This is a genomic window from Polycladospora coralii, from assembly GCF_014773435.2.
Lineage (GTDB): Bacteria > Bacillota > Bacilli > Thermoactinomycetales > Thermoactinomycetaceae > Polycladospora > Polycladospora coralii.
This window is the reverse complement of sequence record NZ_JACXAG020000003.1, coordinates 173,014-288,356: the sequence shown is the minus strand read 5'-3', so window position 1 is coordinate 288,356 and position 115,343 is coordinate 173,014. Positions and strand designations below refer to the sequence as shown.

The following is a 115,343-nucleotide window of genomic DNA, read 5'->3' as shown; positions in this document are numbered from 1 at the left end:
AATGAAGATTCCTGAAAAGAGCGGAAGCTCCACAAGAATAAGATACCATATAGTATAATTAATAAGAGGTGGATTACTGCCTCCATGATTCGAATCCTCCAAATCAATTCAAGAATCATTCCTACAACACATGATTTACCCCTATCATATCGAACCAAGTACTTACAAAGAAGCTATAAATGTTACATCATTCATACACTTTCTCTTTCTATTGAAAAAGTACCTATCGGCAAGAGAAAGAGCTTATTCTTTGCATATATGTAATGATTTCAGTGAGGATGATTATCGAAAATGAGGAAATGTATTTCGAACTTTCAGTTAGCGAAACAAAAACCACTTAAATCATCCCACTTGTAATGATTTCTTATTCACAAAAAAAGACTGTACGCTTCATCTAGGCATATACAGTCTTCCACCAAGTAATCCTTTATTCTTCTTTACTTATGATGTCACATAAAGCATCCATCGCTTTTTCTTCATCCGTACCATCTACTGATAAGGTAACTTCAGTGCCTTTGGAAACAGCTAAGCTCATCACCCCCATAATGCTTTTAGCATTTACACGATGACTTCCCTTCATAATAAAAATATCCGAGGAAAACTTGTTTGCTTCTTGTACAAACAAGGCCGCTGGACGAGCGTGTAAGCCCGTCTGCAAACGTACCACTACTCGCTTTTCAACCATGAACCTAACCTCCCTTTTGTCTATCACGGATTCCACTCGCGATCTGTTCTATTTTACGAAAACGATGATTGACGGCCGATTTACTAATTCCGCCAGTAGCTAAAAGCTGTCCTAACTCAGCTAAATTGACATCCGGATGTTGCAATCGCACAACTGCCACTTCGCGTAGTTTTTCTGGTAGTGTTTCTAGCCCCATTGTTTCTTCAATTAGCCTGATATTTTCGATCTGTCTCATCGCTGCCGAAATCGTTTTGTTTAAATTGGCCGTTTCACAATTTACAAGCCGATTAACTGAATTACGCATATCTTTCATTATACGTACATTTTCAAATTTTAACAACGAAGGATGCGCACCAATAATATTCAAAAACTCACCTATTTTATCTCCTTCTTTTATATAAACGACATACCCTTTTTTACGCTCTATTACTTTCGCATGTAAGTACATATCGTTCATTAATTTACATAGCGCTATACTATGATCATCATAAGTGGAAACAATCTCCAGATGATAGGAAGCACTATCTGGATTATTTACAGATCCTCCGGCCAGGAATGCTCCACGCAAATAAGCCCGTGAGCAAAATTCATCTCGAAATAAATGCGTTGAGATTCCTTCAATTCGTTCCCATGAATCCTTCTTAAGAATACACAGATCGGACAAGATATCATTGGCCGTTTCTGATATACGAATAACAAAAACATGGTTTTTTTTCAATCTAATCTTTCGTCTTACCAACACCTCTGGTTGTACAGCGTAAAGGGATTTTATAAGCGTAAACATATGTCTTGCCGTAGATGGGTTCTCTGTGGTGATATCAAGTAATACTTTACGGTTTTGTAATTGAATCGTGCCATTCATCCGAACTAAGGCAGACAGCTCTGCTCTTTTACAACACACATCTGTTTCAAGCTGAGTCAGTTCTTTTTTGATTACTGAAGTATAAGACATCGTTGTTCCCTTTCGTTAGTGGATAAGAAAGTATTGATGTAGCCCTTACCCTCGATGCGATCTCGTTTCATTCCAATCGGGTCGCCACCACTAGTAGAACGTACATTCAAAACATCAGCTTAGTAAGCACGCTTTAACCACTTTGCCTTTGATCCATGCGTTGATGCAAAAGCTCCATGATATGACGACTAATTCGATCGGCATTATGTCTCAGAACAGAATGATACAACAATAAATTATCTGCGATGACATGGCAACCGTACTGCTGAATGCGTTCAATATCAGGTATAACCAATTGTTGTTTTCTAATCGCATACTGTTGCTGAATCGATAAAGGAGGAACTTCATTGTTAATCACGGCATATTCAAACAATCTTTCCCCAATATGTTCGTATATCACACGTAGATGGTCACTTGCTGTATAAAAGTCAGTTTCACCTGGTTGCGTCATAATATTACATATAAATATTTTGCAAGCAGGTGCAGAGCGTATCGCCTCAGTCATATCACTTACCAACAAATTAGGTAAAATACTTGTATATAAACTACCTGGTCCAATGATAATGCCATCTGCACATGCAATGGCTTTAATTGCCTCATCTAAAGGAGGGGGCTTTAATGGGTCAAGAAAAACCCGTTGAATCTTTTTTCCTGATTTAGGAATTTGTGATTCTCCTCGCACGATGGTCCCATCCGTCATTTCTGCCAATAACACGACATCTTGTTCGCTAGCAGGTAGGACTTCGCCTCGTACAGCTATTACTTTGCTTAATTCTTTTACGGCTTGTGTAAAATCCCCTGTAATTTCTTTTAAGGCAGCAATCATTAAGTTGCCTAGATTGTGACCAGCTAATCCCTCTCCGTTTTCAAATCGATATTGAAAGACTTCTTCCAGCAAAGGTTCTGTATCTGACAAGGCTACCATAACATTACGAATATCTCCTGGAGGCGGCATACGGAGGTCAGTCCTCAGCCTCCCTGAGCTACCGCCATCATCCGCTACAGTCACCACCGCCGTAATATCAAGAGGCATTTTTTTTAGTCCGCGAAGCATTACGGATAAGCCAGTTCCTCCACCGATACAAACAATACGTGGTCGTCTTTCCTTATATTTTGTTTGATACTCGTGATTAGACACTGCTTATCCGCCTTTCTGTATATCACGATGAAATACGCGACTACGCTCCTCATCAAAATATTCATTTAAATATTCAGCAATTGCTACTGAGCGATGCTTTCCACCCGTACAGCCAATAGCCACCACCAATTGTGTCTTTCCTTCCTTGTGGTATTGAGGAAGGAGAAATGCTAACATATCAACTAGCTTTACTAAAAATTGTTTCGTTTCTGCCCACTTCATAACATAATGAGACACTTCGTTTGACTGACCCGTTTTGGGACGTAGTGTATCTACATAATGCGGATTTGGCAGAAAACGAACATCAAATACCAAATCCGCATCAATCGGAACACCATGTTTAAACCCAAACGACATAAAAGTAATCGCTAGCTCGGCTGCATCAAAAAAAGTAAAGAGTGAACTAATTTTATCTTTTAACTCAGAAGGTTTCAGTACACTCGTATTCAAGATGTGATGGGCACGTCCTTTTATCTCTTCTAAAAGTTTACGCTCCTGTACAATACCATCAAGCGGGGTACCATCTGGAGATAACGGATGTCTTCTTCTGGTCTCCTTGTACCGACGCACTAATGTTTGATCACTTGCATCTAAATAAAGGATTTGGTAATCAATACCGTGATGCGCTTCCAATTGATCTAGAGCACCAAATAAGGATGAAAAAAATTCCCTGCCTCTTAAATCGATTACCACAGCCACTTTACGCAAGCTCCCGCTCGACTGTTCAATTAAATCTAAGAACTTGGAGAGCAAAATAGGTGGCAAGTTATCTATACAAAAGTATCCTAAGTCTTCTAACCTTTGTACAGCAACTGTTTTTCCAGCCCCTGACATCCCTGTAATCACCGCTAATTGAACCCCATTTTCTTTGGTATCCAATTTGAGAACCTCCACTCTTGCTTTTTCCACTATTATACCCGACTATCACCATTTTGCTAAAAGACGAGTCCTGTTATGAAACGTCGCAAGCAAAAGTGGGATCTTGACCTAACATTTCTAGATGTCATTTTATCATAAGGAAATCTTAAAGGCTTTATGAAATCTCCTTCTGTATGCTAAGCATATAACATCTCTAGTTCCTTTACTTGCTTTGAAGTGACATTCTGCTATCCCTGCCACATTTTACACCATTTATAGTTAAGGATATTTTATAATCATTTAAATGGATAGGATAATGAATGATATTTCACTTTAAATCTAGAATCACTTTACTATTTCATAAAAGTGGCATCTAATTGATCTTTATAAAAATGAAGTGCCCTACTATATTGTTGTATTTCACTGTCAGATGTTGTTTCTAGTAATTGACTGAGTAAAATTTCCATTGCTTTATCATGTTGGTGTAGGTTATACAAAGTTAAACTTAAGAAGATATGTAAAGGTCGATCTTCTGGAAATTGCTGAATTCCCCGCTCTAAAGTCTCTCTAGATTTTTCATATTCACCTAAACAACGATACGTACTTCCGAGTCCTAACAGCGCTTCAGACAATTGATCGGTAGGTATGCCTAATGAGAGTGCTTTTTCATAGTAGGTAACAGCCTCCTTTTCAAATCCCAATGAATCATGAAAATACGCACATTCAAGCTGAGCTTGAACGTCATCTGGGTAATCACTAACAAGCTTAAGCATTTCTGTTTGAGCCGACTCTATGTTTCCCTTTGCTTTTTCACTTATAATCCAATCTAATCGTTCTTTCATACTTTCATCTCCTTTTAAATTCAAACATGGCCAAGCAATTCTCTCCATCATTCGTCGTCCATATCACTGAAAGTAGGGTGGTTGGCTACCCTATATTTTAAGCTGACTGGTTCATGTGATATGATTTATACGCGGGGTGCGAGTTCAAACCCTATATCCGGTACGGTTCACAGACATTTCAACCCATTTAGCTCTTCCTTATTACGATCAATTAAAATCCTTGATCATTTATAAAAAAGTGTAGCACAAAAACACGTGAACATGTGGCAACTTCTTCAGACTGAACGGATTACAACGAAAAATGAATACACTAGCAGTAGGTGAATATTATGAAAATATTGTTTGCTACACAGAACAGAGGTAAGCTAGAAGAAGCAAATAACATATTAAACCCTTTGGGTTATGAAGTAAGGGAAGTTCCCTTCTCTTTTTCAGAGCCTGCTACAGGGAGTGTTAAAAAGATTGCACACATTAAGTTACAACAGATCATAAATGAAGGCTTCGACTGTGTTATGGTCGATGACGCCGGAATTTTCTTTGAAGCATACCCTACGTTCCCTGGTGTTCTTTCAAAACGCCTGTTTCAACAATTAGGTTATAAGGGCATGGCAAAACTATTAGACGGGGAGTCAAGAAGTGCTTGGTTTGAAGGATGTATTGCATTATCATGGCAGGGAAAAATTCAGACATTTAGTGGAAAAACACACGGTTCGATTATTCACTTTGAGCAGTCGCCAACTGAAAATCCTCATTTTCCATATGATCCGATATTTATTCCAAATGGAGAGAATCGCACCTTAAGTGAAATGTCAACAGATGAACGTTTGAGCTATTCATATAGAAGAGAAGCGCTTTTACAATTAGCGAATTGGTTAGAGGAGAGGGCACATGCTTGCGATAATAGACCTAGGAGTCGAAAGTGAAAAGCAAATCGGTTACGCACTCAGACAAATGAAGATTGCACACGTATATGCAAATACGCCTGAAAAACTGGCAGATGCAAGCCATATTATTTTAACAGCAACTGGGAGCTTCAAAGATGCCATGCAAACACTGGTGGCTCAAAAACTGGATCAAGCTCTATTTCAACACCATTTTAAACAAAAGCCACTACTTGGCATCGGACTTGGGATGCACCTATTATTTACGAGCAGTGACGAGGATGGATATTTCCAAGGATTAAATTTCATTCACGGTCATATTATTCCGATCGATCATCAACGCCCCTGTTGTCCGCATCAAGGTTGGGAATGGCTTTCTTTTAAATATCCCCATCCACTATTGAAAGGCCTATCTGAGGAAAACGTATATTATGATCACCTATACCATGCACGGGTGAGTAACAATGATGATGTGATTGCACACAGTGAATCGGGTCAAAGTATACAAGCAATTGTAGCCCGCAATCATAATTTTGGTATACAATTTCAACCCGAAAAAAGTGGAGATTTAGGGTTACAATTGCTCTATCGATTTTCACAAATAAACCATTAGCGTCAGTATGTATTTTGTTACCATTTATGATATACTTGCACAAGTATTAAACCGCCAGCAAAACCGTTTAAATCCTTGCTGGTTGGAGGCGACATATGAAGAAATCAAAAACTGAAACAAAACCTACACAAAAGAAAATTGTTCCGCTACAGATGGATGCTGGCTTTTACTTTGAACGTGCCGTACGTTCTATTGATCGGCATCAGTATGAAAAAGCGATTCGTTACTTTAAATTGGCGATGGAAAAAGAACCTCATAATGCGATCAACCATTGTAACTTAGCAGGTTTATTATCTGAGTTAGGGCGTTTTGAAGAATCAAATGAAGTTTTAGAGACTGTGTTAGCTGAAGTCAATCCTGACTTACATGAATGTCTCTTTTTTTTAGCAAACAATTCCGCTAACATGGGGGCATTTGAGTTAGCAGAAGACTACTTATTAGAATATTTGAGTGCCGAGCCAGCTGGTGAATACATGGAAGAAGCAGAAGATATGCTTTATATGATATCTATAGAACTTGGGCGTCCGCCCAAGGAACCTCCCTCAGCAGCCATGCCTGAGTATATGCAATCCCATGAGATTGCCCGTGATCACTTAGAAGCGGGTCATTTTTTGCAAGCGATTGAGAGATTAGAAAAAATAATCGAGACAAACCCGGAGTTTTTAGCTGCACAAAACAATCTGGCTCTGGCTTATTTTTATACGGATAGAATCGAAGACGCGTATAAATGCATACAGCATGTGCTTGAAATGGACGAGATGAATTTACATGCACTGTGTAATTTAGCCATTCTTTCTTTTCATAACAAGCAAGGTCATTACAGCAAACAACTCATTCAAACCTTAAAAAAATTAGTCCCTCTCCATACAGAACATGCCTATAAGTTAGCAACGACGATGGGCATACTACGAGAACATGAAGTTGCTTACCATTTATTTACACGCCTTCTGAAAACGGATGTGCATGCTGAGGTCGGCTTATACCATCATTGTGCAGTAGCAGCATGGAATACGGGACGCTTAAATAAGGCGATTCGTTATTGGAAGATAGCTGCTGAGCTTGATTTTATTTCAGATGTACCTCGCTTTTACTTGGCTCAAGTAGAAAAATGGTCTCAACAAGACACAGAACTTCCACTTATACAGTATGCCTATCAACTTCCATTTGAAGAAGAATGGATACGAATTGAAAATAAACAACGCGATCCACAAAACCTGTCCCACTTAAAGGATAATCCACTCTTACGCTCTTCATTTTTCTGGTCACTGAATCATGGAGATTACAATACCAAGCTTCAAGCATTACAAGTGCTGTGGAAGATACAAGATAAGGAAGTCGAACAATTACTACGTTCCTATATCCTCAAACCAAATGAAGATGAAGAACTTAAAAAGATTGCATTGCTGATCTTAAAACACATGCATGTCGCTGCACCTATTCAGATGTGGATTGAAGGTAGGATTACTGAAGTGGGATATGATTCCACTGACTCTCTTGAAAATAAACAGTTTGAACAACGTGTTATCCACGCGCTACTGCACAATATGCAAGACTATACGCTACAACAACAAAATGAAGCACAGCAACTCCTTTTTACCTTCCAGCATCAGCCTGATTTTAGGGACCACCAGGTGAAAAAAATTGAAGCGCTAGCGGGTGCATTGGAATACGCAATCGCTAAGAAGTATCAACTAAAATTGACACAAAAGGAAATTGCACAAAAATATGGTGTATCTACATCATCCATCACACGCTATGTGAAAAAATTACAAACCCTTTGGGATAAACACCTTACATAATAGGAGGAATTTCTCAATGAACAAATTAAGCCAAGAAAACTTCCACAATTTTATTGCTAGCGGTAGCAAAGTGGTCGAGTTTAATGCAGATTGGTGTATCGACTGCAAGCGAATTGCACCAGATCTACCCGCTATCGAAGAAAAGTTTAACAACGACTTCCAATTTGCCGAAATCGATGTAGATGATGCGCGCGATATCGCAGAACAATATCATGTAAAAGGGATTCCTACTTTCATCATTTTTCAAGAAGGTGTGGAACAAGATCGACTTCATAGTCGTAATGCAAAAACAAAACAACAAATCGAATCATTTTTAAGCCAAGTAAAAAAATAAGATAGCCAAACACCGGATTGAAAATGACCTTGCCACTTCTGGTATGGTCATTTTCATATGATTTGGGAAAGGATGTATTCCTGTGATCTATACCACACTTCGCAAAGCACTATTTTCTATGAATCCTGAAACCATCCATCATCTTACAATAAATAGTTTAAAAACCCTGCAAAAAACGAAGTACATTGAGCGTTTATACCGTCAGAAATGGACCGTTCATCATGAAAAATTATCACAACATACTTTAGGACTCTCTTTTTTAAATCCAGTAGGATTAGCAGCCGGTTTCGATAAACACGCCGAAGTATACCCTGCACTCGCTTCTTTCGGTTTTGGATTTATAGAAGTGGGTACCCTAACACCTCGTCCACAAGCCGGAAATCCTACACCTCGCTTATTTCGTTTACCAGCGGATCAAGCCTTGATAAATCGTATGGGATTTAACAATCATGGTGTAGAATCTGCACTTCGCTCCTTTGCTTCCCTGCCCCGTCCCACAGCTCCAATCGGAATTAATCTGGGTAAAAATAAAGATACGCCAAATGATCTTGCAAGTGATGATTATACGTATAGCTTAAAAAAGCTTTATGCCTATGGTGATTACTTTGTAATCAATATCAGTTCTCCCAATACAAAAGGGTTACGTGATTTACAACATATTGACGCCTTAAAAAAATTACTCGATACCATTATACATACGAGAGCTATTTTACAAGATAAACACCGAGTGAAAAAGCCAATCTTACTTAAAATAGCTCCTGATTTAAGTGATGAACAACTGCAAGACGTGATCCACACCTCTTTACAAATCGGTATAGATGGCATCATTGCTACTAATACCACACTTGCACGCAATCAATTGCGCTCTTCTAACCAAACCCAAAGTGGCGGTTTAAGTGGAAAACCTTTAGCTGACCCTTCAACCGACATCATTCGTAAAGTTTATCAAATCATACAAGGCCGTATTCCCATCATCGGCGTAGGTGGAATATTTACAGGTGCAGATGCCTACGAAAAGTTTAAAGCAGGGGCAAATCTCATCCAAGTCTATACCGGCATGATCTATCATGGACCTGCCATCGCAAAAAAAATCAATATGGAATTATTAACTTTACTGGAGCAAGACAGCATTAACCATATAGGAGATATTATTGGCAGTGAAGCTGGTAAAACCAAATGATTTCCCATTTCAAAGACTACCTGCCATTATTTGAAAAAGCTTGGTCATCTCAATCAAGTAGCTTGTACACACTTGCTAATCCCGCCCGAGGACAGTGTAGCGTAACAGCTATTATCCTACAGGAATATTGTGGCGGGAGCATTAAGAAAACACGCATTAATGATGCGTGGCACTATTATAATTGGATCAATGGTAAACGAGTTGATTTGACATGCTCTCAATTCCAGCTTTTGCCCCAATATACGGATACCCCATCTTCACTTGAAGAAGCTTGGTCAGATACCAATCAAGAACAAGTGGAATATTTAAGGCAAGCGATTCAAAAAGCAAAAAAAGAACCTACTCGCTAACGAGCAGGTTCTTTTTTTGTCCCCAAAACGATAGGCAATAAGTCGTTCATTGTTTCCAAGTAATCATCAGGCTGGTACATTTCTAACTCTTTCCAATGCAAGCTCCATTTTACAGCAATACGATCAACCCCAGCACGCTGGGCTGCTAATAGATCAAATCGGCTATCTCCCACCATCACTGCTTCTGTCTTCAATATATTTAGTTGCTGTAGTGCCAGCAATATCATATCAGGGGCTGGTTTCGGTTGCGACGTATCATCCACACAGACGATCTGATCGATCCATTTATTTAGACCAAAAAGCTGTAGACCTCGTTCTGCCATTTCTCTTCCTTTATTTGTAACCACAGCTAGCTTGACGGATCTCTTTTTTAACTCATGTAGCACTTCAACTACACCTGGAAAAGCTGTAACATAATGATCATGCCAAGCCCGATTAAAAACGCGATAAGTATGTACCATCTGCTCTACTTGATTCGGATCAAAGCGCTTCATTTGATCTTGTAAAGGCTCTCCTAAATGGGGGATCACATCAGCTTCACAAAATTTTCCTGGACAATGCTCCTGCAGCGTATGCATAAAGGAAGCTAAAATCAGTTCATTTGTATCGATTAAGGTTCCGTCTAAGTCAAATAATACGGCAGTATATTTCATTACTTCACCTCTAAGCGTTTACTTCATCATTCCGATAGGAGTCAACAGCAACGCCACTTAATTTACGATAGAGAATCATACCGATTCCGAATAACACAAGTAAAAGACTGATAAACTGAGCAACTCGGATATTCCCTGATGCCATCATACCCGGTTCAAAAAGAAGCTGCATGGGTGACCATAAAAGATTCATAAACTCAGCCAGCCAATTGGGACCTTCAAAAGTTAAGCTATCGGTGCGTAAACCCTCTACAAAGAAACGTCCTAGAGAATACCAGATCAAATAACTGAAGAAAATGACACCTCTCTTAGGATTTACATATCGAAGTGAGATTAACAAAGCGAATCCGATTAAGCTCCACAGCGATTCATATAAAAAAGTAGGATGATAATAGACACCTTGAATATTCATTTGCTCAATAATCCAATTGGGTAAGTGTAAACCTTCCAAAAAAGACCGACTAACTACACCACCATGAGCTTCCTGATTCATAAAGTTGCCCCAACGACCTATTGCTTGGCCAATGATGATACTTGGTGCTACAATATCTGCTAATACAAGATAGGGAACTTTATACTTACGAACAAAAAATGCTCCCGCAATAAACGCACCAATTAGACCGCCATGGATGGCTAAGCCACCTTTCCATATGGCGATAATATCGGCGGGATGCTCCGCATAGTAGCTCCACTCAAACGCTACATAATACAACCTTGCACCTAAAATAGCGGCAGGAATCACCCAAATCATCATATCCAAGAATAGATCTTTTTCTAATCCCCTTCGCTCTCCTTCACGCATAGCTAGCCACAACCCTAACATTGCTGCCGTTCCCATAATAATCCCGTACCAGTGAATGCTGATTGGACCGAGTGATAGTGCAACTGGATCCAATACTAAATAAAGGTTCATTGGTTATACTCCTCTCTATGGACGTCTTTTCTATCTTACAGTATATCATTCCATGAATGAAAGAATATTGGACAAGTATATCATTTGTCGATTAAAATGAGGTGATATCGTCAAGGAGGAGAAATTTATGAACAATGAAGCTAGCAAATATACACCAATCCATTGAAGCCTATGATTGTTTTGAATGTAATCATTCAAAAAGTGTCAGAATCTCTAATGACTGTGGTTACTGCCAAACGCCCAACTGCATAAATGGGGAGCCAATTATATATATCTATTCCCCAAAATGGAGCGATGTCAAAGTTCAGCGTGCACTAAACCATCTTCATATACAACAAGATTGCTAAGGATCATTAATCCAAATCATCCGCAATATCAATTTTCTCACTTAATTGATTAACGAATTGTTGTGCAGCGTCATATCCAATTTTCTTTAGACGAAAATTCATAGCTGCGACTTCAATAATAACGGCCAAATTACGTCCTGGTCTTACTGGAATCGTAAGCTTTGTCAGTTCGGTATCGATGATCTGAACTTTTTCCTCATCTAAGCCCAAACGATCATATTGTTGCTCTTTTTTCCAAGTTTCTAATTGGATGACGAGTGAGATTTTCTTCTTATCACGTACTGCTCCAGCACCAAATAAAGTCATGACATTAATGATTCCTAATCCCCTGATCTCTAATAAATAGCGGATTAATTCAGGAGCATGTCCAACCAATTGACCTTCTTCTGTTTGTTGAATTTCCACTGCATCATCTGCAACCAGTCGATGTCCACGTTTTACAAGTTCAAGTGCTGTCTCACTCTTACCAATTCCGCTGTTTCCCATTAAAATTAAGCCAATTCCATATACATCAACCAGAACACCATGCACGGTAGTCGTAGGCGCTAACATTCGTTCTAAATAGTTAGTTAGTTTACTGCCAAATTTTGTTGTAGATAATTTGGTTCTCAGGATTGGAACTCCCTGATCCGTTGCAATCTTCATCAACTCAGCTGGAACCTCTAGTTGACGTGTAATAATGATACATGGTGTATCTGGATGACATAACTGCAATAAGCGCTCCCACTTTTCGTCTGCATCTAGGCCTTGCAAAAAAGATAGTTCTGTTTTCCCAAGCAATTGTAAACGATCTACCGGATGATAAGTAAAATAACCCGCCAATTCTAATCCAGGACGATGAAAATCGGCAACACGCACCTCTCTGTTAAGTTGCTCTCTTGTCGTCATTACTTCTAAACCAAGTACTTGTGCTAAATCTCTTACCACTACTTTTTGTTGCATACGATTCTCCCCTAGTTTCGATTAATAGCTAGAGCTGGGCTATGCCATTTGAGTGTATTATAGAACAAGTAAGATGCTGCATCTACTCTAATATGACCAATCTCATTGCAGTATTGACTGGAGCTTATTGATTTTCCCACATGAAAACGTCGTGTGTTTTGGATCATCAATGCCACTGCCATTTCTCATATTAATGTAATATCTCAAATCGTACCGCTAATCCTAATCATTATCAAGTGTATCGATTTTCATGATCACAGTCGTGTTTTAAGGCGCATTAAAAGAGAGCCGAATACTTTTTATCCCGCTCGTAAGTCCAATCATTTTTTGCTAGAATATAGCTAGTTACTGGTAAGTATGCAAGTCATCTTAGTTATAGAACGGAGATGGAACAATATAAAAAAAGCAATTGCGTGGGTGATTATTTTAGTCGGGTTGGGTGTCCTATTATATAATTTATATTTTTGGTACGATCAACTTCAAAACAAAAACCACGATCCAGAACGGGCAAATGCACTGGCTACAGGATGGCAAGATAAATCAGAAGCTCCCTCATTACAAGAAGGAACTTCATTTCCTGAAGTTAAAAGTGCCAAAGCCGGTGATCAGGTTGGAGAGCTGATCATTCCATCATTAGATGGGCTGATTGTTCCCATTGTAAAAGATACGGACGAAAATTCTTTATCAAAAGGAATTGGACTCTATCAAGGATATGGTACGGTAAGTCCAGGGGAGACAGGACATACGGTATTATCAGGTCATCGCGATACTGTTTTACAGCAAGCCGGTGATTTAAAAATCGGCGATAAAATTTATGTGAAAATGCGGGGTAAAATGGTGGTATACCAGATCCGAAAAACTTGGATTACTGACAAAGATGATCGGACTGTAATTGTACCCGATGAAAAGCCCATTTTATCTCTTACCACATGTTATCCATTTGACTATGTCGGTAATGCACCTGACCGTTATATTATTCGTGCTGAGTTAATCGATATTAAGGATACATCTACCACTTCATAAAAAAACAGGACCGTTAAGAGGGGTCCTGTTTTTTAGTCTGTTACAAAGCTAGCAATCCATGTAATAATCGTTACGACAAAAGCACCTAAAAATGCGGGCACAAATCCATCTACTTCAAACCCACTAACTAATGAACCTGTTAACCAAAACATTAATGCATTAATGACTAATGTAAACAAGCCGAATGTAACCAAGTTAATCGGTAACGTAAGTAAGACAAGTAACGGACGAATAATTAAATTAACAATTCCTAACACAAACGCTGCAAGAATAGCCGTGCCCCATGTATTCACCTCAATACCAGGAATAAACTGTGAGGCCAATAGCACAGCTAAGGTAGACACAACTAGCTTTATAATATATCCCATATCAAAATTCCCCTCCTTCAGTATCATTATAAAAAGAATACCCCAACAATACAAAATAAAACCTACACACATAGGATTGAAGTGGCATCGCTGTGGTCACAAGACCATTATTATACTATGATGTCAAGTCGTGTCTTTGGGATGACCCATATCACTGCTACAATATATTCAAAATACACTTATCCGTGATGCATCCGCACTCCTGAATATGATCCGTTCAGATAACTGGTTATCACTTCTTGAATTGTAGTGGGCAAGTCTACAATATTCATATATCTGATATTTATTTCATTCTTTATTCTACCCATTGTTTGATAAGATACAAATAATGCGATAAGCGTATACATATTCTTCTCTTCATTTGATTTTATCATCGCATGGACATATTGTGCCTCTTCTACTATTAATCCAGTCTGTTCATATACACACTGAGAGAGAAACTGAACAAGGGAAGGGTTTTCATTTAATATCCCACTAGGTAAGTCCCAATTTCCATCCTGATTACGAACGACGAGCACTTGTCCCAACTCATTGAAGATCAATACACATGGTTTGATAACAAAATGAGTAGCCACATCCTGATCGACAATTTCATTCATACATTTCATTCATATCTCTCCTTCATCATTTTTAGTCGCTGTCTATAAACCCTTAATTAAGGTAAGGTATATTCAAGAAAGAACGAAAAGTCATCCTCCACGATGGAATCTTAATGGAACAACAAAGATCTGAATCAAAATAGGTATGCAGAATAGACCGTGTTGCATTATTTACTTATTTTTTTATATTATATAATAATTCAAATAATATTAGCAAATCATTGAATATTCACTTGTGTATTAATGAATATTTGTATATTATACAATTAATAACTGCTTTTACTTGAATATTCATTTTACATTTTCGATTAATTCATAAACTTTGTTTCTTTTAGACGGTTTGCGGGCTAAAATTTTTTGAGAGGTGTTGTTGATGCATATTGAAAACCTGCACTATGTGGGAAAACTTTGTAAGGAACGACGTAAAGCATTAAAGAAAAGGCAAGTTGATCTTGTTGATGAATGTTTATCCCAATCTGATATTAGCAAGATTGAAAATGGCGTACCTCTCAGTGTAGAAAAATATGATACCTATATGAAAAAGCTTCAAGTAGAAATAAAGCAAACCCCGACTGAGATAAAGGAAGCCACTGATGAACAAATCGATTTATATGAACGACCTGCTTTTTTAGATCTTGTCGTAGCTGAGCATTATATCGATTTTGTAAGTCCTTCACAAGGGTTAAAGCAGTTACGCGGTGTTACCCTTTCAAATCATGATAGATTAAAGCCCTATCACCTCTATTTACATGGAAAATACTATTTAAGTAAAAAGAACTATACAAAAGCAGCCAAACAATTTTGGTTAACCATTAATTGTGTAAAAAAAGATGAGAAGAATTTCATGCAAACTAATTTTATTGCCTGTGCTTATCACCAATTAAGTCGCATTGAATACTACTTAAACCGCTTTAAATCAGCAATAGAGTTTTCACGCCAAGCTGAAGCGCTCTTTGCTCTTGATGGTGAGCGTAGCTATTACCTCGATTTCATCCTGATTAGTCGAGTCACTTATTTAAAAAAATTGAACCGTCGAGCCGATATGCAACAACTTCTCAATGAGCTAAAATCAAAACCCTCTCACCCAGATCAAATCGTAAATAGTAATAGTAAAGAAGCGATATTAAATCATTATGAGATACAAGCATATATGTTTATGGAGAGTGAGAAATATAAAGATGCACTCTCTCTTGCATTTGCAGGCATTGACCTCGCTCGAATCGATAGAATGTATAATCGATCTTTTGAGTTATGGACAACACTAGGAAACATTTACACCAAAAAAGAATTGCTACAATTAGCTGAAACTTGTTTTTTAGCTGCTCTATCACTTCATAGATATATTGTTGACGATTATTTATTTGCATATGTTTACACACAATTAGGAATCCTATATAATAAACAGAAAAAGGGGGAGAAAGCAAAAGAGGTTTTACTAGAAGCTGTACAGTTTAGTAGAAGAAGTAAAGATTCTTATTTAGAAGCTGAAGCTTTACTTATTCTAGGTAAAACTTATCATATAGAAGGTTTACATAAAAAAGCAATCCCGCTATTAAAGCAAGGATTAGAAATTACAGAAATTCACTATTATTCTGACCTCCAACGAAAAATACTAATTGAATTGGGGACAATAGATGACCCCGATTCTCAGAAATATGTAAATAAATTTTTTGAGTCCTATGTGGAATCTCATATGAACTAGTAAAGGAGGTGAAGAAGATGATCGCTTTGTCTAAAACATACAAAGGCCAACCCCCAGGTTAAAAAATCGAACTGAACAAGAGTTTTCCCAAAGAGAAGGAGACTCTTGTTCAGATTAATTTCCTTAGCTATTTTTACTTGTGAATTCATAAAGATTCTGCATAATCTCTTCTATATCAGGCTCACGCATCTGAATATCTATAATTTCTCCCCACTCACTACATAGAGCCAACAATTCAGGTACTTTTATCACACTACGATCGTATGCTAATGTGAGCTCATTATCAGTTTGCTCGATAATCTGGTAGATACTCCCTGCTTGCGGATAAGGTTTGCTTTGATAGGTTAAATGGATTTTACTAGGTAACCTAATTTTTTTCTGCAAGTCATTTAGAGTCGTATCCATCATCATTTGTCCATGATTGATTAGGATGACACGATTACAAAGAAATGAAATATCATCCATGTCATGTGTTGTTAACACGATAGTCTTTTTCTTATCTTCTCGCAGATGTAGTAGAAATTCACGCATTCTTTTTTTACCCACTACATCCAAACCAATTGTGGGCTCATCTAGAAATAAAATAGCAGGATCGTGGATTAATGCAGCCGCCAAATCTGCACGCATACGTTGCCCTAATGATAACTTTCTCACTGGTGTATCTATAAATGAACCAATTTCAAGTAATCGGTCATATTCCATTAAGAATGTTTCATATTTCTGCTTATCCACCTTATACATCTCCCGTAGGATTTCATAGGAATCTCGCAAAGGAAGATCCCACCACAACTGAGAACGTTGTCCAAATACAACACCGTAACAGCTTGCCAACTGCTTCCGATGAATTTGAGGATTTTTTCCCATCACGGTAATGGTTCCCCCAGACGGATACAAGATCCCAGATAATATCTTGATCGTGGTTGATTTTCCCGCTCCATTAGGGCCTAAGTACCCTACGCATTCTCCTTGGTTAATCGTAAATGAGATATTTTTAACAGCTTCTTTTAGAGTATATTTTTTCGAAAAAACAGATCGTAATGTTCCAAATGCACCTTTCTTTGTCTCATAAATCTTAAATGACTTTGAAAGATCTCTCACTTCAATCAAACTTCAACCCTCCTCAACTTCCTGTACTATGATAAAAGCGAATACCGAATGACCAAAAATGATAAGCTAACCCGAAAAAAAGGAAAGATACACAAGGCGTTACGAATATATAATAGAATTGGCCTCCTTTATTTAATAAATAAGTCATGGGTAAGTAATTCATAAACGCAATGGGTAACACTGTAAAAAAGATAAATTTTAACCATGTAGGGTAAATGGTTAAAGGGAAATTGGCTGCGTTAAATGGTGCATACAGTGTAAATGCTTGCAAGTCCTTAATTTTCTGGGTCCAAAAACCGATTGTGGCTGTTACGACACCAAGTGCTAAAGCAATGATAAAGCTACTCATTACTGCTACAGGCAGATACAGACAGAGCGCCACAAAAAGTGGAAGAGAGATATCCAGCTGTACCGCTGAAACAGTGAGGATGAGTAACCCTTGTATCACACCGCCCAAATGACTCAGGTTTACATTACGCGTGAGCAGAAATAGGAATGGAGAAATCGGTCTTATTAACAAACTATCAAACTCTCCATGAACCATATATTTTTCAAAGTTATGAATTTCAGGAGCAAATGTACGATACAATGAAACCGCTATGGATGAGATACCATATAAAAACCCGATCTCTTCAATCTCCCAGCCCTTTACATTGTCAAATCGTAATAAAATAGCGGCTAACATCACATAATCTAAAACATGTAATAGGGCATTTGCAGTCATGGACAGCAGGAAGTTCAGCTTATATTGCATTCGGGAGCGAATACTAGCCGATAACAACTTCCAAAATAACTTCATATTATCTACCCCCCCTGAATTTCAAGATATTTACGCGTTTGATGCGTTAACCAGATACTTACCAATGTCAATATCACGGCCCATGACCCTTGAATCAGTAGTGGAGTGAAGGGAAGTTTTTCGAGGTAAAACATGACAGGATAATAAATCATACATGCAAACGGCAAGTACGAAATCAAATTACTCAATCCCTCTGGTAAATACACCAACGGTACAAATTGCCCTCCCAGACCGAATACGCAACTAATATAGACGAGATGCGCCCATTCAATTTCAATTGTCCAAATCGAAGAAATACCAATGATATAAGAAAGATTTAATCCGATCCATATTGCAAAAAATAGGGAGAGTAGTGCCCATATTGCCGTAACCCATCCCGTAGGAACATAAAAATGAGCAACAAGCCAAAATAAAATGGCCAAAAAAAATGAACGATAAATAGCATTATATAAAATTCTTCCTATTTCTTGACTAATCACAAGTAGATATAAATTTACTGGACGAATCATATCTAGACTAATTGCACCTGTTCGGATGCGATCTTGCAGGCCAAGCCCTGGAGTAAGAAAGACAGAGAGCCATAGCAAACATTGTGTAAATGCCACATAGTACGTCATATCTTGGACGTTTAACAGATTTGCTTCATCTTTTCCAGTTAAAATACCTGTCCATATCGCAATAAAGACGAAGCCAAAGATAATACTAGCAAAATTGTTTATGATATGTGCCATACGGTACTGAAGCTGTAAACTATAATTTTTGGCAATTATCCTTAAATAGACCACTTAGCTCCTCCTTTCGATATGAATTTATATTCTATAATATTAATCTATTCTTGTATATAGAAAAGAAAGAATTATTTCTATTTATATGAAATCATTGCTCATAAAAAAGATGAAGGGATATTCCCCTCATCTCTTCTCTTGCCGATTTACTAATTCAGATTCAGCAAGGTTTACAAGACGTTTTGTCATTTCTCCACCTACAGATCCGTTCGCTCGCGCTGACGTATCTGCACCAAGGTTTACATGAAATTCATTGGCAATTTCATTTTTCATCTGGTCTAAAGCATTTCCCGCTTGAGGAACAACAAGTCGATTCCGCCTTGTCACTTCAGACAACCCCTTAACTGGTGTATATTGAACATTCGCCTTGCAAAGCTAGTATTTGCGAAACAAGAAAATTTATACGTAACGGGTATATCCCCAAGCAAAATGAGAAATAATCCATACACTAGCAAAGAAATCGAAGCAAAGGAGGAATAAGCATGTTCTGGGAAGGCCCTTTTAATGCATTTATTACTGTACTCTTCTTGGCATTTGATATCTTAATAGCTGGTGTGACCTACATTTTCCCTTAAACTGTTATCTTTTTGCCATTCCTTCTTCTATTTCTTTCATTTGCCTCTTTAATCTTTGATTGTCTCTCTCTAATATAGGGGCTAAAAATTGCCCTGTATAAGATTGGTCTACGGCTGCCACCTGTTCCGGTGTTCCCGTGGCTACGATGGTTCCGCCGCCACTTCCACCTTCAGGCCCTAAATCAATCAGATAGTCTGCTGTCTTAATCACATCTAAATTATGTTCAATTACGACCACTGATTCACCATTATCAGCAAGACGTTGTAAAACTTGGAGTAAACGTGCAATATCATCAATATGAAGACCCGTTGTGGGTTCGTCTAGAATGTATAGGGTTCTGCCCGTACTTCGCTTATATAGCTCAGAAGCTAACTTAACACGTTGTGCTTCACCACCTGATAAAGTAGTTGCTGATTGCCCTAGCCGCATATATCCTAAACCTACGTCATATAAAGTTTGTATTTTTCTCTGAATACGAGGTATGTTTGTAAAGAAATCAAGTGCTTGCTCCACAGTCATATCTAATACTTCAGATACATTTTTACCTTTATATTTAATCTCCAGTGTTTCTCTATTATAACGCTTTCCTTTGCATTGTTCGCAAGGCACATATACATCAGGGAGAAAATGCATTTCGATCTTAATAATGCCATCACCACGGCATGCCTCACACCGTCCACCCTTTACATTAAAACTAAACCTTCCCTTTTGATACCCACGCACTTTCGCTTCCTGTGTACTTGCAAAAACTTCTCTAATCGTATCAAAAACTCCGGTATAAGTGGCTGGATTACTTCTAGGAGTACGTCCAATTGGTGATTGATCGATACTAATGATTTTATCTAACTGCTCCATTCCTTCAATCTTCTTATGCTTGCCAGGCAGTACCTTGGAGCGATTTAGCTCTTTGGCAAGCGACTTTAATAAAATCTCATTTATAAGTGTACTTTTACCTGAACCTGAGACACCCGTTACACATGTAAATACACCAAGCGGAATCGAAACATCTACGTCCTGCAAATTATTTTCCGTAGCCCCTGTAACACGAAGCCATTTATCATTTAGCTGTCTTCGTTCGAATGGCAATGGAATAAATTTTCGGCCACTCAAATACTGACCGGTGAGCGATTGTTCTTGATTCATCACTTCTTCAGGGGTACCCGTTGCAATGACCTGTCCTCCATGTACGCCTGCGCCTGGGCCAATATCGATAATATAGTCAGAAGCGATCATCGTGTCTTCATCATGTTCTACCACAATTAGGGTGTTCCCTAAATCTCTCATCTGTTCTAACGTTGTAATCAAGCGATTGTTATCTCTTTGATGCAGACCAATACTAGGCTCATCCAAGATATATAAAACCCCTACCAAGCTGGAGCCAATTTGCGTAGCTAACCGAATTCGTTGTGCTTCTCCACCAGATAAAGTGCCTGCCGAACGATTTAAGGTAAGATACTCAAGCCCCACATTGACTAAGAACCCAAGTCGACTTCTAATTTCTTTTAAAACTTGATTAGCAATCTGCTCTTCTTTAGGTGTGAGCTCAAGTAGAGTGAAAAAATGCATGGCGTCACCAATTGATAGACGCGTAACATAATCGATATTTCTATCTCCTACAAAAACATGAAGCATCTCACGTTTCAGTCTAGCACCTTCACAAGTAGGACAAGCGCGTGTCGTCATATATTGATTTAAAGAATCACGTACACCTTCAGAGGCCGTTTCCCGATAGCGTCGCCCTAGGTTATGAATCACACCTTCAAATTTAGTTTGACTTTCTCGTGTGTAACCCATGTCATTTGTGTATTGGAAAGAAAATCGATCTTTTCCACCATAAAGAATGATGTTTTGTTTTGCCTTACTTAACCGCTTAAAAGGCATGCTTTTATCAATACCATAATGCTCACATACCGCAGTAACTAATTGTGGATAGTAAGTACTTGTAGATGTAGACCAGGGCTCGATGGCTCCTTCTTCTAATGACAAATTCGGATTGGGAATGACTAAATCTGAATCGAATTCCATTCGACTCCCTAGTCCATCACATGCAGAACAAGCCCCAAATGGACTATTAAATGAAAACATACGCGGAGATAACTCATCGATACTGAAACCACACTCTGGACAAGCCAAATTTTGACTGAACATCATTTGTTCGCCATCAATAATATCAATAATCACTTCCCCTTCAGCTAATGCCAGTGCGGTCTCAATGGAATCAGAGAGGCGTGTTTCTACCCCCGGTTTTACAATTAAACGATCAATTACCACTTCTATCGTATGCTTTTTATTTTTATCAAGTGAAATCTCTTCTGTAAGCTCCATCATTTCACCATCAATACGAATACGTACATAACCTTGCTTACGCATATCTTCAATTAATTTTACATGCTCCCCTTTACGTCCTTTCACAACAGGAGCCATAATTTGAATACGCGTTCGATCGTCTAGTGATAATACTCGATCTACCATCTGCTGAACAGTCTGTGATGCGATTTCAATCCCATGTTCTGGACAATACGCATGTCCTACTCGCGCAAACAGTAAACGTAAATAATCATAGATTTCGGTTACCGTACCAACGGTAGACCGTGGATTTCGACTCGTCGTTTTTTGATCAATGGAAATGGCTGGTGATAACCCCTCGATTACATCCACATCCGGCTTATCCATCTGTCCCAAAAATTGACGTGCATAAGCGGACAACGACTCAACATAACGGCGTTGTCCTTCGGCATAAATCGTATCAAATGCTAATGAAGATTTTCCTGATCCACTTAAACCCGTAATGACTACAAATTTGTCTCGTGGTATCGTGACATCAATTTCTTTTAAATTATGGACACGTGCCCCACGAATCACAATGTTTTCTTGTCCCATTCTGTTTTTTAACCCTCCGCTTTTAATTCAATAATGAGGTCTCTTAATTGTGCTGCTCGCTCAAAATCGAGCGCTTTTGCTGCTTCCTTCATTTCTTTTTCCATCTGTTCGATCGTATGCTTACGCTCTTTTTTGCTTAATTGCTTTGTTTGATATCGTGGTTCTTCCTCTGCCACTTTTGTCGCTTCAATCACATCGCGAACTTTTTTCTGTATCGTTTGTGGGGTAATACCATGCTTCTGGTTGTAAGCTTCCTGAATTTCACGACGCCGCTGGGTCTCCTCTATCGCTTTTTCCATTGAGCCCGTTATACGATCTGCGTACATGATGACTTCACCATTGGCGTTACGAGCAGCACGCCCGATGGTTTGAATAAGAGATCGTTCCGCTCTGAGAAAACCTTCTTTATCAGCATCTAGTATCGCGACTAATGAAACTTCAGGTAAATCTAATCCTTCTCGTAATAAGTTAATCCCAATTAATACATCAAATACCCCTAAGCGTAGATCACGTAATATTTGCATGCGTTCAATTGTTTTAATATCAGAGTGTAAGTAACGTACTTTTATGCCGACTTCTTTCAGATAATCGGTTAAATCTTCGGCCATTTTTTTGGTTAGCGTTGTAACTAATACCCGCTCATTCTTGGCAATCCGATTATTGATTTCACCAATCAGATGATCAATCTGTCCTTCAATGGGTAGCACTTGAATCTTAGGGTCAAGTAATCCTGTAGGTCGAATAATTTGTTCCACAACATCTGGTGCATGCTCCAATTCGTAATCTCCAGGTGTGGCCGATACAAATAACATTTGATTGATTTTATCTTCAAATTCGACAAATTGGAGGGGACGATTATCACGAGCTGAGGGTAAACGAAACCCGTGTTCAATTAAGACAGACTTGCGAGCTTGATCGCCATTATACATCGCCCTAATTTGTGGCAGGGTAACATGAGACTCGTCCACCACCACTAAGTAGTCATCTGGAAAGTAGTCCATCAGTGTATATGGCGCTTCACCAGGCTTCTTATTAACCAAGTGTCTGGAGTAATTTTCGATGCCAGAGCAAAAGCCGATTTCACGCATCATTTCCATATCATAGCGGGTTCTTTGTTCCAATCTCTGTGCTTCTAATAATTTTCCGGCCTCATTTAATTCGGCTAATCGTTCTGTTAGCTCATCTTCAATCTGAACAAGTGCTCGTTCCAACACTTCAGCAGTCGTTACATAATGTGATGCTGGAAATATTGCCACATGACCGCGATCGCCTAAGACTTCACCTGTTACGATATCAATTTCCCGAATTCGTTCAATCTCGTCACCAAAAAACTCAATACGAACGGCCTGCTCACTTCTTGAAACAGGAAAAATCTCCACAACATCTCCCCGTACTCGAAATGTACCCCGCACAAAGTTGATATCATTTCGTTCATATTGAATGTCTACCAGTTTGCGCAATATCTCATTTCGCTCTCTCTCCATTCCGACACGCAACGAAAGTACCAGTTCACCGTATTCATGAGGTGAACCTAACCCATATATACAAGACACACTGGCGACAATAATAACGTCGTCTCTTTCAAATAAACTACTCGTCGCAGAATGACGTAGTTTATCAATTTCATCATTGATCGAAGCATCTTTCTCAATGAAAGTATCTGATGATGGTATATAAGCTTCCGGTTGATAATAATCATAATAACTAACAAAATACTCTACTGCATTATTCGGAAAAAATTCTTTTAGTTCTCCACACAATTGTGCTGCCAATGTTTTGTTATGAGCAATGACTAATGTTGGTTTATTCACTTTGGCTATCGTTTCTGCAACGGTATACGTTTTCCCAGTACCCGTTGCACCAAGCAACGTTTGGAATTTTTTTCCTTCATTTATTGCAGCCGTTAATTTTTGAATCGCTTGTGGCTGATCTCCTTGTGGACTAAATTCAGATACCATTTGGAATTGTCCTATTGTAACCACCTCTTTCTTATAGCCCTCATTATAACATAAAATAAACTAGCATAAGAACACCAGTTCTTTAAGCGTAATTTTTCTTTTCTTCATTTTCAGGGCTAGGTATACCGATTATTCCCAAATCACTTGGTTCTCCATCAAACAATGTTTTCTGCAAGATCTGACGCTCACCATTCTCATCTAAAATATCTAATTTACAAGTCGATCTGCCTCGAATAAATCGAATGAGATCATTTGGATGATCAATTTGATTTCCGTTTACAAGTAGGATCACATCACCCGCTTTGAGTCCCATTTTTGCAGCCGTCGACTTTCTAGATACTTGAAGCACCTTTAACCCATTGCTATCTGGAGAAAACAAAGGGTTCTTTCTTTTTTCTATCCATTTTCCCCATTGATAAACCATTTCATGACATAAAACGGCATATAGAGCAAGTGTCCACAAGGGGAAAGATATCCACCATGTATATAAAGTTACACCTATTAACAATCCGATTGCATAGAAAAGGGTTAGTGTAGATGCGTAACGTCGATGTTGCTTCATTGACCGAGAAGCATTCATGCTAGCCGTTCCTAAAAAGAGGGGAATACAAATCATGGTTTCATCCACTTGTGTGATGAGCGGAATCGGCCATCCTCGTTCCATCATAAAGGCATTTATTTTTTGCTTTCGTCTATGATTGATTTTAATTGGTCTTAATCCACTATTGCCATGTATGCGAATCAATAACCATTCAGCAAGATGTAAGATTGCGACTAACCATAACCAGGTAAGCGTATCAAAGTTGGTAAATAGTTCGTTTATCCCATCTAACCATTGTATTTGTTGGAAAAATACGATCTTTTCAAAGGCTATGCTCAATAAAACACTCCCACCTACTGCATACGCAATACAACCAAAACGAACCCCTATAAGTGCAAAAAATAGGGTTAATGAACCTACTACAAAAAGATCTTTCATATTAAAATAAATATTAAAATAATAAATCATGGCGGAAATACCAATTGAAATCGTTCCACCCCATACCCAATTCGCTACCATCAATCTTATGCCGGAATCGACTACCTTCCCTAATTCTTTTTTCTGGGCGTAATACACCCAAATGATTTGTATAATCGAAAGAAACATCATCATTAATAGGATTAGAATGGCGACATTCCATTTCTGATACAATGCTACTAAATCAACTGACAAAACGAGATCCCCCTTTGATTCAAGCAAAATTGAGACACCGCTTAACCCCCTCAGGTGGAGTAGAGTCTCCATATGTCATGTCGTCTATTTTTGATAAAAAGATAACCCGGACAAAACAAATGTTTTGTCCGGGTTATCTTCTATATTTACTAGATTGAATCCTTTATTTAATTTGTTTCTTTAATAACTCAGCTGCAACTTGGAGTTGTACATCCTGCTTTGGATCTTGCAGAAATGCAGTAAACGATTCTCGCAATTGTTCTGCCGTTTTTGTATCAAATTGACCATTTGCTGTTATATCTTTTGTTTTTTGAAATGCCTTTACAGCTAAATCGGTCCGATCATCAAAATACCCATCTGTACGTCCCGGTTTATATCCCAATGCATCAAGTACCATCTGCATGTTTTTAACTTCAACCGAGTTATCATTCTTTTTGAGCGGTTTTTCTGGATAAGGAGGGAATGCTTGATAATAGTCAGGTGCTTTTACTTCCACATCAGGCTTAATCCCTTTACTTCCTCCATTTTGATCAATCCATTTTCCAGTCGGAGTTAACCACTTCGCAATGGTAATTTTCATATTGCTACCATCAGTAAATTCTTCGGCAGACTGAACAGTACCTTTACCGAAAGTGGTCTCACCTACTAATTGATAACCACCAGATTCTTTAAGCACTGCCGCTAAAATCTCAGAAGCACTTGCACTTCCTTTATTAATCAATACATTAATGGGATATGATTTTGTTGCACTCCCATTTGATTTGAATTCTTGACGTTTTCCTTGCTTATCTTCTGTAATTAAAACCATCTTATCTTTTGCTATCAAGGCATCAGACATTTGTAAGACAGTGGGTAATAGCCCACCTGGATTACCGCGAACATCAATGACAAGTCCTTTTATACCTTGTTTTTCTAGCTCTGCAATGCCGGACTCAAATTCATCTGCTGTTTTCTCTGAGAATTGAGTGATGGTAATGAGACCAATTTGATCTGCTAACATTTTTGTTTCTACTGTATGAATCGGGATTTCATCTCGAATTACAGTGATTTTCAGGATATCTTGTACCCCCGGACGAACAATTTCCAGCTCCGCTTTTGTCCCCTTAGGGCCTCGAATGTGACTAACCGCCGCATTTATATCTAGCCCTTCCAAACTTTTATCGTTCACCTTAATCACTTGATCTTCTGGACGAACCCCCGCTTTTGCAGCTGGTGAATCTTTAAAAGGAGAGACAATGGTAAGACGGCCATTACGCATGGTTACCTCTGCTCCAATACCAGTAAAAGAGGACTTCAAGTCGGACTTAAATTGATTAGCTTGTTTCGGATCCATATAAGCAGAATAAGGATCTTCTAACGCTTTCACCATGCCCTGAATTGCGCCATCCATTAATTTTTGATCTGTTACATCACGAACATAATTCGATTGAATCAATCGATATGCTTTCCGTAACTTCTCTTCATCAAATCCTTGTTTCTCTTCACTGATTGTGCCAGATAACAGCGAACTTTCCCCCATCAATTGATCCCATAAACCACCATTTCCTAATACCACAGCCGTTCCTAAACTACTAAATACAACAGATACAACGACGATTAATGCCACTAATCTACCACTGAATTTCACACACACACCACCTTTTCTTCAACGCCAGCACGACAACTTGTACCTAATTCACTCTATGTGACTTCTCAGCTAATTATTAGTATACCTCAGCTCAGGTGTATCGATTTACATCATTTTACCATTTAAATCATCTTACACGTTCATCTGAAAGCCCGCCCACCATAGCCTTATGGCAGGAGGGCTACTGACCTCAGTTATTAGAAATCTACATATTGAGCTGGGTTAACATAAGGTGGATTATCTCCCTCACCGACCCGCACTTCAAAATGCAGATGCGCACCCGTCACTTGACCATATGCTCCCACACGCGAAATCAAATCTCCTTGTTTCACTTGTTGGCCAACCCGGACTTGAACTTGGCCTGGATAGCTATGTGCAAAGCGTGTAAAAACTTTTTTGTTTCCAATATTACCATGATAAATGGTGACTAACCAACCATAGCCACCGGCACTTTGACTGGAAACCACAATACCTGCTTGCGGTGCATAGATAGGTGTCCCATAGCCACCAACCATATCTACTCCGGTATGCATTTTATATGAACGATAGATCGGGTGGAGTCTCATCCCATATGAGCTTCTCACTTTAGTTCTAGTAGGGTTTTTCATTTTCCCTCCCGGGTATGTGAAAGTAAGGTTACCACTGGACCAGTCTTTTAGGTTAATCTTAATAATTTCATCTGCATGCTCTTCAAAGAACTGATCGATCTTCTCACTCTCTTCCCGGTTTTTATTAATCTCAGCAACTGCTTTTTTATACTCTTCTTGAGCTTGTTTTGCTAACTTATCTTGCTCTGTAATCAGGTCATCATAAACCTGCTTTTGTTCTTCAGCACGCTTTGTCGTCTCCATGTATTCTCTAACCAATTGATAGTCACTTTTTGTAATCATACGAATATATTGGAAACGTTGGATAAAATCGCTGAATGACTCTGAGGATAACAATTGCATTGTATAATTATTGCTGCGATTTAAATACATACTTTTAAGTCGTTTTCCTAATTTTTCTTTTGCACGATCAGATTTTGCTTTCTCAGTCATATATTTTTCTTCAGCCGGTTCACGTTGACGTTCAATTTCTTTTATTTTTGAATCGAATTCTTCTTTTTTTTGTAATTGATCCTTAGCAATACCTTCTTTTTCGGCAATATCAATTAACAGGTTTTGCTGTTCTTTTCGTTTACCTTTGATTTCATCACGTATATCTGCAAACGCATACGATACTGTAACGCTAGATACACCGAGTGTAACAGAAAGTGCGAGTGGAATCAGTTTTTTCAACATGTGATACGTGCCTCCTTACCTTACTAAACACCGTTTAACAAGCGTCTTGCTTGGTATGATTTTTTCCATATGACTGTCAGACACCACTAACCATTTGATCTATCTGTAAAGGACAACTGATTTCACCTTGATCTGTGCACAGATCAAGGTGAAATCAGTCTCAGAAACGCATTTTCATCTTACATAACTCATCGGATTTTTGGGGACCCCATTTTCCAGTACTTCAAAATGTAGATGTGGACCACTCGATTGACCATTATTTCCTACTGAGGCAATTCGCTGACCCTTACTTACCCGATCACCTACACTTACCTTGACCTGATAAGACCACATATGAGCATATAACGTTTTACGACCATTTCCATGGTCAATTACGACATAGTACCCATAGCCACCTGGATTTGATTTGGTCAGCACTACGGTGCCAGCATCTGCAGCATAAATAGGTGCACCCTGATAATTACCGATATCGATCCCTTCGTGAGGCCTCCCATTTCGCCAACCAAAAGGAGAGGTTAAGGTGCCTCCCGCTGTTGGCCACTTCAATACTCCAGTTCCATAGTTTGTACCACTGGAAGCACGAGCAACAGCCCGATTTTTCTCCGCAATTTTGGCTTTTGTTATTTTTTCATGTGTCTCTAATTTTGATAGTTCTTTTTTGTGTTTATCATATAGTGCTTTGTTCTTCTTTACTTCTTCGTTTTCTTTCTTCAGTAATGGTTCCAATTTCTTTTTTTCAGCTTCAACATTTTTAATATTCGATTCTAGCTTTCTAGCAGCATCTACGTACTCATCAATTACACGTCGTCTATTCTTCATCAGTGAGCGCACGTTTTGAAAACGTTTAAAGAAATCGTCAATCGAAGTGGACTGTAGCAATACATTTGTATACTGCATATTTCCACTCAAATACATCTTCTTTACGATTTCTTTAAACTTTTTCTGTTTTTTTTCAATTGTTTCTTTGTTTTTACTTAAGTCTCGATTCATTTGGCTTAAGCGTTTATCAATTTCATGAATCTCTTTTTGAACTTTTTCTAGTTCTTTGCGCTCTGATTCTAACTTAGCTGTAATCTCTTTTATATCTTGCTTTACTTCCTTTTTCTGTTCTTGCGTCTCTTTTAACTTTTCCTCATCATTGGTAGCCAAAACAAAATGATCTTGACTCACCAGAATCAAACTGATAACAAGCATCGTACCTAGTATCTTTTTTAACAATTTCAGAGTCCCCTCCCAAAAATGTCGGTACATTTTACTCGAAATAAGGCATTGGATCAACCTTTTTTCCATCTTTGTGTACTTCAAAATGAAGATGAGGCCCAGTCGAATACCCATTGCTTCCAACCGCTGCAATGACTTCGCCTTGCTTAACTTTTTGTCCAACTTTTACTTTCACAGTTTGGGCATACATATGGGCGTAAAAGGATGATAATCCATCCCCGTGATAGATGACAATGATATAGCCATAGCCATTAGATGGCCTAGCCTCAATCACTTCACCAGGGGCTACTGCTTTCATCGGGGTACCGCTAGCTGCTCCAATATCAATACCGGTATGCATCTTATATTTTTTTGCAATCGGATGATAACGATTACCAAAAGGAGAGGTTAAAGAAGCACCTGCTACAGGCCAAGTAAACTTACCCCCTTTATATACATCGACAGGGGCTTGTCCTTTTGTTTCTTGTTCGATTTCACGTTCTCTCGCTTCTTTGGTTGCTTTGGCAATGAGTGCCTCCACTTCTTCTTTTTGCTTTTCATTCACTTCTTCTAATTCTTGTTTATCCGTTACAAGTTGCGTTGATGTTTTTTCGATCTTTTTCAACTGAACCTGTAAATTTTTATATATTGTTTGCGCATGATCTTTCTTTTGTTCGAGTGTCGTTAAATCATCCCACAATTTTTTTTGCGCTTCATCTAACTCATTTTTCGTTTGTTTATAGTTTTCCATGACACGTTTATCATGCCGTATTAGTTTTTTGACGAGATTATATCGGTCCAGAAAATTACTAACGGATGAAGAATCAGCCAATAGCTCAAAATAATATAAATCACCTTTTAAATAAATCTCACGTATTCGATTTTCTAATTGCTTTTTTCGGCCTTTCATCTCTCGCTCTATTTCTTCTATCTGCTTTTCACCTGTTCCTACTTCTTTTTGAAGCTGATAAATCTGTACATCATAAGTGTTTAACTTCGAGTTTAATTCTCGAATATTTGCAAGCGTATCTTTTTCTTTCTCTTCTGTTTCTTTTTGCTTTTTCTCCAACTCTTGAATTTCATCGTTTCGTTCTTTTATCTCTTCTTGTTGTTTTTTAATTTCTGAGTCCGTCTCTGCCAAGCTTAGCCTATGAGGAAAGAGTGCGAACACTAAGCTAAGACTGATCATTCCTACTAATACCTTTTTTTTCACGCCCGTTTCCTCCTTAGACCCTTTTACCTTTAGATTTTCAAAAAGCGACGAACAGATATGATACTTCCCCAGATTCCAATTAACACACCCATGAGCAAGATCGTTCCACTCACATATAAGCTAAGTTCAGTCACCGGCATTAACTTCATAATCGTAATGGGTTCGTTTGCTGGATTTAACATATTATAACCAGACCAATACAAGACAATGGTAATTAAAATAGGTGAAATCGATCCTAACATCCCCATCGTCGCACCTTCAATAAAGAACGGCCATCGAATAAACCAGTTACTTGCACCCACTAAGCGCTGAATCTCAATCTCCCGCTTACGCGCAATAATCGTTAGTTTAATCGTATTTGAGATCAAAAAGGCGGCCATAATGGCGAGTACAAGACCAAATCCAAGCATAATATTTTGTACAAGACCAGAGTAGTCCAATACACTTTTAGCTAAATTCCCTCCATTATCAACGCCAAGCACTTGCTCTTCGGGATATTTCTTCAAATCTTCGGTAAGTGCTTCGAACTGGTCAATATCGTTCGGAATAACTTTAATCGTATCGGGTAATGGATTTTCATCTTCACTATCTAAACCAGCTAAGATATCATTCCCAGAGTCTCCTAGTAATTCCTTAAACTCTCGCAGTGCATCTTCTTTCGGAATTAATGTTGCATCCGCCGTCATTTTGTTTCCTTTAATTTGATTTAAAACTTCCTCTTTTTGATCAGCTGTTAAGTCTGAATTTAACTCAACCATGATTCCGACCGTTTTATCTACTTCTTTTGCCATATAAGAAATATTAAATGCCAAAACGAGAAATACACCGAAAATCAATAGAGTTACTGACACGGCGCTTACGGCAGCAAAACTCATCCATGTATTACGACGTAAGCCTCGATAAGCTTCGCGAAGATGACGAACAAGTGTATCAATCTTCATAACCGTATTCGCCTCCTTCCTCATCTCGAACAATTACACCTTGTTCAATCGCTATAACACGTTGACGTAAAGTATTTACAATTTCTTTATTATGCGTAGCCATGACAACCGTTGTTCCACGATTGTTAATCTCTTCGAGTAAATACATAATATCCCATGAGTTTTCTGGGTCTAAGTTACCTGTAGGCTCGTCTGCAATAATAAAAGTTGGATTATTAACAATTGCACGTGCAATTGCAACCCTTTGCTGTTCTCCACCAGATAATTGTGAAGGTAGCGCATGCATACGATCATTTAGACCAACTAACTCTAACACTTCTTCTACTCTCGGCTTAATTTTACGCTTTGGAACTTCAATCGCTTCCATTGCAAAGGCGACATTTTCATATGCGGACATGGAAGGTAAGAGCTTAAAATCTTGGAATACAACACCAATTTTTCTTCTCACATGTGGAATTTTCCAATCTCGTACCCGTTTTACATTCACATCATTTATCAGCACGATACCATGGGTTGGTTTCTCTTCTCTATACATCAGTTTAATAAATGAACTTTTCCCTGCACCACTAGGTCCTACAATATAAACAAACTCACCATGACCCACGCTCACATTTACACCACGTAATGCTTCTACACCGTTTGAATACACTTTCCAAACATCATGCATTTCAATCATGTCATCACCTTCTTCAGGCTTATTTGCCAAATATACTAGTTCATGAAATCCTATATACCATATAAAAAGTTTTGCTCCTAACACTCCTAGAAGTATGGTAGTAAGCAAATCGCTTTCTTCCAATATCAGCGTATCAAAATGATTCTCCGTAGAGAAAAACTCTTTCACTATTATAACATCAATCTACAGAATTCCTAGATTAATATTCTCTATTGCCAAATTTAATTCACAACTTATTTCAAGCACTTAAAATGAGCAAAACCGCTAGCCACAATGTCCAGGATGAACTAGCGGTTTTGCTCACATGTGGTATTAATAACTTATTAATACAGCTGTTAGTAACCCTATCGCAATACTAATGCGTGACGAAAAAATACCTACGCCCACATTACCCTTAGGAATTTCAGATAATACTTGAAAAGGGGTAAGTAAATTGAAGAGATAAAAACCAATCATCTGAATGACAATTCCTATCCCTCCCCAAACCAGTAAGTCCAAAATGCTGACAGAATGATAAATGGCCGAAGCTACCACGATGGCAAGACCGAGCAACTTGCCTCCAATATCATGAGCGGCTGCTTTCGCTGCATTTTGCTTTACTGGATCTTCTGAATAAGCGCCTTCTTTAAAAAGCGCAATCTCTTGATAAGGTGTTGTCACAATGAAAATAAATAAACCTAAAATCATTAATGGAATCGTAACCCCTAAATAAATAGCAAAGTTTAGTAGTGAATCCATTTGAGTCATCTGAAAAACTCCTCTCTTATTCCTTTAATTCAATCGGTAAAAAATGAGATAAGTTACTTGTAATTCCTTGATCTACTCTGGCGATGATTGCCGATGGCTCCCCATCAATTAAAAAAGACCCCCATAATAGTTGACCTTCATATGTACCTTTTAAAGTCTCAGTTTGAATCGGTTGTAAAGGCATATATTTTTGATAAATCATCGCCTGATCCCAATAATTCTCCTCTTTGTCCTTATCGATTAGATCTCCTTTGTCATCAAATAGCGTAACCGCACCACCCTCTCGACCCAAAATCGGCTTGCGCACATATGCTTCTTTTTTTAAAAAAGGATTATCTAGATACGTGGGTAACATATAAGTTTGGATGATTTCTTTTTCTTCAGCCGTGAAAAATAGATTCGATTCGTGTAACATCCAAATCAGAGCCTGTAATGCTTTAGTTTGTCCAATAAAGCCCGAAGGCGGATTAATAATCCCCAGTTTTTGGTCCGCTATTAAACGAAGCAAATGTTTGCCCGTTGCATAACCATCGACATCTTGATCTTCCGCTAAAATTTCTAGTGCATGTAATCTGTACCACACATTAACTTCAATTTCCTGTAATTTTTGTTCATCCCATGCATAAACACCATCCTCTTTTACTCCAATTTGATGCAAAGGTGTATACACCGCAGACAACCCTGACTCTCTCAACAGATATAAGGTTGTGCCTTTATCTTCTTCATGCCAGTTAAGTGAACTAAAGTGAATCTGTTTTGTGTTGTATCCTAATTTTTGATAAAGACTCAAAATTCGCTGAAAACCCGCTTTTATTTTCAAATTCTCTTTTTCATTGGGATCTTGTTTACCTAATGCCTCACATACTTTTCCATTTGTATAAAAAGCTTCCACAATTCCGGTAGGTGTATCGCTATTAAACTCCAACATTTTTAGCCCTTGCTCTGTATAAGCAAAGTCAAATCTTCCAATCAATGTAGGTGCATCATAAGGAAAGTTTAAACGTATAGTGGGCCAAGTAGACCGTGGCAAGCCTAATTCTTTCAGCAGCTGGTCTGAGCCCAATCTCACATGTTGAAGTGTCTTATGAAAGATGCGCCCCAACTGCTTTGTGGCGTATGCCATTTCTGAACGAAAAGCATTAGAAATGGCATATGTTGAAGCTAAAGCATATTCTTCACCATACATCGTATCCCATGTAAATATACCCTCTTGCCGAATTGAATCATAGATATGTTTTCTATTGTTGGTATATGATTTCCTACTCACGCTCGTTTAACCTCCAGACGTTACCGCGGACTTACTCCCTATTCCTTTCTTTAGTTTACTAACCCCACTACTTCCGGAAGAAACCAAGCTTTGATCTTTGATATAGGCTACTTTTTTTCCGTCTAATACAAGATAATTATTGGGATTGTAACTTGTTCCATCATCATCACAAAGTTCATCTCTATCATTGTCATAACACAACTCAATATCATCGTCAAAATCAGGTGTTGCGTTTGCATCTTCACATCCCACAGTCATCGGAACAAGTAATACAGATGAAGCAAAGAGACCTACTAATTTTTTTGTCTTATGTTTTTGACTCAATTCTAAAATCCCCCTTACAAAATAGGCTCAGCATAATAAACATACACTTTTCGATTTTCGTCTACTTCTGTAGCCGTTTTGCACCAATCGTTTCCTTCAATATCAACAGTATCACTATTAAGAAATAAGAGGACATCTGTATAGGTATGAAAATGATAAATGTGTATAACCGGATATTGACTTGTATTTTCTTGAAAATGCCGCACTTCTACGCGCGTACCTTGCCATGTAGGTGTGGGAATCAATCCCTGTTCGAGCACTTTTTCATCCTTATCTTGTTCCACATAGATCACATATACCAAGCCTTCAATCCTACAAGTTTCTTTCCTATAAACCTTGTGATTTTTAATGAAGTAATCGCAATTGAAGCGTAAGATGACTTCTTCTTTTGAAATGTTCTCATAAAAAGTTACAACTGAAAACCCCTTTTTTTCATCTAGCAACCGATATTCTAAGCTAATCATATCCATTCTCCCAAGTGTGTAAATTTTCATAATATTTCTATCTGATCTTCGTGTATGGGATTTCAATCAGGTGGGGTGAAATCTCCACCTGATTTCCCGAAATTTCATAGCAAAACTTTATAAGTGATTGCACTTCTAGTTGGTATGTGCCGGTTGTTGATTATTTTTTTTCATATTTGACCACTTGCCAGCCAATAATACTGCGACGACTACAATAATATAAAAAGCATATTCCAGCCACGGATTTTGATTAAAGAAAGGATGAATTAACTTCTCATCTACAATCATTTTAGCTGCTGTATACGCAAGTACACCTGAACCGATATAGATAATAACCGGAAACCGATCCATTAATTTTAAGAAAAGACGGCTCCCCCAAACGATAATCGGAATACTTATTAAAAGTCCTAAGATAACAAGTAAATAATTGTTATGGGCAGCACCAGCGACGGCTAATACGTTATCTAAGCTCATAATGGTATCCGCTACTATGATCGTTTGGATAGCAGCGCGTAAGCTAGTAGCTGCTTTTACATCGTGTTCTTTTTCGTCTGCTAGTAGTTTATAAGCGATCCACAGTAAAAGCACGCCTCCAATGAGCAACAAGTAAGGTATTTTCAATAACCAAACGACAACTAATGTTAGTATCGTTCTCATAACGACTGCTCCCACAGTTCCCCATATGATGACTGTTTTCTGCTTCGTCTTGGGTAAATTTTTAGCAGCCATACCGATTACAATCGCGTTATCCCCTGCCAGCACGAGATCAATTACAATAATGGTTAATAATGCAGTTAAAAACTCTGTAGATAAAAGTTCCACTTATAACACTCCTTAACGATAAATAATAGAATAAACATATGGAAGAATCCGGTTCATGCTACACGAGGAAAAACCTCCTTTATATTATCCCAGAAACGGTATCAAGTAACAAAAAAAATAGCAAGACCTTTACTTTTTTGAAAAAGTAAAGGTCTTGCTAACAACAGATCTTGTTGCCAACAAAGCCGGGATATTAAATATCCGGAATGACGACTTTGTTTCTCAGCTACTCCCCTTTAAGGACATCCGTAACGTATTCTGTTGATTTCATTATATAGGGTACCTATCAATATCGTCAAGCGTGAACTACTCCCCACTAAAAGTGGTTGGGCTTCTCGTTCGCAAATCCTAAAACCATTTACGCGGTGTTTTCTGCTTATTCGATCTGCTTAGAGATGGATTCGTATCTTCAGAATCTTCGTCCTCTATAGATACATTAGCTGTTTCTTCATCCATTGAAGTATCGCTATCTTGGTCTGTTTTAATTTGGGTCAATAAGCTTTCTTTCCGAATCATCGTCTCTTCTTTACGGTCTGGCTTTAATAAGCTCTTTTTATAAAGACGACGATGTTTACTCGCCTCTGTGTCAACGTCATCAGTCTGCTCAAGTGTATCGGACGATTCAGATTCTTGCTTATCCATTGTTTTGTTTTTATCACTGCTCCGAGCAAACAAACCGCTCTTTTCTGAAGTTACTTCTGTCAAAGGATCTGGTTCCGTATCTACAGTTGTTTCATTAGATATCCGTTTCTCATGAAAAGATGCAGAAGAAATAAATTCTTTATCTTCATCTGGTAATAACGTTCCTTCTTTAGGGCGCTCTCTGTGTATTTTTTGCTTTTCTTTATTTCGTTTTTCTCTCTCTTTGGTTGTTCGGCGCACCCTATCTACTGCGATCTTCATATCTTCACTAGATAAACTACCTTCAGGAAACATTTGATCCAACATCTCAACTTCTTTTTTACGCTTTTTCGCAACCAGAATGCTAATGAGAACGATTAGAGCAATTGCTCCTATACCTATCAAAATGCCCGAAATTACTGGATCCAATGATATCCCCCCTTTTATATCTGTTTCTATTTTGGTAATCGAAAAAATAGGGAAGAGCCGGCTGCAGCCGACCCTTATTTTCCGGTGAAACGTGCCGCTCTTTTTTCTACGAAAGCATCCATGCCTTCTTTACGATCTTCTGAATCAAACGTAAGTCCAAAAAATGCAGCTTCCATTTCTAAACCTGTTTTCAGGTCAACTTCGACTCCTGTATGAATCGATTTTTTAATATAGCGAAGTGCAAGTGGTGCCTTCTGGGCTAGTGTTTTAGCCAGTTTTTTGGCTTCATCGATCAATTCTGCAGCAGGAATTACCTTCTGTACTAAACCTAGACGGTATGCTTCTTCAGCATCAATCATTTCACCCGTCATACACATATATTTCGCTCTATTTTTACCGATTAAACGTGCAAGTCTTTGTGTTCCTCCATAGCCTGGAATAACGCCTAGATGAACTTCTGGTTGCCCGAATTTGGCTCGATCAGCAGCAAGAATAATATCTCCGCTCATTGCCAATTCACAGCCTCCTCCTAAAGCGAAGCCATTCACTGCCATAATAACGGGTTTAGCTAAATTTTCAATTCGATTAAATACGGCTTGACCTTTTAATGCCAGCTCTTCCGCTTCATATCCGGACGGTACGCTGCGTAATTCGCCTATATCTGCACCAGCTACAAATGCTTTTTCACCAGCCCCCGTGATAATCAGAGCACGTGTTTCATTTGAGTTTTCTACCCATGTGATCGCCTCGTCTAGTTCTTCCAACAACGCTCTACTTAAAGCATTTAGCACTTTAGGTCTAGATAGTGTAATAACTGCAATATGATCCACTTGTTCAAACTGAATATATTTATGCCCGTTCATATTAACCCCTCTTTTCAATATGAATGTATCAACTCATATTCAAGCGTAGATAAGATTCAATAAATGTATTCAAATCTCCATCCATAACAGCTTGCACATTTCCCATTTCGACATTCGTTCGATGATCTTTCACCATACTATAAGGATGAAAGACATAGGAACGAATTTGATTTCCCCAACCGATTTCCGATTGCTCTCCTTGCAAATCATTCATTTCCTTTTTTTGTTCCGCCAGCATCCGCTCGTACAGTCTAGCTTTAAGAATTTTCATCGCCCGTTCGCGGTTTTTAATCTGGGAACGCTCAGATTGACAGGTAACTACTGTATTTGTAGGGGTATGTGTAATGCGCACAGCGGAATCGGTTGTGTTTACATGTTGTCCACCTGCACCACTGGAGCGATATGTGTCTATTTTAAGATCTTCGGTACGAATCTCTACTTCAACATCATTATCCACTTCTGGCATCACATTTGCAGAAACAAATGAGGTATGTCGTCTTCCAGAAGAATCAAATGGTGAGATGCGGACCAGGCGATGAACCCCTTTTTCTGCTTTTAAATAACCGTATGCATTTATTCCTTTTATGAGCAAGGTAACACTTTTGATACCGGCTTCGTCGCCAGGTAAGTAATCTAAAGTTTCAACCTTATAGCCACTTCTCTCCGCCCAACGTGTATACATACGTAGTAGCATTTCAGCCCAATCTTGAGATTCTGTGCCACCCGCTCCCGGATGAAGCTCTAAAATTGCTGAGTTTCGATCATAGGGCTCATTCAACATCATATTTAATTCAAATACATCTAATTCTTTCATGAGTGTATGAATCCCTTGCTCTAAATCTTTCTGAACGGATTCATCTTGTTCTTCAACCATAAGTTCCAGTAGTAATTCGCTTTCTTCAAGTGCTTGCTCTAACCGATCGATTTCTTCAATTTGTTCTTTTAAATGCTTCATCTCTTCAATCACTTTTTGTGCCACACCTTGGTCATCCCAAAAATCAGGTGCTACCATTTTTTCTTCTAATTCAGCTAAACGTTCTTTTTTCTGATCTAAGTCAAAGAGACCCCCTAATATCCGCTAAACGTTTAGCTGTATTTTTGATGGATTGCCTCAGTTCACTGATTTCCAAATCAATACACCTCATCTTTACAATATGCGTGTTTTTGCTCTAATCGCTATAAGTAGCAACCAAAATCATTCATTGCTCTGACAACAATTTTTATACTTCTTACCACTTCCACACGGGCAGGGGTCATTCCGTTTGATTTTATCTGATTTTCTAACCGGCTTTTTGGTTTTTTCTTTGGTTTGCTCTTGTCCCCCAGAAACGGCTTTCGCATTAACCGCTACTTCTTCACGCTCGATCTCTTCGTCTTCCGTCACAACAGACTTCATTACATAACGAACGACTTCTTCCTTGATTTCTTCCGTCAACTGCTCAAACATCGCATAACCTTCAAATTGGTATGCACGCACAGGATTATCTTGACCATAAGCACGCAAGTGAATTCCTTGACGTAGTTGATCCATCGCATCAATGTGATCCATCCACTTACGATCTACTGCACGTAACACGACGACTTTGGTAAACTCTTGCAGACGTTCATTGCCAATCTCGTCCTGTCTCTCTTCATAGTGTTCTTTAACCTCATCCATGATCAGATCGATGATCTCCTGTGAATCTAAATCCTCAAAATCATCATCATCTAAGCGATCTTCCGGTAAGAGATTCCCCTCAACAAAATCTTCAATCGCGTCAAGATCCCATTCTTCTTGTAAATCTTCATGCGTGTGGGCAGAAACAACACGTTCAACAGTATCTTTTGCCATACCAAGTATAACATCTTTTAAATCTTGGCTTAATAATACTTCGCGTCTCTGCTTATATATAATTTCACGCTGTTGACTGAGTACATCATCATACTGCAACACCCAACGACGTGCATCAAAGTTATTTCCTTCCACTTTTTTCTGTGCATTTGCTACCGCCTTAGTAAAAATTCTCCCCTCAATCGGTTGATCTTCAGGTAAGCGAAAGCGTTCCATCATGCCTTCTAAATTTTCACCACCAAATCGGCGCATTAATTCATCTGAAAAAGATAGATAGAACTGGGATGAACCCGGATCTCCTTGTCGACCAGATCGACCTCGTAGCTGATTATCGATTCGACGACTTTCGTGCCGCTCTGTTCCAATTACATGCAGACCGCCTAATTGATCTACGCCAGCTTCAAGTTCGATATCGGTTCCACGTCCTGCCATATTGGTAGCAATTGTAACGGCTCCACGACGACCCGCTTGCGAAATAATTTCAGCTTCACGTTCATGATTTTTTGCATTTAATACTTCATGCGGGATCCCTTTCATTTTTAACATACGTGAAAGTTTCTCAGAATTTTCAATTGAGACCGTACCTACTAGTACAGGTTGTCCTTCTTGATGACGCTTCACGATTTCTTCAATTACAGCTTTATACTTACCATCTTCTGACTTATACAAGACATCAGATAAATCTTCTCTGACCATTGGCCGATTGGTAGGAACTTGAATAACATCCATTCCATATATCTTACGAAACTCTTCTTCCTCTGTCTTGGCTGTGCCTGTCATACCAGATAGTTTATCGTATAAGCGAAAGTAATTTTGTAGTGTAATTGTAGCAAGTGTCATGCTCTCTCTTTGAACTTGCAACCCTTCCTTTGCTTCAATCGCTTGATGTAACCCATCACTATATCTTCTTCCTTGCATCAGTCTTCCTGTAAACTCATCAACAATTAAAATCTCATCTTCACTGACCACATAATCCTGATCTTTTTTCATAAGGACATGCGCTTTCAACGCTTGTTGTATGTGATGATTCAATGTAATATGTTTGAGGTCATACAAGTTATCAATCCCAAGAAACTTTTCCACTTTTTTCGTTCCATCATCTGTTAGTGCAACTTGCTTCGTTTTAATATCTACAGTGAAATCATCTTCGAGCTTTAGCCGTCGTACAACTTTATCAGCTGAGTAATATAAGTCGGTTGCCTTATTTGCTTGTCCACTAATAATTAACGGTGTACGTGCTTCATCAATGAGAATACTATCCACCTCGTCAATCACCGCAAAGTGAAGTTCACGTTGTGTAAGTTGCTCTGGATACAGCACCATATTATCGCGCAAATAATCAAAACCAAACTCATTATTGGTTCCAAACGTAATATCCGCTTGATAAGCAGCACGCTTTTCCTCAGCTGACATCATCGGTAAATTAAGTCCTACTGATAGTCCTAGGAATTGAAAAAGCTGTCCCATCCATTCACAGTCACGCTTAGCCAAGTAATCGTTCACTGTGATAATATGTACACCTTTTCCGGTCAACGCATTTAGATAAGCAGGTAATGTAGATACTAGTGTTTTCCCTTCACCCGTTCTCATTTCAGCAATATCACCGTAATGAAGTACCATACCACCAATGAGCTGCACTTTAAAATGGCGCATGTTAAGGACACGCTTTCCTGCCTCACGAACCACAGCAAAAGCTTCGGGCAATAACTGATCTAAATCTTCACCCGCTTGCAATCGTCCCTTAAATTCATCTGTTTTGGCTTGTAATGCCTGATCTGATAATCCTGACATTGTGGATTCCAAGGACTCGATCTGTTCTGCCGTTGCGATGTATTTCTTGAGTTGACGTTCATTCGAATCAAATAACTTTCGAAGGGATTTTAGCACCTTCACCATCTCCTACCTTGGTCAAATTTCACACGAAAACCAGTTATCATTAACAAATTTCTTATTACCACGAGTTTATCAGAATTACCATGATATTTCACTGAACAAGAAGTGGACACTTCTCTATGGAGTACCAGTGTTACCACCTCTATGCCATTGTCCATCAAGCTTTATTCTTTTGTAGCTTTTGCATAATCTCAAAGAATCGATGGGCTAATTTCTTACGATCTCCTTCTCGGTCAATATATGACCTGCCATTCACTTTAATTTGCTCTAATTGTTCGGGTCTGTAAGTCATGACTTTCTCCATCGAGCTCGCTATACCTTCTGGGTTTTCAGCACCCGCAAAAATGCCCACTTCATTTTTTTCAATAATCTCTCTCACTTCACCATCTACTGTCGAAATGATTGGAAGACCAATGAAGGTATAATCAAATAACTTATTAGGTCTAGCACCACGAAAAACCTCATTGTCAGCCAGTGAAATAATTCCACAATCCGCTGCTTGCGTATAATCAAATATGTCTGATTTAGGTACAGGTGGTAATAGTAAAATTTGTTCCAAGCCCTGCTCTTCTTTTAGCTTAATCAATCTTTCTTTTTCCGGACCATCCCCAATAAGAACAATCTTCATTTTCTCATTAAGAAACTCACCTGCTCGCACTACATACTCTAGCGCGTTAGCCGGTCCATGTGCCCCTGTATAGATCGCCACGAAATCGTCTTCTGCAACTCCCCACTCTTGACGGATTTCTTGACGACGATTCTTTTTCTTGGTCCAAGAGCTGACGACAATCCCATTGGGAATCAGGTCAATTTTATCTTTATTTATACCTTTATCCGCTATAAATTGGCGCTGGTGTTCTGTCAAAACAATAATTTGATCTGCATGATGATATAAAAATGATTCCATCCAGGTAAGTAGCCGGGCAATCCGCTTGTTGTTTAGCCCCCCCATTTTTATTAAGGAGTCGGGCCATAAGTCTCTTACTTCCAAGATGAAAGGACATCTCTTTAATTTAGCCAACATCCATCCTGAAAATGCGGTAAAGAGGTGAGGTGACGAAGCGATCAATACATCCGGCTTACGTTTAAAAATTCCTGTTAGCAGTAACATGAGGGCAAAACTACCCATGTTGATGATTCTTTTAAAGTCATTTGAACGATGTGGAAAAGACCACAGCCACTTCAGTTTTAAGCCCTTAATCCCTTTCACTACATCTTTTTCTTCTTGTGTAACGAATGTCCGTCTCGGATGAACAAACTTTGACAGAAAGAGGGTCACTTCAGCCTCTTCTACTTCTGCCCATTCTTTAGCTAATTCATAATGCCTTGTAATACCAGCGATATTTGGTGGTACGGCATAATGATTAGCAAGCCATATACGCAAGTCAGCCACTTCCTTAATCATGATTTAGCGAAGCCATTCGGTTTCGAATGCTTTTTCCATATGAATCGTCGTGTATTTTGTTCGCCATGCACTTTTGTTTAAAAAATAGCCAAAGCGTTCTAGGGGTTACACAGATTGTCCGCTACGCTAAGCGGCTGCTTTTCGATCATCAACAATTCAGCCTACTATTTTCCTTCTACGAGATCTGCATGAATCTGCTGCACAATTTGATCTGCTGCATCTCCCGTTCCAAAAATAGGATCCACACGCGTAAAATCAACTTCAAACTGAGCTAGGGCATGTAAGATCTTTTCACTGTTGGCACCAACGAGTACGTTCGTCTTTCGTTCAACTGTTTCTGTCCATTCTGTTTCATCGCGCATTGTAATACACGGAACTTGTGCAAAAAAAGCTTCCTTTTGTACACCGCCGGAGTCTGTTAAAATCTTACTCGCATTCGTTTCTAATTGTAGCATATCTAAATACCCTACCGGATCAATACAATTCACGAATGGATTTGTGATGCGTAGATCAAATTGGACTAACTTCCCTTTCGTACGTGGATGCATAGGTAAGATAGTGGGTTGATCTATCTGATTAATGGCTTTTATAATTTCACTTAACCGTGATGGGTCATCTGTATTTTCGGCACGGTGTAGCGTAATTAATAGATAAGCACCTGCTTTAAGATCTAATCGTTCTAATATCGTTGATTTTTCCTTTGCTAATGCACCATTATAAATCACAGCGTCCAACATCACATCGCCGCAAAGGTGGACACCTTTTTGAATGCCTTCACTTGCCAAATGATTTACCGCTGTTTGGGTGGGACAAAATAGCCATTTCGACACATGGTCAGTAAGTACACGATTTACTTCTTCCGGCATACGTCGATTAAAACTGCGTAACCCCGCTTCAACATGTGCGACTGGAATATGTATTTTAGAAGCAGCAACCGCACCCGCAAGAGTAGAGTTGGTATCTCCATAAACAAGTACACAGTCTGGTTTTTCTTTTAGCATGACTTCTTCAATTTTGGTTAACATCTCACCGGTTTGAGCTCCATGTGATTTGGAACCTACATGCAAATGGTATTCAGGGATCGGAATATTTAATTCTTCAAAAAAAACATCTGACATCGCTTTGTCATAGTGTTGTCCTGTATGTACCAGCACTTCTTCATAAGATTTTCTAATCGCTCTAGATACCGGAGCAGCTTTAATAAACTGTGGTCTCGCTCCTACAACTGTAAGTATTTTCATAACAAACCCCCATTTTCATATATCCTAGTATACAAGGTTATTTCTTAGAAATGAATGCATAAAACACTTTCATTTGTAATTTCACCAACCATGTACCTATTTCTATGATTTAACTTTCTTATCCACCCATTTCAAACTATAATCAGGACCAAATGGATGACGATAGAAGTTTACAACATCAGGATTCTGAAGATACGATTCGTTAATATAATAAAGCGGAACGATCGCCTGACCTTCTGGAGACGAAATAAGTAATTTTTCTGCCGCTATCAAGTGTTTAATTCTTTCCTTTTTACTGGTAGCCTGTTTAGCTTTTTGCAGCAAGCTATCGTATTCTGTATTGGCGAAGCTGATATGATTTAAGCGATTACTCTTGGTCCAAGCCTGTAAATAGTTCATGGCATCATCATAATCTCCTCGCCACCGAGTAACGGTCATATCAAATTCATGACGATCTGTCAGCTTATGTTTTTCTCCACTTATGGGAGAGTTGAGTAACACAGTAAACCCTAACACATCACGCAGCTGCTTTTTGATCTCGATAGAGACGTATCGACGTGAATCATCATACCCTAGCAACTGAATATCCTCTGGTGCTTCAGTCAACTGTAGTTCTTCTAATCCCAATTTAAATTCTTTTTGGGCTTCTTTAATATTGAATGTTATCAGTTCTTTTCCTCCTGCCATCTCTCGATAAGTCTGATTATCTACGCCTGAAATAGACGGAGGAACAATCGATCCAGCAGGTTCAGATCCATCTTTCAAGATCTCATTTACAATTTGATCACGATTAAGTGCCAATGTAACCGCCCGCTTAATATGTTTATTTGCTAAAAACTCATTTTTTTGATTGAGTAACACATACTGAACGCGTGCCATATCTACGCGTAAATAACCTGGAGAACCTTTAAAAGCATCAATAAATTCTTGATCTAACTTTGTCGCATCCACTTCTCCACTTTGATAAGCTTGAATCCCTTTTTCGGTATTTTTTATGGTTAAGATTTCTACCTGATCGATGTTAACCGTGTCAAAATCCCAGTAATACTCATTTTTCTTTAAAATCATTTTTTGTGCATCCATCGACATGATCATAAAAGGACCACTGTATACTTCGATAGAATTGGAGCCATACTCATCTCCGTATTTTTCTACAATTTCTTTACGTTGAGGTTGAAAGATCGGAAGTGTGAGCATACTTTGAAAGTGAGGAGCAGGTTGTTCAAGTGTAACCTTTAAGACTTGATCGTTCTCTACTTTTATGCCTACTTCCTCTACTTTTACTTCTCCTTTATGATACGCTTGTGCATTTTTTATATCAAAAAATATTCGTGCATTTTTAGCATTCGTTTGTGGATTTATTGCTTTTTCCCAAGCATATTCAAAGTCTGATGCATGGACGCTCTCACCATCACTCCATTTGGCATTTTCACGTAAATAGAATGTGTATTCCAATCCATCATCGCTTACCTTTACTTTCTCTGCTAATCCGTATGTAGGTTGATGATCTGCACCCAATCTCATTAATCCTTCTCCAACATTGTTTAAAACATTAATAGAAGATGTATCTGTTGCTAACACACTATCTAGTGTTACCACATTTGTAGACTCTACAAGTCGAAGCCTCTTTTCTTCTGTATCTCCGCTCATCACATTGCAACCTGCTAAGAAAAATATTAAAAAAATGAATGAAATGCTTTTTTTCCAATGCATCTATTCCTTCCTCCTCTGAACCTGTTGCCGATATAATTTAGTCTGCCCTTAATACTATAAGGGATTACCGCTATAAAAAAAATATATTTCAATCTCAAAATGATATTTAATTATTTAAAAATACAGGGAGGTTGCCATTTTTGGCAACCTCCCTGTATTTTTAAGATTCATTTTTATTCTGGTTCAATCAAACCGTAACGACCATCTTTACGTTTATATATGATACTAACCTCATCATTGTTTGCATTCGAAAATACAAAGAAGTTATGACCCAATAGATCCATTTGTAGAATGGCTTCCTCGGGGACCATAGGTTTTAAATTAAAGCGCTTTGTTTTCACAATTTCAAACTCATCATCTTCTTCGTCTATCACAGCCGTAGAAGTAATTTGTGTTGATGCTTGTTCAATCCAATCCTTTCGATTACTGGCATCTTGACGCGCCTTGCGATTCACTTTCGTTTTATATTTACGAATTTGTCTCTCAAGCTTCTCAACAACATTGTCAATACTTGCATACATATCACGACTAGATTCTTCAGCTCTGACTAGAAAACCTGGGAATGGGATTGTAACCTCAACACGATGTTCTTCTTTATTGATTACACTTAGTAAGATTTGGGCTTCAGCTGCCGGAGGTGAATCAAAATACTTCTCCAAACGTCCTATCTTTTTTTCAACATAGTCGTGGAGCGGCTCAGTTACTTCGATGTTATTTCCACGGATGACATATTTCATATTGAAATCCTCCTCCCGCTTTCTACAGTATTTATTCCCTCTTTTGAAGAAAATACCTGCAAAATTGTTACAGAAAACAAAAGGAAAATCAAGGAAAAAAACATAAAAAAAACTCCCCATGTACATGAACTGGGGAGAAGTGTTTCGTTATATAAAGGCCACTTAGCTTTTAGTAACGTTAGCAGCTTGCGGTCCACGAGAACCTTCAACGATTTCAAACTCTACTGATTGACCTTCTTCTAGTGATTTGAAACCATCCATTTCGATTGCGGAATAATGTACGAATACATCTTCTCCACCTTCGCGCTCAATGAAACCGTAACCTTTTTCTGCATTAAACCATTTAACTTTGCCTTGCATGAAACACAACATTCCCTTCATGATATGGTGCAAAAATTTAAAGAGTTTATACTCTTAACGAAATAATATTACCAAAAAATAGACGCAAATGCAAGTGAATCAAACTTAATCTCATATTTATTTCACGATTGGCATGATTTCACGGCATAAACTGTCGTGTAATTTAGTTAATCGCCACTACTGATGGTTACTATAGTACTTTACTCAAAAACTCTTTCGTACGTTCTTGTTTTGCATTTGTAAAAACTTCCTCTGGAATATCATCTTCCACAATAAGACCTTCATCCATAAATATAACACGATCTCCCATCTCGCGAGCAAAGCCCATTTCATGTGTGACAACGACCATTGTCATCCCTTCTTGGGCGAGTTGTTTCATAACAGCTAACACTTCACCCACCATCTCTGGATCGAGTGCTGAAGTTGGTTCGTCAAATAACATCATTTTAGGTTGCATTGCGAGTGCACGTGCGATCGCAACACGTTGTTTTTGTCCTCCCGATAAGGATTCTGGATAAGCATTTGCCTTATCTTCTAATCCTACTTTAACCAATAACTGAAGTGCTAATTCTTCAGCCTCTGTTTTTTTCATCTTTTTCACCTGGATCGGGGCAAGTGTAATATTATCAATTACTTTCTTATGCGGAAACAACTCAAATTGTTGAAAAACCATACCTACTTCTGTTCTCACTTGATTGATATCAACATCAGCATCCGTTAAATCAACATCTCCAATTTTTACATTCCCACTCGTTACTGGCTCCAGTAAATTTAGACAACGTAAAAATGTACTTTTTCCTGAACCGGATGGACCAATGACACACACGACCTCCTTCTCTTTTATTTCTGTTGTTATTCCTTTTAATACCTCATTTTTGCCGAACTTCTTATGCAAATTATTTACCTGAATCATTATTTTCACTCCTCTTAGCAACTCGTGCACAAGCCTGTCGATTGCATGGCTTTACCCTATGGAACGTCATTACTGACTCGTGCTATACCTCCGCTCTAAATAAGCAACAATTCTGGATAGGATATAAGTTAAGAAGAGATACATCACACCCGCTACAATATAAGGTGTCCACACTTCAAAAGTATTTTTAGAAGCTGTCGAAGCCGCATAAGTAATTTCATGTACAGCAATCACCATAACAAGTGAAGAGTCTTTCATCAATGCAATAAACTCATTTCCTAACGGTGGAAGCATTCTTTTAAATGCTTGCGGTAAAATCACAAATCGCATCGCTTGCGCATAACTCATCCCTAGAGAGCGGGCTGCCTCCATTTGTCCTTTATCAATAGACTGAATACCACCGCGAAAAATTTCAGCAATATATGCGCCAGCATTTAAGGATAATGCAACAAACGCTGAAGTAACACTACTAGGTGCGTCTAAGCCAACTAAGTCAGCTAGCGTAGGCAATACAGCTTTATGAATCGCTAATATTTGTAATAATAGCGGCGTTCCACGAAAAATATCCACATAAATCTGTGCAGGCCTGATCAGCCAACGATTGCCAGAAACTCTCATCAATCCTAATATAAGTCCAATGATTAGGCCAAAAATAATACCAACGGTTGTTAATTGAATCGTTAAAAAAAAGCCTTCTATAAAATATCCTTTATAATCTACTACTACTGACCAGTCCATATTAAAGTTTTCTATGAACCAGTTGTTTATATCTCCTAAATTCACTTTTTTCACATCCCTGGTAACGAGTCGCATGTTTTATATTGCTATCTAAACTTATACACATGTTATCCACAAGTAAAAAGATACTCCCTATATCTAGTCGATATAAGGAGACGAATGATCTTTCTTTTAAATTGATCTCACTTACTCTGCTCCAAAATATTTTGCATAAATTTTGTCATATGTTCCATCTTCTTTAATTTTTTTCAACCCTTCGTTTAACTTATCTAGCAACTGGGTGTTTCCTTTTTTCGTAATGATGCCATAATATTCCGGTTCAAAAGAAGCGTCCTCAATCACTTTAAATTTATCGCTCCCTAGTTTTTTAGCATACTCTAACAACACACCATTATCTGCTACAACTGCATCAAGTCGCCCCAGCTTTAAATCTTCTATTGCACTTGGGGTATCATCATATCCTTTTAGGTTTTCGTATGTTTTACCAAATGCTTGTTGTACGACGACTTCTCCTGTAGTAGCAGATTGCACACCAATATTCTTACCTTCTAATCCTTTTAACGATGTAACAGTAGAGTCCTTAGGTAATAAAATAACTTGTTTAGCTTCAAAGTATGGTTCTGTAAAATCATATTTCTCCTTTCGCTCATCTGTTATCGTAATGGCAGAGATCCCTGCATCAATTTTACCGTTGTCTATCCCATAAAAAAGAGGATCCCATCCCGTATTCTCAATCGTATATTCCAATCCACTCGCTTTAGCTATCGCATCCAAAACTTCAATATCAAAACCTGTTATATCACCGTTTCCTTCTTGTTTTTCAAATGGTGGATACGCAGCATCTGTACCTATTTTTATCGTATCCATTTTTTCACCTTTTGATTTGTCTGTATCTGTCGCTTCATTATTTCCACAACCAAGTGCTGTGAAAGAAAGTGCTCCTATTAATAGCATTGTTAATCCTAGTTTACGCACAATAAATCCCCTCTTTTCCCTATTTTTAATTTTTCGTCAAACATGTCGATTTGTACGATTTATCCATACAATTCGATAGCACTGATTTGGGTGATTTGTAACTACTGCCTTTTCATACACATTCTCGCATTAAGACTTTCTTTGGCCAAGTGTGTTGATTTTCATTATTTCCCCATTTACTTGACGCGTAGCTGAACAGACTGCTCTGCCCAAACTCCCTATCGTTTAAACCGGTTGTCCGCTTCTTCCTTCTGGTTTGCATAGACATTTCCGCTCAAAATACACTTCCTAAGTTTGGAACATCAGCACTACTGTTCATAGGCAATCTAATGAATCTCTAAAGTTTAAATTAATTATACACATAAAAGCATATTTATTCAAAGTTAATTCTTTACATACAATACACTTCCTGAATTGTACACCGCTACTTACGCTTCACTTTCATCTTGCAAACGTTATGGCATATACATGTTCAGCACCTTGATCTTTCAGCACCTGTGTACAAGCTCGGATAGTAGCACCTGTCGTATACACATCATCAATCAGTAACACCGTTTGTTTTGAAAAAGCAAACTCCATATCTTCACGCCCAATAAATACGCCCTTCCCTATTTTCAGTCTCTCTACTCTATTTTTTTTGCTTTGGGCCTCACTTGGTGTTGTACGAGCAAGCAATGCGTACATCGGAACGCTAATTCGTTTACTAATTTCAAGGGCCAACAAGTGAGCTTGATTGTATCCCCTTTGTTTTTGTTTGTTCTCATCCATAGGAACATATGTCACACAGCCAAACTGAACTTGCTTGTAATGATTGTAAATCGTCTCTGCCATCATTAAAGCCATTGGACGCGCTAATACTTCCATCCCGTTATACTTAAACATATGTAATTGCTGTCTCGTAAATGTGGTATATCTCACAGAAGATCGATTTTTAACCCGTTCAAAATACGCAACTTGCATACAATCCTGACAAATCCCCTTGCTACTCCTGCTTATGCCTCCGCAATAGATGCACTCCACTTCGTGAATGAGCTGAAAATTGCGGAAACAACGATTACACACCATCCTTTCTATGGGTTTTTTTGCATACAAAGCGGTTACATTCTGACAAAAGAAGCATTTGCGATGACTTGCAAAAAATGTAGACCACCAGCCCCTCATTTTCTCTTCACCTTTTTATATTCAAATCCTCTTTTTTCAGCAAAATAATTTTGTATTTTTATTTGTTGTATTAGTTTCATTAGTTTAATTGTTTTCTCATTGGAAACCAAATATAATCTACCCCTTCTGACACAGCTGGCCAAATGAAACAAACGAGCATCTGAATACTGAGTAGATTCTGCTTCTATCACTACAATATGCGTATACCTCTTAACCGCATGCTTCATTACAGGAGCTATCAGAATCGAAATCAAATTGCTTTTCTGCTTGTCTAATTGTTGGAACCACGAAGACAGCATATGACCCGCTCTTTCATTCCTGACGATAAATAAGAGACTGTCCGTTCTTTGCATACTTGAAATGATTTGCCGGAACTGAAAGATTTCTTGTTTTCGATATAGCTTGTCCTTTAAGTTGTTTACATAAACCAAACGAGGAACCGTTACAGGTTCTCCATGGTAACGCGCTGCAATATGTATCCAATCTTGTTTAACATCACGGTGGATTTTATGAAATTGATACGGTTTCGTATTCGTTAGAAAGATGGTTTTGGCTCTCTCTGTACAAGTTCGTTTGATCACCTGCTGTAAAGCAAAATCATCAGACATTCTTTGTGCATACACAGAATCTACGATGATTACATCAAAAAAATGATGGAACCGATATAGTTGATACTTCGTAACAAGATAGATTTGTGCCCTATCCCAGTATCTGTATTCGTTATCTCCCCCGATCGCGCAAATTGATGTTTGCGTTAACATTTCGCTTAGTTGTTCGTATTTCTCTTTTAAATGGTCAACATGAGCAATCACCCAACCAATCACTTTGTTCTTTTTTAACATTTCAAGCAAGGCATAGATCAATATGGTTGTTCTTCCGGAATCGACAACACTCCATAAATGTAGTTTTTCTAACTCACTATTCAAAAATAATTGTATTCTCGCTACTGCGTGTTCTTGCAATGGCGTGATTTGATATGAAATAGATAATTGTGTCTTCTTATTCTCTGCTTGTTTTATGTCATTCTGAAAAATGTAGACAGGCTGACACGATTTACTTTCACCTATCTTGAGACAGCGCATACACCTCACGCAAGTATTCTCACATAACTTACACGTTGCATTGACGATATCCTTATATCCACTCTTACAGCGGCTGCAAAACCACCTCATACGCGCCCCTTCCGTTACGACTCCTGAGACCAACTTCACTTTTCCTTCTAATTGTGCGAGCTGTAGGATGTCGTTTAATAGCGCAGGAGGGATCTTTCCATTCTGTATGACAAAGTGTTGAATTTCAGCATACTTTAACATCCTGCCTTGTAGATAATGCAATAGATCGTCAAGACCGCTTTTCACAAGATCCATTTGTATTTGTTGTAACATTATTTTTTTAGTATGTAGAGCAGGCAGCTCCTTTTCATTTTGAATCACGCTTACGTCAGCAAAAAATTCAGTTGTGCCCAGATAGATAACCGCTTTATTTTGACGTTGCCAATATAGGATATCCGTTGCGAGCGAAATACTGAATTGTATTTCATTTTCCCCTGCAAGTCGATAAAAATGATAATCCATCGTATATCCCTCGTTTTCGTCTGAAAGTCAAGCTAACAACCTAGCTTGACTTTCAGCGGTTATGCGGAATCTTTCTCTTTCCTTTTTTTGGACTCTCCTTTTCGCAAATCCAAGACGATCCACTTCTCCTTCAATTCTTGTGCTGTTAGCCAGCCTTGTATCGCGTCATCTGCATTTACATGATTATGAAACTGAATGATTTCCAAATTATCATATCTTTGCTGTAGTCTTTTTAATATATCTAAAGTGTCATCTACAGATCCGGTATCAATACAAGTTATGGTTCCTTTTCTACCCCGTGCGTGGTTCCAAAAATGATAAGAACGAATGGTCCATTCTATGGCATGCCCGCTATTTTCGACAAGCACGACCAAATGTACCGCTTTATTGTGATAGTATTTGCCAAAATACCGCGAAAGTGTTTTAAATAAGAAGAACATGACGAGATAAAGAGCTATCCCCCACAATACCCAGTACTCCATCATTTCGCTCCTCCTTATTTAAATCATATGGTAATTAAACCAATCGTGTGACTCGAATCAACACTTAATAATACTATTTTATCACAATATTGCATAAATAATTTAACCATGTCATTTTTTTTGAAATAAATTTGAGGATACATTTAAGCCCCTCCTTCTATTGATCAAAAGGAGGGGCTGTCTTTTAAATTCCTGCTTCTGCTTTTAGTTGCTCAGCCTTATCTGTTTCTTCCCATGGCAATTGAATATCCGTACGGCCAAAATGACCATAGGCAGCTGTTTGACGATAAATCGGACGACGTAGGTCTAGTTCACGAATAATACCCGCAGGACGTAAATCAAAATTACGTTCTACCAGTTCTACTAATTTACTTTCTTCTACTTTTCCTGTACCAAATGTTTCTACACGTATCGAGACAGGTCGCGCAACTCCGATCGCGTAAGCTAACTGTACTTCACATTTATCAGCTAATCCAGCCGCTACAATATTTTTGGCGACATAGCGTGCCGCATAAGCGCCAGAACGGTCCACTTTTGTCGGATCTTTTCCAGAAAAAGCTCCGCCACCATGACGTGCATAGCCACCATAAGTATCTACAATAATCTTACGGCCCGTTAACCCCGCATCGCCTAGTGGACCCCCAATGACAAAACGTCCGGTCGGATTAATAAAATAATTGGTTTTGTCGTCGATCATTTCTATTGGTGCTACAGGTTCAATCACATGCTTTTTAATATCAGCTTGTATTTGTTCTAATGTAACCTCTTCTGCATGTTGCGTAGAGCAAACAATGGTTTCAATGCGAAGTGGTTTATCATTCTCATATTCAATTGTGACCTGGATTTTGCCATCCGGTCGTAAGTAGGATAGCGTGCCATTTTCACGGACTTCATGTAGTTTTCTAGCTAATTTATGTGAAAGTGCAATGGGTAAAGGCATAAGCTCTTCTGTTTCATTGCATGCAAAGCCAAACATAAGCCCCTGGTCACCAGCACCGATCGCTTCGATCTCTGCATCAGACATCGACCCTTCACGTTTTTCAAGTGCTTGATCAACACCTTGTGCGATGTCTGAGGATTGCTCATCAATTGAAGTTAAAACGGCACATGTTACAGCATCAAAGCCATATTTAGCCCGGTTATACCCAATATCATTAATCGTCTTACGAACAATTTTAGGAATATCTACGTAGCAATTGGTGGATATTTCTCCAGCAACTAAGACTAAACCGGTAGTTACCGTTGTTTCACAAGCTACCCGTGCATTAGGGTCTTTCGCTAAAATGGAATCTAAAATCGCATCTGATATTTGGTCACTGATTTTATCGGGATGACCTACGGTTACGGACTCTGAGGTAAATAAAGAACGTTCAATATCAGCCATATTGTTGCCTCCTTGTATCGCTAATCTGTGCAAATAAAAAATCTTTCCATTCATGGAAAGAGTCTTTTCTATTGTATGCACTTGAGTTAAGTGTCATATACAGTCTAATATACCGCATTAAAAATATAAGACTCCACATCATCAATAGAATAACTCATCGAAATCGTAAATACAACAAAATAATGTATGTTTAATCGGGATTATATATTTCCCATAAGGCCACATTGGTTATAATAGAAACTGATACAACTGATGTGGCATGATTCATATGGGAAATCACGCAAATCAATACACCTGGTTCAAATTATGATAAGTCTGATTTGCTTTCTAATGTATAACGGTTCATCACATTCTTCACCATTTGAGATAGCTTATCATCTACCACTAAACTACCACCAAAGGTAACTGAACCTACCGAAAACACACCGCCACCCCCAGGGTGATCATAATAGACCATTTCGGCTCCCCCATCTTCCGGATTGGTCCCTTTAGCTAGCAAAATCAGGTTTTTAGGTGAAAATTCGTTTCGTTTATCTGTTTCATGCCCAGAAGCTCCTCCACGATTTAAACCTTCTTTACCGATTTCATCTCCGTTCTTAAGATTCGTTCCATCGAATATCCAATGATCTGCCTGCTTCACTTTATAGGGATGAAAAGTGTTAAATCCTGTGGGTGTATATCTCACACCTAATAAACCGGCTTCGGATCTGCCAATACGGTTCCATAAGCCCCCTCTTTCATCATTTAACACATGATAGCCAAAAGCCTTACGCACTTCCAATTGATTATCCTTAACAACACTCTTCCAATATACGCCGTTTCCTGAAAGGTATAGTAAATTGCCACCTTGATTCATAAAGTCTTCCAAAGCATTATACATTTCTTCAGTCCAGTACTCACCGTGGGTGTTAATAATTAATGTACCAAAATGACTTAATAGGTCTTTATCCGTATGCAAGTCAGAATCTGCAATCACATGAAAATCATATTCATTTTCCTCTAACCAACTCAAAATTAACTTCTCAGCATTAGCCAAGTGTATAGGATCACCTACAGGAGATGCTTCTATATTGGGACGTTGTGAGTTCACAATTTGTGCATATAAAGGGCTTACATGATCATTGACAAAGTATTTATATAAAGAAGCACCACCCCAGGTGTTATATGCTGTCCAAGTATTCGTTGAAGATAAAACCGCAATTCTTTTTTTCTTTTCACCTGTATAACGAGATGATTTAATATTAAATGAAATATAAAATTCTTTTCCTGACTGATCAAACAATCGTGCACCGTACAGTCCTGTTCGCCATGAATCTGGTACTCGATATGAATAAGACGTCTTCCAGTTAGCTCCATTACGATAAACATATCTTGTATAATTTTGTTTTATCCCTTTAATGTTTTCAACGCGATCAACTACTTTTTCTTCTTTTCCATATCTTACAAACTCAATCCCAAATCGTCCTGTTGGGGCATGTACTTTAAGCTCTATCTCTTCTCCAGCACGATAACTCAATTGGGGTACATACCCTTCTATATCATGCTCATTTTCTACGACCGGATCAGTTCCTTCTTTCACATCAATCCAAATGTCTTCTAAAGCGTATTTTGGATTGGACTCCTTTTGTTTCACATCCACATATACACGATCTCCAATAATCATTTCTGGAGATATATTCATTTGGATGATATATTCATCGTTCTCGCGTTCAATCACTTGGATTTCAAGTTCCCCCTGTTCTGGATTTAACGGTTTCCCTTCGACAAGAACATCACCTTTTTTCGTGATTACATTTAAGGTAAACTCTTTAGGCGCACCACCAACAAATTTTAAGTTTATAAAAGATAAGCTAGCCTTTGCAGGGTCAGTAACTGTGTAACGCACAGACTCCCCTTCAGGAAATATTTGGTATGATAGATTTTTGATTTTCTTTGTGACATATCGAGCAGGTGCTGTTTGAGAAGCTAGTACAAAGGTCACAGCTGTTAAAGTAAAGGCAGCAGCGCCTTTTAAGAAATTTCGTCTATCCAATTGGTTTCCTCTCCTTTAAGTATCTACCCTGTAATTCAATACATTTTTTTGGCATTTTATTTAAATGTTTTAGCATGGATTAGGTTTTATTCGTATATTTTATCACGACCATCAGGTTGACTAGAACACTTCACTCTATCATATCAAAGTAACTTATGATTTCAATTATAAATATTTACTTATTTTATCACAATACATTATAAATATTTACTGGCATTGTTTTTATCTATATAAGAAATTTTCATAGTATCGAACAACCAAAATGAACGTGTCATTTATCGGACAGAAGTGCTTTTGAGTCTTGATTGAACCAAACTCAAATAAAATAATTTAAGTATTGAACCTCAAAAACCCCTCTATATTTCGAATAATAAAATAGATACATTGATGTCTGTCATGACAATGAGATAGAAACAAACACAACTTAGTTATTTTTAATATAAAATAGAAATCACTAAGGAAATGGATTTACAGCTAGTCCAGTACAGCTATATCTTGCTCTCCATTAAATTGTAGTGTTATGATGGAGAGGTAATTATTATTCGTTACTTTCATAAATACTTTATGTGAAATCTAATTTTTGTTTAGAGTTCACATCTTACATGCCGAACGGTCCAACATTTTGATATAAAAACAGAATAAAGGAGTAAAGGTATGAAAAAAGTAGATAATCGGCGTGTCGATCGCGTAAAAAGAAACCGGCGTAAAAAATGGGTAGCGCGCATTGGTGTAAGTTTTTTAGCATTGACGTTACTTGTTGGCGGATACTTTGGTTATCAAGTGTGGGGCGCATTTGCAAATAGTCAAGATAATACGTTTGATAAATCAAAGTTACGAAAAGAAGAAGTAAAAGTAAAAGAAGATCCTTTTACTACGTTACTTATCGGTACAGACCAACGTGATCCCCAAAGCAATAACTGGCGTGCGGATGTCATGATGCTCGTTACGGTAAATCCCGATAAGCAATCCATAAAAATCATAAGTATTCCGCGTGATTTATATGTACCGATTGCGAGTACACCAGGTGAAGACAGAATCAATTCTGCAGCTTATTATGGACGTAAGCATGGAGTAGATCCCGTCCAAAACATTCGTGAAACGGTTGAAAACTATTTTGATGTCCCCATTGATTATTATGCACGGATTAACTTCAAAGGATTTGAAGATGTGGTCGATGCATTAGGTGGAGTTGAAGTAACTACGCCTCTATCTTTCCGGCAACAAGCAATAGGTGGCAAGACCATTTACTTTAAAAAAGGGGAAACCTATCAGTTAAATGGTAGCAAGGCACTTGCTTATGTTCGTATGAGAAAACAAGACCCGCGCGGAGATCTCGGTCGTAATGAACGACAGCAAGAAGTGATTTCACAACTTGTAGACAAGCTGATTGGTACAAAGGGCTTAACGAACTTTAACGATTTAACCACAGCGGTTGGGAATAACCTGAAGTACAGTTTTTCTATTGGCGAATTCACATCGCTAGCGAAGGTATATCAGGAGACAAAAGCCAACACCGAGACCGTTCAATTGAAAGTGTATCCTGATACAACCAGAAGTGGCGCTCAAATATTAAGACTATCTGACACTGAGAAAGAAAAAGTAATCCAAGAGCTTAAGTTACACCTTGAACTCATCGATGAAAAAGAGGTGGAGCCTTCTTCTCCAGACGAGGAGAGCAACACATCAAATTCAGATTCATAAGCGGCTAATTCAAAGGCCGCTTTTTTCTTTGAATGAAAGGGTTGAAAATAGATGGATCCTACGTCTTATTTTACAATTGGAAGCAGCTGTGAAACTGAAATCGTGATTCAGAAGTCTAGATTTATTTGTCATGCCAAGCCGACGCAAACGGAGTCCGAGGCTCAAGCTTTTATCAAGGAAATCTCTAAAAAATATTGGGATGCGGCACATAATTGTTATGCATACCGGATCACAGATTTAATACAAAAAGCTTCAGACGATGGTGAGCCCTCTGGAACTGCAGGTCGTCCGATGCTAGATGTATGTGCACATAAACAATTACAATTCACAACAGTTGTCATTACGCGCTATTTTGGTGGAATCAAGTTAGGTACAGGTGGACTGGTTCGAGCCTATAGTCATGGAGCTAGTGCGGTCTTAGAAAAAGCAGGAATCGTACAATCCATCCCGCTACAGGCCTTTACACTTCAGTTTAGTTACACCTTTATGGGGAAAATGGAGTATGAACTTCATCAAACGAACTGGTATCTTGAATCTCCTCAATTTACGGACCACATTCAATGGGTTATTTGGGTTCCACTGGAAGACATTCAGACATTTGAAAGTAAGGTTTTGATATGGACCCATGGGCAAGCTCATTTCAAGAAAGGAAGAATAGCATACAAAAATATTCCGCTACGTTCTTAGTGTTACCATGAGATTACATTTGATTTACATTATGCGATTATGCCACTAATTCATGCTTCATATGCGTATACTGAGGGTAAGAAAAAAAGAAACAAGTGGAGGTGTCCATGATGGAGCACACGGTCGTAAATAAATCTTTCTGGATCGGAATGATCAATGCTGTAGGAATGAGCATACCACTGTGGCTACTCATCTTTTTTTGCTTACGCATCGTAAGTTGAAGAATGGATCTACCTCTTTATATAAAATAAACGGGTGGCTAAACAGCTACCCGTTTCATCACTATCTCGCACCACTACCTGATACCACTACCCAAACCGTACGAATAAGTATCTTGAAGTCGAGCTTTATGGATTGGTTCTCAATATAATACATATCGAGCTCAAATTTTTCAGCAGGAGTAGATTCATAACCACCATTTACTTGTGCCCATCCCGTAAGCCCTGGTCGGACCATCAAGCGATTTTTAAATCCAGGAATTTCATCATTAAACTGCTCGGTAAACATGGGGCGCTCTGGTCTCGGACCAATTAAACTCATATCCCCTCTAAGTACATTAATGATCTGAGGAATTTCATCCAAACGGGTTTTACGAATAAATTGACCTACTCGTGTCACACGAGGATCATTTTTAGCCGCCCATTGCGGTCCATTTTTTTCTGCATCAGATCGCATCGAACGTAACTTATAGATTTGAAAAGTGCGTCCATTTAAACCGACGCGTTCTTGTTTGTAAAAGATGGGTCCCGGTGATTCCAGTTTTATCATAATCGCTGTGAGCACCATCACTGGTAACGTAAAGATTACCAGTGCAAGCGAAAATAAGATCTCAAATATTCGTTTTGCACTTGTATACAACCCATTCATCTCTCCAGAAAATGTACGGGAATTGCCCTCAAACGCTACTTTAGAACGCATCTTGTAAATCACCCCTGCTGAATTTATCTACGTATATCTATTAGATTACATATATGTCAGTAATATTACAGTAATATTTCAAAGTCCAACTGTTTCTTAGTATACTTCAGTAAGCACAAATTGACAACCGCTTTATGCGAATTTGTGATTTATTTAAGGTGAGGTGCAGACTGTCGATACAATTCCTCATAATACTTAAAGGTATTAATTAATCCTGCTTCTAACGTAACCTGAGGTTTCCAATCTAAATGTTGTTCAATTTTTTCGATGTCAAAGTAACTATGTTTAATATCTCCTGGGCGGTCTTGACCATGTAAAGCAGAAACGGGATTAGAACTCACTTGCTTAAATACACTGATAAGCTCATTTAGCGAAGTTTGAATCCCGGTACCCACGTTGAATATCTCTCCGTCACCTTTATGGATCGCAGCGATATTTGCGCGCGCTACATCTTCTACATAGATAAAATCTCTTGTCTGCATACCATCTCCATCAATCGTGAGCGGCTGTTCTTGCAAGATCTTATCTAAAAAGATGGAGATTACCCCACCCTCTCCTCGTGGGTCTTGACGGATACCATATACATTTCCATAACGAAGAATGGTGAAAGATAAATCATATAGATCTTGGTAAACAGACAGATACATTTCAGGGGTGAATTTAGAGATCCCATACCCTGATAAAGGTTGTATGGGATGGTCTTCTGTAATTGGAAGATGGATAGGTGTCCCATAAATAGCAGCTGAAGAAGCGTATATAAACTTTTTGACACTTGTCTTACGACAAGCTTCTAATAAATTAATCGTTCCCATAATATTGATGTTAGCATCAAATATAGGGTTTACTACAGAAGTTTGCACATGAATTTGAGCAGCCTGATGAATAACAACTTCTGGTTTTTCTTTTTCAAAAACAGTTAAAATATCTGGGCTTGTAATGTCTAGGTTGTAAAAACTTGCTTGGGTATGAAGTTGATTTTCTTTACCCGTTGAAAGGTTGTCCATGATGATCACTTCATCGCCCTGAGCAATGAGCTGATCTACAATATGTGACCCTATAAATCCCGCTCCACCTATTACTAACACTTTCATCTTGTAGTTCCCCTTTCATTTCATAGCGTATCCGACTCTGTTTCATTTAATCCTTGGGTAATAAATCTCGATAGAGATGAATTAACTTTTGCTCCTGCGTTTTCCAGTTATATATCTCCTCAAACGCTTTACGTCCGCTTTGTCCCATCGCCATTTGCTTTTCATGATCTTCTAAAATGCCGGTTACTTTCTTCGCAATATCTTGTGGATCGTAAGCATCACACGTTTCGCCGCATTTAGAAGTGTGTACGATTTCTTTCCATAGTGGAAAATCCGTTGCAACGAAAGGTAATCCAGCTGCCATGTACTCAAACATCTTGATTGGAAGTGATTCTCGATAATTTTCTATGGGGTGTAAACACACAAGCCCAACCTTGCCCTTGCTTAGCCACTGCTTCACTTCATCAAACGGCACACGTCCGTGCCACGTAATATTTTTTTCCGCTAACTGATCGCGATCTAACTCCTGCTCATCAATATGTTGCGCAGGTCCAATGAGGTGTAATTCCGCCTTTAAGTGAGATGGAATATAATCCATCATTTCCACCATTTCACGAAATCCGCGCAAATAAGAAATACCACCGACATACAAAATGATGTTTTTTTCACTACTGTCTGCTTGGATATGATTCATCTTCAATGGATAATTTTTGATCACTTCTACACGACTTACCTGCTTAAATTGTTGTTGGATAGACTCAGTCGCTGTTATAACGGCTGTCAACCGTTTAGCTAGTCCTTTTTCAATCCGCTCCACCATTTTTGAAATCGGTTTTCGTAAAGGAGCAGGTATCCATTGTTTCGTAAAGATTTGTTTAGGTAAGTCTTCATGACTATCATAAATGACGGGGCTACCCGTCCTCATTTTAATGAGGTAGCCCCATGGCAGCAATTCGGGATCATGAAAGTGATAAATATCTGCTCCACTCTTTAAGGCTCGTTTATATAGTTGCCAACCTAATAAAAGTCTTTTCCATCTTTTATTTTGGCGTTTCACTCCTACAATGCGAACTCCCGCTTCTTCTTTCCTTGTAAAATCGGCAAGTGCATGCATTTCTACCACGTAACCCGCATCAGCAAGAGATTTGGCTTCCTTATGAAATACACGTGAATCATCATATTGATGAACGGAACTAAAAATCATGACTTTGTGTGCCATAAGATGACCTTCTTTCTCCCATTTCGATCCACTTACGCATTCTTTACTGCTGATAGGTTCTCTTTTTGTTTCAATTGCTTTTCTCCTAGCACAATAACCGCTAGGCCAATCCCATATATACACCACATTGGGGTATAATGTATGGCCGTACTAGGTGCCATCCCGCCAATAAAGAAACCGATGAGCGAGATAAGCGTGGCCACTGCACCATAACGCAAAGACTGGCTTACAACATGGCTATTTTTATGGCTGGCAATTTTCCACAATCGCCACAACATCCATAGGTATAAGGCCATATATAGTACAAACACGAAAACACCATAGTTAACAAGAACTTCCATCCACCAGTTATGGATATTGACCGTTTCAAAATCTTTCGTCCCCATCCATGCCTCAGTGTTACCAGCACCAACACCCATATAATGACTTTTTTGCAGAAATTCTAATCCTGAAAAAATCAATTCTGTTCGTTCAGCAGCGCTTTCGCCTGATTTATTTTCATAATTTTCATCTTGATTGGTGGCTGCATTTTTAACATCGTCGAGAAAATCACCCGTACTTCCTAATTTTACATTAATCGCATCTCTTGCTTTTTCCGATAAGGCTACCATGCTAATTCCACTTACCAATACGATTGCTAGCCCCGTTAAAACAATACTGATCCCGACATGTTTTAAGGTGATTTTTCTCCTGTTAACCGTGAAAGGAACACTAGCTATAAGCGTCAATAATATGAGCGGTAATACAAATGAGGTATTACTACGTGATGCAGTTGCAAACAGTGTAAATAAAGAGAGCACTAACACACTGTAAATCATCACCTTATGCTTTACTTTTATATTTAGCATATATAACGCTGTAATCAAGTAGGGAATTAAAATCGTCATAGCCGTGGCTAAATCATTTTGATTGTTAAAAACGGATGTAATCGTTGGATTATCGATATATCCGTAGTAACGAGATGAAGGTAAATGGATGTACGTAATCGATTCAAATAGTGGAAAAGTGGCGATTACCGCAAACACACCAAAAAGGATCTTTAACATTCGCCAATATACTTTTTCCGTCTTGATAAAGTACGGGAAAGAAAGGGCAAGCGGAAGCATCATACCTAAGAAAACGGTATATCGTATGCCCATCTTCATATCAGCTACCCAAGTTAAAGATATAAGGCTGTATACGAACCAAAAACCAAAAAAAGCAAAATACCAACGTACGGGATGCAAATCGGATGTTTCAATTTTCTTATGTGTAACCAATCTAATAATTAAAACACCAGCCAATAACAGGAACGCTACCCGAAAAAAAGTTAATTTAAAATCCGGGGTAATTGCGATTCCCACCGAGGGTCCTAATAGTGCAAAAGCAACCATCAGATAAAATAATACTTCGATCCTTCTTTGCATCGGTAACACCAACTCATTCAACTTTTTTATCATCCTTTCCCACCCAATTTGGGTAATATTTTACGGATATTCCCCAATGATTGAACAGGAATTAATTTGGTTATAAATATAGTCAGTATCGTGATGACAATTGCTGTCATATAATATACCCATTTATATTCATACTGATGAGTTTGTATCCACGAAATTCCGACCATGCTAACCAAATATACCGTAAGATAAATCATCATGGCTTTAAAATGAAACTGAACTGGATAGACTTTTTGATTTTGTCTATACACCAGTATAATGACGACCAAGTATGCAACAGTGGTCATGCTTACAGCGCCCCAAATCCCATATGACGGTACGGTCAAAAAAACACCAATAAAATAAATAATAGAAGCAATCATAAAGGATCGAGATATTTTCTTGGTTTGTTTTTTGATGAGTAACCCTACTCCAAAAACCGTATGCAACACATTGAACAAAGTACCAAGCGCTAGCGGCCATACATATAGATACCCTGTCGCTTTGTCTGCCTCTGAAATGTATAGTTTGTACAAAGGCTCAATCACAAAGGTAAGTAGCATGATTGAAAGGGTACCCACGACGAGTAACAACCTCGCAACCACTCCAAATACTTCTGGTGCATCTTCTCTCTCTTTAATAGACATAGAAAAAGGTCGCCACGCCAATTGAAACGGTGCTGTGATCAAGACGATGAAAGCTGCAACGCGAATGGAAGCCTCCATGATATTTGCATTTTCCATTGATGATAGATGTAACACAATGGGTCTACTAACAGATGTAAGCACCCAAAATGAAATCAGCGTTGGCAAAAGGGGTAATCCATACCTAATTAAATCTGAAATATGCGCTTTGGATAATTTAAACACGAACTCTTTACGAAACAAGAATAACAGAATGATCGCTACAAGCGACTGTCCGATGAGTTGACCATAGAATAAGCCCATCACACCAAAACCGTTAATAACAAATATAACCGAAATTAAATTTGATCCAATCACATAGGCCATACTAAAGGTATTAAATAACCAAACACGCCCGCTATACCGGGCATAGCCTAGTACATGCTGTATAATAATCGCTCCGATGGTAGCCAGAGTCGCTATAAACAAAAGCTGATTATATTCATTTGAAGCATAGAGTAGAATGCCTAGCGGTTCTCCTGCAAAAAACGTAAACACGCCAAATCCGACACATATACTTACACTAAAGAAAATGGCGTTAAAGAAATAAGTACGCCGCTCTTCTTCATTTTTTGAATCATAAAAATAAAAAGCCATCGCGGCATCGGTACCCAATACACATAAATAAGTTAAAATCAGCGTATAGGCGTTTGTTGTTCCCCAAATCGCTTCGTTATCTAAGTACTTGAACCATATGGGAACAAGTATTAATGCAACTAACTTGTTCCCAAACATGGCTACTGCAAATGCGGCAGAATCAGAAAATAACTTTTTTAATAATGTTTTCATCTACTATTACACCTTCTATCTTAGGTGTTATTCTTGATTCTCTAGTTTCTCTCGCTCAGGTACATCACGTAATGTGCGTGCAGGGACACCTACATATAGCTTAGCTGGTTCTGTATCTTTATTTACTAAGCATCCTGCTGCTACAAACGTCTCTTCGGCAACGGTGATACCAGGCAAAAGAATCGATCCACCGCCAATACGTGCGCCTTTTTTCACAAGGGGTCCTTTTACAAATTTGAAGCGCTCTTTTGTGCGTCCCATGAAATTATCATTTGTAGTGGTTACCGTTGGCGCAATAAATACACGCTCTTCTAATGTGGTATAAGAGGTAATGTAAGCATTGGTTTGAATTTTAGTGTACGAACCAATTTTAACTTCATTTTCCACAGCTACACCACGACCAATCACAACTTGATCTCCAATGTGACACTTTTCACGAACAGAAGCCTGATCCCCAATCATAACCTCTTGTCCAAATCTACTCCCGCGGTATAGTACAACACCTGCACCAATTGTCGTTCCTGCGCCGATAACTAACGGTTCCAGGTTTGCGTCTACTTTCACCGTGGAAGCTTTTGCTGGCCGCGGCCATCTCCCAATGACTGAGTTATCACAAATATATACACCATCACCAATGGTTACCCCTGCATGAATCGTAACATTGTTACCAATGGTAACATCGCTTCCAATTTTGACACCTTCTTCAATCACAGAGAAATAGCCAACCTTCACATTTTCTCCTACTATTGCTGTTTGATGGACTACGTTATGCATGCTTACCCCACCTTTAAAGTTTTTCATAATCTGCCTTGATCGGAGTAATCCCCTTAAAGGCATTGCGTGTATCAAATATGGCTTTCGCATGATCTGCAATCAACTGGTAATCAAAAGCACTGTGATCAGTAGTAAGCAAAACAAGATCCGATGTTTCTAATACTTCAGTAGATAGGTCAACGGTTTCATATTCTTTATCGCCTGCTTTAAATGATTGCACGTGTGGATCAACCGGTATGATGGTAGCACCATACTGATCTAGTAAGCTGACAATTTCTAATACAGGTGATTCGCGCATGTCCTCAATATCTTTTTTGTAAGCAACGCCAAGTACAGCTACTTTTGCTCCTTTGAGTGCAGTTCCATAACGGTTCAAAATCTTCATGGCGCGATCTACTACAAAGGATGGCATTTCATTATTGATCTCTCCAGCAACTTCGATTAAACGCGTATGATAGTTGTATTCACGTGCTTTCCATGTTAAATAAAAAGGATCGATTGGAATACAGTGACCACCTAGGCCTGGTCCGGGATAGAAAGCCATAAAGCCATATGGTTTTGTCTTGGCAGCATCAATCACTTCCCAGATATCAATCCCCATTTTATTACACAAAATCGCCATTTCGTTAGCTAAACCAATGTTAATATTTCGGAATGTGTTTTCAAGGATTTTTTCCATCTCAGCTATTTGAGGGCTAGAAACTTCGTGAACTTCACCTTCTAGCACAGATCGATACATGGACGCAGCCACTTTTGTACAAATCTCAGTAACACCACCTACCACCTTGGGGGTGTTCTTCGTGTTAAATTCTTTATTCCCTGGATCTACACGCTCTGGAGAATAGGCCAGATAAAAATCTTGACCCACTTTCAATCCTGATGCTTCTAAGATTGGCTGTAGTACTTCTTCAGTCGTTCCAGGGTAAGTCGTACTTTCTAAAACGATTAACATATCTGGATGAAGATATTTGGCGATTTCACTACCGGAAGCTTCCACATAGGTCGTATCCGGTTGTTGGTAAAGATCTAGCGGAGTGGGCACGCAAATAGCGACGGCATCCACTTCTGAAATCAGGGAGTAATCGGTCGTAGCTCGCATCTGTCCGGTTTGAATCATTTGTTTTAAATCGCTATCGACGACGTCACCGATGTAATTCACACCCTCGTTTACCATATCCACACGATGGGCTAATACATCAAAGCCGATTACATGATACCCTGCTTTGGCTTTTTCTACTGCTAATGGTAAGCCCACATATCCTAGACCGACCACCCCGATTACGGCTGTTTTATCCTCAATTTTCTGTTGGAGTACTGTCTTTTCGTTCATAGGTCTCTCCATCCTTTTCCTGATATTTACTTATAAAATGCTTGAATCGTCTCTACAATGTAATTCATGGCATCTTGATCTAACTCAGCATATAGCGGAATCGCAAAAGTACGCTTGGACATGTACTCTGAAACAGGTAGACTACCTTCTTGATATCCGAGTGGCAAATACACATTTTGTTGATGTAACGGAACGGGATAGTAAACGCCAGAAGCGATTCCCTTCTCTTTTAAATAATGCATCATCTCATCACGATTTTCTGCTTGTAAAATATAGAGATGATAAATATGTTTGCGATCATCATCTGCAAAAGGGGTAATTAATGGGGTATTCGCTAATGCCTCATTATAAAATGCTGCTTTTTCACGTCTTGCATCGTTCCACTGGTCTAAGAAACGGAGCTTAATACGAAGCATCGTAGCTTGCAATTCATCTAAACGACTATTATAGCCAATCATGCTGTGATAGTACTTAGGGCTACTACCATGAACACGAAGAATACGAATTTTTTGTGCCAATTCATCATCATTGGTAACGATCATACCACCATCACCATAACCACCCAAGTTTTTCGTTGGGAAGAAAGAGTATGTTGCAGCATGACCTAAAGAACCAATTTTGCGTCCATTATACTCAGATCCCATCGCTTGTGCCGCATCTTCCAACACAAATAATTGATGTTCATTCGCTAAGGTCATAATTTCATCCATATTAGCAGGTTGTCCAAAGATATGAACCGGGATAATCGCTTTGGTCTTTTCATTAATTTTAGTACGAATTTGCGCTACATCAATGTTATATGTTTTTTCATCAATATCAACAAATACAGGAGTGGCACCTACTTGTGAGATCACTTCTGCCGTGGCAAAAAAAGTAAATGGCGTAGTAATCACTTCATCACCCTCACCAATTCCGGCTGCATCTAATGCGAGTAATAAAGCATCCGTGCCATTTGCCACGCCAATGGCATGTTTCACACCAATATAAGCAGCAACATCAGCCTCAAATGCTTTTACTTCGGGCCCCATAATATATGCACCATTATCTAAAACTTGGTCAACAGCTTGACGAACTTCTTCACGAATGGTTTGATATTGTGCTTTCAGATCAAGCAATGGTATTTTTTTCATATTATGTAACTCCTCTTATTTAGATTGATTGGGACGATCCAGGTCACTCATCTTCACTTCTGTTCCTGTTTCTGCCGCTAATTGACATGCGATGACTAAACTAAGTGCTTTTCTGCCTTCTACCCCTGATACAATAGGTGTTCGGTCTTCACGGATCGCATTGGTTATGTCTTGAATAATGCACTGGTGGCCAGGAATACCGAAAGGGTCATCGTCGATCCGGTTAACCATGGTCTTTTTTTCTTCTTCGCCCATATCTGCAAAGTCCCATTGCTTCAACCAGTTTGCTGTTTTACCTCCAACGATCGCCGTTCCTTTTTCACCAAATATACTTAGTGATTCCTCTAAGTTCTGAGGATAAATGGTAACCGCGGCTTCTAAAACACCTAAACTGCCGTTTTTGAATCGAATAATAGATAAAGAAGTATCTTCAGCTTCGATCTTTCTGATTCGAGTAGCTGCATAAGACGAGACGGTTGCTACATCTCCCATCATCCATAACATTAAGTCCATATTATGAATCGCTTGGTTCATCAGTACTCCGCCATCCATTTCTTTCGTACCACGCCATGGTGCTTGGTCATAATAAGCCTGATTTCGATTCCAACGAACCGTTGCATTGGCATGGCCAATTTTCCCAAACGCCTTCTGATCTAACTGACTTCGTAGCGCTTGAATGGCAGGTCGAAAACGGTTAGGATGAACCACCGCCAATTTCACACCATTTTCTTCACAAGCATCAATCATCGCATCTGCATCTTCTAATGTTAGCGCCATCGGTTTTTCTACAACGACATGTTTTTTAGCTTGGGCTACTTGAATAGTAAGCTTGGCATGTAGTCCACTAGGTGTACAAATACATACTACATCGACATCTGCTTCCAGCATGTCTGCCAAATCCATATAACCTATCACAGTATCACTTGTAAACTCTTTCAATCTTTCTTCATTCGTATCACATACTGCTACTAATGTAGCTCCTTCAGCTGCTTGAATGGCATCTACATGCTTTTTAGCAATATGTCCGCAACCCACAATACCATAACGTACCATGTGCTTCCCTCACGATCTATTTCTTTTCCTGTTTTTATACCTATTTTGCAACAGACAATATTTCTTAATATTACAGTAACATTACAAAACCTATGTTTCAATGTAACATAATTGAAATTTTTTTGGAATCCCTTCCGCAAAAAGTCTTTATTTCTTCTTAATTTGTCGATTATATGCCTGAATGATCAATTGCGCATTTTGTTGCCATGAAAATTGATGTGACAGGGCATAAGAAGCTTCTTCCATGTGCTTTAATTTATTTTCCCGATTTTGAAGCGCTTCTCGTAAACGGGCTGCTAACTGATTAGGATTTTTGGATTCGACTAGATAACCCGTTTTACCATCTTGCAGTACTTCTTTAATCCCTCCTACATTCGTCGCAATCATCGGCTTTCCACATCCCATTGATTCAAGCAAGATAGAGGGTAACCCTTCACTTAAACTAGACAAAACCATGATATCAGCACTATTTATCCACATGGGAATATCTTGATAGGGTTTACGACCTACAAAGGTAGTATTCGCCTCAATATCAAGCGCTTTAACCTGATCCATCAGTTTAGAGCGTAAAGGACCTTCTCCTACAAGGTATAGATGGTAACCATTTTTCCTCGGTTCTAGTGTTTGAAAAGCCTGAAGTAAGTATTCTACGCCTTTTACAGGTAGTAAGTTTCCTACATACACAATCCTTTTATCTTTACCTGGATACCCTACATTTTCCCGAGCAGTTGCCGTTTCAACTGGTTTAAAATGCATATCATCGAAGCCATTATAAATGGTTTTAACATTTGCATCTGGGGCTAATTTTAAGGCTTCTTCTTCTAAGCGTCGACTCACTGTAATCACTTGGTCATTTTGATTCAGCGCTTCAATCGTCTTGCGATAAACGCGTTTACTTCTATTTGGATAAAGCATAATATCAGATCCATGAATCGTTGAGATTACAGGTACTTGAAATTGCTTTTTAAGAAGAGCTCCAGCATAACCATCAGGAAATATCGTGTGGCAATGAATCAGATCAAATACAAATTCTTTTCTAATCTTTTCAATCATCTTCCTTAAATTTCGTTGATATTGCTCGCCGTGCATAGAAAAAAGCAATCCACCTGGAAGTAAGAAAGTGGGCATATAATAAGTATGAATACCATTTACTATTTCTGATGTAACCTTCTTGGGATATTGAGACCACTTAGGATAAAAAGGAAAAAAAGGTGTTGGAGAAACAACACGTACTTCTACTCCTGCACGTCCTAAAGCTTTTATTTGATTGTGTACAAATATTCCTGATTGTGGATTCACACGATTAGGATACATATGCGAAATTACTAAAATACGATGACTCAATCTAATCCCCCTTTTCAACTTCTGCTTTAACATGAAAATGTGGCATGCTATCGGATAAGAAGTGGGTATAATTCTTTTCCTCTATTCAAATACTTTAAATGCGATCTACTATATAGGAGCAATTTACATGATGCATGAAAATAAAGCAACTAATGATTTAGTAGACTTTGCCCTCGGATTTGTCAATGGCTTTATTTTAAGTCTTCCTTTTTGGGGTATCCTTTATTGGTGCATTCGCATGATGATCTAAAATCTAATAATCCTACCACCTTTTAGTGGTAGGATTATTTTTTAAACCGCTATGATGGTAAACATCACTTCTCCATCAGCAACAATTCGATTCTCTACTCTAGCTACGGCCTTACCTTTCCCTATGCTCCCTTTCACTTTAACCATCTCAACCTCTAAAAAAAGGGTATCACCAGGTTTTACTTGGTCGCGAAAGCGAAACTTATCTAATCCCGTTAGAAAACCAGTTTTTCCTTCATTCTCTTTTAAGCCTAACATTGCCACGGCCCCAGCTTGTGCCAATGCCTCAACAATCAATACGCCTGGCATCACAGGGTAATCTGGAAAATGTCCTACAAAAAACGGTTCATTATAGGTGACATTTTTAATACCGATTACTTTTTTACCTGGATCTAACTCCAAAATCCGATCAATAAGCAAAAAGGGGTACCGATGTGGAATCACTTTTTGAATTTGTTGAATATCCAGTTCCATCTTATAACCTCTTTTCTTTTATGTACCAGAAAAAATGGTATAGCTTGGACTTCAATGGAAACCATGTGTCATTCAATCATAGAACTACTTCTACGATTGATTATACATGAGCCTGTTTTTACTTTCTATCCATGAGCGCTACGCGCTCTACCGCTTCAATAACCTCTATATGCACCTTGGGATCAAGTGGATGTGGTGCTAGCTCGCCAAGGGGGGTACAGCGAGCAATTGCTTTGGAGGCAGCCGTTAACATATCCGCAGTTATCTCTTTTGCCCCTACATTTAGAGCAGCTTTAAAAATTCCTGGAAAGCCGAGTACATTGTTCACAGAGCGCCCATCAGCAGCAAAAGCAGCCCCTGCTGCCAATGCTTTTTCTGGCTCGATTTCCGGATTGGGATTGGATAACGCTAAAATCACTTGACCTTTCCGTACCCATTCAGGACGAATTAATCCCGCCACTCCTGTCGTAGCCACGATAATATCACATTTCTGCATCAAATCTTCCAGTGAATTTAGCGCTGTTCCACCATATTGAACTAATCGATCTAAAGCTGTAGGTTCACGATCAACACCACAAACTTCTTTCACGCCATAAGCCATAAAGCGACGACAAATCGCAATACCTGCTGCCCCTAGCCCAACTTGTCCAACTACAGCTTGTTCTAATTCGACTTCAGCCGCACGGCAAGCTGATATCACCGCCGCTAGGGTAACGACAGCCGTCCCGTGTTGATCGTCGTGCATAACCGGGATAGGAAGCTCTGCTTTTAAACGTTCTTCAATTTCAAAGCAATGTGGAGAACCGATATCCTCTAGTAATATACCACCAAAACTTAGCGAAATACGTTTGATCGTCTCCACAACTTCATCTGGATCACTCGTATTCAATAATATAGGAATTCCACTGATCCCTACAAAGCGATCAAATAAGGCAGCTTTCCCTTCCATTACTGGCATGCCTGCTATTGCACCAATATTGCCTAATCCTAAGACAGCCGTTCCATCAGTCACAATGGCTACTGTATTTCCTTTACTCGTATATAGCCTAGCTTTATCCGGCTGTTCTTGAATTACACGACATACATCAGCTACTCCTGGTGTATACACACGTCGTAAATCTGCAAGAGAACGGATATCCAAACGGCTGCTCATATGAATTTTACCGCCTTCATGCGCTAGCAAGACATCATCTGATACAGATAATACTTTAATGCCGTTATCTAATTGTTTCACCGCTTCAATCATTTGTTTTAACTGGTCCGTACTCTCACACTGTATGGAAATCTTACGAACGGTAGTGAATGGTCCAATTTTAGCCGTTGTAATTTCACCAATATCTCCTCCCAAGTCCCCGATAGCAGTTGTCACTTTGCCTAAATTACCTGGCTTAGAAGGCGTTTCTACAATTAAAGTTCGTACAATGTTTCGTTCCATCATTTTTTGCACCTCCTGCGTCCTTATCTTACCAAGACTGTAAGGCAAAAAAAAGAATCCTTATCAATCGATATGGATTCTTTTCAAGAATTAATTTTATTATTTGCGGCATGTAACTCAAAGAGATAGATAAAGGAGGTGAGATAGGAAAAGCAAATGACACCCCATAATAAAGACGTTGCATGGTTATAATTAAACATGAGTAAAAAGAAAACGATATAAAGCATGAGTGTGGATAGCTTACCCATGAGATTGGCGGGAACGGTCTTTTTTCCTTTAATATGGTAAAAAGCTGCAACGATGATCATGGCAATGTCCCGAAAAAAAAGAGCTACCGCTGCCCATATCCCAATTTTTCCTGTAATAAGAAAAGAACAAAAAACTGCGATTAACATCAATTTATCAGCTAAAGGATCTAACATAATCCCTAAAGTCGTGATCTGATTGTTTCTACGAGCTAAATAACCGTCTATAATATCTGTAAAACCTGCGAGAAGGATAATCCCGAAAGCCCAATATAATCGCCCAGGTAATGCTGAGAAATAAACGCCAAGGTAAGCTGGAATGAAAAAAAAACGTACTGATGTTAATAGATTGGGCCAATTCAACTTCGAATTCCTCCTCCACAAGTTCACCTTTAAATCAAACATGCAAAAACATGTCTAAGATGTCGACAAGTCATCCGTAAATCAGATTGAAAAACTTCTCCCACATACTGGGATCAAAAACATCTTGTACTGGCTCACCTTGAATAAATGTGTGTCCGATAATTAACCCCACAATCAATACAAAGATCAATAATACAGGAAGCCATAATATTTTTATGGTCCATTTTAAGATCTTCTTACTCACAGTGCTCTGATTAGTGGTTGATTCAGATGATGACTCGGATTCGGATGTAGATTCAGATGTAGATTCAGATGTAGATTCAGATGTAGATTCAGATGTAGATTCAGATGTAAATTCAGATGTAGATTCCGGTTCATGTGTCATCTGTTTTTCGTCTTCAGAAATGTTATGCATAAGTGCTACTTCTCTTGCTTCATCTTGCTTATCAGAATCAAGTGAATAACTTTTAAAATCAATGTGAGGATCACTTTCTTCAAGATTTAAAGTAGGTTCCTTGCCTGTTCCATCTGCTTCACTTGGTTCATTTGGTTCTGCTTCACTTGCTTCACTTTTCTCTTCTTGTTTGTTACGTATGATATCTAGTTGTGTAGCAGTGTCTTGATCAACCGACTCATCTTGTTTGCTCCACTTTAACTCGCCTACTTGAATCGGATTTTCCTCTTGGTTTACTTCAGTTCTCTCGTTTGATTCATCTGTAGTCAATTTTTTTTGATCGTCCTGCGAACGATGATTTTGTTCAGGATAACTCATTTGGCATTCCTCTTTCAAAATCAATCTTCTAATAAATTATTCTAGCATATGTCAAGTAGCTCGTCCCTAATCGTGCTTCTCTAGCACGCAATTTTAAGATGATTGGTATAATTTATCACCATAATTAATCCACATATAAATAAAATATATCGTAACTCATCTTAGAAGTCTAGACTTCATCAGCAGATTGTATCAAATGTATTCATTTAAAATAGCACCGGAACAAATATTATAAATAAACTGAACAAAAATAGCAAAAGCGAACACATTCCTTTTTCCGGTGCTACAATGGGTTTAAACTTTGACAATAGACCTCGTTTTTTCTCCATTTCTGTTTGTTTTCTTCTTATATTTAATCTTCGTGGCCTCACCTCCACGGATATGACGAATTGATTTATGATATTCTAAAATTTCTTTCACTTGATTTGCTAACTCTGGGTTAATTTCAGGCAACCTTTCCGTAAGATCTTTATGCACTGTACTTTTAGAGACCCCAAATTCTTTCGCTATTTTTCGGACTGTATTTTTAGTCTCAATAAAATAGTATCCAATTTTTATGGTTCTCTCTTTTATATATTCATGCACCCCTTAGTTCTCCTCCCTTCAGGCATGTTTTGTACATTATATGAGCTGTTTGTTCGGTTATTCTTTATAGCCAAGCTCTGACAAGCCAAATAATCTGTTGAATGATAAAAAACCACCTTTTCGTTAGAGAAAACGAAGTAGGTGGTTTTTTATTTTTGGTTATCAACCATTCAAATCTTCTGCAAAGAACTGACTAGGATTAACAGTCTCTCCGTCTTTATTACGCACTTCGAAGTGTAGGTGTTTTCCCGCTTCTTTTTCAAAGTTGTTTTGTCCGGCATTTGCGAGCACATCACCTTTTTTGACTGTACTTCCTTTTGTTACCTTAACATTTTCTAAGCTTTGGTAAACGGTCGTTAACCCATTTTCATGCTGAATTTCGATTTCATAACCCAATATTGGATTTTCCTGAGCTCTCATCACTTTTCCATCCATAGCCGCTACGACTTCAAATGTTTTCCCATCTTTACGTGCAAAATCAATGCCTGAATGTGGGAAGTATGTGTTTGCATAATTAACTAATGATGTTTCTTTGGTTTCTTGTGAACCTGCTTCATCGTAGTAGTTCATCTTTTTAGCCACTTCTAAGTTTACTGGAAAAGGTAAACCCAAAGTTTGTTCTGATTCTTCTTCTAATACTTGATCTACAGGTAATGCTGTTTCTTGGTTCATTCCCTCTTGCTTCGTTTTACTTACTTGTTGTAATTGATTGCTCTGGTACCACCATGCAATCGAAAGAATAACAGCTGCCGCTGAAAGATAAACCGCTGGGAAAAACCATTTTTTTGCAAATAATTTTTTCCATTTTAGTCGACGTTTTGCTTTTTCAAAGGATACATTATTATTCGGTTCCTCTGGTTTCATAGCTTATCACCTCAAAAACCAGTCTCGACCGATTTAATTCCATTTATACCCGAGTTGAACAATTTTTTGTAAATTCATAACTGCCTTTTCAAATCTGTTGATTGCAAACAAGCGTGTCGATTTTTACGATTTTTACATTTGTCCATATATCCGTCGTCCATTTTGCTCTCCATCTACTTTTGTCTTGCACAGAAGCTCAAAACAGACTTCCTCATATTGGTTCATTGATACGACTGGATTACAATCACATCACTTTTAGTAAATTTACTTATTTTGAGCGATCTGGGCTAGAGTAGGCTTTATCTCTTTTACCTTAACCCCCTGATAATAGTGTGTAACAATCTGATTGGCATTACTTCCGTTCTGTGCGAGCAAATGAGCGCCCCATTGACTCATCCCTACACCATGACCATACCCTTTAGTCACAACACTTACTTGATCTCCAGTAATCGTCATTTCAAAGTCTGTTGATGCCAATTTTAAAGCTTCTCTCACTTCTCTACCTGAAAATAATTCATCTCCAATTCTAACTTCAGCAACACGATTTCCTTCAGTTCGTTTGGTAATCTTTAAGAAATGGTTAGATGTAGTTGTATCAATTGAAATCTGCTTCCCTGTTACCGTTGACAATTGTTTACTTAAATCATGTAAGCTCATTTTTATTTTTTTTTCATACTTGGGAGAAGATGTATCCCAAGAAGAGTCTACGCTACGAAGATAAGGGACTGCAGACTTAAAATACTCTTCTGAGTTCTCCGTTTTACCGTTGCTAGTTGAGAAAAAAGCGGCATAGATCGGTTGATCTTCGTAGGTAATGATTTGCCCCTCTGTTTCAGTTACAGCCTCCTTAATTCGCTGCATGTATACTGCTGCTTGATTACCCCATTTCTGTATCAATTTCTCATCCGTTGTATATACTTGGTGCTTTACTGTGTCACTTACATGTGCGGATTCTGCTGTTTCTCCCATTGTTTTCATATCAGACAACTCTTCTTTCATTAGACGATCGACAATATAGGTACGAGCCGCAAGTGCTTGAGCCTTTAACGCCTCTTTATGAAATTCTGAAGGCATTTCTGAAGCCACTACCCCTCGTATATATTCTTCTAAGGGTAATGCAATCACTTTCTTCTCTTTTGTCAAATAGACACGGACAGTAGGTGCTGGGTAATGATTTTTAGGTTCATCATTGTTTCTAACCGTTTCAACTGCTTTCACTGTGGTGATTTGCTTAGCCGGACTCATATAAACTAAAATAGTGGGAACAAATAGTATGGTTACAATCAAAACAGGTAACACCCATAAGAGTTTCTTTTGCAAATTTGTTCTCCTCCATTTCAATTGATACCTTCTCTAGTAAACTATGAAGCACGATTTTTTTTAGAACAAATAAAAAACCCGCATAAGCGAGTTTTTTATTTGTCAATCATTGTAGTGATTATGCATATGATTGCTCTTGTACAGATTTATTTTCCTCATCAGGTACAGCTACTCGTTCAATGGATGCACCAAGCGCGTTTAGCTTACCCACAATATCCACATATCCACGATCAATATGATGAAGTTCCGTTAGTTCAGTATCACCTTCTGCCACTAACCCGACTAAGATAAGTGACGCACCTGCACGTAAGTCTGTCGCTTTTACTTGCGCACCTGAAAGTCGCTTTCCACCTTCTATAATCGAAGTACGACCATCAATTTTGATTTTCGCACCCATGCGACACATTTCCTCGACATGCATAAAGCGGTTTTCAAATACCGTTTCTGTAAGTAGGCTTGTTCCTTTAGCTGTAAGCAAAAGAGCCATCATCTGAGACTGTAAGTCAGTTGGAAAACCAGGGTATGGTAATGTCTTAACATCTGTGGCTTGTAATTCGCCTTCCGCTCGTACCAAAACCCCGTTCTCACCTTCTAACACATGCGCACCCATTTCCCGTAACTTCGCAATAAGAGGTGTTAAGTGATCTGAAATTGCGCCTTCCACAAACACTTCACCTCGTGTAATCGCAGCACCAATCATATAAGTACCCGCTTCAATCCGGTCAGGAATTACGGTATACTCCACACCACGCATAAAATCCACACCATCAATACGAATTTCATCGGTACCTGCTCCACGCACTTTTGCGCCCATCGCATTGAGGAAGTTCGCCAAGTCAATAATTTCAGGCTCAGTCGCAGCATTTTCTATTACAGTCCGTCCTTCTGCCAATGTTGCTGCCATCATAATATTTTGTGTTGCACCCACACTAGGGAAGTCTAAATAAATTTTGGCACCTTTTAGACGGTCTTTCACAAATCCTTCAATATAGCCTTGCCCTTCTTCAAATCGTACTCCCAAAGCTTCTAAGCCTTTCAAATGTAAATCGATCGGTCTTGTTCCGATTGCACATCCGCCTGGCATGGGAATACGAGCATGTTTTTTTCTAGCAAGCAACGGTCCCATCACAATAAATGACGCTCTCATCTTACGCACTAAATCATAAGGCGCTTCTGTAACATTTAGCTTCTCCGCATTAATGGTTAAAGAATCGGTAGCAAGCTCTGTCTCGATGCCTAAACGCTCGAGTAGTTGAGACAAAGTTTTTACATCTTCTAATAATGGAACATCTAAAATCTGGATCGTTCCTCTTGAAGCTAATATGGAAGCCGCTATAAGTGGAAGAACTGCATTTTTTGCACCGTGTACTTTTACTCTACCTTTTAAGCGAGTACCACCTTGAACTATGATTTTTTCCAATCTTCTTCCCTCCGCTATCGTTCTAATACTCAATTGTTATGATCGGTGATCCAATTGTAATCATCATCTGATTGGTATCTCGATTCACACGTGTAGCCACCTGTAGATTCATCAACCCACCTCGTGTTCGAAGGGTCTCAGAAAAATGTGGCGAAAACATGGAGACACTAACCGTCTGATTCGTACGCATCGATTCCACTTCTTGAGCTTCTAGTCGTTTCATAATGGCCTTTATCGGTGCTTCTAACGACTCCCGTTCTATGTTAGAGAGCGTTTTTCCACCTTGTAGGGTAAATCGAAAAGTAGGGATCATCCCATAGGACTGAATTACATCTTCGATATGACCACGTATGCTCATTACGTGCTTTGTTGGTTTCCCTTTTCCAATCAGCTGAATCGATAGATACGGATAATTCACGTTTTCGTTTGGTTTATCATTTACAATTACACACTTTAATCTAAAGTCTGATCCAAAATCTCTCTCTGATACATAGCGTATGCCATCTTTTTCGTTCGTCTTCTTAACTGTACGAAGTCCCAAGTCATGTATCCATTTCGATACAAACGCATCCATATCTTCACTTTGTATGGTACGTGATGTGCGGCTTGAATGATGTAAAATAAACTGATCTGTTTGCACATTCATTTCTGAAAATAGGTGTACGAGTTGTTGTTCAATCGGTTCGTCAGTCGATAGGGACACACTTGGAGCATGTAAAAAAGCACCAACAATTCCAACGATTATTAAACGTACAATCATGTATATGACCCACTTCCGTATTTACATATTATTTCCATTTTTCTCAAATACGGAAGGGATATACTACTTAGGACGAAAATATTTGTCCCATCATCTGTGACCAGCTCAAGTAGTCAATCAAGAAGGAAGCAAGTAAGTGCCCCAGAATAATAGATAGAATAATAATAAGTGCTTTTGCTTTGATTTGGTTTTCTAACTGCACAAATGCTTCCAATCGGATTCCTGATAGAGCCCACCAACAGACCATAATACATATTAATGATATGCAAATATTAATAAGCGAAGAAATCGCTAGTGGGGACGTTTCCCCCATAGTATGCACTCCCTTAACTATCTGTTCTCTACATGGTACCATGTTACAAAAAAAGCGCCCAAATAGCAAAGATTTTTGTGACAAGTTCTAAAGAAATTTTGGAATTGTGTCTTTTATCAATTGAAAGTGAAAAATGGAGGAACCCATCATAGAACGGATTGAAGGTGTTATGGGTGAAAATGATCATTATGAAAAATTCTCGATATCAATCACTAAAGTCTCAAATCTGGCAAAAAATGTTTACGCTAAGCACTTCCAAAAAGCAGGGGGTTACCGAGCAACGCTCACTTTCATCTCTCCCATTGAAATGGGAGGATTCTCGTTCGCAAGTCTTAATTTTAGCCTTAGCTGAAGCGCGTTCACTAAACAGCGGTCAGGATATACCTTCCTTGACCGCTGTTTTAATCGTAACCACATTTCCTAGCTTATTCAATTTCACAAGATCTACTCATTAGGACTGGTACAAATTAAGTATATCCTATACAATACGGTAAACTACATATAAAAGAAAAGGAATGATAAATTTTGAATAAGACTGAATTAATCGCACAAGTAGCAGAATCAACAGGTATGACAAAAGCAGATACATCAAAGGTAATTGATGAAGTTTTCAACAATATCACAAAGGGACTTGTTGATGATGGAAAAGTAGCCTTGATTGGCTTTGGCAATTTCGAAGTAAGAGATCGTGCTGCCCGCAAAGGTCGTAATCCTCAAACCGGTGAAGAAATTGATATTCCAGCAAGTAAGGTTCCTAGCTTTAAAGCTGGTAAATCTCTAAAAGATGCTGTGAATAAATAGGATGGTGTTTGGATGATTGAATTTCACTTAGGGACGATGCTTACGCAACTGTTTATGCTCTTGGCATTTCTACTCGTTCCCACAATCACGATTATAATCGGGGTCAAATATCTATCCACCCAGAAAAGTGAGAATCAATCCTTGAAGCAAGCTATCACACGAATGGAAAAGAAGCTAGAGGAGCGATAAATCTCAATAGCGAATGCACAGACTCCAGTTGTACCCAATGAATAAACGAACGCATTTCGTTGAACAAGTTAAAGAGACGGTCTGTACCTAGGCACGTCTTTTTAACTTGTTCAATCTAGAAGGAATGAGCGATATTATTAATATCATTGACAAGACTTTGTATACCCCACAACATGCCAAAAACAGTGCAATGATAGATTGTGATTGGCGTGATCATTTTGGTTTTGATCTGGTCAAGTATTTTAACTATAATTTTCAATCTATGAAAAAGTCATCCATAAATTGAGAATGGAAACCTTTGATCAAAATCACAATTGTTAAAACCTTTATCACTCACAGATATCCAATACACGACCACAACCGAACACGGACACACCATCAAAAAGAGTAAAAGAACTATTAACATGTATGCCCTCATATCTTTCTCCAAAAGCAATCTCGATCATAACTTTATGCTCCTTGCCCCTCTCAATAATCTCATTCTCACTGGTGATTCTACAAGATATTCTTTGTTCTTGAAATATAATTAATGTCCTCATACCAGAATAACCATCTCTCGTAAAGTATTCTCCTCCAGATTCATCATACAAACGAATTAAAGCGTCTATAATAAAGTCCATTGATTTATCTCCTAATCTCTTTCTCAAATAGACATAATCAGTTAAAGGTCGAACATTTTCTTATCTTTCAAATCAAACATATGAAAATCTGTCACCATAAAGTTATATCCAGTGATCTACAACTGGGATTGATTGATAATGAACTTCATTTGATATCATTATAATTGGTTTCATTAAACAACTATGTATACCCATTCATTGTGGTGTAGTACGAAAATCCATACGATTGGATAGGTGAAGATAGAGTTTTGAATAGAGAAAGATCCATATTATTGTCAGGCGGCCTGAGTCCGGCTCAACACCGAATTCAGGCTTCACCAATTGACTAATTATATAATTTATTTAACATTAATAGGCACTTTATTGTTTACTACATATCTAGAACAAACTTTACTTTTTCATGAAATCTATCGGGATCATTTTTTTGAATTTTATTCAACAAAATTTGGATGTGATGTTGAATGATTTTGTCTGACACTAAGTAGTTATTTTTTAGATAATATATTGCATTTTTATTATTAAGGATATGCATAATCATCTCTCTTATCCATTATTTTCTATTTATAATGGTCTGCGGTATTGTTTTCACTAAATAAAAACTTTCTTTATCAATATGTTCTAAAAGATGAACTAAACTCCACATGACTTCAAAGGCTTCGCAATTATCGTCCAAAACTAAATGAAGTTTCTCTATCTTCCGTTCTTCTAATCGATCACTCTCATACTTTTCATACAAAGACGCCAATGCTTCTTCAAATAAGATAAATTCTTCTTCTGTAGACATCATGCGATTAGACATAAGTTGGTCTATCATCATAAGTTCTATCCGTACATTCTATTTGGTATTGCAACTTCCATATCTCTCTTGGCTAGCTTTACTTAAATCAAATAAAGCTCTATTCATTTGTCCTTGGTATAAGCCATCTTTCATCCTATAGAACGCGCCCATGCTGGGCGCACAAAAGAGAAGCTACTCTTAACTTGTGAGAGTAGCTTCTCCCTGATCATCATCTAAAGAATAGGATGATTTGTGGTTTACTTTTATAAACATGAACACCATGAAATTGAGTTAGTCCAATGTGCTCTAGTTACATTCCGAGACACACTATACCGCTTTTCTAAAATCAAGTACAATATCTATTCAACTTTTAGTATTATCCATTCACTAAATGATTTGGTAGATATTTCACTATACACGTTCATTTAACGGCACGCCCTAAGTAATTTTCTATCCAATCAGAGGATTCCCTGGTTTTTTTACCCATATACGTATAAGCCATGTGTAATGCAAGTCGATCATCTCCTAATCGGGCTAGAATGGTTACTTGTAGTACATTTCGAACATCATCATCCCCTTCAGAAGCCATTCTCTCAAAGAAATCAAATGTTTTACGAATCCAAGGCAAATCTTCATCCTCTTTTACTTTTGATATGAGAATATAAGTGAATATATCCCCCCAAAAAACATGCCCTAGTAGTTCCCCATAATCCTCCATATGTTCACGATATTCCTCAATATACTCCGGAAATATTACTAAAAAATCTTTAACTAACTCATCGGCACTAAGCAATCCTGATCACTCCCAACAGGTATACAATTTACGTCCAAATTTTTAATAAGTTACTCTTTATCCTATCATATTAGGCACTTTCGCCTTGTAAAATAGCTGAAAAGATCGCTTCTTTCTTCAGGTTTTGGCTATGCTAAGTGAAGGGAGGGGACATTTCCGTTCAAAACACAAAAAACTACGCCGAATATACCAGCGTAGCTTTTTGCATTCCTTCTTTTTTTATCTTCCACTATTGGTAGCCATTTGAAAGGCAGATCCCCAATCGACTTCACCCAAGAATTGAATCAAGTAACCTGGAAATAGACCTAGTCCTAGGACCATGGCGATGCTCACACCTAAGATCAAGCCCTGTTCCCAGCGAATTGGGATGGGATTTTGGTTTGCTGGTGACCGAAAGTAGATTTGCCGGATAATACCAAAGTAGTAGTAATAAGAAATCACGGTAGTAGCGATCATAATAAAGGTAATGACAAAGTGTTGTGTATAGATGGCATTACTAATCAGTAGGACCTTCCCCACGAATCCGGCCGTAATGGGTAACCCGGCTAAAGAGATCAGTAAAACCGTCATGATAAGTGATAACAGTGGCGAGCGCTGATATAGTCCAGCAAATGCACGAATATCATCATCTCCTGTTGCATCGGTAACCTGCTCCACAATGACAAATGCGGCAATCACCATCATGATGTAGACGATGAGATAAAAAGCCATACTGGGAAAGAGTAGCATTCCCATAGTCGCTAGTGGAACAAGTAAGTACCCAGCTTGGGCAATACTGGAATACGCCATAAGTCGCTTGGCATTTGTTTGTTTTAAAGCTACCGTATTGCCCACAATCATTGAAAGTGCTGCCAGTGTGAGCAAAAGCGGAGAAACGAGCCGCTCCCAATCCCCTGTTGTAAATAAAGGCGAGAAAGCTAATATCAACACACGTAGCATCAGCGCAAAACCAGCTGCCTTTGATATAGATGCTAGAAATGTGGTGATCGGAGCTTGTGCTCCTTGGTATACATCTGGTGCCCAAGTGTGAAATGGAGCCGTACTGATTTTAAACCCAAACCCGATGATGATAAGGGCAAAAGATAGATAAACAAATGCTCCGTATCCACTGGTTAGCCCCTCTTGTACTGCTTGCTGAATGACGTATAAATTCGTACTCCCACTCAGTCCATATAAAAAGGACATACCGTACAAAATAAATGCGGAAGATGCACCACCTAATATCATGTATTTCCAGGCTGCTTCATTCGCTTGCTTTTTTCTTTTTTGAATCCCCACTAAAATATAAGAAGAGATGCTGAGTAATTCCAACCCGACGTATAAAGTGATTAAATCTGCCGCAGATACCATCATCATCGCACCTAGTAAGGCCGTCAGGAGTAGATAGTAATATTCATTGATTCGTTTTTTAGCAAACGAAAACAATAAAATGAATAACGTGCCTAATAGAAAGATCCCCTTAAAAAGCAAACTAAATGGATCAACCCGATACGTATCTGCTAAGATTTGGTATGAGGAGTCCCCCCACCCTGTAATGACAAAATAACCCGCTAATCCTACTGCCCATATACTTAAAAATTTCGTCACGGGATAAGAGTGTTTCTCCTTCAATATTAAATCAAGAATGGTTAATAGCGCCGCTGTAATGACAATCACTAATTCCGGTGCCATGACAGTCCAATCAAAATCGAGTAAATACGTACCCATTTTACTGCCCTCCTATCTGTGTGATCAAAGTATGAAGTACAGAATCAATGGGGTAGCTAAGTACAGCAGGGCTGATTCCAATCATGATGATCACCACAACCAATATTAGCATCGGGATCGATTCATTGAAGCGGAGATCTGATAAATGCATATGCTTATCTGCTATCGGACCAAAGCTCACTTTAAGCACAATCCGTAATGCATAAAAGGCAGCAAAGATTAATCCAAGTGTACCAATAGCCGCTACAATCGGCTTAGATGCGAATAGCGCGAGAAAAGCAAAAAACTCACTAATAAATCCGGACGTCCCTGGCAATCCTAGGAGAGCCAATACTCCCACCATCAAAATACCAGAGAAAACGGGCATGGACTTAGCCAATCCACCTAATTCATTAAACTGGGTTGTTTGGGTACGCTGATACAAGCGACCTACCAGATAAAATAATAACGCCGAAATCAGACCGTGTGAGATAGATTGAAACACGGCACCTTTTAAGCCCGTTTCATTTATCGCTCCCAGCCCAATTAAAACAATCCCCATATGACTAATACTAGAGTAAGCAAGCACCTTTTTTAGCTCACTCTCCACAATCGCTAACAACGCACCATACAAGATACTAATGACACCCACTATAGCTAATGTAAAGGCGATTTCTTGCATAAACGTTGGGAAGAAGCCATATCCGAACCGGATCATTCCATAAGCACCCATTTTGAGCAGTACACCAGAGTGAATCATCACAATCGGTGTAGGCGCCTCGACATGCACTTTGAGCATCCACGTATGAAACGGAAAAATAGGCAGTTTGATCGCAAACGCAATCATAAGTGATCCAAAAACACCCCAAACCATTAAACCGACTTCAGGTGGTAAAAGTTCAAGTTGTTGTACCAAAGCCGTGATTGCATTTGCAATATCATCGTAATTTAAGGACTCTGCAAGCATCAGTAATCCAATCATCGCAAATAGTAAGAAACCAGAGCCCAAACCATTGTAGAGTAAGAAGTAGTTGGCTGCTTTCTCTTTATGTAAAAAGCCCCAGATCCCAATTAAAAAATACATACTGATCAAAGTGATTTCAAAGAAAATAAAGAAGAGAAATAGATTGAAAGCACTAAACACCCCTAACATCCCCACTTGCAAAAGCAAGATTAAGCTATAATATGCTCGAGTCCGCTCATGAATGGAGTGAGAGGCAATCGTGGCCATTGTGGTGATGAGACATGTCAACATAATAAAAACGAGTGACAAGCCATCAATTTGCATCATGTATTGAAATGTCCAAGACCCCTGCGGTAATGGAATATAAAACCAGTCAAAAGCATGCGTCCATGTTAAGGATGTGTTTGCCAATACTTGTTTTACAAACATCCACACCGCTAGTGCTAAAGGTGGAAGTGTAAATCCAATCCCAAGTCGGCGATGTAACGTGCCATTTGTTCGTTCTGAAAGCAATAGAGCGATCACACCTAGTAAAGGTAAGAAAGTGAGAAGTGTAGGTAACGCTTGAACTATGGAATCCACTTAAACAACCCCCCTGCCACCAGCCACATCAAAATACATACGCAACCCATTACACTGATGAGTAGGTAACGCTGCGCTTGCCCATTCTGCAAACGAGATCCTAATGAGCCGAGTGTTAACATTTTAAGAGAAGTAAGATATACCAATCCCCCCACGATAAAGCGATCAAACCCATTTAAGAACCAACTCAATCCCTTTAATGGCATCAGGATGACAAACTGATAAAATTCATCTACATAATATTTACGATAAACAATATGCTGCATACGCGCGAACCATCCTTGCCTTTGCTCGCTCAATCCTTTTTTCCGTCCATACCATACATAGGCTAGCCCAATTGCTACTAGAGATAATGATGTAACCACAATCGGAATCCATAGAGGCATCGTCACCTGATGATTTAGTTGCAAAACCCAATTATCTGTTAACCAATCACCCCATTTTTTCCCATCAAAAGTAAATCCTATCAAACTCGAGATGAGCGCAAGCAGTACCATCGGTATATACATCACTGTCGGAACAGGTAGGGTCGATTTCTTTGTTTGCTTATCCCCCATAAAGACTTGAAAAAATAGGCGAAACATATACAAAGTGGTTAGAAATGAAGCAATCACACCGATCCAGAAAATAGACATTCGACCATCAGCATAAGCCGCCAATAAGATTTCTTCCTTAGAGAAAAAACCTGAGAATGGTGGAATTCCCGCTATCGATAAACAACCGATCAAAAACAACACACCTAGTCCCTTATGGGTATGCCATAATCCATTCATTTTTCGAATGTCTTGTTCATGGTGTAAAGTGTAAATGATCGCACCCGCTAATAAAAAGAGTAAAGCTTTAAAAAAAGCATGTGTCATCAGATGAAAGACACCCGCTACGAGACCACTAGAGCCGAGTGCGAACATCATATAACCCAGCTGACTCACAGTGGAATAAGCCAAAATACGTTTAATGTCGAATTGCGTAAGCGCAATCGTAGCTGCGAAAATAGCGGTAAAAGCGCCTGTATTTGCCACCACATTCATCGCGATCTCTGAAGCTTCGAATAGAAAAAATAAAGAGGCAACAAGATAAACACCTGCCGCAACCATCGTGGCCGCATGAATTAAAGCACTTACTGGAGTAGGGCCTTCCATAGCATCAGGTAACCATGTATGTAGAGGGAATTGACCAGATTTACCTACCGCACCTAAAAAGGTTAATATGGCGATCCATGTAATCATACCAGGGGAAATCGCCCCGTTTGATACTGCCGTATATAAGTCAGTAATCTCGAAGCTACCCACTTGCCAGAAAATGAGACAGATCGCAATAAAGAGACCCACATCACCAATTCGTGTCACGATAAATGCCTTACGAGCCGCTTCTCTAGCAGTAGGTTTAAAGTACCAAAAACCGATCAATAAGAAAGAACAGACGCCCACTAACTCCCAAAAAATATACAGTTGTAATAAGTTAGAAGACATAACAAGTCCTAACATGGAAAAGGTAAATAAGGAGAGATAAGCATAAAAAGTAGCTACACGCTGATCCTCTTTCATATAGCCTAGCGAATAGATTTGTACCAGCAAGCTGATAAAGCTAACAATCACTAACATGATGGTATTAAGTGTATACAACGTGAAGCCAAACTGGATAACGGTCCCCTCAATTTCAAACCATGGGACCTGTATATGAAACACATTCCCATACCACAATAACGGCAAAGTGAGCATGAATGACATTCCGGTCCCGATGATACTTATCCAGCCACTCGTCTTTAGCGTAAACCGTCTTCTGCCGAAGAGTAGGATCAAAAATACCAGTAGGGGTAGGATCGGAATGAACCCAACAAGTAGGTTATTCATAGTTAACCTCCTTTTATAATTAACCTTTCATAGAATCGTATTGATCTGCTTCGGCAGAACCTAAGTTTCGATAGAGTGAGATGAGTATGGCTAATCCCACTGCAACCTCTGCTGCCGCAATCGTAATGGTAAATAGAGTAAAAACGTGGCCAGAAATACCAGGCACAAGACCATATTTAGAAAACGTCACTAAATTGATATTGACGCTATTTAGCATAAGTTCGATGGAAAAAAGAACAATAACGGCATTTCTCTTTGTTAATACACCAAACAACCCGATACTAAAAAGAATCGCAGCAAGTGCAAGATAAGAAGTAATCACTTCACTCCTCCTCCTTCTTTGCCAAGATGATGGCACCTACAAGAGCCACCAAAAGCAGGACAGAAGCTAGTTCAAATGGAATCACATACTGTTTAAACACTGAAGTTCCCAGTTCTTGTACAGTTAATGGGGCAGTTCCCTCTCCCATTAGCGGAGTCTGATAAATAACAAATAGGATACCGCCCAGAAATAAGAACACAACACCAAAGCTAATTCCCAGATGACGAGTTGAGATAGCGGGTCGATCCTCATCACGATGTTTCGTCAGCATGATGCCGAATAACATCAGAATGGAGATGGCTCCTGTATAAATCAAAATTTGAATGACTGCGATAAACATAGCATTCAAAAGTAGATAAATACCCGCGATACTAAAAAAGGTGAAGGCAAGGGAGAGGGCCATATGCATGACACGGGTGGCATTGATCATAAATACTGCACCACCTATCGCCATGACCGATAGAATAAAAAAGGCGATAAACTCACCATTCAAAATCATTTTTTATTCCCTCCTGGCGCTAGATTAGGTTTGTTTAAGTTATTTTCTTTCCGCACATTTTCATCATTTTGGTGAAGCCACTCCATATTTTTAAACAAGTCATCTCGACTATAGACAGCGAGTTCATAATTATTTGTCATGACGATGGCCTCAGTAGGGCACACTTCTGTACACAGGTCGCACAAGATACAGATTTCAAAATTAATATCATATGTATCAATTACTTTTCCTTTTTTTTCTGGATCAGGATGTTTTTTTCCTGTAAGTGTAATGCAATCGGTCGGACATATGCGTACACATTGATTACACACGATACACAGATCAGGATCAAAGTACTGAATACCCCGAAAACGATCAGGCATCGGTAGCGGTACGTCAGGATAACGATGCGTCACGCTCGGTTTAGTCATGTTTTTCAGTGTAATGCCTAATCCTTTCACTAATCCACGCATGTCACTACTTCCTTTCTTCTATAAGCGATATAGAAAGTCGAGATAAGGAACTTCTTGTAATACTGCCGTTAGTAAAATATTAAATAACGCTACGGGTAAAAGTACTTTCCACGCAAACTCCATTAATTGATCTACTCTTACTCTGGGCATGGTAGCACGAATCCAAAAGAGAGAAAATACGATCAATAAAAACTTAAGGACAAACCACACAATTCCAGGAATCATGGTTAATCCGAATGGCGCATTCCATCCCCCCAGAAATAGCACTGTCGTTAAGGAAGCCATCGCAAAGACGTACACGTACTCCGATAACATAAAAAACGCAAACCGAAATCCTGTGTACTCTACATGATAACCAGCCACCAATTCTGACTCAGCCTCTGGCAAATCAAATGGGGTACGATTCAGTTCCGAGAGTGATGCAATAAAAAAAACAGCAAAACCGAGAAATTGTGGGAAGATAAACCAAACCTGTTTTTGCGCTTCCACGATCTCTACTAAATTAAGAGAGCCAACTGACAAGATAATGCCCACCACAGACATCACGAGTGGGATCTCATAGCTGATCATTTGAGCAGCCGAGCGCATCGCTCCAAGTAGTGCATACTTATTATTAGAAGCCCATCCTCCCATTAAAATACCGATAATCGTAATACTAGAAACGGCCAAATAATAGAGGATTCCCACTGCAAACTGCGAGAATTGGAGAGACTCCGTAAATGGGATGACCGCCAACACTGCGAAGGCTGGAATAAAGGCAATCGCAGGTGCTAATTTAAATAAAGGCTTATCTGCTTTACTGGGAATAATATCTTCTTTGATCAGTAACTTTAACACATCTGCTACTGTCTGCAGGATCCCCCATGGTCCAACCCGATTAGGCCCTGGTCTCATTTGAATCCAACCAATTACTTTTCGTTCAAATAAGATCGCCATTGTGACAAACCCTAGCACGACAAAAAGAAGTAAGATCGGTCCCATAACCAAAACGGGATTCACTAGCAATCAACCTCCCCAAGCACAATATCAATTCCACCAAGTATCGCTACCAAATTGGAAATGCTCTCACCAACTAATAGAGTAGGAAGGATTTGCAAATTATAAAAAGAAGGACGACGGAATTTTAAGCGCCATGGTTTGTCTTTTCCTTTACTCACAATATGACAACCCAGCTCTCCGCGCGGGGATTCTATCCCTGTATATATTTCGCCTTCCGGCACCCTCAAAACCCGAGGTACCTTCCCCATGATCGTTCCTTTCTCAGGAAATTGGTCAATCGCTTGCTTCACAATTTTCAATGATTCCACGATTTCTTGCATGCGGCATAAGTATTTATCGTACAAATCTCCATTTTTCCCTACTGGTACATCAAATTGAAAACGATCATAAAGAGAATAAGGTTCTTTTTTACGGAGATCCCAGTCACTACCTGAAACGCGCAGATTAGCACCTGATAAAGCGTATTGGATGGCTAATTCTTGACTCACAATACCAATCCCTTTTGTCCTTCTAACGAAGATTTCATTTCCTGTGATTAAGCCATGATATTCATCCATTTGAGGTAGTAAATAATCGACAAATGCATCTGCTTTTTCAATCCATCCCGGAGGTGCATCCCATTTCACACCACCTACACGCATATAGTTGTACGTTAAGCGCGCACCGCAAAGTTCATTAAACAAGCTTAAGATTTGTTCACGATCACGAAAGGCGTATAAAAAGGGGGACATCGCTCCTATATCTAAGAGATAGGTTCCCATCCAGACAAGATGACTCGCGATCCGGTTCAGTTCCATCACAATCACACGTAAATAATCCGCTCTCTCAGGTATTTCTAATCCCATCATTTTTTCTACCGCATGCACAAGCGCATAATTGTTGGTCATTGCGGAGAGGTAATCCATTCGGTCTGTATAAGGAATAATCTGGGTATAATTTAAGTCTTCTGCTAATTTTTCCGTACCACGATGAAGATAACCGATCACAGGTTCTACTTCGACAATTCTCTCTCCATCAATTTTAACGACTAAGCGCAATACACCGTGTGTACTCGGATGTTGTGGCCCGACATTTAATAACATTTCTTCTGTACGGAGCAAAGTGCTACACCTCCTTGTCTAAAGGCTCATAATCTTTACGAAGCGGATAACCGACCCAGTTATCCGGCAATAAAATACGTTTTAAATGAGGATGATCCGTGAATTCAATGCCAAATAAGTCAAAGATTTCTCGTTCGTTCCAATTTGCGGCAGCCCAAACATCTGATACACTAGGCACGCTAGCTTCTTCTCGCTCTGCCTTTACTTTGATCATCACTTTTTGCAAAGTTGACATAGAAAGTAACACATATACGACCTCAAAGTAAGACGCATAGTCAACCCCTGCTAAACTTTGTAAATAATCAAATGATAGCTCGTCACTTCTTTTTAAATAACGGGCAGTAGCAAGCCAGTCTTCCTTCCGAATAACGATCGTGGGAAGATGCCCTGCTTCACGATTAATATGAGATTCACTTACAGCTTGCTCCCCTACTGCTCCTTTTATTAACGTCACATATTGATCTAGCACGGGTTGTTTAGGAGAAGGCTCAAGTGGTACTTCTTCTTTTTTGGTTACAGGACGTTTACTTGGTCGAGCTTTTGCTCTCGGCGCTTCTTTTTTTTCATCCTCCGATTTCATGTGTGAAACACCCGCTTCCCATGTTTTGCTTCATATTTGATTTTTTCTTGTAATTTGATTACACCATAAATCAAGGCAGCAGGATTAGGTGGGCACCCCGGAATATAAACATCTACGGGTACAACCTGGTCGACTCCTTTCACAACTGCATATGATTTGACATATGGACCTCCGGCAGTAGCACAAGATCCCATTGCGATCACCCATTTGGGCTCTGGCATTTGGTCATATAATCGTCTAAGTAAGGGAGCCATCTTTTTCGTAACAGTTCCTGCTACAATCATGACATCAGCCTGCCGTGGCGAAGCACGAAAAATCACGCCAAAACGATCAAAGTCATAGTGTGCTCCACCCGTACTCATCATCTCAATCGCACAACATGCTAGACCGAAGGAGAGCGGCCACATGGAGTTACTTCGTGTCCAAGCCTTAATTTGATCCAAGTTGGTTGTAAGTACATTCCGCTTTAATTCTTCCTCTTCAAAGGGCGTCACGCCTTCTAAATTCATTTCCACGATAACACCTTCTTTTTCCAAGCATATGCAAGCCCAATCAATAAAAATAAGATGAAAATTAACATTTCTACAAGTACAAACAAGCCAATATCAGCGCGTAACTCTTGGTAGACAACTGCCCATGGATACAAGAAAACGCTTTCTACGTCAAAAATGACAAATAAAAGGGCGAACAAATAATAGCGTACATTAAACTGAACCCAGCTCTCTCCTGTCGGTTCAACACCACTTTCATAGGTAACAGATTTACGCGTCGATGGACGATTGGGTCTTAAAATTTTTCCAAGCGACAAAGCAACCAACGGTAACGCGATACCAATGACAAAAAAGACAAACAGATAAAGTATGTTTTCATCTAACTGCAAGTGATTGGCCCCCTTCGTTCCCTGAGATGGCACGCGTCCTTATAACTAGTATGCACCAAAATTAACCAGCACTAGACAAAAGCGCTTTACATTTTAGATTTGGACAAGCTAGTTTATTTCGCACATATGTACTTACCAACAAATTACAGATTATTCTCTCCTTTGATTCGATTATACAACAATTCGATATTTCTGAGAAGGTGGATGAAATAGAATAACTCGAATTGGGTGTTTGCTTAGCACCAAATATACCGAACTCAACTAAGATGTACAAATTAGACCATTTAATTAACACCGGTCTAGTCAATAAACGCCAATACAAAAATAGGTAAGGTGGTTATGAATGGGTAGTATACAAAGACCAGGTCGAAGAGGACCACGGGGACCCGCTGGACCACGGGGACCTGCTGGACCACGAGGACCTGCTGGACCTCAAGGACCTATTGGTCCGCAAGGCATGCGTGGAGCACGAGGCGTACAGGGCGCTCAGGGGCCAGCTGGGGCTCTAGGTCCTACTGGCCCTCAGGGACCTACCGGACCGCAAGGATCTGTAGGTCCGCAAGGGATACGTGGAGCACAAGGAATACAGGGCGCTCAGGGACCGGCTGGGGCTCTAGGTCCTACTGGCCCTCAGGGACCTGCCGGACCGCAAGGACCTACTGGAAAGAGTCTAGTCAATGATCATGCCAACATTGGTTTTAACGCAACCATTGGACCTAATGATGATGGGACGATACCCTTAACCGTTAATTATGTTTTAAATGGATCATCCATCAGTCATCTTACAGAAAAAGCTCAAATTATCTTAAAAAAAGGGACATATGCCATTACTTATACGTACCAAGTCGTTCTAAGTGAAAATGAAGATAATCAAATTATAACCGTGCAAGCGTTTATAGATGATAATGTGCAAGTAGCCTTAAATGCAGGTGCAGGTACAGCAACACCATTTCTCGGTGACACGACAGGATTTGGTACAGGAACCGGGATTGTAACTACCTCTGGAACACAAGTTTTGACTTTTCGCGTACCAGCTGGATTCCCAAAAACGGGGAAATTTTTTGCCTTCAGTGTGCAAATCATTCGTTTGTCTTGAAAAGATATCTTTCTACACGCAGATAAAATCGCCATCCTAGCGTATCATACGAGGAGGAAACCCTCCTCTTCACGCTGTATGTGTGGACTAGCTCACCAGCAAAAATCTGAATGTGCTTGTTTCCTATCACTCTCTATGAAATGATTCATATATTAATAGAAAAAGTATGAATAAGAAAGGATGAGTTGATGAGAAAACGTCCACATAAAAAGGTGTTGGTGATTCGAACACCTCGTTGCTGCCCACAAACACCAACCCCCTCTCCAGATCCTCCACCAACTGCTGATGCTACGAATGACAACGCAAACATTGGCCTTAACTCTGCTGTAGGACCAAATCCAGATGGTACGATTCCCTTTCTTATTAATTTCACCATTAATGGCTCTTCCATCAGCCATACACGTGGTAGCTCACAAATTTTCCTACAACAAGGCGTATATTCCGTCACCTACGATTATCAAGTCACTCTACCAGGTGGAAATGTACTCATTACACTTCAAGGATTCCTCGATAATGTCGTGCAAGTCCCTCTCAATTCAGGTGCAGGGACAAGCTCCCCCTTTCTAGGCGACACAACAGGGTTTGGAGCGGGATCAGCTGTTATTAATGTAATAGGTACACAACAAGCACTCACTTTTAAAGTAGGACCAGGATTCCCTCCGTTTGGATCTTTCTTCACTTTTAGCGTCCAAATTATCAAGTTAAGTTAAAAGGTGAGGTGAATCAAATGGCAGTCACTGAAAACAATGCCACTATCGGCTTTCATGACGCTATGGTTTTCCCGCAGACCCCCGAACTCATCATCCCTTTTTCAACGAACTACATCCTGAATGGTTCATCCATTTCACACGTTCCCGGTAATTCCAGTATTGTTTTACAAAGCGGTGTGTATGCAATCAATTATACCTACCAAGTCGTGGATCCAAGTGCAACCAATCATTGGCTTACTATGCTGGTTTTTCTCGATGACGCACCACTTCCGCTATTAAATGGGAATGCAGGTACTACAACATCAGACAACATGGGAAATTCAACTGGATTTGGATTCGCAACTGGAATCACAACTGCACAAAATAGCCAAGCCCTCAATTTCCGTGCTCGTGGTACTGACTTTCCGTTTCCAGGTGACGCATTCTATCGTTTTTTTAGCGTGATGATTGTTCAACTCATTTGATCACATCGTTGTGTAGGGATCATACGCTCCCTGCACAACGATGGTATTGCACATTTAACTTATTTACAAACTATTTGTCAGTAATCACTTTAAACTCGCCCACCATGTTTTCCAATCTAGATCCCCATCCTTCTGTCCCTTCTAAAAAATAACGATTGGTGATTAAAAAGCTACCAGATCGCTCATTACTTACAATAAATAAACTAACCACTGGACTGTCCCATTGATTCCCTTTAGCACTAAATAATGAAAAACCTTGAATAGGAGTTGTCATTGTTTTAACTTCACCAACTTCTGTAAAATCCTTTAGTAATTCCTTTTGTTTACGTTCAGCTAGCTCTTCTGGTTTGATATTCGGAAATTGCTCGATCGTCATTGAAACCTCCGGTATATAATCCGGCAAAGGATTTGCAGGGACAAATTTCACCTGCTTTTCAGTTTCAATACGTTTAAACGAGCCTTCATCATAATAAATCACAAACTCACTTTCTGGAGCAATCACTCTCTTAAGGTCTGTACTTTCTTTCATTCCTTCTAACTCTACTTCACCTTTCTTTTCAGCTGGAAATAAGGCTTTCACTTGATCAATGATGGCATACCCAATACTTGGATTAAGTACCAGCACAGAGATTAATAGTACTGCTACTGCTCCAAAAGCCACCCGTCCAATTGGATAACGTTTCGTTCGGAATGACTTTTTTCTACTTAGTGGCTTCTCGTCATTCAATGACCGCTCAATACGATTCCAAAGTACTTCTTTTTCGTGGCTTGTAGGCGTAGTATACTGATGCAAACTTTCTCTTATATCAGAATCAAAGTCGTTTTTATGCATGGTAAGCACTCCTTTCCTCTAAATCTTGCAGTTGCTTAAGGAGTTTTTTTCGACCCTGAAACAATCGGGATTTTACAGTATTGAGCGGTATATCCAATGTGTCGGCGATCTCTTTTTCAGAAAAACCTTGCAAATATTTTAAGATAATCGGTAAGCGAACCTTATCCGATAATGATTGAATGGCTTCATATAATTCCTCATAGTCCGGACTTTCATCAGCTTGAATATGTTCCGCATCTTTATAGTCATTTCGCATCCAAAAAAATAAACGTTGCTCTTTCTTTAGTAGTCTTCTACTTTCATTAACTAATATCTTATACAACCAAGGCTCAAATCGCTTCGTCTGATCAAAGGTATGCATATTTCGATATACACGAATAAAAGTTTCTTGTACGGCATCTTGGGCCATATCCCGATTCCGCGTAATTGCAATCGCAAGCCTCAATGCTCGCTCAAAGTATGCCGAGTAAAGCTCATACATCGCATCACGATCACCATTACAAATACCTATAATTATATTTGAATCCAACGCATTAACGCTCCTTTCCATACTACTGTTATAAAATATACCCACATCGTCGCAAAAAAGTTTTATTGATTCATATCCTTTTTATACCAAGTCAAATAACCAACTCGAAGTAACAAGTTGGTTATTTGACAACAACGTGCTTGAGATGACTTGGTCATACTGCGAAAGACTGATTTATTGATTGATCCTTCAAAACGATTAGAGCCCATTTCATCACAATTACAACATACAATTAACCGCAGGTCATCATTGCATCATATCCATCTTTTTCGGATATAAGTATACTCCCATCTTTTCCTTTCTTCCAAAATATTTTTGCATCATCCAGGCAAACTGTAATACAATTGTGACCATGTTTTTTAAAATCTTGGCCTAATTGTTCTGCAGGAACAAAAATAAAAAACGCATTATCCGTTATTTCATTTAATCCATCGCTACACGCTGACAAAAATAGCTGACCCAGGACCAAGATCGTCATGATATATTTTTTCATTGACTTCCACCTCAACTGGTAATTCAATGATTTAAAACCATGGTACCCAAGTCATTCTTATGATCGGACTATAGCACCTTTCTGGTAAAGCGAAGGAGACTGTTAATTGACTAATCGCATATTAATTGCCCGTAAGACACTTATTTTATTACTACTAAGTTTTGTTTTCAGTCTCATTTTATCTTTCTTAAACAGCGAATTCGTTTTGCATATTATCTTAGAAAACTTTCTGAGTAAATTTCCTTATTTACTTTTATGGATTACTACAGTACTTTTTACATTTGGACTACCTTGCTCTTTATTTATTGAAATAATACTAAGAAAATTTAGTAGCTCTAAGACAGATATCATTTCAGTATTTTTACACACCGCTGCAGGGGGGTTATTCTTTTTTATTTTTCCAACTTATTTTGGTGCTATAGTTGCCTTCATATTTTCGATTATTGAATTAGTACTAAAAAAATATAAGGTAAGAATCACTTGGCATTCAGTATATGTAGTAGGCGTAATCCTATTTGCTATATTTTGTGTGAGTATATCACTTATTAGGTTGATATTATAAGCCTAATTAGTGATAACAAAACTTAGTAATTAAATCATTGGTGTTGAGTATCCAAAATATGAGTTTTAATAGAGTGGTCTTCCACTATAGAAAATCTAAAAAAGCTTTCTGTCCGATCGGACAGAAAGCTTTTTCCTTACATCTTCGTTACATTAATTCGATTCACCGCACGGTTTAGTGCAAGTTCAGCACGTGTACGATCAATCTCGGAGTTTTTTTCAAGGCGTTCTTCGGCACGTTCTTTGGCAGCAAGCGCACGTTCGAAGTCGATGTCACCAGCAAGTTCTGCTGACTCGGCTAAGATTGTCACTTGTTCCGGACGTACTTCGAGGAATCCGCCACCGATGGCTAAGCGAAGTTCTTGGCCGTCGTTTTTTATACGAACCACAGTTGGTTTTAAAGGGCTGACGAGAGGCGCATGTTTTGGCAAAATGCCGATATCCCCTTCAGCAGCCCGCGTGAGCACCATGTCTACTTCATTGGAGTAAACTTTTTTTTCCGGTGTCACGATGTCCAGCTGCATCTTACTCATGGACATCCTCTCCTTGTCGCAACATCATTTATTAGAAGTCGCACAGATTAAACAAGTGCTTTTGCTTTTTCGATCGCTTCGTCAATGCTTCCAACCATGTAGAAAGCATCTTCTGGTAAGTCATCATGCTTACCTTCTAGAATTTCTTTAAAGCTACGTACGGTATCTTTTACAGGTACATATACACCAGGTTGACCGGTAAACTGCTCAGCCACGTGCATGTTTTGTGAGAGGAATTTCTCAATTTTACGCGCACGGGAAACGAGTTGTTTATCTTCTTCTGAAAGCTCATCCATACCTAAGATCGCAATGATATCTTGTAGCTCTTGATAACGTTGTAAGATCTCTTGCACGCCACGAGCCACTTGATAGTGCTCTTCACCCACTACTGCAGGTGTTAAGATACGAGAAGAGGATGCCAATGGATCAACCGCAGGGTAAATCCCTTTTTGCGTCAAGCGACGCTCCAAGTTTGTTGTTGCATCCAAATGCGCAAACGCAGTTGCTGGCGCAGGGTCTGTATAGTCATCGGCTGGTACGTAGATCGCTTGAATCGACGTAACCGAACCCGTTTTGGTAGAAGTAATACGCTCTTGCAATTGTCCCATTTCGGTTGCAAGTGTTGGCTGATATCCTACGGCAGATGGCATACGACCAAGAAGCGCCGATACCTCAGAACCCGCTTGGGTAAAGCGGAAAATATTATCGACGAACAAGAGTACGTCTTGGCCTTCTGTATCACGGAAATACTCAGCCATGGTTAAACCACTAAGTGCCACACGCATACGTGCACCTGGTGGCTCGTTCATTTGACCAAATACCATCGCCGTTTTACTAATTACGCCAGAATCCTTCATCTCATGGTATAAGTCATTACCTTCACGTGTACGCTCACCAACACCAGCGAAAACGGAAAGACCACCATGTTCTTGGGCGATGTTATTGATCAATTCTTGAATCAATACGGTTTTCCCTACTCCCGCACCACCGAAGAGACCAATTTTTCCACCTTTTGAATAAGGAGCAAGTAAGTCTACAACTTTAATGCCAGTCTCTAGCATTTCTGCTTCCGTAGATTGCTCTTCAAACGAAGGTGCTTCACGGTGAATCGGATGATGTTCTTTCGCTTCTACAGGACCTGCTTCATCAATCGGCTCTCCTAATACGTTAAATACACGTCCTAAGGATTCACGACCTACTGGAACAGAAATTGGTGCACCTGTATCTACTGCTTCCATCCCTCTGACAATTCCATCTGTCGATGCCATCGCAACAGCACGAACAGAGTTATCACCTAAATGTAGTGATGTTTCTAGCGTGAGATCCGTACCATCCGTACGTTTAATTTTAATTGCGTTATAGATTTCCGGTAAATGTCCACGCTCAAATTGAACGTCGATAACCGGACCCATAACCTGCAATACGCGTCCAGTGCTCACAAGAATTCCCTCCTTAATCCTTCATTTCCATCTATTCTTAACCTCTATCCTGCATAGATAGAGAAATTTACAAGGCCGCAGCTCCACCGACAATCTCCGCAATCTCTTGCGTAATTGCCGCTTGACGTGCACGGTTGTATAAGAGTCTATTATTGGCAATCAGTTCAGTCGCATTATCCGTTGCATTGCTCATGGCCATCATTTTAGCTGCAAACTCAGAGGCTTTTCCTTCAAGTAAGGCTGCAAAAATTAAGGTTTCTGCATAACGAGGTAAGATTTCTTCTAAAACTTCCTCTACAGATGGTTCATATTCATAAATCGTATTCGATTTTTGCGTTTCTTCTAACTCAGTACTTGCGAGTGGTAAAAGCCTTTTCTCTGTTGGGCGTTGTGTCACAGGGTTTACAAACTCGTTATATAGTAAGTAAAGTTCGTCAAACTTCTCATCGGCATAATCATTTACAGCTTGACTCGCAACTGCCTTCACATCCGCAAATGCTGGTGCTTCAGGTAAACCAGTCACCTGCCCGATTATTGGCTGATTCCGACGTTTGAGAAAGTCTACCCCTTTACGTCCAATCACAAAGATGACGTACTCATCCGTACTTTTATGACGTTTTTTTAGCGTTTGCATCAAATGACGAAGCAAGTTACTGTTGTAACCCCCTGCCAATCCACGATCTGATGTAATCACTAAATAACCCGTCTTTTTCACTTCTCGCGATACTAACATCGGATGGTCAACACCTTGTGTACCCGCAGCTAGGTTAACAATCACATCACGAAGTTGCTCAGAATAAGGACGTGCAGCCTCTACACGATCTTGCGCACGACGCAAGTTCGCAGCAGCTACCATCTTCATCGCTTTCGTAATTTTCTTGGTGTTTTCGATTGACCGGATACGGCGTTTAATATCACGCATCGATTCTGCCATCTTAAGTTCACCGCCTTTCGTGCAACATGAGCATTAGGTTCTATCTAAACGGAACAGTAACCTAATGCTGGTCATGTTGCCGGTTTATGATGCTAGGATTCTTGGGTTACTGCAAAACCTTTTTTAAAGGTAGCAATCGCTTCTTTTAGTTTTGCATCATTATCGTCTTCCATTTTCTTGTTTTTACGAATGCTGTCAAAAATATCTTGATGACTCGTTTCCAAGAATGCAAGGAATTCTTTTTCAAAGCGTCTTACATCTTCAACCGGAATATCATCTAGATGACCTTTCGTTACGATGTAAAGGGAGACGACTTGTTTTTCTACTGGAAGGGGTTGGTTTTCATCTTGCTTCAAGATCTCAACCGTACGTTTCCCACGCTCCAATTTTGCAAGTGTCGCTTTATCAAGGTCAGATCCAAACTGAGCAAAAGCGGCTAAATCATAGTACTGTGAAATATCCAGACGTAATGTACCTGCTACTTTGCTCATGGCTTTAATTTGAGCAGCTCCACCAACACGAGATACCGAAGCACCTACGTCAACCGCTGGACGATTTCCTGAGTTAAACAAGTTTGACTCCAAGAAAATTTGTCCATCCGTAATTGAAATTACGTTAGTTGGAATATAGGCAGATATGTCACCCGCTTGGGTTTCAATAAATGGAAGTGCCGTTAAAGAACCGCCACCTTTTTCATCCGATAACTTAGCCGCTCTTTCCAATAGACGGGAGTGAAGATAGAATACGTCCCCTGGATAAGCTTCACGACCTGGTGGGCGACGAAGCAAGAGTGCAAGTTCACGATAAGCTGCCGCTTGCTTAGATAAGTCATCATATACGCATAGTACATGTCCACCATTGTACATAAAGTGCTCACCCATGGCACAACCTGTGTATGGTGCCAAGAAAAGAAGTGGTGCAGGATCAGAAGCACTCGCTGCCACAATAATGGTATATTCTAATGCCCCATGGCGACGTAGCTTTTCAACGACTTGTGCAATCGTAGATTGCTTTTGTCCAATCGCGACATAAACGCAAACTACGCCATTCCCTTTTTGGTTAATAATTGTATCGATTGCGATTGTCGTCTTACCGGTTTGACGGTCACCGATGACCAACTCACGTTGTCCACGACCAATTGGAATCATCGCATCAATTGCTTTAATTCCTGTTTGCATCGGTTCCGATACCGATTTACGATCAATAACACCAGGAGCAGGTGATTCCACAGGACGGAATTCTGTTGTTTCAATCGGTCCTTTTCCATCTAGTGGTTGACCTAATGTATTTACAACACGACCCAGTAAAGCATCGCCAACTGGAACTTCCAATAGACGTCCAGTACGTTTTACTTGATCTCCTTCGCGGATATCTTTGTATGGTCCTAGAATAACAGCCCCTACGTTGCTCTCCTCTAGGTTCATCACATATCCCATTACACCGTTACTAAATTCAATGAGCTCTCCCGCCATAGCGCTTTGTAAGCCATGAATACGAGCGATCCCATCCCCAACTTGAATTACTGATCCGACATCCATTACCTCAACGTCTGTACGGAAACCTTCGATCTTCTCTTTGATCAGTGAGCTGATCTCTTCCGGTCTGATGCTCATGATGATGTCACCCCAATCTTCATTGTATATCTATCCGACTTGTTTTCCTTGTAAATCCTTTTGAAAACGCGTTAGTTTCGATTTTAAACTTCCATCATAAAGACGGTCTCCAATTTGTACGATGATTCCACCTAAAAGGTCTGAATTTACGACTTCTTTAATGGATAATGTCTTTCCGATTTTTGGTTCAAACGTGTTCACAATCTGCTTCTTATCGTCTTCACTTAGTGGGAATGCTGAAGTTACAACTGCTTCAGCTACTCCACGCTGGTGATTCGCTAATGCTTTGTACTCCGTTAGAATAAGATTTAAAGTGTCTTCTCTTCCTCTTTCTACAAGAAGTAAAAGGAGATTAAACACATAAGGATTGCTGCTTTCAAAGCTTTTAGCAAACAAATCTTTTTTGACATCTTGTTCAACAGCTGGATGATTTAACCATGCGGTAAGTTCAGATGTAGAAGATAATATATCATTAGCTACTGTGAGATCGTTTTCGATTTCGGTCAATTGTTCTTTTTCCAAGGCGACTTCGAACAACGCTTTCGCATACCGTCTCGCTACAGAGATATTCATTGTAGTCTGCCTACTTGCTCTAGATATTGATTCACAAACTTCGTCTGTGATTGACTATCTAGTTTTTCTTGTAAAATCTTAGAGGTGAGTGTAACAGCAATTTCTCCTACCTCGTTACGCAAGTCAGCAATCGCCTTCTCTTTCTCACGTTCGATTTGGGAAGTCGCTTCATTGATCAGACGGTTCGCACGTTCTTCAGCCGCATGAATAATCTCAGTTGCTTCACGATCTTTTTGTGCTTTCGCACGTTCTAAAATGTCTTTTGCTTCTTGGCGTGCTTGCGTCAGCAATGCTTTTTGTTGTTCAATGAGCTGTGATGCTTCTTCGTTACTTTTCTCAGCACTTTGAATTTGGTGATCAATATGATCTTGACGCTTTTTCATTGTTTCTAGCATTGGTTTCATCGCAAACTTCGATACAAGTAACAACAAGATAATAAAAATCAGAAGTTGCGTGATCATGGTTCCAAAGTGAAACTCAAGCATGTCGGGACACTCCTTTCAAGCATTCATATTTAAAGCGGGAGAGTGCTTCCCCCGCTACTCTGTACAAGACTTCGCTTGCTTATTAAATCACGTTGAACAATAAAAGGATTCCCATTGCAATACCGATAATTGGTAGCGCCTCAATCAATCCGAATAAGATCATAGCTTGACCAAATAACTTACCTTGTGCTTCTGGTTGACGTGCGATACCTTCCATATACTTCGCAAAAAGGTTACTGTTCCCGATAGCTGCTCCAAAAGATGCAAATGCGATCATGATCGCTGCAGATAGAATGTTTAAATCCATTTTTTATTCCTCCTAATTTTGTATACATAAATTTTAGTGATCTGAATTTACTTTTTGTGCAATAAACACATTCGCTAACACGGTGAAAATATAGGCTTGAATCGCTCCTACAAATACTGAGAAACCAATCCAAACTAGTAATGGTACACCTGAAATGTACTTGGGCGCTTCTAGCATGATGAGAATTAATACCTCACCTGCAAAGATATTCGCCCACAAACGCATCGCATGTGTGACAGGTTTTGAGAACTCTTCAATCACGTGGATGGGACCAAGCGGATTAATAAAGTGCTTGACGTAGTTCTTAAAGCTTTTACGTATCCCCATGAAATTGGCAAACAGTGCGATTGCGATTGCCATTGTAAAGGCTACACTCAGGTCAGCAGTAGGTGACTTCAACCATGCCACACTCTGTTCTTTTGCCCATAATTCTGCTGTAATCCCTAGTTCTGGAATCGGAGCAGTCGCCTCTGCCGAAACCATCATGATCACACCCATTTGGTTTGCCACGAAGATAAATAAGAAAAGTGTAAAGGTAAATGCTAAGTACTTCTCTGCATCTTTATGGCTAAAGCTCATCCGTGTAATGGATCGTGAGAAATCAATGATCATCTCGACAATATTTTGTAACCCTGTCGGTACCATTTTTCTTCCTCGCGTTGCCAAAATCGAGATAACAAAAACAATAACTGCGGTTAAGAGTGAACCGATAATGACAGATAGGTCAAAGGTAGCACCTAAAAATTCTACTTTTGGTGTTAACTCCATTCTTCGTTTTCACCCCCTTCGCGAAATTTTTTTATACGGTGTAACTCTACAAAAATTGCAATGATATAGCTAACTGGCAAACCGATAATCACACCGATAGCGTCCAAGTGCGCCGGAAACTTATAAGCTATTATGATTGCAAATGTTACCATGAGCAAGCGATTGAAAAAGCCAGTGCCAGGCGTACGCCGACCATCATTTTGAGAAATGGCTTCTTCGATCAGTTGTAACCTTCTTCCCATTAAACTGATGTTGTAGATACTGACAAACATACCCACAATTAAACCTGCAAAAAATCTAGCATACGGGGTAAAAAACCACATGAACATAAAGAACATGATAAGGACTGAAGTGAGTAAAATAACGGTTTGTAGCAAAGGTTTAGGTGTTTTCATAATGGGGAATTCATTCCTTCAAGAGTAGCTTGATGGTATAAGCCACGCCCACAAATCCGAGTGCTATTCCGATGAGTAAACCCAATAATAAACCAAAGGGTTCTGTATCAAAAATCGCATCGCATTTTTTTCCGATCCAAGTTCCTCCTACAATGAAGAGAATCACTTCCAAACCTAATGAGCTTACGACTGCTACCACTTTCAACATTTTACCCTGTTCATTTTTCACAGGTAGGCCCCCTCTGTTCGGGTGATATACATCCTTGAGAGGTTCTTTTTTTCAGAGAAAGATTACTTTCCCATGCTAATACTAACCAAGCACGCAAGGAATTGTCAACGCTTTCTCAAAACCGTTTATGAACAATTTGTTCACAATTATTTATGATTGTCACATTCAGGTACGGTTGGTATTATTTATGAGTAATTAGCTTCATATATACCGCTTTCATTTTTCTATTTTGTACCAAATAAGCGATCTCCAGCATCTCCTAATCCCGGGATGATGTAGCTGTGATCGTCTAGTTTTTCATCTACTGCCGCTACATAAATATCGACATCAGGATGATCTTGTTGTACACGCTTTACCCCTTCTGGTGCCGCAATTAAACACATTAACTTCATGCTTTTAGCGCCTTTTTGCTTTAAAATGGTAATGGCTTCTGAAGCAGAACCCCCTGTCGCTAACATGGGATCAATGACAATTAAATCCCGCTCTCCAATATCGCTTGGCATTTTGCAATAATATTCGATGGCTTCCAGAGTATGGGGGTCACGATATAAGCCGATATGACCTACTTTAGCTGCTGGTATCAACTTAAGAATTCCCTCGACCATGCCCAAACCAGCACGCAAAATGGGGACTAGTCCCAATTTTTTTCCTTCAAGTAGCTTTGCTTTTGCTGTTGCCACTGGTGTCTCCACAGTAACTTCTCGTACGGGCATATCCCGTGTAATTTCATAAGCCATCAAAGTGGCAACTTCATCAACTAGTTCTCTAAATTCCTTAGTCCCTGTTCTTTTATCACGTATGTAAGTAAGTTTATGTTGAATGAGCGGATGATCAAATACATAAAGTTGACTCAACTTTTTCACTCCTTTTAATGCTCCTGCTAGCTCAATCTACCCGTCAATTATCCATATAGAACGTCATGTTTTTTAGTTCATGGATCCTTTTTTAGATAACAATAACTAGCATCGCAGCAAGTCCTTTTTGCCGTAGATCTACGTCGCTTTCGAGCTAACGTAGATCTATCTCTATTTTTGCCATCTTTATCCTATTTATTTCGTCAGTGTAGGGTAGAGCGAAAATTTATCGGATAAATTTTTTACACGTAATCGTGCTTCTTCTTTCATTTCTTCATTTTCAGGGTTTTTAAGTACCATACTCATAATGCTCGCAATCTCTTTCATCTCTGCGATTCCCATTCCTCGGGTCGTAACAGCAGCTGTACCAATACGGATTCCACTTGTTACAAAGGGACTTTCAGGATCAAATGGGATGGCATTTTTATTGGTCGTTACCCCGACTTCATCTAATAAATGTTCGGCTTGTTTACCTGTTAAGTTTAAGTTTCGCACATCAATTAAAACAAGATGGTTTTCTGTGCCACCTGATACTAACGAAATGTCTTCATCAGATAAAGCTTTTGCTAATACTTTCGCATTTTCTTTTATATTTTTCGTATATGTTTTAAAGGCATCACTTAATGCTTCACCGAGTGCGACCGCTTTAGCTGCGATTACATGCATAAGAGGTCCCCCTTGAATACCTGGGAAAACGGATTTATCGATTTGCTTGGCGTATTTTTCTTTGCATAAGATCATGCCACCACGAGGCCCTCGCAAGGTTTTATGTGTGGTCGTCGTTACAAAATCAGCATATGGAATGGGACTTGGATGCTCTCCCGTTGCAACCAAACCAGCAATATGAGCCATATCAACCATGAAAAGGGCTCCCACTTCATCTGCGATTTCTTTCATACGCTCAAAATCAATGATTTGCGAATAGGCACTTGCACCGGCAACCAACAATCTAGGCTGATGTTCAATTGCGATTTGACGCACTTGATCATAGTCAATCCGATGCGTTTTTTCATCTACACCATAAGAGACAAACCGATATAATTTTCCTGAAAAATTAACCGGACTCCCATGCGTGAGATGACCACCATGTGCTAAATTCATGCCGAGTACGGTATCACCCGGCTCAAGCACAGAAAAATAGACAGCCATATTTGCCTGGGCTCCGGAGTGTGGCTGAACATTGACATGATCTGCGCCAAACAATTCTTTAGCACGATCCCGTGCTAAATCTTCTACTACATCGACATGTTCACAGCCTCCGTAATACCGTTTGTGCGGATATCCTTCGGCATATTTGTTCGTTAGCATACTTCCCTGTGCTTCCATCACGGCTTCACTTACAAAGTTTTCGGAGGCGATTAATTCAATGTTATGTCTCTGACGCTGTAGTTCGGCTTGCATCGCTTGATAAACTTGGGCATCCTGTGTCTGAATCTTTTCCATTTTGTTTCCCCCTACCGCAAGAGTCATGGTTATGTTGCAAAAATGAGTTCATTCCATCTCTCCTATCATAACAAAGTATTCCAATTTATGAGGACAGAAATTTTTTTGTTATCGGGAATAACAGGATCTAGCACCGCCAATTAGCTTTGGTCTTGTTTTAGCCATCGTTACATGTGCATGACCAATTTCCTTAAGCTTAGAGCGAACAGGTACGATCACAGGCTTCATGTGCATCCCAATGAAAGTATCACCAATATCGATCCCTGCATCGGCAGAAATCTTTTCAACAATGATGGGATTTTCCATGTGCCCATAAGAATAGGACGCCATGGCTCCACCTGCGTGTGGGACAGGAACCACCCATACCTCTGGAAGATGAAACCGTTGTGCCGTTGTCTGCTCTACTACAAGTGCACGGTTTAGATGCTCACAGCATTGGATTGCAATATGAAAACCGTATTGGAGCTGAAAGGTTTGAATCACATCAAATATGGATTTAGCGATCTGCTCACTACCATTCGTTCCAATTCGCTTGCCTGCTACTTCGCTGGTACTTACACCAAACACGATCAGATGCCTCTCATTTAGAGGCATCTCGCTCATTAAATCTGCTATGATTTGCTTCGTTTCAACTCGAATCGTAGAAGAATCAATCAATGGGCTCGCCACTTTCGATTTTAGTAATCTTATGTATTCTGCGGGTGTGGCGGCTTCCTTGGAATTCTGCCTTTAACCAAGTATGAACAATTGATTTAGCAAGATCGGGTCCAATTACCCGTTCTCCTAGAGCTAGTATATTTGCATTATTATGCTCTCTACTCATCCGAGCTGAGAACTCATCGCTGACAACAGCACAACGGATACCCTTCACTTTATTCGCTGCGATCGACATGCCAAGCCCTGTACCACAAATTAAGATCCCGCGATCAAATTCCCCACTTACCACTTTTTGAGCTACTGGAAGCGCATAATCTGGATAATCGACAGATTCTTTACAATCACACCCAACATCTTCAAATTGAATGCTCATTTCAGTAAGTAATTCTTTAATTTCAGCCTTCAAGTTTAGTCCACCGTGGTCCGATCCTAAAAGTACGCGCATATTATTGCCTCCTAAATGTAATCGTTGATTCGGATGATTTCCCCATACAATACGTCATGTATTTTGGATCATCAACATCACTGTTTATTTATGTTATTCGCCTTTTGCTTCCAATTGATCAAGTATACGTTGGATGGCTTCTTCGATTTCAATCAAACTCTGACGGTACACTTCTACTGACCCTCCAAAAGGATCCTGAATGTCTAGTTGTATGCCATGTTGTTCGATTTTCTGCTTCAACTTTTCCTCTTCTTGCAATAAAGGTTTCAGTTCTTCAAACCATTCGTATTTGATTTGCTCCATTTGCTGCTCAGACCAATTCTTTGTCTTATGCTGTGGATAGCGCGATTCAAAAGAAAGTCGCTTCTCTTCAAGCTGTACATATAACTTGTCCAATTTTTTATACAAGGCTTCTTGTTCGGTATGAAAACCTGCATACTCTTTTAGTGTATATACCTTCTCTACATGCTCAGGAAATTGATGTATGATATAGTTTTTATGATGGAGTGTCATCGTTAAAATCAGGTCAGCCCATTGGAGCTGTTCTTCATCTATTCTGCGAGAAGCATGATTATGCTTAATCTCTTTTTCAGCTAGTACATGCAGTGCTTCTGGCGAAGCAGCCATACCATCCATAGCCGAAATACCCGCAGATCGTCCCTCTACGTTTATGCCTCGTACTTTTGACATTCGCTCTAATAACGCTTCTGCTATCGGACTTCGACACGTATTACCGGTACAGACAAATAGTATGCGCACCTGAAATCGCCTCCTTATCCCATCTCTTAACTAGTGTAGCATATGCACGGTACACATAAACAACGACCCCATTCCGATTCCTAAATAAGCATACAATGGACTCTGCCTAAAGGCACTAGGGCTAATCTCACAAATGGCTGTCCACAACATAACCACGGCCGCAAAAATGAGTCCGCCAGAAATGATATCTGATGACTGTGAAAGGAAACGAATACCTATCCATGTCCCCAGTGGCAATGTCGCACCACATATTAAACTTAACAGGATAATGCGACTGCGCATAAAACCAGCTGCTCGAAGTGGTGCTGCGAGCCCAATCCCTTCGGGGATATTATGAATAAACATTGCGAGTGCTAACGTATGTCCCAAGTGATTCTCCAGATCAAATCCAATACCAATCGCTGCCCCTTCAGGTGTATTATGTACGGCAACTGCTATTACTAACAAAACACCTAGACGTGTGTAGTCGGAAATTTGATCTCCACTTCCTACTTTACTGAATGGAATATGATGGAGCAATAGCATAAACAAAATAGCCAAAACCATCCCCACAACAAGATGGGCCCATCCACCTTTCATCATTGCGGTTGGGATTAAATCTAAATAGGAAATAAACACCATGACCCCCACAGACATGCCCAAAGCAAATGCGACGATACGATCCGTTAAGCGAAAAGATAGGGTAAGGATTGCACCTAAAACAGTTGCCAAACCAGCAATTGCACTGTATATCACAGCTACCATAAGAATTTGCTCCCTAATAAAATTAGAATGATTCCGCCGATCGCTTCTCCATATCTACCTAACCAATAACCCACGAAACGACCCAGATATAGTCCCATTGCCGCCATTATCATACCTACAAACCCAAATAAGAGTATGGCAAGCACCAAGTCGGAAGCAAATAATCCTAGACTTAAACCAGCAGACAATGAATCCACACTAACCGTTAAAGAAAGTAAAACAACACTAGTAATCGATTGAATATGTATCGAATCACGCTCTTTATGTTTTAATAGTTGAATGAGCATATTCATCCCTAAAAAACATAACATCCCACCTCCTACCATGACAGCAATTTCTTTTATCACATTTCCTAAAAGATGACCGATTATGATCCCGATTAAGGGCATGATAATATGAAATATACCAATCGTAAGACTAATTGTCGTTATTTTCCGCAGTGAGATACGCTTCATCCCGACTCCAATACCAAGTGAAAATGCGTCCATCCCTAAGGCAATGGCAATAAATGTTAAGGTTATAATTTGACCCCATTGTGGCATCGTAAAATCCACAAAAATCCCCCTTGTCCGCATCTACTGCTACAAGTTATGCCTTGTCCGGACAAAAAAGACCGGGAACGACAAACAAACCACTAGGGGAACCTAAAAAAAGTCCTCCAGTTAATCACAGGAAGACTTTCCATGTACTATACGATTTTTCCATTTGCTGCCTTCCGTAAACGGTTCATCACAGAATGGAAGACACCCGTCTCCGGAAAGGATTCCGCAAAAATAACTTCTACACCTCGATCATCAAACTGTCGTAGACTCGCATAAAGATGCTTTGCAACAGTAACTGGCTCTTTCCTATCGCCACAAGGAATAATCACATCAGCTCGATACTTGTCCACGTTTTCACTAGTCGTAAGAATGCCTGTTTTTTTTCCCTCTGCACGCGCTTGATCCACCAAATCCTGAAGGAATTCACCATTTCCAGAGACGATTGTCATCTCTCCTGAAGGTGCGTAGTGGCGATATTTCATACCAGGTGAGCGCGGAGTTTGGCTATCGTTGATTAATCCAGGATCCGTTTCAACCTTTCCTACGACTCCCTCTAATTGTGCCAGTGTGATTCCACCTGGTCTTAGTAAAACAGGAACTTCTCCTGTCATGTCGATCACGGTAGATTCTACGCCTATTCCTGATCTACCCCCATCTAGCAGAATATCGATGCGACCTTGCAGATCATCCCATACATGACTGGCTGATGTTGGGCTTGGTTTTCCTGATCGGTTCGCACTAGGTGCTGCTACCGGAATCCCCGTTTCTTGCAATAAAGCAAGTGCAATTGGATGAGCTGGCATACGAATGGCTACGGTTGGTAGCCCTGCTGTCACGTTTTTGGCAATATGATCACGATGTGGTAGCACCAGTGTGAGGGGGCCTGGCCAAAAGGCATCGATTAGGCGTTCAGCTTGCTTGGATACAAGTTGAGCCCACTCGTAGATTTGTTCTTTCTTTCCGATATGAATAATAAGTGGATTATCAGAAGGTCTGCCTTTGGCTTCAAATATGCGGGCAATCGCCTCTTCAGACGTGACCACTGCCCCTAATCCATATACCGTCTCCGTAGGAAAAGCAACCAGATCACCTGCTCGCAGCCTGCTCGCAGCTTCCGTAATTTCAATTTTTCGTCTTAATTGTTCGATAGACAGATTGATGTCATCAATTATATATCTCTTAGTCTCTATCTCTTGCACAGGTCAATTCCTTTCTCACTTACAAAAAACAAATGATTTTCGTCTATTATACGGTAAAATCAGCTTTTCCATCTATTTTTTTTGCAATTTTGTCGCATGACATTTATACATCATTGGTATTCCATTGTGGATGGTTCTTTTTAAATGATCTGATTCCAATATTTCCGCTGGAAGTTCACTTACTGTCGTTTTTGCAAATCCAATCTGTTCAAAAAACGCCGAAGATGCCCCAGCAAACAAATAAACCTGCTCTAAATCTTTATCTTCTGCATACATAAGTAAAATCTCAACCATTTTTAGCCCAATTTCACTTTTCCATGATGCACGGTCTAACACAAACGAGCGTAATAATCCATAGGGCTTATATACCTCCATGCCAACTGCTCCAACCATTTGTGCTTTTACATCTTCACCATCTACTTCTTCTGCATGTACTTCCACGACAAAAAAGTGTTGAATGTGTTGGTCAATCCCCATATCATTAATATTCGCCTCTTTTAACATTCTCCGCACCGAAAAGATATCCGTTTCCTTTGCCTTACGAATTGTAAACATGTTATTCCTCCCATGTCTAATCAGCTAAGGCTATATATATGCATGTGATGTTTTACTTAGAACTGTAATTATTCCATCTTTAAAATATTATATAAATTTGATATATATAATATTTTACATTAATATAGAAATAGTTAGTCGTGTCAAGTCCAACATAAATGGAGCTATATTCCTACCTCTACAGGGCGCAACCAAAGCTTGAAGAAAAAAGTGAATAATCCATTTGACCGATGTGCATACAGTCTACAAGATACGATATTTAATATAAAAAACATGTAAATCAACACACTAAATAAGGAGAAAATCAATATGAAAAAAAATACTTATTCAGGACTAATCCTATTTTTTACCTGCATCTTCCTATTAACAGGTTGCGGCATGCCACCAGAGCAACCCTTATCCGAAATTATAGCAAATACGATCCAAAACAATCCAAAACCAATAGATCGAGAAAGTTTTACAAATTCTATGGATGAAAAATTAAGTGGCATCATGAATGGTGAAGAATCTACTCTTCATATGAACATGAAAGCGAGAATAGAGATCGATCACACGAAAGATTTAGTTCACTTAAAAGGGGAAGGGACTTTTATGGGACGAACACTCCCCATAGAAAACTATATGATCAATAATCAATATTATATAAAGACAGGTCGGGAGACTTGGGAAAAAGAGCGTACACCATCCCTTAGTATGGATGAATCACCTTTCTCTAAATACATACCCTCTTTGGCATCTTTAAATGAAGCGGACTTGGAAAAAGTTCAATTGAACCGGACTTCTAGACACTATATCATGACCATACCACTAGAAGTATTATTGGACAGTCATCTTAAGCCTCAATATGATACTGCAAGTATTACACAATTTTTTGAGTCTCAAAGTGATATGCAAGTATATAGAGATGAAGAAAGGATAAAAGATTTTAATCTGAAAATATATATTGATCACAAGACTTATCAAGTAAATCAAATTGTACGGACAATTCAAGTGACTATACCTACAGATCATAAGCACTTATTATACGAGCGAATCGATAAAGCTGACATAAAAGAACCATCTTCAAATGATTTAGAGATTCCCCAAGAATTAGATTCATCCACTTTCTAATAGAGTGGAGAGTAAAGCGCTATTCTGCATCTTTCAGCCACTTGAGTAGCAAAAAATCTACCTCGACACCCTGTTTTCGAGCCTGTTTAAGCTGTTTTTGGGCAGCCGCATACATTTGCGGATCACTAGAAATAGAAGCGGACAAAGAACCCGATACAGATTCTTCTTGCACAGCATCACCGGTCTCCATATCTACAAAACATAAGGGCGGAAATAACACACACCACCAGTTATCGCCATTTCCTGCACCCACTGTAATGCGTAAGGCTTCATAATTACCCGCTGGATATATTTGATCGCCATACAATTTTGTTGGAAAAGGCACTTCACCAAAATCTACTTTTGCCTGATACGTATAACCTTGATTCGCTATGGTTTCATTTGCAATTTTCTCAAACAGAGGGAGACGTTCTGATATCATAGCACGCGCTTCATCAATCGTTTTCGGTTTTACTGTCCAAGATTTGATTTCTTTAATCACTTCATCACGTATTTTCCGCTTCACCATTTGATCTTGCACAGAGTCACTATTGGCTAATATGCGCAAGCGAACCGCTTGTTCAGGAATCGACTGTTCTTCATTTTGTATTTTCTCATCCGTCAAGCTGATCACTTTATCGTCTTCAGATAGCGTATACATCATTCCAGCGCCGATAACCAAGATCAATAAGAAAGAATAAGACCAGATTTTCATTTGATTTGCCTCCTCGTTGTCCCATGCTACTAGTATGGACAAGGAGGCAAATTTTTAACCCTCTATTTTTCAGAATTTTAAAAGTTAATCTAACCCTACCAAGATCACGCGATCGTGGCCAGCTAAATCTTTTTGTACTTCCACTTCTGCATGCGATTGCGTTGTCTGAATCAATTCAGCTACTGCTCTTCCTTGATCATGCCCAATTTCAAATCCGATTACCTTAGGCTCACGAAACTGACTCAACTGTTTGATCAATGTGCGATAAGGATTAAGGCCATCTATCCCACCATCTAATGCAAGCGTAGGTTCATAAGCGCGTACTTGCTTTTCTAAGCCAGCGATGGTAGCAGTAGGGATATAAGGAGGATTGGATACCAACACTTCAAACTCACGTTTTTGCTCAATAAGTGGTGATAAGTATTCTCCATGAATCCATGTGATCTGATCTTCAATATGATGATAGCGCGCATTTTTTTGTGCAGTCTCTAGTGCCGCTTTTGAAACATCAATTGCTGTAACGTGCCAGTGTGGACACTCAAGTGCCAGTGTGATAGCGATGGCACCACTTCCCGTACCCACATCTACCACATGTATAGAACGATCTGCCCATTTCTGCTTCGTCTTATGAATGACCGCCTCTATCAATAATTCTGTTTCTGGTCTGGGGATCAATACGTTTTGATCCACATAAAAAGTACGCCCAAAAAATGATTGCTCTCCTAAAATGTATTGAAGCGGTTCTCCTTGTTGTCTACGGTCTAGCCAGGATACCAGTTGATCACTCTTTTCCCCCGGCCACCTATCGGATAACATCACAAAGAAACGTGACCGATCTACTCCGAGCAATCTACGGATACATAATTCGGCCTCAAATAAGTAGTCTTCAATCCCAATTGTTTGTAAAAAAGAAGAAGCCTCTTGATAGGCTTCTCGTACGGTTAGAGGGAATTGAAGCGAAACACGTCGATTTATCATCGATCCTCACTCCGCTTTCTGTAAGAGCTCTGCTTGCTCCGTTAAGATCAAGGCATCAATCACTTCGTTTATTTCTCCATCTAAGATGAGATCTAATTTGTGTAAGGTAAGACCAATTCGATGATCCGTCACGCGACTTTGGGGGAAATTATATGTCCGAATGCGTTCACTGCGGTCACCCGATCCAACAGCTGATTTTCGGGCGTCTGCTAATTTGGAAAGTTCTTCTTGTTGCTTAATATCAAAGAGACGGGCACGCAATACTCTCATCGCTTTTTCTTTATTGCTTAATTGCGACTTCTCATCTTGACAAGAAACCGATATACCCGTGGGTAAGTGTGTGATCCGTACCGCTGATTTTGTTGTATTTACACTTTGTCCACCTGGTCCACTGGAGCAAAAGGTATCGATACGAAGATCATTATCATGTACTTCTACTTCCACTTCTTCTGCTTCTGGCAATACAGCCACGGTAGCAGTTGAAGTGTGAATGCGTCCACCTGACTCCGTAGATGGAATACGTTGTACGCGGTGTGCACCACTTTCATATTTTAGACGACTATATGCGCCTTGCCCTTGGATGGAGAATATGACTTCCTTAAAACCACCTAGTCCAGTTGGTGAAGCTTCTAGCACTTCCACTTTCCAGCCCTGGCGCTCAGCATAGCGTGTATACATCCGGTATAAATTGGAGGCAAATAAAGCCGCTTCATCTCCTCCAGCTGCACCCCGAACTTCCACAATTACGTTCTTATCGTCATTGGGATCTTTGGGTAAGAGTAAAATTTTAATCTCCTCTTCTAGTGCTACTTTTCGCTTAGAGAGTTCATCTAATTCTGTTTTGACCAGTTCTTTCATTTCTTCATCCAGTTTTTCTTCTAACATCGCACGTGCTTCTTGATGTTGCTCTACAACTTCTTTATAAGTCAAATAGGCTTCGTTTTGTGCTTGTAAGCCTGCTTGTTCTTTTGAATAGATGCGCAATTTATTGCTATCATTGATCACTTCAGGATCACAAAG

The 115,343-nt window shown here is 39.2% G+C and carries 122 protein-coding genes (2 of these 122 only partly in view); 17 read left to right on the top strand and 105 right to left on the bottom strand.

The features are described from left to right. The 6 genes from IC619_RS09565 to IC619_RS09540 form a co-directional block, all read right to left on the bottom strand. Positions 1-86: the 5' portion of a hypothetical protein gene (locus tag IC619_RS09565; RefSeq protein WP_191139647.1), read on the bottom strand. It extends 589 nt beyond the left edge of the window; 86 of the gene's 675 nt are visible here — the first part of the coding sequence; its start codon is at positions 84-86; its stop codon lies beyond the left edge, outside the window. Positions 87-427: 341 nt separating this feature from the next. Continuing rightward, positions 428-685: an HPr family phosphocarrier protein gene (locus tag IC619_RS09560; RefSeq protein ID WP_191139646.1), complete on the bottom strand. Its 258-nt coding sequence runs from the start codon at positions 683-685 to the stop codon at positions 428-430. Between the two features lie 4 nt (positions 686-689). Further along, complete coding sequence (gene whiA, locus IC619_RS09555; RefSeq protein ID WP_191139645.1) at positions 690-1,637, bottom strand: DNA-binding protein WhiA; 948 nt, start codon at positions 1,635-1,637, stop codon at positions 690-692. A gap of 133 nt (positions 1,638-1,770) precedes the next feature. After that, positions 1,771-2,775 (bottom strand): gluconeogenesis factor YvcK family protein, encoded by a 1,005-nt coding sequence (locus IC619_RS09550; RefSeq protein ID WP_347239781.1) that lies wholly within the window; start codon positions 2,773-2,775, stop codon positions 1,771-1,773. A gap of 3 nt (positions 2,776-2,778) precedes the next feature. Then, positions 2,779-3,654, bottom strand: a complete 876-nt coding sequence (rapZ, locus tag IC619_RS09545) for an RNase adapter RapZ (RefSeq protein WP_224749617.1) — start codon at positions 3,652-3,654, stop codon at positions 2,779-2,781. Positions 3,655-3,986: 332 nt separating this feature from the next. After that, complete coding sequence (locus IC619_RS09540; RefSeq protein ID WP_191139644.1) at positions 3,987-4,475, bottom strand: tetratricopeptide repeat protein; 489 nt, start codon at positions 4,473-4,475, stop codon at positions 3,987-3,989. A 329-nt stretch (positions 4,476-4,804) separates the two neighbouring features. On the opposite strand from IC619_RS09540, the gene IC619_RS09535 reads away from it, so the two are divergent. The 6 genes from IC619_RS09535 to IC619_RS09510 all read left to right on the top strand — a co-directional run bounded on the left by IC619_RS09535 (position 4,805) and on the right by IC619_RS09510 (position 9,632). Beyond that, the gene (locus tag IC619_RS09535) at positions 4,805-5,398 is read left to right on the top strand and encodes a non-canonical purine NTP pyrophosphatase (RefSeq protein ID WP_191139643.1); all 594 of its coding nucleotides are present in this window, start codon (positions 4,805-4,807) and stop codon (positions 5,396-5,398) included. Next, positions 5,364-5,969: an imidazole glycerol phosphate synthase subunit HisH gene (gene hisH / locus IC619_RS09530; RefSeq protein ID WP_191139642.1), complete on the top strand. Its 606-nt coding sequence runs from the start codon at positions 5,364-5,366 to the stop codon at positions 5,967-5,969. The genes IC619_RS09535 and hisH overlap by 35 nt, the downstream gene beginning before the upstream one ends. A 95-nt stretch (positions 5,970-6,064) precedes the next feature. Beyond that, positions 6,065-7,768, top strand: coding sequence for a tetratricopeptide repeat protein (locus IC619_RS09525; RefSeq protein ID WP_191139641.1), 1,704 nt, complete (start codon positions 6,065-6,067; stop codon positions 7,766-7,768). Between the two features lie 16 nt (positions 7,769-7,784). After that, positions 7,785-8,102, top strand: a complete 318-nt coding sequence (locus tag IC619_RS09520; RefSeq protein WP_191139640.1) for a thioredoxin family protein — start codon at positions 7,785-7,787, stop codon at positions 8,100-8,102. An 82-nt stretch (positions 8,103-8,184) separates the two neighbouring features. Then, positions 8,185-9,282 (top strand): quinone-dependent dihydroorotate dehydrogenase, encoded by a 1,098-nt coding sequence (locus IC619_RS09515; RefSeq protein WP_347239780.1) that lies wholly within the window; start codon positions 8,185-8,187, stop codon positions 9,280-9,282. Then, the gene (locus IC619_RS09510; RefSeq protein WP_191139639.1) at positions 9,279-9,632 is read left to right on the top strand and encodes a YunG family protein; all 354 of its coding nucleotides are present in this window, start codon (positions 9,279-9,281) and stop codon (positions 9,630-9,632) included. The genes IC619_RS09515 and IC619_RS09510 overlap by 4 nt, the downstream gene beginning before the upstream one ends. Here the strand turns inward: IC619_RS09510 and ppaX are convergent. From ppaX to hprK, 3 genes are all read right to left on the bottom strand, one after another. After that, positions 9,629-10,285 (bottom strand): pyrophosphatase PpaX, encoded by a 657-nt coding sequence (gene ppaX, locus IC619_RS09505; protein ID WP_191139638.1) that lies wholly within the window; start codon positions 10,283-10,285, stop codon positions 9,629-9,631. The two genes, IC619_RS09510 and ppaX, sit on opposite strands and share 4 nt — an antisense overlap. 10 nt (positions 10,286-10,295) lie before the next feature. Next, the gene (lgt, locus tag IC619_RS09500; RefSeq protein ID WP_191139637.1) at positions 10,296-11,198 is read right to left on the bottom strand and encodes a prolipoprotein diacylglyceryl transferase; all 903 of its coding nucleotides are present in this window, start codon (positions 11,196-11,198) and stop codon (positions 10,296-10,298) included. 353 nt (positions 11,199-11,551) lie between these two features. Continuing rightward, positions 11,552-12,487 (bottom strand): HPr(Ser) kinase/phosphatase, encoded by a 936-nt coding sequence (gene hprK, locus IC619_RS09495; RefSeq protein ID WP_191139636.1) that lies wholly within the window; start codon positions 12,485-12,487, stop codon positions 11,552-11,554. A gap of 357 nt (positions 12,488-12,844) precedes the next feature. Between hprK and IC619_RS09490 the strand changes: the two genes are divergently transcribed. Further along, the gene (locus tag IC619_RS09490; RefSeq protein WP_191139635.1) at positions 12,845-13,510 is read left to right on the top strand and encodes a class D sortase; all 666 of its coding nucleotides are present in this window, start codon (positions 12,845-12,847) and stop codon (positions 13,508-13,510) included. Between the two features lie 32 nt (positions 13,511-13,542). Here IC619_RS09490 and IC619_RS09485 read toward each other — a convergent pair whose 3' ends face one another. Both IC619_RS09485 and IC619_RS09480 read right to left on the bottom strand, forming a co-directional pair. Continuing rightward, entirely contained in the window at positions 13,543-13,878 is a 336-nt protein-coding gene (locus IC619_RS09485) for a phage holin family protein (protein ID WP_191139634.1), read from the bottom strand. Positions 13,879-14,057: 179 nt separating this feature from the next. Further along, entirely contained in the window at positions 14,058-14,486 is a 429-nt protein-coding gene (locus IC619_RS09480) for an NUDIX hydrolase (RefSeq protein ID WP_191139633.1), read from the bottom strand. 364 nt (positions 14,487-14,850) lie between these two features. On the opposite strand from IC619_RS09480, the gene IC619_RS09475 reads away from it, so the two are divergent. After that, positions 14,851-16,179 (top strand): tetratricopeptide repeat protein, encoded by a 1,329-nt coding sequence (locus IC619_RS09475; RefSeq protein ID WP_191139632.1) that lies wholly within the window; start codon positions 14,851-14,853, stop codon positions 16,177-16,179. A 123-nt stretch (positions 16,180-16,302) separates the two neighbouring features. Here the strand turns inward: IC619_RS09475 and IC619_RS09470 are convergent, their stop codons facing one another. The 35 genes from IC619_RS09470 to IC619_RS09300 all read right to left on the bottom strand — a co-directional run bounded on the left by IC619_RS09470 (position 16,303) and on the right by IC619_RS09300 (position 56,413). Beyond that, positions 16,303-17,286, bottom strand: a complete 984-nt coding sequence (locus tag IC619_RS09470; RefSeq protein ID WP_191139631.1) for an ABC transporter ATP-binding protein — start codon at positions 17,284-17,286, stop codon at positions 16,303-16,305. A gap of 13 nt (positions 17,287-17,299) precedes the next feature. Then, positions 17,300-18,085: an ABC transporter permease gene (locus tag IC619_RS09465; protein ID WP_191139630.1), complete on the bottom strand. Its 786-nt coding sequence runs from the start codon at positions 18,083-18,085 to the stop codon at positions 17,300-17,302. A 5-nt stretch (positions 18,086-18,090) separates the two neighbouring features. Continuing rightward, positions 18,091-18,870, bottom strand: coding sequence for an ABC-2 family transporter protein (locus IC619_RS09460; RefSeq protein WP_191139629.1), 780 nt, complete (start codon positions 18,868-18,870; stop codon positions 18,091-18,093). A gap of 126 nt (positions 18,871-18,996) precedes the next feature. Continuing rightward, positions 18,997-19,197, bottom strand: a complete 201-nt coding sequence (locus IC619_RS09455) for a small, acid-soluble spore protein, alpha/beta type (RefSeq protein WP_191139628.1) — start codon at positions 19,195-19,197, stop codon at positions 18,997-18,999. Between the two features lie 252 nt (positions 19,198-19,449). Beyond that, positions 19,450-22,326, bottom strand: coding sequence for an excinuclease ABC subunit UvrA (gene uvrA / locus IC619_RS09450; RefSeq protein WP_191139627.1), 2,877 nt, complete (start codon positions 22,324-22,326; stop codon positions 19,450-19,452). A gap of 8 nt (positions 22,327-22,334) precedes the next feature. Then, entirely contained in the window at positions 22,335-24,284 is a 1,950-nt protein-coding gene (uvrB, locus tag IC619_RS09445; protein WP_191139626.1) for an excinuclease ABC subunit UvrB, read from the bottom strand. A gap of 82 nt (positions 24,285-24,366) precedes the next feature. Continuing rightward, positions 24,367-25,497: a PDZ domain-containing protein gene (locus IC619_RS09440; RefSeq protein ID WP_191139625.1), complete on the bottom strand. Its 1,131-nt coding sequence runs from the start codon at positions 25,495-25,497 to the stop codon at positions 24,367-24,369. 163 nt (positions 25,498-25,660) lie between these two features. Beyond that, positions 25,661-27,124 carry a S41 family peptidase gene (locus IC619_RS09435; RefSeq protein WP_191139624.1) on the bottom strand — a complete coding sequence of 488 codons (1,464 nt, stop codon included), beginning with the start codon at positions 27,122-27,124 and terminating at the stop codon, positions 25,661-25,663. Positions 27,125-27,321: 197 nt separating this feature from the next. Then, a complete protein-coding gene (locus IC619_RS09430; RefSeq protein ID WP_191139623.1) occupies positions 27,322-28,407 on the bottom strand; it encodes a murein hydrolase activator EnvC family protein in 1,086 nt (361 codons plus the stop codon). Between the two features lie 174 nt (positions 28,408-28,581). Continuing rightward, the gene (locus tag IC619_RS09425) at positions 28,582-29,625 is read right to left on the bottom strand and encodes a murein hydrolase activator EnvC family protein (protein ID WP_191139622.1); all 1,044 of its coding nucleotides are present in this window, start codon (positions 29,623-29,625) and stop codon (positions 28,582-28,584) included. Positions 29,626-29,659: 34 nt separating this feature from the next. After that, positions 29,660-30,820, bottom strand: coding sequence for a peptidoglycan DD-metalloendopeptidase family protein (locus IC619_RS17210; RefSeq protein ID WP_191139621.1), 1,161 nt, complete (start codon positions 30,818-30,820; stop codon positions 29,660-29,662). 29 nt (positions 30,821-30,849) lie between these two features. After that, positions 30,850-31,761, bottom strand: coding sequence for a permease-like cell division protein FtsX (gene ftsX / locus IC619_RS09415; RefSeq protein ID WP_191139620.1), 912 nt, complete (start codon positions 31,759-31,761; stop codon positions 30,850-30,852). Beyond that, positions 31,751-32,437: a cell division ATP-binding protein FtsE gene (gene ftsE, locus IC619_RS09410; protein ID WP_191139619.1), complete on the bottom strand. Its 687-nt coding sequence runs from the start codon at positions 32,435-32,437 to the stop codon at positions 31,751-31,753. The genes ftsX and ftsE overlap by 11 nt, the downstream gene beginning before the upstream one ends. A 312-nt stretch (positions 32,438-32,749) precedes the next feature. Then, complete coding sequence (locus IC619_RS09405; protein WP_191139618.1) at positions 32,750-33,184, bottom strand: DUF350 domain-containing protein; 435 nt, start codon at positions 33,182-33,184, stop codon at positions 32,750-32,752. Positions 33,185-33,200: 16 nt separating this feature from the next. Beyond that, positions 33,201-34,451 (bottom strand): glutathionylspermidine synthase family protein, encoded by a 1,251-nt coding sequence (locus IC619_RS09400; RefSeq protein ID WP_347239779.1) that lies wholly within the window; start codon positions 34,449-34,451, stop codon positions 33,201-33,203. 6 nt (positions 34,452-34,457) lie between these two features. Continuing rightward, a complete protein-coding gene (locus IC619_RS09395; RefSeq protein ID WP_191139617.1) occupies positions 34,458-34,775 on the bottom strand; it encodes a hypothetical protein in 318 nt (105 codons plus the stop codon). A gap of 14 nt (positions 34,776-34,789) precedes the next feature. Further along, positions 34,790-35,239, bottom strand: a complete 450-nt coding sequence (locus tag IC619_RS09390) for a hypothetical protein (protein ID WP_191139616.1) — start codon at positions 35,237-35,239, stop codon at positions 34,790-34,792. 135 nt (positions 35,240-35,374) lie between these two features. Beyond that, positions 35,375-36,061 (bottom strand): YjbE family putative metal transport protein, encoded by a 687-nt coding sequence (locus IC619_RS09385; protein WP_191139615.1) that lies wholly within the window; start codon positions 36,059-36,061, stop codon positions 35,375-35,377. Between the two features lie 348 nt (positions 36,062-36,409). Continuing rightward, positions 36,410-37,111 carry a hypothetical protein gene (locus IC619_RS09380; RefSeq protein ID WP_191139614.1) on the bottom strand — a complete coding sequence of 234 codons (702 nt, stop codon included), beginning with the start codon at positions 37,109-37,111 and terminating at the stop codon, positions 36,410-36,412. A gap of 74 nt (positions 37,112-37,185) precedes the next feature. Beyond that, positions 37,186-37,974, bottom strand: coding sequence for an enoyl-CoA hydratase/isomerase family protein (locus IC619_RS09375; RefSeq protein ID WP_191139613.1), 789 nt, complete (start codon positions 37,972-37,974; stop codon positions 37,186-37,188). 28 nt (positions 37,975-38,002) lie between these two features. Beyond that, positions 38,003-39,104, bottom strand: a protein-coding gene (prfB, locus tag IC619_RS09370) for a peptide chain release factor 2 (RefSeq protein ID WP_191139612.1) whose coding sequence is annotated in 2 segments (ribosomal slippage) — positions 38,003-39,031 and positions 39,033-39,104 — 1,101 coding nt in all. Because the reading frame shifts where the segments join, the coding sequence is not laid out codon by codon here. Between the two features lie 65 nt (positions 39,105-39,169). Next, the gene (gene secA, locus IC619_RS09365; protein WP_191139611.1) at positions 39,170-41,692 is read right to left on the bottom strand and encodes a preprotein translocase subunit SecA; all 2,523 of its coding nucleotides are present in this window, start codon (positions 41,690-41,692) and stop codon (positions 39,170-39,172) included. Between the two features lie 163 nt (positions 41,693-41,855). Continuing rightward, positions 41,856-43,082: a glycosyltransferase family 4 protein gene (locus IC619_RS09360; RefSeq protein WP_191139610.1), complete on the bottom strand. Its 1,227-nt coding sequence runs from the start codon at positions 43,080-43,082 to the stop codon at positions 41,856-41,858. A 185-nt stretch (positions 43,083-43,267) separates the two neighbouring features. Further along, positions 43,268-44,344: a non-hydrolyzing UDP-N-acetylglucosamine 2-epimerase gene (gene wecB / locus IC619_RS09355; protein ID WP_191139609.1), complete on the bottom strand. Its 1,077-nt coding sequence runs from the start codon at positions 44,342-44,344 to the stop codon at positions 43,268-43,270. A gap of 102 nt (positions 44,345-44,446) precedes the next feature. Next, positions 44,447-46,057: a peptide ABC transporter substrate-binding protein gene (locus IC619_RS09350; RefSeq protein WP_191139608.1), complete on the bottom strand. Its 1,611-nt coding sequence runs from the start codon at positions 46,055-46,057 to the stop codon at positions 44,447-44,449. Between the two features lie 173 nt (positions 46,058-46,230). Beyond that, positions 46,231-46,794 carry a ribosome hibernation-promoting factor, HPF/YfiA family gene (hpf, locus tag IC619_RS09345; RefSeq protein ID WP_191139607.1) on the bottom strand — a complete coding sequence of 188 codons (564 nt, stop codon included), beginning with the start codon at positions 46,792-46,794 and terminating at the stop codon, positions 46,231-46,233. Between the two features lie 162 nt (positions 46,795-46,956). Next, complete coding sequence (locus IC619_RS09340; protein WP_191139606.1) at positions 46,957-47,154, bottom strand: cold shock domain-containing protein; 198 nt, start codon at positions 47,152-47,154, stop codon at positions 46,957-46,959. Between the two features lie 190 nt (positions 47,155-47,344). Further along, positions 47,345-48,067: an amino acid ABC transporter ATP-binding protein gene (locus IC619_RS09335; RefSeq protein ID WP_191139605.1), complete on the bottom strand. Its 723-nt coding sequence runs from the start codon at positions 48,065-48,067 to the stop codon at positions 47,345-47,347. A 69-nt stretch (positions 48,068-48,136) separates the two neighbouring features. After that, positions 48,137-48,805 carry an amino acid ABC transporter permease gene (locus IC619_RS09330; protein WP_191139688.1) on the bottom strand — a complete coding sequence of 223 codons (669 nt, stop codon included), beginning with the start codon at positions 48,803-48,805 and terminating at the stop codon, positions 48,137-48,139. A gap of 186 nt (positions 48,806-48,991) precedes the next feature. Further along, complete coding sequence (locus tag IC619_RS09325) at positions 48,992-49,780, bottom strand: basic amino acid ABC transporter substrate-binding protein (protein WP_347239778.1); 789 nt, start codon at positions 49,778-49,780, stop codon at positions 48,992-48,994. Positions 49,781-50,221: 441 nt separating this feature from the next. After that, the gene (locus IC619_RS09320) at positions 50,222-50,740 is read right to left on the bottom strand and encodes a ComF family protein (RefSeq protein WP_191139604.1); all 519 of its coding nucleotides are present in this window, start codon (positions 50,738-50,740) and stop codon (positions 50,222-50,224) included. A 197-nt stretch (positions 50,741-50,937) separates the two neighbouring features. Next, positions 50,938-52,515, bottom strand: coding sequence for a hypothetical protein (locus IC619_RS09315; protein WP_191139603.1), 1,578 nt, complete (start codon positions 52,513-52,515; stop codon positions 50,938-50,940). 59 nt (positions 52,516-52,574) lie between these two features. After that, entirely contained in the window at positions 52,575-53,000 is a 426-nt protein-coding gene (locus IC619_RS09310) for a hypothetical protein (RefSeq protein ID WP_191139602.1), read from the bottom strand. 181 nt (positions 53,001-53,181) lie between these two features. Next, positions 53,182-54,381 (bottom strand): methionine adenosyltransferase, encoded by a 1,200-nt coding sequence (metK, locus tag IC619_RS09305; RefSeq protein WP_191139601.1) that lies wholly within the window; start codon positions 54,379-54,381, stop codon positions 53,182-53,184. A 304-nt stretch (positions 54,382-54,685) separates the two neighbouring features. Further along, a complete protein-coding gene (locus IC619_RS09300) occupies positions 54,686-56,413 on the bottom strand; it encodes a N,N-dimethylformamidase beta subunit family domain-containing protein (protein WP_191139600.1) in 1,728 nt (575 codons plus the stop codon). A gap of 654 nt (positions 56,414-57,067) precedes the next feature. On the opposite strand from IC619_RS09300, the gene IC619_RS09295 reads away from it, so the two are divergent. Both IC619_RS09295 and IC619_RS09290 read left to right on the top strand, forming a co-directional pair. Then, the gene (locus IC619_RS09295) at positions 57,068-58,114 is read left to right on the top strand and encodes an LCP family protein (protein ID WP_191139599.1); all 1,047 of its coding nucleotides are present in this window, start codon (positions 57,068-57,070) and stop codon (positions 58,112-58,114) included. 51 nt (positions 58,115-58,165) lie between these two features. Continuing rightward, positions 58,166-58,801, top strand: a complete 636-nt coding sequence (locus tag IC619_RS09290; RefSeq protein ID WP_191139598.1) for a YigZ family protein — start codon at positions 58,166-58,168, stop codon at positions 58,799-58,801. Between the two features lie 282 nt (positions 58,802-59,083). On the opposite strand, the gene IC619_RS09285 is transcribed toward IC619_RS09290, so the two are convergent. The 10 genes from IC619_RS09285 to IC619_RS09240 form a co-directional block, all read right to left on the bottom strand. After that, positions 59,084-59,719, bottom strand: a complete 636-nt coding sequence (locus IC619_RS09285) for a sugar transferase (protein WP_191139597.1) — start codon at positions 59,717-59,719, stop codon at positions 59,084-59,086. 149 nt (positions 59,720-59,868) lie between these two features. Next, a complete protein-coding gene (locus IC619_RS09280; RefSeq protein WP_191139596.1) occupies positions 59,869-60,810 on the bottom strand; it encodes an NAD-dependent epimerase/dehydratase family protein in 942 nt (313 codons plus the stop codon). A gap of 46 nt (positions 60,811-60,856) precedes the next feature. Further along, positions 60,857-61,969 carry a glycosyltransferase family 4 protein gene (locus tag IC619_RS09275; protein ID WP_191139595.1) on the bottom strand — a complete coding sequence of 371 codons (1,113 nt, stop codon included), beginning with the start codon at positions 61,967-61,969 and terminating at the stop codon, positions 60,857-60,859. A gap of 32 nt (positions 61,970-62,001) precedes the next feature. Then, complete coding sequence (locus IC619_RS09270; protein WP_191139594.1) at positions 62,002-63,408, bottom strand: O-antigen ligase family protein; 1,407 nt, start codon at positions 63,406-63,408, stop codon at positions 62,002-62,004. Further along, complete coding sequence (locus IC619_RS09265; RefSeq protein ID WP_191139593.1) at positions 63,405-64,856, bottom strand: lipopolysaccharide biosynthesis protein; 1,452 nt, start codon at positions 64,854-64,856, stop codon at positions 63,405-63,407. The genes IC619_RS09270 and IC619_RS09265 overlap by 4 nt, the downstream gene beginning before the upstream one ends. A gap of 27 nt (positions 64,857-64,883) precedes the next feature. Continuing rightward, positions 64,884-65,630 carry an N-acetyltransferase gene (locus IC619_RS09260; RefSeq protein WP_191139592.1) on the bottom strand — a complete coding sequence of 249 codons (747 nt, stop codon included), beginning with the start codon at positions 65,628-65,630 and terminating at the stop codon, positions 64,884-64,886. A 13-nt stretch (positions 65,631-65,643) separates the two neighbouring features. Beyond that, positions 65,644-66,960, bottom strand: a complete 1,317-nt coding sequence (locus tag IC619_RS09255; RefSeq protein ID WP_191139591.1) for a nucleotide sugar dehydrogenase — start codon at positions 66,958-66,960, stop codon at positions 65,644-65,646. 26 nt (positions 66,961-66,986) lie between these two features. Then, on the bottom strand, positions 66,987-68,090 hold the full coding sequence (locus IC619_RS09250) for a DegT/DnrJ/EryC1/StrS family aminotransferase (protein WP_191139590.1): 1,104 nt from the start codon (positions 68,088-68,090) through the stop codon (positions 66,987-66,989). Positions 68,091-68,105: 15 nt separating this feature from the next. Then, complete coding sequence (locus tag IC619_RS09245; RefSeq protein ID WP_191139589.1) at positions 68,106-69,143, bottom strand: Gfo/Idh/MocA family protein; 1,038 nt, start codon at positions 69,141-69,143, stop codon at positions 68,106-68,108. 147 nt (positions 69,144-69,290) lie between these two features. Next, on the bottom strand, positions 69,291-70,487 hold the full coding sequence (locus tag IC619_RS09240; RefSeq protein WP_191139588.1) for a glycosyltransferase family 4 protein: 1,197 nt from the start codon (positions 70,485-70,487) through the stop codon (positions 69,291-69,293). 127 nt (positions 70,488-70,614) lie between these two features. Between IC619_RS09240 and IC619_RS17075 the strand changes: the two genes are divergently transcribed. After that, positions 70,615-70,737, top strand: coding sequence for a hypothetical protein (locus tag IC619_RS17075; RefSeq protein ID WP_255506014.1), 123 nt, complete (start codon positions 70,615-70,617; stop codon positions 70,735-70,737). Positions 70,738-70,778: 41 nt separating this feature from the next. On the opposite strand, the gene fabZ is transcribed toward IC619_RS17075, so the two are convergent. From fabZ to IC619_RS09190, 10 genes are all read right to left on the bottom strand, one after another. Next, the gene (gene fabZ / locus IC619_RS09235) at positions 70,779-71,210 is read right to left on the bottom strand and encodes a 3-hydroxyacyl-ACP dehydratase FabZ (protein ID WP_191139587.1); all 432 of its coding nucleotides are present in this window, start codon (positions 71,208-71,210) and stop codon (positions 70,779-70,781) included. Positions 71,211-71,328: 118 nt separating this feature from the next. Continuing rightward, positions 71,329-72,648, bottom strand: coding sequence for an NAD-dependent malic enzyme (locus tag IC619_RS09230; RefSeq protein WP_191139586.1), 1,320 nt, complete (start codon positions 72,646-72,648; stop codon positions 71,329-71,331). 80 nt (positions 72,649-72,728) lie between these two features. Beyond that, positions 72,729-73,253 carry a CDP-alcohol phosphatidyltransferase family protein gene (locus tag IC619_RS09225; protein ID WP_191139585.1) on the bottom strand — a complete coding sequence of 175 codons (525 nt, stop codon included), beginning with the start codon at positions 73,251-73,253 and terminating at the stop codon, positions 72,729-72,731. 70 nt (positions 73,254-73,323) lie between these two features. After that, on the bottom strand, positions 73,324-74,025 hold the full coding sequence (locus IC619_RS09220) for a DNA-directed RNA polymerase subunit beta (protein WP_191139584.1): 702 nt from the start codon (positions 74,023-74,025) through the stop codon (positions 73,324-73,326). A gap of 294 nt (positions 74,026-74,319) precedes the next feature. Next, positions 74,320-74,610: a sporulation transcriptional regulator SpoIIID gene (spoIIID, locus tag IC619_RS09215; protein WP_191139583.1), complete on the bottom strand. Its 291-nt coding sequence runs from the start codon at positions 74,608-74,610 to the stop codon at positions 74,320-74,322. 162 nt (positions 74,611-74,772) lie between these two features. Then, positions 74,773-75,474 carry a M23 family metallopeptidase gene (locus IC619_RS09210; RefSeq protein WP_191139582.1) on the bottom strand — a complete coding sequence of 234 codons (702 nt, stop codon included), beginning with the start codon at positions 75,472-75,474 and terminating at the stop codon, positions 74,773-74,775. A 264-nt stretch (positions 75,475-75,738) separates the two neighbouring features. Next, on the bottom strand, positions 75,739-76,794 hold the full coding sequence (gene spoIID, locus IC619_RS09205) for a stage II sporulation protein D (RefSeq protein ID WP_191139581.1): 1,056 nt from the start codon (positions 76,792-76,794) through the stop codon (positions 75,739-75,741). Between the two features lie 118 nt (positions 76,795-76,912). After that, a complete protein-coding gene (gene murA, locus IC619_RS09200; protein ID WP_191139580.1) occupies positions 76,913-78,214 on the bottom strand; it encodes a UDP-N-acetylglucosamine 1-carboxyvinyltransferase in 1,302 nt (433 codons plus the stop codon). Positions 78,215-78,236: 22 nt separating this feature from the next. Then, a complete protein-coding gene (locus tag IC619_RS09195; RefSeq protein WP_191139579.1) occupies positions 78,237-78,974 on the bottom strand; it encodes a YwmB family TATA-box binding protein in 738 nt (245 codons plus the stop codon). A gap of 67 nt (positions 78,975-79,041) precedes the next feature. After that, complete coding sequence (locus IC619_RS09190) at positions 79,042-79,287, bottom strand: DUF1146 family protein (protein WP_191139578.1); 246 nt, start codon at positions 79,285-79,287, stop codon at positions 79,042-79,044. Between the two features lie 525 nt (positions 79,288-79,812). On the opposite strand from IC619_RS09190, the gene IC619_RS09185 reads away from it, so the two are divergent. After that, positions 79,813-80,088: an HU family DNA-binding protein gene (locus IC619_RS09185; protein WP_191139577.1), complete on the top strand. Its 276-nt coding sequence runs from the start codon at positions 79,813-79,815 to the stop codon at positions 80,086-80,088. A gap of 12 nt (positions 80,089-80,100) precedes the next feature. Beyond that, entirely contained in the window at positions 80,101-80,277 is a 177-nt protein-coding gene (locus IC619_RS09180) for a hypothetical protein (RefSeq protein ID WP_191139576.1), read from the top strand. A gap of 329 nt (positions 80,278-80,606) precedes the next feature. On the opposite strand, the gene IC619_RS09175 is transcribed toward IC619_RS09180, so the two are convergent. The 14 genes from IC619_RS09175 to IC619_RS09110 all read right to left on the bottom strand — a co-directional run bounded on the left by IC619_RS09175 (position 80,607) and on the right by IC619_RS09110 (position 92,382). After that, positions 80,607-80,897, bottom strand: a complete 291-nt coding sequence (locus IC619_RS09175) for a hypothetical protein (RefSeq protein ID WP_191139575.1) — start codon at positions 80,895-80,897, stop codon at positions 80,607-80,609. 550 nt (positions 80,898-81,447) lie between these two features. Further along, positions 81,448-81,714: an Imm30 family immunity protein gene (locus tag IC619_RS09170; protein ID WP_213260863.1), complete on the bottom strand. Its 267-nt coding sequence runs from the start codon at positions 81,712-81,714 to the stop codon at positions 81,448-81,450. A 382-nt stretch (positions 81,715-82,096) separates the two neighbouring features. Next, positions 82,097-82,468, bottom strand: a complete 372-nt coding sequence (locus IC619_RS09165) for a DUF7674 family protein (RefSeq protein WP_191139573.1) — start codon at positions 82,466-82,468, stop codon at positions 82,097-82,099. A 219-nt stretch (positions 82,469-82,687) separates the two neighbouring features. Beyond that, positions 82,688-84,175 (bottom strand): NADH-quinone oxidoreductase subunit N, encoded by a 1,488-nt coding sequence (locus IC619_RS09160; RefSeq protein ID WP_191139572.1) that lies wholly within the window; start codon positions 84,173-84,175, stop codon positions 82,688-82,690. Position 84,176: 1 nt separating this feature from the next. Further along, positions 84,177-85,691, bottom strand: coding sequence for a complex I subunit 4 family protein (locus IC619_RS09155; protein ID WP_191139686.1), 1,515 nt, complete (start codon positions 85,689-85,691; stop codon positions 84,177-84,179). Further along, complete coding sequence (nuoL, locus tag IC619_RS09150; RefSeq protein ID WP_191139571.1) at positions 85,688-87,550, bottom strand: NADH-quinone oxidoreductase subunit L; 1,863 nt, start codon at positions 87,548-87,550, stop codon at positions 85,688-85,690. Before nuoL ends, IC619_RS09155 begins: the two co-directional genes overlap by 4 nt. Before the next feature lie 19 nt (positions 87,551-87,569). Next, positions 87,570-87,872 carry an NADH-quinone oxidoreductase subunit NuoK gene (gene nuoK, locus IC619_RS09145; protein WP_191139570.1) on the bottom strand — a complete coding sequence of 101 codons (303 nt, stop codon included), beginning with the start codon at positions 87,870-87,872 and terminating at the stop codon, positions 87,570-87,572. 1 nt (position 87,873) lies between these two features. Then, the gene (locus IC619_RS09140) at positions 87,874-88,365 is read right to left on the bottom strand and encodes an NADH-quinone oxidoreductase subunit J (protein ID WP_191139685.1); all 492 of its coding nucleotides are present in this window, start codon (positions 88,363-88,365) and stop codon (positions 87,874-87,876) included. 2 nt (positions 88,366-88,367) lie between these two features. Beyond that, the gene (nuoI, locus tag IC619_RS09135; RefSeq protein ID WP_191139569.1) at positions 88,368-88,823 is read right to left on the bottom strand and encodes an NADH-quinone oxidoreductase subunit NuoI; all 456 of its coding nucleotides are present in this window, start codon (positions 88,821-88,823) and stop codon (positions 88,368-88,370) included. An 18-nt stretch (positions 88,824-88,841) separates the two neighbouring features. Then, positions 88,842-89,804, bottom strand: a complete 963-nt coding sequence (nuoH, locus tag IC619_RS09130) for an NADH-quinone oxidoreductase subunit NuoH (RefSeq protein WP_191139684.1) — start codon at positions 89,802-89,804, stop codon at positions 88,842-88,844. Positions 89,805-89,821: 17 nt separating this feature from the next. Further along, positions 89,822-90,922, bottom strand: a complete 1,101-nt coding sequence (locus tag IC619_RS09125) for an NADH-quinone oxidoreductase subunit D (RefSeq protein WP_191139568.1) — start codon at positions 90,920-90,922, stop codon at positions 89,822-89,824. Positions 90,923-90,926: 4 nt separating this feature from the next. Further along, positions 90,927-91,502: an NADH-quinone oxidoreductase subunit C gene (locus IC619_RS09120; RefSeq protein ID WP_191139567.1), complete on the bottom strand. Its 576-nt coding sequence runs from the start codon at positions 91,500-91,502 to the stop codon at positions 90,927-90,929. Continuing rightward, complete coding sequence (locus IC619_RS09115) at positions 91,499-92,011, bottom strand: NuoB/complex I 20 kDa subunit family protein (RefSeq protein ID WP_224749628.1); 513 nt, start codon at positions 92,009-92,011, stop codon at positions 91,499-91,501. The genes IC619_RS09120 and IC619_RS09115 overlap by 4 nt, the downstream gene beginning before the upstream one ends. After that, positions 92,008-92,382, bottom strand: a complete 375-nt coding sequence (locus IC619_RS09110; protein ID WP_191139565.1) for an NADH-quinone oxidoreductase subunit A — start codon at positions 92,380-92,382, stop codon at positions 92,008-92,010. Before IC619_RS09110 ends, IC619_RS09115 begins: the two co-directional genes overlap by 4 nt. A gap of 343 nt (positions 92,383-92,725) precedes the next feature. Here IC619_RS09110 and IC619_RS17070 point away from each other — a divergent pair, with 343 nt between their 5' ends. From IC619_RS17070 to IC619_RS09095, 3 genes are all read left to right on the top strand, one after another. Then, the gene (locus IC619_RS17070; RefSeq protein WP_191139564.1) at positions 92,726-93,478 is read left to right on the top strand and encodes a collagen-like protein; all 753 of its coding nucleotides are present in this window, start codon (positions 92,726-92,728) and stop codon (positions 93,476-93,478) included. A 188-nt stretch (positions 93,479-93,666) separates the two neighbouring features. Next, complete coding sequence (locus IC619_RS09100; protein WP_191139563.1) at positions 93,667-94,188, top strand: hypothetical protein; 522 nt, start codon at positions 93,667-93,669, stop codon at positions 94,186-94,188. 17 nt (positions 94,189-94,205) lie between these two features. Continuing rightward, complete coding sequence (locus tag IC619_RS09095) at positions 94,206-94,652, top strand: hypothetical protein (protein WP_191139562.1); 447 nt, start codon at positions 94,206-94,208, stop codon at positions 94,650-94,652. Positions 94,653-94,722: 70 nt separating this feature from the next. Here the strand turns inward: IC619_RS09095 and IC619_RS09090 are convergent, their stop codons facing one another. The 22 genes from IC619_RS09090 to IC619_RS08985 form a co-directional block, all read right to left on the bottom strand. Beyond that, positions 94,723-95,484, bottom strand: a complete 762-nt coding sequence (locus tag IC619_RS09090) for a hypothetical protein (protein WP_191139561.1) — start codon at positions 95,482-95,484, stop codon at positions 94,723-94,725. Beyond that, positions 95,477-96,013 (bottom strand): RNA polymerase sigma factor, encoded by a 537-nt coding sequence (locus IC619_RS09085; RefSeq protein WP_213260861.1) that lies wholly within the window; start codon positions 96,011-96,013, stop codon positions 95,477-95,479. The genes IC619_RS09090 and IC619_RS09085 overlap by 8 nt, the downstream gene beginning before the upstream one ends. Positions 96,014-96,245: 232 nt before the next feature. Beyond that, positions 96,246-96,506, bottom strand: coding sequence for a hypothetical protein (locus IC619_RS09080; protein WP_191139559.1), 261 nt, complete (start codon positions 96,504-96,506; stop codon positions 96,246-96,248). A 698-nt stretch (positions 96,507-97,204) separates the two neighbouring features. Next, entirely contained in the window at positions 97,205-97,600 is a 396-nt protein-coding gene (locus IC619_RS09075) for a F0F1 ATP synthase subunit epsilon (protein ID WP_191139558.1), read from the bottom strand. Between the two features lie 47 nt (positions 97,601-97,647). Beyond that, positions 97,648-99,039, bottom strand: a complete 1,392-nt coding sequence (gene atpD, locus IC619_RS09070) for a F0F1 ATP synthase subunit beta (RefSeq protein ID WP_191139557.1) — start codon at positions 99,037-99,039, stop codon at positions 97,648-97,650. Positions 99,040-99,106: 67 nt separating this feature from the next. Further along, on the bottom strand, positions 99,107-99,973 hold the full coding sequence (gene atpG, locus IC619_RS09065) for an ATP synthase F1 subunit gamma (RefSeq protein WP_191139556.1): 867 nt from the start codon (positions 99,971-99,973) through the stop codon (positions 99,107-99,109). 92 nt (positions 99,974-100,065) lie between these two features. Further along, positions 100,066-101,586: a F0F1 ATP synthase subunit alpha gene (atpA, locus tag IC619_RS09060; RefSeq protein WP_191139555.1), complete on the bottom strand. Its 1,521-nt coding sequence runs from the start codon at positions 101,584-101,586 to the stop codon at positions 100,066-100,068. Positions 101,587-101,616: 30 nt separating this feature from the next. Beyond that, on the bottom strand, positions 101,617-102,159 hold the full coding sequence (locus tag IC619_RS09055; protein ID WP_191139554.1) for a F0F1 ATP synthase subunit delta: 543 nt from the start codon (positions 102,157-102,159) through the stop codon (positions 101,617-101,619). Further along, on the bottom strand, positions 102,156-102,644 hold the full coding sequence (gene atpF / locus IC619_RS09050; RefSeq protein WP_191139553.1) for a F0F1 ATP synthase subunit B: 489 nt from the start codon (positions 102,642-102,644) through the stop codon (positions 102,156-102,158). The genes IC619_RS09055 and atpF overlap by 4 nt, the downstream gene beginning before the upstream one ends. A gap of 82 nt (positions 102,645-102,726) precedes the next feature. Continuing rightward, entirely contained in the window at positions 102,727-102,951 is a 225-nt protein-coding gene (gene atpE / locus IC619_RS09045) for a F0F1 ATP synthase subunit C (protein ID WP_191139552.1), read from the bottom strand. Between the two features lie 33 nt (positions 102,952-102,984). Continuing rightward, complete coding sequence (atpB, locus tag IC619_RS09040) at positions 102,985-103,719, bottom strand: F0F1 ATP synthase subunit A (RefSeq protein ID WP_191139551.1); 735 nt, start codon at positions 103,717-103,719, stop codon at positions 102,985-102,987. Then, positions 103,710-104,114 carry an ATP synthase subunit I gene (locus IC619_RS09035; RefSeq protein ID WP_191139550.1) on the bottom strand — a complete coding sequence of 135 codons (405 nt, stop codon included), beginning with the start codon at positions 104,112-104,114 and terminating at the stop codon, positions 103,710-103,712. Before IC619_RS09035 ends, atpB begins: the two co-directional genes overlap by 10 nt. Before the next feature lie 10 nt (positions 104,115-104,124). Next, positions 104,125-104,343, bottom strand: a complete 219-nt coding sequence (locus tag IC619_RS09030; protein ID WP_191139549.1) for an AtpZ/AtpI family protein — start codon at positions 104,341-104,343, stop codon at positions 104,125-104,127. 224 nt (positions 104,344-104,567) lie between these two features. Further along, positions 104,568-105,197 (bottom strand): uracil phosphoribosyltransferase, encoded by a 630-nt coding sequence (gene upp, locus IC619_RS09025; RefSeq protein ID WP_191139548.1) that lies wholly within the window; start codon positions 105,195-105,197, stop codon positions 104,568-104,570. A gap of 195 nt (positions 105,198-105,392) precedes the next feature. Beyond that, entirely contained in the window at positions 105,393-106,640 is a 1,248-nt protein-coding gene (locus IC619_RS09020; protein WP_191139547.1) for a serine hydroxymethyltransferase, read from the bottom strand. Between the two features lie 108 nt (positions 106,641-106,748). Continuing rightward, positions 106,749-107,294, bottom strand: a complete 546-nt coding sequence (locus tag IC619_RS09015; protein WP_191139683.1) for a TIGR01440 family protein — start codon at positions 107,292-107,294, stop codon at positions 106,749-106,751. After that, positions 107,290-107,742, bottom strand: a complete 453-nt coding sequence (gene rpiB, locus IC619_RS09010) for a ribose 5-phosphate isomerase B (protein ID WP_191139546.1) — start codon at positions 107,740-107,742, stop codon at positions 107,290-107,292. Before rpiB ends, IC619_RS09015 begins: the two co-directional genes overlap by 5 nt. 93 nt (positions 107,743-107,835) lie before the next feature. Then, the gene (locus IC619_RS09005) at positions 107,836-108,501 is read right to left on the bottom strand and encodes an arsenate reductase/protein-tyrosine-phosphatase family protein (protein WP_191139545.1); all 666 of its coding nucleotides are present in this window, start codon (positions 108,499-108,501) and stop codon (positions 107,836-107,838) included. Positions 108,502-108,531: 30 nt separating this feature from the next. Beyond that, on the bottom strand, positions 108,532-109,245 hold the full coding sequence (locus tag IC619_RS09000; RefSeq protein WP_191139544.1) for a ZIP family metal transporter: 714 nt from the start codon (positions 109,243-109,245) through the stop codon (positions 108,532-108,534). After that, entirely contained in the window at positions 109,239-109,799 is a 561-nt protein-coding gene (locus IC619_RS08995; protein ID WP_191139543.1) for a manganese efflux pump, read from the bottom strand. The genes IC619_RS09000 and IC619_RS08995 overlap by 7 nt, the downstream gene beginning before the upstream one ends. Positions 109,800-109,933: 134 nt before the next feature. Then, entirely contained in the window at positions 109,934-110,977 is a 1,044-nt protein-coding gene (locus tag IC619_RS08990; protein WP_191139682.1) for an L-threonylcarbamoyladenylate synthase, read from the bottom strand. A gap of 81 nt (positions 110,978-111,058) precedes the next feature. Beyond that, positions 111,059-111,541: a GNAT family N-acetyltransferase gene (locus IC619_RS08985; RefSeq protein ID WP_191139542.1), complete on the bottom strand. Its 483-nt coding sequence runs from the start codon at positions 111,539-111,541 to the stop codon at positions 111,059-111,061. Between the two features lie 309 nt (positions 111,542-111,850). On the opposite strand from IC619_RS08985, the gene IC619_RS08980 reads away from it, so the two are divergent. Further along, a complete protein-coding gene (locus IC619_RS08980; protein ID WP_191139541.1) occupies positions 111,851-112,651 on the top strand; it encodes a hypothetical protein in 801 nt (266 codons plus the stop codon). 19 nt (positions 112,652-112,670) lie between these two features. Here the strand turns inward: IC619_RS08980 and spoIIR are convergent, their stop codons facing one another. From spoIIR to prfA, 3 genes are all read right to left on the bottom strand, one after another. Beyond that, a complete protein-coding gene (spoIIR, locus tag IC619_RS08975; protein WP_191139540.1) occupies positions 112,671-113,345 on the bottom strand; it encodes a stage II sporulation protein R in 675 nt (224 codons plus the stop codon). 84 nt (positions 113,346-113,429) lie between these two features. Continuing rightward, positions 113,430-114,323 (bottom strand): peptide chain release factor N(5)-glutamine methyltransferase, encoded by an 894-nt coding sequence (prmC, locus tag IC619_RS08970; protein WP_191139539.1) that lies wholly within the window; start codon positions 114,321-114,323, stop codon positions 113,430-113,432. Between the two features lie 6 nt (positions 114,324-114,329). After that, positions 114,330-115,343, bottom strand: partial view of a peptide chain release factor 1 gene (gene prfA, locus IC619_RS08965; RefSeq protein WP_191139538.1) — the 3' portion only. The gene runs 54 nt beyond the window's last position; only the last 1,014 of its 1,068 coding nucleotides appear in the window; the start codon falls outside the window, past its right edge; it ends in the stop codon at positions 114,330-114,332.

Bases quoted from the DNA above. Each gene is read 5' to 3' on its own strand.
- IC619_RS09560 (WP_191139646.1), bottom strand. From the start codon at position 685: ATGGTTGAAAAGCGAGTAGTGGTACGTTTGCAGACGGGCTTACACGCT.
- whiA (WP_191139645.1), bottom strand. From the start codon at position 1,637: ATGTCTTATACTTCAGTAATCAAAAAAGAACTGACTCAGCTTGAAACA.
- IC619_RS09540 (WP_191139644.1), bottom strand. From the start codon at position 4,475: ATGAAAGAACGATTAGATTGGATTATAAGTGAAAAAGCAAAGGGAAAC.
- IC619_RS09535 (WP_191139643.1), top strand. From the start codon at position 4,805: ATGAAAATATTGTTTGCTACACAGAACAGAGGTAAGCTAGAAGAAGCA.
- hisH (WP_191139642.1), top strand. From the start codon at position 5,364: ATGCTTGCGATAATAGACCTAGGAGTCGAAAGTGAAAAGCAAATCGGT.
- IC619_RS09525 (WP_191139641.1), top strand. From the start codon at position 6,065: ATGAAGAAATCAAAAACTGAAACAAAACCTACACAAAAGAAAATTGTT.
- IC619_RS09520 (WP_191139640.1), top strand. From the start codon at position 7,785: ATGAACAAATTAAGCCAAGAAAACTTCCACAATTTTATTGCTAGCGGT.
- IC619_RS09510 (WP_191139639.1), top strand. From the start codon at position 9,279: ATGATTTCCCATTTCAAAGACTACCTGCCATTATTTGAAAAAGCTTGG.
- ppaX (WP_191139638.1), bottom strand. From the start codon at position 10,285: ATGAAATATACTGCCGTATTATTTGACTTAGACGGAACCTTAATCGAT.
- lgt (WP_191139637.1), bottom strand. From the start codon at position 11,198: ATGAACCTTTATTTAGTATTGGATCCAGTTGCACTATCACTCGGTCCA.
- hprK (WP_191139636.1), bottom strand. From the start codon at position 12,487: ATGCAACAAAAAGTAGTGGTAAGAGATTTAGCACAAGTACTTGGTTTA.
- IC619_RS09490 (WP_191139635.1), top strand. From the start codon at position 12,845: ATGCAAGTCATCTTAGTTATAGAACGGAGATGGAACAATATAAAAAAA.
- IC619_RS09485 (WP_191139634.1), bottom strand. From the start codon at position 13,878: ATGGGATATATTATAAAGCTAGTTGTGTCTACCTTAGCTGTGCTATTG.
- IC619_RS09480 (WP_191139633.1), bottom strand. From the start codon at position 14,486: ATGAAATGTATGAATGAAATTGTCGATCAGGATGTGGCTACTCATTTT.
- IC619_RS09475 (WP_191139632.1), top strand. From the start codon at position 14,851: ATGCATATTGAAAACCTGCACTATGTGGGAAAACTTTGTAAGGAACGA.
- IC619_RS09465 (WP_191139630.1), bottom strand. From the start codon at position 18,085: ATGAAGTTATTTTGGAAGTTGTTATCGGCTAGTATTCGCTCCCGAATG.
- uvrA (WP_191139627.1), bottom strand. From the start codon at position 22,326: ATGGGACAAGAAAACATTGTGATTCGTGGGGCACGTGTCCATAATTTA.
- uvrB (WP_191139626.1), bottom strand. From the start codon at position 24,284: ATGGTATCTGAATTTAGTCCACAAGGAGATCAGCCACAAGCGATTCAA.
- IC619_RS09430 (WP_191139623.1), bottom strand. From the start codon at position 28,407: ATGTTGAAAAAACTGATTCCACTCGCACTTTCTGTTACACTCGGTGTA.
- ftsX (WP_191139620.1), bottom strand. From the start codon at position 31,761: ATGAAGATTGATACACTTGTTCGTCATCTTCGCGAAGCTTATCGAGGC.
- ftsE (WP_191139619.1), bottom strand. From the start codon at position 32,437: ATGATTGAAATGCATGATGTTTGGAAAGTGTATTCAAACGGTGTAGAA.
- IC619_RS09405 (WP_191139618.1), bottom strand. From the start codon at position 33,184: ATGACTCAAATGGATTCACTACTAAACTTTGCTATTTATTTAGGGGTT.
- IC619_RS09390 (WP_191139616.1), bottom strand. From the start codon at position 35,239: ATGATTAGCTTAGAATATCGGTTGCTAGATGAAAAAAAGGGGTTTTCA.
- IC619_RS09375 (WP_191139613.1), bottom strand. From the start codon at position 37,974: ATGAACGGGCATAAATATATTCAGTTTGAACAAGTGGATCATATTGCA.
- wecB (WP_191139609.1), bottom strand. From the start codon at position 44,344: ATGAAAATACTTACAGTTGTAGGAGCGAGACCACAGTTTATTAAAGCT.
- IC619_RS09350 (WP_191139608.1), bottom strand. From the start codon at position 46,057: ATGCATTGGAAAAAAAGCATTTCATTCATTTTTTTAATATTTTTCTTA.
- hpf (WP_191139607.1), bottom strand. From the start codon at position 46,794: ATGAAATATGTCATCCGTGGAAATAACATCGAAGTAACTGAGCCGCTC.
- IC619_RS09340 (WP_191139606.1), bottom strand. From the start codon at position 47,154: ATGCAAGGCAAAGTTAAATGGTTTAATGCAGAAAAAGGTTACGGTTTC.
- IC619_RS09335 (WP_191139605.1), bottom strand. From the start codon at position 48,067: ATGATTCAGGTAAATAATTTGCATAAGAAGTTCGGCAAAAATGAGGTA.
- IC619_RS09330 (WP_191139688.1), bottom strand. From the start codon at position 48,805: ATGGACTGGTCAGTAGTAGTAGATTATAAAGGATATTTTATAGAAGGC.
- IC619_RS09320 (WP_191139604.1), bottom strand. From the start codon at position 50,740: ATGCAAGTTGCGTATTTTGAACGGGTTAAAAATCGATCTTCTGTGAGA.
- IC619_RS09315 (WP_191139603.1), bottom strand. From the start codon at position 52,515: ATGGATTATCATTTTTATCGACTTGCAGGGGAAAATGAAATACAATTC.
- IC619_RS09310 (WP_191139602.1), bottom strand. From the start codon at position 53,000: ATGATGGAGTACTGGGTATTGTGGGGGATAGCTCTTTATCTCGTCATG.
- metK (WP_191139601.1), bottom strand. From the start codon at position 54,381: ATGGCTGATATTGAACGTTCTTTATTTACCTCAGAGTCCGTAACCGTA.
- IC619_RS09295 (WP_191139599.1), top strand. From the start codon at position 57,068: ATGAAAAAAGTAGATAATCGGCGTGTCGATCGCGTAAAAAGAAACCGG.
- IC619_RS09290 (WP_191139598.1), top strand. From the start codon at position 58,166: ATGGATCCTACGTCTTATTTTACAATTGGAAGCAGCTGTGAAACTGAA.
- IC619_RS09285 (WP_191139597.1), bottom strand. From the start codon at position 59,719: ATGCGTTCTAAAGTAGCGTTTGAGGGCAATTCCCGTACATTTTCTGGA.
- IC619_RS09280 (WP_191139596.1), bottom strand. From the start codon at position 60,810: ATGAAAGTGTTAGTAATAGGTGGAGCGGGATTTATAGGGTCACATATT.
- IC619_RS09275 (WP_191139595.1), bottom strand. From the start codon at position 61,969: ATGGCACACAAAGTCATGATTTTTAGTTCCGTTCATCAATATGATGAT.
- IC619_RS09270 (WP_191139594.1), bottom strand. From the start codon at position 63,408: ATGATAAAAAAGTTGAATGAGTTGGTGTTACCGATGCAAAGAAGGATC.
- IC619_RS09265 (WP_191139593.1), bottom strand. From the start codon at position 64,856: ATGAAAACATTATTAAAAAAGTTATTTTCTGATTCTGCCGCATTTGCA.
- IC619_RS09260 (WP_191139592.1), bottom strand. From the start codon at position 65,630: ATGCATAACGTAGTCCATCAAACAGCAATAGTAGGAGAAAATGTGAAG.
- IC619_RS09255 (WP_191139591.1), bottom strand. From the start codon at position 66,960: ATGAACGAAAAGACAGTACTCCAACAGAAAATTGAGGATAAAACAGCC.
- IC619_RS09250 (WP_191139590.1), bottom strand. From the start codon at position 68,090: ATGAAAAAAATACCATTGCTTGATCTGAAAGCACAATATCAAACCATT.
- IC619_RS09245 (WP_191139589.1), bottom strand. From the start codon at position 69,143: ATGGTACGTTATGGTATTGTGGGTTGCGGACATATTGCTAAAAAGCAT.
- IC619_RS17075 (WP_255506014.1), top strand. From the start codon at position 70,615: ATGATGCATGAAAATAAAGCAACTAATGATTTAGTAGACTTTGCCCTC.
- fabZ (WP_191139587.1), bottom strand. From the start codon at position 71,210: ATGGAACTGGATATTCAACAAATTCAAAAAGTGATTCCACATCGGTAC.
- IC619_RS09230 (WP_191139586.1), bottom strand. From the start codon at position 72,648: ATGATGGAACGAAACATTGTACGAACTTTAATTGTAGAAACGCCTTCT.
- IC619_RS09220 (WP_191139584.1), bottom strand. From the start codon at position 74,025: ATGAGTTATCCTGAACAAAATCATCGTTCGCAGGACGATCAAAAAAAA.
- IC619_RS09210 (WP_191139582.1), bottom strand. From the start codon at position 75,474: ATGAAACCAGAGGAACCGAATAATAATGTATCCTTTGAAAAAGCAAAA.
- IC619_RS09195 (WP_191139579.1), bottom strand. From the start codon at position 78,974: ATGATTGTACGTTTAATAATCGTTGGAATTGTTGGTGCTTTTTTACAT.
- IC619_RS09190 (WP_191139578.1), bottom strand. From the start codon at position 79,287: ATGGGGGAAACGTCCCCACTAGCGATTTCTTCGCTTATTAATATTTGC.
- IC619_RS09180 (WP_191139576.1), top strand. From the start codon at position 80,101: ATGATTGAATTTCACTTAGGGACGATGCTTACGCAACTGTTTATGCTC.
- IC619_RS09175 (WP_191139575.1), bottom strand. From the start codon at position 80,897: ATGGACTTTATTATAGACGCTTTAATTCGTTTGTATGATGAATCTGGA.
- IC619_RS09170 (WP_213260863.1), bottom strand. From the start codon at position 81,714: ATGATGATAGACCAACTTATGTCTAATCGCATGATGTCTACAGAAGAA.
- IC619_RS09160 (WP_191139572.1), bottom strand. From the start codon at position 84,175: ATGGGTACGTATTTACTCGATTTTGATTGGACTGTCATGGCACCGGAA.
- nuoL (WP_191139571.1), bottom strand. From the start codon at position 87,550: ATGAATAACCTACTTGTTGGGTTCATTCCGATCCTACCCCTACTGGTA.
- nuoI (WP_191139569.1), bottom strand. From the start codon at position 88,823: ATGCGTGGATTAGTGAAAGGATTAGGCATTACACTGAAAAACATGACT.
- nuoH (WP_191139684.1), bottom strand. From the start codon at position 89,804: ATGGGACCGATCTTACTTCTTTTTGTCGTGCTAGGGTTTGTCACAATG.
- IC619_RS09120 (WP_191139567.1), bottom strand. From the start codon at position 91,502: ATGAAATCGGAGGATGAAAAAAAAGAAGCGCCGAGAGCAAAAGCTCGA.
- IC619_RS09115 (WP_224749628.1), bottom strand. From the start codon at position 92,011: ATGAATTTAGAAGGCGTGACGCCCTTTGAAGAGGAAGAATTAAAGCGG.
- IC619_RS17070 (WP_191139564.1), top strand. From the start codon at position 92,726: ATGGGTAGTATACAAAGACCAGGTCGAAGAGGACCACGGGGACCCGCT.
- IC619_RS09100 (WP_191139563.1), top strand. From the start codon at position 93,667: ATGAGAAAACGTCCACATAAAAAGGTGTTGGTGATTCGAACACCTCGT.
- IC619_RS09095 (WP_191139562.1), top strand. From the start codon at position 94,206: ATGGCAGTCACTGAAAACAATGCCACTATCGGCTTTCATGACGCTATG.
- IC619_RS09090 (WP_191139561.1), bottom strand. From the start codon at position 95,484: ATGCATAAAAACGACTTTGATTCTGATATAAGAGAAAGTTTGCATCAG.
- IC619_RS09080 (WP_191139559.1), bottom strand. From the start codon at position 96,506: ATGAAAAAATATATCATGACGATCTTGGTCCTGGGTCAGCTATTTTTG.
- IC619_RS09075 (WP_191139558.1), bottom strand. From the start codon at position 97,600: ATGAGTAAGATGCAGCTGGACATCGTGACACCGGAAAAAAAAGTTTAC.
- atpG (WP_191139556.1), bottom strand. From the start codon at position 99,973: ATGGCAGAATCGATGCGTGATATTAAACGCCGTATCCGGTCAATCGAA.
- atpA (WP_191139555.1), bottom strand. From the start codon at position 101,586: ATGAGCATCAGACCGGAAGAGATCAGCTCACTGATCAAAGAGAAGATC.
- IC619_RS09055 (WP_191139554.1), bottom strand. From the start codon at position 102,159: ATGAATATCTCTGTAGCGAGACGGTATGCGAAAGCGTTGTTCGAAGTC.
- atpF (WP_191139553.1), bottom strand. From the start codon at position 102,644: ATGCTTGAGTTTCACTTTGGAACCATGATCACGCAACTTCTGATTTTT.
- atpE (WP_191139552.1), bottom strand. From the start codon at position 102,951: ATGGATTTAAACATTCTATCTGCAGCGATCATGATCGCATTTGCATCT.
- atpB (WP_191139551.1), bottom strand. From the start codon at position 103,719: ATGGAGTTAACACCAAAAGTAGAATTTTTAGGTGCTACCTTTGACCTA.
- IC619_RS09035 (WP_191139550.1), bottom strand. From the start codon at position 104,114: ATGAAAACACCTAAACCTTTGCTACAAACCGTTATTTTACTCACTTCA.
- IC619_RS09020 (WP_191139547.1), bottom strand. From the start codon at position 106,640: ATGGAAAAGATTCAGACACAGGATGCCCAAGTTTATCAAGCGATGCAA.
- rpiB (WP_191139546.1), bottom strand. From the start codon at position 107,742: ATGCGCGTACTTTTAGGATCGGACCACGGTGGACTAAACTTGAAGGCT.
- IC619_RS09000 (WP_191139544.1), bottom strand. From the start codon at position 109,245: ATGGTAGCTGTGATATACAGTGCAATTGCTGGTTTGGCAACTGTTTTA.
- IC619_RS08985 (WP_191139542.1), bottom strand. From the start codon at position 111,541: ATGTTTACAATTCGTAAGGCAAAGGAAACGGATATCTTTTCGGTGCGG.
- IC619_RS08980 (WP_191139541.1), top strand. From the start codon at position 111,851: ATGAAAAAAAATACTTATTCAGGACTAATCCTATTTTTTACCTGCATC.
- spoIIR (WP_191139540.1), bottom strand. From the start codon at position 113,345: ATGAAAATCTGGTCTTATTCTTTCTTATTGATCTTGGTTATCGGCGCT.
- prmC (WP_191139539.1), bottom strand. From the start codon at position 114,323: ATGATAAATCGACGTGTTTCGCTTCAATTCCCTCTAACCGTACGAGAA.